This window comes from Marinobacter sp. DY40_1A1, from assembly GCF_016597815.1.
GTDB classification, from domain to species: Bacteria; Pseudomonadota; Gammaproteobacteria; order Pseudomonadales; family Oleiphilaceae; genus Marinobacter; species Marinobacter xiaoshiensis.
Window position 1 is genome coordinate 57672 of the sequence record NZ_VCHA01000007.1, and the last position, 91312, is coordinate 148983.

89 protein-coding genes, 1 pseudogene and 1 riboswitch (1 of these 91 running past the window's edge) are annotated in these 91312 nt (G+C 53.6%); of the genes and pseudogenes, 25 read left to right on the forward strand and 65 right to left on the reverse strand.

The annotated features are described in order from the left end of the window. The 9 genes from gltB to FFI61_RS16395 form a co-directional block, all read right to left on the reverse strand. Positions 1-2071, reverse strand: partial view of a glutamate synthase large subunit gene (gltB, locus tag FFI61_RS16355; protein WP_200371763.1) — the start only. It extends 2378 nt beyond the left edge of the window; 2071 of the gene's 4449 nt are visible here — the first part of the coding sequence; the start codon lies at positions 2069-2071; the stop codon falls past the left edge of the window. Positions 2072-2281: 210 nt separating this feature from the next. Beyond that, a complete protein-coding gene (locus FFI61_RS16360; protein ID WP_200371764.1) occupies positions 2282-3706 on the reverse strand; it encodes an SPOR domain-containing protein in 1425 nt (474 codons plus the stop codon). 35 nt (positions 3707-3741) lie between these two features. After that, a complete protein-coding gene (gene aroB / locus FFI61_RS16365) occupies positions 3742-4839 on the reverse strand; it encodes a 3-dehydroquinate synthase (protein WP_200371765.1) in 1098 nt (365 codons plus the stop codon). Next, positions 4832-5398 carry a shikimate kinase AroK gene (aroK, locus tag FFI61_RS16370; RefSeq protein ID WP_200204844.1) on the reverse strand — a complete coding sequence of 189 codons (567 nt, stop codon included), beginning with the start codon at positions 5396-5398 and terminating at the stop codon, positions 4832-4834. The genes aroB and aroK overlap by 8 nt, the downstream gene beginning before the upstream one ends. 135 nt (positions 5399-5533) lie before the next feature. Continuing rightward, a complete protein-coding gene (gene pilQ / locus FFI61_RS16375; RefSeq protein ID WP_200371810.1) occupies positions 5534-7588 on the reverse strand; it encodes a type IV pilus secretin PilQ in 2055 nt (684 codons plus the stop codon). A gap of 65 nt (positions 7589-7653) precedes the next feature. Continuing rightward, positions 7654-8202: a pilus assembly protein PilP gene (locus FFI61_RS16380; protein ID WP_200204845.1), complete on the reverse strand. Its 549-nt coding sequence runs from the start codon at positions 8200-8202 to the stop codon at positions 7654-7656. 2 nt (positions 8203-8204) lie between these two features. Then, positions 8205-8816 carry a type 4a pilus biogenesis protein PilO gene (locus FFI61_RS16385; RefSeq protein ID WP_200204846.1) on the reverse strand — a complete coding sequence of 204 codons (612 nt, stop codon included), beginning with the start codon at positions 8814-8816 and terminating at the stop codon, positions 8205-8207. Next, on the reverse strand, positions 8816-9379 hold the full coding sequence (locus FFI61_RS16390; RefSeq protein ID WP_200204847.1) for a PilN domain-containing protein: 564 nt from the start codon (positions 9377-9379) through the stop codon (positions 8816-8818). The genes FFI61_RS16385 and FFI61_RS16390 overlap by 1 nt, the downstream gene beginning before the upstream one ends. After that, complete coding sequence (locus FFI61_RS16395; RefSeq protein ID WP_200204848.1) at positions 9379-10443, reverse strand: pilus assembly protein PilM; 1065 nt, start codon at positions 10441-10443, stop codon at positions 9379-9381. Before FFI61_RS16395 ends, FFI61_RS16390 begins: the two co-directional genes overlap by 1 nt. A gap of 195 nt (positions 10444-10638) precedes the next feature. Here FFI61_RS16395 and FFI61_RS16400 point away from each other — a divergent pair, with 195 nt between their 5' ends. Continuing rightward, the gene (locus FFI61_RS16400; RefSeq protein ID WP_200371766.1) at positions 10639-13155 is read left to right on the forward strand and encodes a penicillin-binding protein 1A; all 2517 of its coding nucleotides are present in this window, start codon (positions 10639-10641) and stop codon (positions 13153-13155) included. An 83-nt stretch (positions 13156-13238) separates the two neighbouring features. On the opposite strand, the gene FFI61_RS16405 is transcribed toward FFI61_RS16400, so the two are convergent. Then, positions 13239-14504: a malic enzyme-like NAD(P)-binding protein gene (locus tag FFI61_RS16405; protein ID WP_200371767.1), complete on the reverse strand. Its 1266-nt coding sequence runs from the start codon at positions 14502-14504 to the stop codon at positions 13239-13241. Positions 14505-14732: 228 nt separating this feature from the next. Further along, positions 14733-14957, reverse strand: a complete 225-nt coding sequence (rpmE, locus tag FFI61_RS16410) for a 50S ribosomal protein L31 (protein WP_200204851.1) — start codon at positions 14955-14957, stop codon at positions 14733-14735. A gap of 215 nt (positions 14958-15172) precedes the next feature. On the opposite strand from rpmE, the gene FFI61_RS16415 reads away from it, so the two are divergent. The 5 genes from FFI61_RS16415 to hslU all read left to right on the forward strand — a co-directional run bounded on the left by FFI61_RS16415 (position 15173) and on the right by hslU (position 21901). Next, a complete protein-coding gene (locus FFI61_RS16415) occupies positions 15173-17347 on the forward strand; it encodes a primosomal protein N' (RefSeq protein WP_200371768.1) in 2175 nt (724 codons plus the stop codon). 113 nt (positions 17348-17460) lie between these two features. Continuing rightward, positions 17461-19146 (forward strand): arginine--tRNA ligase, encoded by a 1686-nt coding sequence (argS, locus tag FFI61_RS16420; protein ID WP_200371769.1) that lies wholly within the window; start codon positions 17461-17463, stop codon positions 19144-19146. 150 nt (positions 19147-19296) lie between these two features. Further along, positions 19297-19788, forward strand: a complete 492-nt coding sequence (locus FFI61_RS16425) for an SPOR domain-containing protein (RefSeq protein WP_227715012.1) — start codon at positions 19297-19299, stop codon at positions 19786-19788. A 209-nt stretch (positions 19789-19997) separates the two neighbouring features. Beyond that, the gene (gene hslV, locus FFI61_RS16430) at positions 19998-20567 is read left to right on the forward strand and encodes an ATP-dependent protease subunit HslV (RefSeq protein WP_200204855.1); all 570 of its coding nucleotides are present in this window, start codon (positions 19998-20000) and stop codon (positions 20565-20567) included. Positions 20568-20569: 2 nt separating this feature from the next. After that, positions 20570-21901: an HslU--HslV peptidase ATPase subunit gene (gene hslU, locus FFI61_RS16435; protein WP_200371771.1), complete on the forward strand. Its 1332-nt coding sequence runs from the start codon at positions 20570-20572 to the stop codon at positions 21899-21901. Positions 21902-21953: 52 nt separating this feature from the next. Here hslU and FFI61_RS16440 read toward each other — a convergent pair whose 3' ends face one another. From FFI61_RS16440 to FFI61_RS16450, 3 genes are all read right to left on the reverse strand, one after another. Further along, entirely contained in the window at positions 21954-23198 is a 1245-nt protein-coding gene (locus FFI61_RS16440) for a patatin-like phospholipase family protein (RefSeq protein WP_200371772.1), read from the reverse strand. 118 nt (positions 23199-23316) lie between these two features. Beyond that, positions 23317-25623, reverse strand: coding sequence for a phosphoenolpyruvate--protein phosphotransferase (gene ptsP, locus FFI61_RS16445; protein ID WP_200204858.1), 2307 nt, complete (start codon positions 25621-25623; stop codon positions 23317-23319). A 15-nt stretch (positions 25624-25638) separates the two neighbouring features. Then, complete coding sequence (locus FFI61_RS16450; protein ID WP_200204859.1) at positions 25639-26169, reverse strand: RNA pyrophosphohydrolase; 531 nt, start codon at positions 26167-26169, stop codon at positions 25639-25641. A gap of 173 nt (positions 26170-26342) precedes the next feature. Here FFI61_RS16450 and FFI61_RS16455 point away from each other — a divergent pair, with 173 nt between their 5' ends. Beyond that, positions 26343-26999, forward strand: a complete 657-nt coding sequence (locus FFI61_RS16455) for an HAD family hydrolase (protein ID WP_200371773.1) — start codon at positions 26343-26345, stop codon at positions 26997-26999. 64 nt (positions 27000-27063) lie between these two features. Here FFI61_RS16455 and FFI61_RS16460 read toward each other — a convergent pair whose 3' ends face one another. From FFI61_RS16460 to FFI61_RS16470, 3 genes are all read right to left on the reverse strand, one after another. After that, positions 27064-28260, reverse strand: coding sequence for a class I SAM-dependent rRNA methyltransferase (locus FFI61_RS16460; protein ID WP_200371774.1), 1197 nt, complete (start codon positions 28258-28260; stop codon positions 27064-27066). A gap of 225 nt (positions 28261-28485) precedes the next feature. Beyond that, a complete protein-coding gene (gcvH, locus tag FFI61_RS16465) occupies positions 28486-28878 on the reverse strand; it encodes a glycine cleavage system protein GcvH (RefSeq protein WP_200371775.1) in 393 nt (130 codons plus the stop codon). Positions 28879-28922: 44 nt separating this feature from the next. Then, a complete protein-coding gene (locus tag FFI61_RS16470) occupies positions 28923-29813 on the reverse strand; it encodes a LysR family transcriptional regulator (protein WP_200204863.1) in 891 nt (296 codons plus the stop codon). 122 nt (positions 29814-29935) lie between these two features. Between FFI61_RS16470 and metE the strand changes: the two genes are divergently transcribed. Next, positions 29936-32257, forward strand: a complete 2322-nt coding sequence (metE, locus tag FFI61_RS16475) for a 5-methyltetrahydropteroyltriglutamate--homocysteine S-methyltransferase (protein WP_200371776.1) — start codon at positions 29936-29938, stop codon at positions 32255-32257. On the opposite strand, the gene cpdA is transcribed toward metE, so the two are convergent. From cpdA to thiC, 4 genes are all read right to left on the reverse strand, one after another. Next, positions 32251-33057, reverse strand: coding sequence for a 3',5'-cyclic-AMP phosphodiesterase (gene cpdA / locus FFI61_RS16480; RefSeq protein ID WP_200204865.1), 807 nt, complete (start codon positions 33055-33057; stop codon positions 32251-32253). The genes metE and cpdA overlap by 7 nt on opposite strands. 231 nt (positions 33058-33288) lie before the next feature. Then, positions 33289-33774 carry a DUF1249 domain-containing protein gene (locus tag FFI61_RS16485; protein ID WP_200204866.1) on the reverse strand — a complete coding sequence of 162 codons (486 nt, stop codon included), beginning with the start codon at positions 33772-33774 and terminating at the stop codon, positions 33289-33291. 2 nt (positions 33775-33776) lie between these two features. Then, positions 33777-34391, reverse strand: a complete 615-nt coding sequence (locus tag FFI61_RS16490) for an NUDIX domain-containing protein (RefSeq protein WP_200204867.1) — start codon at positions 34389-34391, stop codon at positions 33777-33779. Between the two features lie 311 nt (positions 34392-34702). Beyond that, positions 34703-36580 (reverse strand): phosphomethylpyrimidine synthase ThiC, encoded by a 1878-nt coding sequence (gene thiC, locus FFI61_RS16495; protein WP_200371777.1) that lies wholly within the window; start codon positions 36578-36580, stop codon positions 34703-34705. Positions 36581-36670: 90 nt separating this feature from the next. Next, positions 36671-36787: riboswitch (TPP riboswitch) on the reverse strand. Positions 36788-36993: 206 nt separating this feature from the next. On the opposite strand from thiC, the gene FFI61_RS16500 reads away from it, so the two are divergent. Beyond that, positions 36994-38355, forward strand: a complete 1362-nt coding sequence (locus FFI61_RS16500) for a TolC family outer membrane protein (protein ID WP_200371778.1) — start codon at positions 36994-36996, stop codon at positions 38353-38355. A 90-nt stretch (positions 38356-38445) separates the two neighbouring features. Here the strand turns inward: FFI61_RS16500 and waaA are convergent, their stop codons facing one another. Next, positions 38446-39699, reverse strand: a complete 1254-nt coding sequence (waaA, locus tag FFI61_RS16505) for a lipid IV(A) 3-deoxy-D-manno-octulosonic acid transferase (protein WP_200371779.1) — start codon at positions 39697-39699, stop codon at positions 38446-38448. Positions 39700-39821: 122 nt separating this feature from the next. Between waaA and lpxL the strand changes: the two genes are divergently transcribed. Genes lpxL through FFI61_RS16520 form a run of 3 tightly spaced genes read left to right on the forward strand, consistent with a single transcriptional unit; the run spans position 39822 to position 42845 of the window. Continuing rightward, on the forward strand, positions 39822-40769 hold the full coding sequence (lpxL, locus tag FFI61_RS16510; RefSeq protein ID WP_200371780.1) for an LpxL/LpxP family Kdo(2)-lipid IV(A) lauroyl/palmitoleoyl acyltransferase: 948 nt from the start codon (positions 39822-39824) through the stop codon (positions 40767-40769). Further along, the gene (locus FFI61_RS16515; protein WP_200371781.1) at positions 40756-41733 is read left to right on the forward strand and encodes a mitochondrial fission ELM1 family protein; all 978 of its coding nucleotides are present in this window, start codon (positions 40756-40758) and stop codon (positions 41731-41733) included. The genes lpxL and FFI61_RS16515 overlap by 14 nt, the downstream gene beginning before the upstream one ends. Beyond that, positions 41730-42845, forward strand: coding sequence for a glycosyltransferase family 4 protein (locus FFI61_RS16520; protein WP_200371782.1), 1116 nt, complete (start codon positions 41730-41732; stop codon positions 42843-42845). Before FFI61_RS16515 ends, FFI61_RS16520 begins: the two co-directional genes overlap by 4 nt. A gap of 34 nt (positions 42846-42879) precedes the next feature. Here the strand turns inward: FFI61_RS16520 and FFI61_RS16525 are convergent, their stop codons facing one another. After that, positions 42880-43698 (reverse strand): glycosyltransferase family 2 protein, encoded by an 819-nt coding sequence (locus FFI61_RS16525; RefSeq protein ID WP_200371783.1) that lies wholly within the window; start codon positions 43696-43698, stop codon positions 42880-42882. 132 nt (positions 43699-43830) lie between these two features. Between FFI61_RS16525 and FFI61_RS16530 the strand changes: the two genes are divergently transcribed. Genes FFI61_RS16530 through FFI61_RS16540 form a run of 3 tightly spaced genes read left to right on the forward strand, consistent with a single transcriptional unit; the run spans position 43831 to position 48177 of the window. Beyond that, positions 43831-45246 (forward strand): mannose-1-phosphate guanylyltransferase/mannose-6-phosphate isomerase, encoded by a 1416-nt coding sequence (locus FFI61_RS16530; protein WP_200371784.1) that lies wholly within the window; start codon positions 43831-43833, stop codon positions 45244-45246. Beyond that, positions 45243-46148: a lysophospholipid acyltransferase family protein gene (locus FFI61_RS16535; protein ID WP_200371785.1), complete on the forward strand. Its 906-nt coding sequence runs from the start codon at positions 45243-45245 to the stop codon at positions 46146-46148. Before FFI61_RS16530 ends, FFI61_RS16535 begins: the two co-directional genes overlap by 4 nt. A gap of 1 nt (position 46149) precedes the next feature. Next, positions 46150-48177: an O-antigen ligase family protein gene (locus FFI61_RS16540; RefSeq protein WP_200371786.1), complete on the forward strand. Its 2028-nt coding sequence runs from the start codon at positions 46150-46152 to the stop codon at positions 48175-48177. Here FFI61_RS16540 and FFI61_RS16545 read toward each other — a convergent pair. The 3 genes from FFI61_RS16545 to FFI61_RS16555 are packed head-to-tail and all read right to left on the reverse strand — an operon-like array spanning position 48128 to position 51033. Further along, positions 48128-49201, reverse strand: a complete 1074-nt coding sequence (locus FFI61_RS16545; protein ID WP_200371787.1) for a CDP-glycerol glycerophosphotransferase family protein — start codon at positions 49199-49201, stop codon at positions 48128-48130. The two genes, FFI61_RS16540 and FFI61_RS16545, sit on opposite strands and share 50 nt — an antisense overlap. Next, entirely contained in the window at positions 49202-50320 is a 1119-nt protein-coding gene (locus tag FFI61_RS16550) for a glycosyltransferase family 4 protein (RefSeq protein WP_200371788.1), read from the reverse strand. Next, the gene (locus tag FFI61_RS16555) at positions 50317-51033 is read right to left on the reverse strand and encodes a 3-deoxy-D-manno-octulosonic acid kinase (RefSeq protein ID WP_200371789.1); all 717 of its coding nucleotides are present in this window, start codon (positions 51031-51033) and stop codon (positions 50317-50319) included. The genes FFI61_RS16550 and FFI61_RS16555 overlap by 4 nt, the downstream gene beginning before the upstream one ends. Before the next feature lie 157 nt (positions 51034-51190). Between FFI61_RS16555 and FFI61_RS16560 the strand changes: the two genes are divergently transcribed. Next, positions 51191-52219 carry a glycosyltransferase family 9 protein gene (locus FFI61_RS16560; protein WP_200371790.1) on the forward strand — a complete coding sequence of 343 codons (1029 nt, stop codon included), beginning with the start codon at positions 51191-51193 and terminating at the stop codon, positions 52217-52219. A gap of 83 nt (positions 52220-52302) precedes the next feature. Here the strand turns inward: FFI61_RS16560 and FFI61_RS16565 are convergent, their stop codons facing one another. From FFI61_RS16565 to glnE, 3 genes are all read right to left on the reverse strand, one after another. Beyond that, the gene (locus tag FFI61_RS16565; protein ID WP_200371791.1) at positions 52303-52707 is read right to left on the reverse strand and encodes a DUF6165 family protein; all 405 of its coding nucleotides are present in this window, start codon (positions 52705-52707) and stop codon (positions 52303-52305) included. 84 nt (positions 52708-52791) lie between these two features. Continuing rightward, positions 52792-53718, reverse strand: a complete 927-nt coding sequence (locus FFI61_RS16570) for a branched-chain amino acid transaminase (RefSeq protein ID WP_200371792.1) — start codon at positions 53716-53718, stop codon at positions 52792-52794. Positions 53719-53806: 88 nt separating this feature from the next. Continuing rightward, positions 53807-56710, reverse strand: coding sequence for a bifunctional [glutamate--ammonia ligase]-adenylyl-L-tyrosine phosphorylase/[glutamate--ammonia-ligase] adenylyltransferase (gene glnE, locus FFI61_RS16575; protein ID WP_200371793.1), 2904 nt, complete (start codon positions 56708-56710; stop codon positions 53807-53809). A gap of 78 nt (positions 56711-56788) precedes the next feature. On the opposite strand from glnE, the gene FFI61_RS16580 reads away from it, so the two are divergent. Further along, entirely contained in the window at positions 56789-57958 is a 1170-nt protein-coding gene (locus tag FFI61_RS16580) for a potassium channel protein (RefSeq protein WP_200371794.1), read from the forward strand. A gap of 22 nt (positions 57959-57980) precedes the next feature. After that, on the forward strand, positions 57981-59324 hold the full coding sequence (gene mgtE / locus FFI61_RS16585) for a magnesium transporter (protein WP_200371795.1): 1344 nt from the start codon (positions 57981-57983) through the stop codon (positions 59322-59324). On the opposite strand, the gene FFI61_RS16590 is transcribed toward mgtE, so the two are convergent. The 5 genes from FFI61_RS16590 to typA form a co-directional block, all read right to left on the reverse strand. After that, on the reverse strand, positions 59321-60199 hold the full coding sequence (locus tag FFI61_RS16590) for a CYTH domain-containing protein (RefSeq protein WP_200371796.1): 879 nt from the start codon (positions 60197-60199) through the stop codon (positions 59321-59323). The genes mgtE and FFI61_RS16590 overlap by 4 nt on opposite strands. A 102-nt stretch (positions 60200-60301) precedes the next feature. Next, positions 60302-61300, reverse strand: a complete 999-nt coding sequence (locus tag FFI61_RS16595) for a porin (protein ID WP_200371797.1) — start codon at positions 61298-61300, stop codon at positions 60302-60304. A 384-nt stretch (positions 61301-61684) separates the two neighbouring features. Continuing rightward, positions 61685-62131, reverse strand: a complete 447-nt coding sequence (gene dtd / locus FFI61_RS16600; protein WP_200204899.1) for a D-aminoacyl-tRNA deacylase — start codon at positions 62129-62131, stop codon at positions 61685-61687. A gap of 96 nt (positions 62132-62227) precedes the next feature. Next, positions 62228-63190, reverse strand: coding sequence for a prolyl aminopeptidase (gene pip, locus FFI61_RS16605; RefSeq protein WP_200371798.1), 963 nt, complete (start codon positions 63188-63190; stop codon positions 62228-62230). A 138-nt stretch (positions 63191-63328) separates the two neighbouring features. Further along, a complete protein-coding gene (gene typA, locus FFI61_RS16610) occupies positions 63329-65140 on the reverse strand; it encodes a translational GTPase TypA (protein WP_200371799.1) in 1812 nt (603 codons plus the stop codon). A gap of 613 nt (positions 65141-65753) precedes the next feature. Here typA and glnA point away from each other — a divergent pair. From glnA to FFI61_RS16640, 6 genes are all read left to right on the forward strand, one after another. Continuing rightward, the gene (gene glnA / locus FFI61_RS16615; RefSeq protein WP_200371800.1) at positions 65754-67157 is read left to right on the forward strand and encodes a glutamate--ammonia ligase; all 1404 of its coding nucleotides are present in this window, start codon (positions 65754-65756) and stop codon (positions 67155-67157) included. Positions 67158-67374: 217 nt separating this feature from the next. Continuing rightward, the gene (locus FFI61_RS16620; RefSeq protein ID WP_200371801.1) at positions 67375-67899 is read left to right on the forward strand and encodes a DUF4124 domain-containing protein; all 525 of its coding nucleotides are present in this window, start codon (positions 67375-67377) and stop codon (positions 67897-67899) included. 280 nt (positions 67900-68179) lie between these two features. Next, complete coding sequence (gene glnL / locus FFI61_RS16625) at positions 68180-69277, forward strand: nitrogen regulation protein NR(II) (protein ID WP_200204904.1); 1098 nt, start codon at positions 68180-68182, stop codon at positions 69275-69277. After that, positions 69274-70698 carry a nitrogen regulation protein NR(I) gene (gene glnG / locus FFI61_RS16630; protein ID WP_200371802.1) on the forward strand — a complete coding sequence of 475 codons (1425 nt, stop codon included), beginning with the start codon at positions 69274-69276 and terminating at the stop codon, positions 70696-70698. The genes glnL and glnG overlap by 4 nt, the downstream gene beginning before the upstream one ends. Before the next feature lie 36 nt (positions 70699-70734). Beyond that, on the forward strand, positions 70735-70917 hold the full coding sequence (locus tag FFI61_RS16635; RefSeq protein WP_200204906.1) for a hypothetical protein: 183 nt from the start codon (positions 70735-70737) through the stop codon (positions 70915-70917). After that, a complete protein-coding gene (locus FFI61_RS16640) occupies positions 70905-72104 on the forward strand; it encodes a diguanylate cyclase (RefSeq protein WP_200371803.1) in 1200 nt (399 codons plus the stop codon). Before FFI61_RS16635 ends, FFI61_RS16640 begins: the two co-directional genes overlap by 13 nt. Before the next feature lie 66 nt (positions 72105-72170). Here the strand turns inward: FFI61_RS16640 and ssb are convergent, their stop codons facing one another. Continuing rightward, positions 72171-72722: a single-stranded DNA-binding protein gene (gene ssb, locus FFI61_RS16645; protein WP_200371804.1), complete on the reverse strand. Its 552-nt coding sequence runs from the start codon at positions 72720-72722 to the stop codon at positions 72171-72173. 57 nt (positions 72723-72779) lie between these two features. Then, on the reverse strand, positions 72780-74150 hold the full coding sequence (locus tag FFI61_RS16650; RefSeq protein WP_200371805.1) for an MFS transporter: 1371 nt from the start codon (positions 74148-74150) through the stop codon (positions 72780-72782). Positions 74151-74327: 177 nt separating this feature from the next. Here FFI61_RS16650 and uvrA point away from each other — a divergent pair, with 177 nt between their 5' ends. After that, positions 74328-77171 (forward strand): excinuclease ABC subunit UvrA, encoded by a 2844-nt coding sequence (gene uvrA, locus FFI61_RS16655; protein ID WP_200371806.1) that lies wholly within the window; start codon positions 74328-74330, stop codon positions 77169-77171. Positions 77172-77371: 200 nt separating this feature from the next. Here the strand turns inward: uvrA and rplQ are convergent, their stop codons facing one another. From rplQ to FFI61_RS16800, 29 genes and pseudogenes are all read right to left on the reverse strand, one after another. Then, on the reverse strand, positions 77372-77770 hold the full coding sequence (rplQ, locus tag FFI61_RS16660; RefSeq protein WP_200204912.1) for a 50S ribosomal protein L17: 399 nt from the start codon (positions 77768-77770) through the stop codon (positions 77372-77374). Between the two features lie 33 nt (positions 77771-77803). Next, positions 77804-78808, reverse strand: coding sequence for a DNA-directed RNA polymerase subunit alpha (locus FFI61_RS16665; RefSeq protein WP_200204913.1), 1005 nt, complete (start codon positions 78806-78808; stop codon positions 77804-77806). Between the two features lie 35 nt (positions 78809-78843). Continuing rightward, positions 78844-79464 carry a 30S ribosomal protein S4 gene (gene rpsD, locus FFI61_RS16670; RefSeq protein WP_200204914.1) on the reverse strand — a complete coding sequence of 207 codons (621 nt, stop codon included), beginning with the start codon at positions 79462-79464 and terminating at the stop codon, positions 78844-78846. Between the two features lie 18 nt (positions 79465-79482). Continuing rightward, a complete protein-coding gene (gene rpsK / locus FFI61_RS16675; RefSeq protein WP_100641182.1) occupies positions 79483-79872 on the reverse strand; it encodes a 30S ribosomal protein S11 in 390 nt (129 codons plus the stop codon). Positions 79873-79885: 13 nt separating this feature from the next. Next, positions 79886-80242 carry a 30S ribosomal protein S13 gene (gene rpsM, locus FFI61_RS16680; protein ID WP_200204915.1) on the reverse strand — a complete coding sequence of 119 codons (357 nt, stop codon included), beginning with the start codon at positions 80240-80242 and terminating at the stop codon, positions 79886-79888. Between the two features lie 142 nt (positions 80243-80384). Then, a complete protein-coding gene (gene rpmJ / locus FFI61_RS16685; RefSeq protein WP_008174902.1) occupies positions 80385-80498 on the reverse strand; it encodes a 50S ribosomal protein L36 in 114 nt (37 codons plus the stop codon). A 31-nt stretch (positions 80499-80529) separates the two neighbouring features. Continuing rightward, on the reverse strand, positions 80530-81852 hold the full coding sequence (secY, locus tag FFI61_RS16690; protein WP_200204916.1) for a preprotein translocase subunit SecY: 1323 nt from the start codon (positions 81850-81852) through the stop codon (positions 80530-80532). 17 nt (positions 81853-81869) lie between these two features. Then, entirely contained in the window at positions 81870-82304 is a 435-nt protein-coding gene (gene rplO / locus FFI61_RS16695; protein WP_200204917.1) for a 50S ribosomal protein L15, read from the reverse strand. Between the two features lies 1 nt (position 82305). After that, positions 82306-82494 (reverse strand): 50S ribosomal protein L30, encoded by a 189-nt coding sequence (gene rpmD, locus FFI61_RS16700; RefSeq protein WP_200204918.1) that lies wholly within the window; start codon positions 82492-82494, stop codon positions 82306-82308. 4 nt (positions 82495-82498) lie between these two features. After that, positions 82499-82999 (reverse strand): 30S ribosomal protein S5, encoded by a 501-nt coding sequence (rpsE, locus tag FFI61_RS16705; protein WP_144780214.1) that lies wholly within the window; start codon positions 82997-82999, stop codon positions 82499-82501. Positions 83000-83011: 12 nt separating this feature from the next. Continuing rightward, complete coding sequence (rplR, locus tag FFI61_RS16710; protein WP_100641175.1) at positions 83012-83359, reverse strand: 50S ribosomal protein L18; 348 nt, start codon at positions 83357-83359, stop codon at positions 83012-83014. Between the two features lie 9 nt (positions 83360-83368). Further along, positions 83369-83902 (reverse strand): 50S ribosomal protein L6, encoded by a 534-nt coding sequence (rplF, locus tag FFI61_RS16715; protein WP_200204919.1) that lies wholly within the window; start codon positions 83900-83902, stop codon positions 83369-83371. Between the two features lie 9 nt (positions 83903-83911). Further along, on the reverse strand, positions 83912-84304 hold the full coding sequence (rpsH, locus tag FFI61_RS16720; protein WP_200204920.1) for a 30S ribosomal protein S8: 393 nt from the start codon (positions 84302-84304) through the stop codon (positions 83912-83914). Between the two features lie 89 nt (positions 84305-84393). After that, the gene (gene rpsN, locus FFI61_RS16725; RefSeq protein ID WP_041341451.1) at positions 84394-84699 is read right to left on the reverse strand and encodes a 30S ribosomal protein S14; all 306 of its coding nucleotides are present in this window, start codon (positions 84697-84699) and stop codon (positions 84394-84396) included. Positions 84700-84712: 13 nt separating this feature from the next. Beyond that, positions 84713-85243, reverse strand: a complete 531-nt coding sequence (rplE, locus tag FFI61_RS16730; RefSeq protein ID WP_410805192.1) for a 50S ribosomal protein L5 — start codon at positions 85241-85243, stop codon at positions 84713-84715. A 24-nt stretch (positions 85244-85267) separates the two neighbouring features. After that, complete coding sequence (gene rplX, locus FFI61_RS16735; protein ID WP_144780220.1) at positions 85268-85588, reverse strand: 50S ribosomal protein L24; 321 nt, start codon at positions 85586-85588, stop codon at positions 85268-85270. A 17-nt stretch (positions 85589-85605) separates the two neighbouring features. After that, entirely contained in the window at positions 85606-85974 is a 369-nt protein-coding gene (gene rplN / locus FFI61_RS16740; RefSeq protein ID WP_200204921.1) for a 50S ribosomal protein L14, read from the reverse strand. Between the two features lie 18 nt (positions 85975-85992). After that, positions 85993-86259, reverse strand: coding sequence for a 30S ribosomal protein S17 (gene rpsQ, locus FFI61_RS16745; RefSeq protein ID WP_071267344.1), 267 nt, complete (start codon positions 86257-86259; stop codon positions 85993-85995). A gap of 1 nt (position 86260) precedes the next feature. Continuing rightward, positions 86261-86452, reverse strand: a complete 192-nt coding sequence (gene rpmC, locus FFI61_RS16750; RefSeq protein ID WP_096784142.1) for a 50S ribosomal protein L29 — start codon at positions 86450-86452, stop codon at positions 86261-86263. Further along, positions 86452-86865, reverse strand: a complete 414-nt coding sequence (gene rplP, locus FFI61_RS16755) for a 50S ribosomal protein L16 (protein ID WP_100641166.1) — start codon at positions 86863-86865, stop codon at positions 86452-86454. Before rplP ends, rpmC begins: the two co-directional genes overlap by 1 nt. Before the next feature lie 12 nt (positions 86866-86877). Beyond that, positions 86878-87561 (reverse strand): 30S ribosomal protein S3, encoded by a 684-nt coding sequence (gene rpsC / locus FFI61_RS16760; protein WP_200204922.1) that lies wholly within the window; start codon positions 87559-87561, stop codon positions 86878-86880. Positions 87562-87572: 11 nt separating this feature from the next. Continuing rightward, on the reverse strand, positions 87573-87905 hold the full coding sequence (rplV, locus tag FFI61_RS16765) for a 50S ribosomal protein L22 (protein ID WP_100641162.1): 333 nt from the start codon (positions 87903-87905) through the stop codon (positions 87573-87575). Between the two features lie 17 nt (positions 87906-87922). Further along, positions 87923-88198, reverse strand: a complete 276-nt coding sequence (gene rpsS, locus FFI61_RS16770) for a 30S ribosomal protein S19 (RefSeq protein ID WP_200204923.1) — start codon at positions 88196-88198, stop codon at positions 87923-87925. Between the two features lie 23 nt (positions 88199-88221). Beyond that, positions 88222-89049 (reverse strand): 50S ribosomal protein L2, encoded by an 828-nt coding sequence (rplB, locus tag FFI61_RS16775; RefSeq protein WP_200366507.1) that lies wholly within the window; start codon positions 89047-89049, stop codon positions 88222-88224. Between the two features lie 17 nt (positions 89050-89066). Beyond that, positions 89067-89360 carry a 50S ribosomal protein L23 gene (rplW, locus tag FFI61_RS16780; RefSeq protein ID WP_200204925.1) on the reverse strand — a complete coding sequence of 98 codons (294 nt, stop codon included), beginning with the start codon at positions 89358-89360 and terminating at the stop codon, positions 89067-89069. After that, positions 89357-89962, reverse strand: a complete 606-nt coding sequence (rplD, locus tag FFI61_RS16785; protein WP_200371807.1) for a 50S ribosomal protein L4 — start codon at positions 89960-89962, stop codon at positions 89357-89359. The genes rplW and rplD overlap by 4 nt, the downstream gene beginning before the upstream one ends. 11 nt (positions 89963-89973) lie before the next feature. Then, positions 89974-90612, reverse strand: coding sequence for a 50S ribosomal protein L3 (gene rplC / locus FFI61_RS16790; protein ID WP_200204927.1), 639 nt, complete (start codon positions 90610-90612; stop codon positions 89974-89976). 75 nt (positions 90613-90687) lie between these two features. After that, positions 90688-90999 carry a 30S ribosomal protein S10 gene (gene rpsJ / locus FFI61_RS16795; protein ID WP_041341420.1) on the reverse strand — a complete coding sequence of 104 codons (312 nt, stop codon included), beginning with the start codon at positions 90997-90999 and terminating at the stop codon, positions 90688-90690. A gap of 192 nt (positions 91000-91191) precedes the next feature. Continuing rightward, positions 91192-91312 (reverse strand): annotated as a pseudogene (locus tag FFI61_RS16800) (elongation factor Tu); the annotation flags it as partial.

The window sequence follows — 91312 nt, forward strand, 5'->3', positions numbered from 1 at the left end:
ACTCGCCGGTGCGGATCAAATCATTCAGTACCTGATATGCGAGGTAGGGATAAACCGCTGTAGCTCCAAAGCCCAACAGCACAGCAAAATGATGGGGGTCCCGCGCCCAGCCAGTTTCCACGATGATATTGGAATCACAACGCAGACTCTTTCCGGACAGGTGGTGGTGAACCGCGCCTGTCGCCATCAATGAACTCACCGGCAGCTCGCCCTGCCTCAAATCCTTGTCTGAAAGAATAAGTAGCACCTTGCCGCTGCGAACAGCTTGCTCAGCCTCATCACAAATGCGGCGAATTGCCTGCTCAAGCCCCTGCTCCGGCAGGTAGTTCAAGGAAATCCGCGCCACGGCGAACCCCGGGCGCTCATTGTTGGCGATGCGAAGAAACTTGGCTGGAGACAAAACCGGTGTCGTCAGGATAATTCTGTCTGCATGCTCTGCGGTCTCCTCAAAGACATTACGCTCGGCACCCAGACAGGTTTCCAGCGACATCACAATGGCTTCGCGGAGGGGATCAATCGGCGGGTTGGTTACCTGTGCAAACTTCTGGCGAAAATAATCTGCCACGTGCCGAACCTTGCTGGACAATACCGCCATGGGCGTGTCGTCTCCCATGGACCCGACGGCTTCCTGGCCATTTTCCGCAAGTGGGCGAAGGATCTGGTCGCGCTCCTCATAAGACACCATAAACATTTTCTGGTGCACCAGAAGATCATCGGCATCCATCAACCGGAATTCCGGTGTCTCCTGGTTCAGTGTTGCCTCTACTCGCAGTGCATTTTCACGCAGCCAACGCCTGTAGGGCTGAGCCGTTTTGAGCCGCTGATCGATATCCCGGGTGTGCAACACTTCTCCGGTTTCCGTATCAATTGCCAACATCTGCCCGGGGCCTACCCGGCCTTTGGCGACCACGTCCTTTGGCTGGTAACCGTAGGTACCAATCTCTGACGCCAGGGTAATGAAATCATCCTTGGTAACTACCCAGCGCGCCGGCCTCAAACCATTTCTGTCCAGCATGCACACAGCGTAACGGCCATCCGACATAACCAGTCCGGCAGGGCCATCCCAAGGTTCCATGTGCATGGAGTTGTATTCGTAAAAGGCCCGCAATTCCGAATCCATGGTATCGACGTTCTGCCAGGCCGGTGGAATCATCATGCGCGCAGCCCGGAACAGGTCCACGCCGCCTGCCAGCAGAATCTCCAGCATATTGTCCATGCTTGAGGAATCAGAACCGGCAAGGTTCACAAGAGGCTGCAGTGTTTTCAGATCCGGCAGGTTTGGCGAGCTGAACTTGGCGGCACGAGCAATAGCCCAATTCCGGTTGCCGTCGATGGTGTTAATTTCACCATTGTGGGCCAGAAAACGAAACGGCTGAGCCAAGGGCCAGAGTGGCATGGTATTGGTGGAGAAGCGCTGGTGAAACACGCATATGGCTGTAGCGAATTCGGGATCACCCAGATCCTTATAGAAGTTCGCCAGATCCGCCGGCATCATCAGCCCTTTATAGGCAAGGGTGCGATGGGAGAGACTGCAGATATAGAACTCGGAATCATCCGCCATATCCCGCTCGGCATGGCGGCGCCCAACAAACAGGCTAATGGCAAATTCCTGCTCTGACTTGCCTGCAGGCGTTACGAAAACCTGCTCTATACGGGGCATGCAATCCAAAGCCATTGGCCCAAGACAGCCGTCATCTACTGGCACTTCCCGCCAGCCCATAACTTCAAGGCCTTGGTCGGCCAGACACTTTTCCAGAACTAATCGGCCTTTTGCAGCTTTATCGGCATCCTGACTCAGAAACACCTGGCCTACGGCGAATAAGCCTTTGGGCTCTTGGCCGAATGCTTTTTTGGCCGCTTTCTTCAGAAAAGCTTGAGGACTTTGTATCAGGAGGCCGCAACCGTCACCGGTTTTGCCATCGGCCGCAATACCACCTCTGTGTGTCATGCAGGTGAGCGATTCTATGGCTGTTTGCAGCAGTTTGTGACTGACCTCGCCTTTCATGTGGGCGATTAGTCCAAACCCGCAGTTATCTTTGAACTCGTCGGGGTGATACAGACCTGATTTCATAAGCGCCCTCTTGCATATTTATGCATCTTTATCGGCGACTTTGCACCAAAAAAGTGCACAAAATCCGCCGACGCTAAAAAAATGGGGCAGCGATTATACGCACGTAAAAATACGTACACAAACACATTTTATTTTATATTTTCTGAAAGGAAACAGAGCAGTTAAACTTTTCTCTTAAGAAACAGGAAGTTGCCCTGTGCTATCGGCAGGTCATAAGGCTTCGATTGTTCGCACCCAAGGCGTGCCCGATATCAGTGCACGGGGCAATGTGGACGCAGCCTTCTGAGCCTCTTCCTTGGTTGCGTAGCTCCCATAAAGAACCATGAACCAAGGCTCGCCCTTACGCGCTCCCTTGGTATAAACCAGCTCAGGGAGAGAGGGGTTGCGAGCAATAACATTCAGTGCCGTTTGCTCCAGATTTCCAGCCACCAACTGGATGGTCCAACCCTTACTCCGGCTGCGTATTTGCTCAACGCCTACATATTTACTGGCATTTTTTGGAACGAAGTCAGGCTCAGGCTCAGGCTCAGGCTCAGGCTCAGGCTCAGGCTCAGGCTCAGGCTCAGGCTCAGGCTCAGGCTCAGGCTCAGGCTCAGGCTCAGGAATAGGTTCCGCCAGGGCCAGAGTTTCTGTCAACACCGGAATATCTTCCACTGGAACCACATTTTCTGGAGTTTCTGGGCCAATGGTAATGCTTCTGCGAACGCGATCAGGCTCTGGAAGCGTTTCACTATCCAGAGCTACCGTTTCATCATACTGCTGGGACACGAACCACCAGGAAGCTCCCAGAATCAATAGGGCCAACGCAGGCAAGCGGAACTGTTTGAAATCGATACGCCTGGTCTTTCTTTGCCTGGAGGCATCAGACACGATATCCAGCCAAATACCTGGCGTAACCCTTTTCAACCGAGAGAAACTCCCCTGGCTGAGATCGTGTATCCGCGCAAGGCGAGCAGGACTCAAAAGTTCACTCACCTTACCTCCCGCGTTATGGACGCGGGGCTCAAGATAGGAGAACACTTCTTCCCGGGTTAGTGGTCTCAAATGGACCTGATGCACAGAGGTGGACGAGTCATCGAGGCCAAGGAGCGTAACCAGGCGGTCTTCCCCAACGAAAACCGGGACTGCCGCCTTGGCTCGATCTGCCGCCAAAAACCCATCGAGGATTAGCCTGAGAAGCTCTGGAGGAGCCCGGTCAGCATCATCAATAAGCAGCACCATACGCTGCCCTTTACCGACTCTGGTTTCAGACCATCGAAAAAAACGATACACGGCCTCTCGCGGGTTATCATCCGCTCCAACACCAGAACGGGCAATCTGCCGGAGATCTTTTGCAAGCGCATTAGCACTGACCATGGCTGCAGAAGAAATGCGATGAAAACTCAATCGTGACGATTCACTGCGAACCAACTCTGCCAGCAACCGGCTTTTTCCAGACCCGGGGCCGCCGGTGAGTAAGAGAGCCATGTCGCCAAACCCACATAGATGGCGCAATGCCTCCAAGGCGTGGTGACGCATACCATCCGGAAAGAACGGCGTGTCCATCTCCAGCGGATTACCTCTCAGGCCATACCGCTGCTGCAAACGGGGGAACAAGCCTCCTCCATCCAGGCTGTTGAAGCTGTCGTCAGTCACAAAAGACCCCTACCGTTCAATGTTACGCGCCCCGCTCAGTTATCCTGATAACAAAAGGCGTTTAGTGTTGCCTTAAGATTTTCTGGAGAGGCTTCGGATGTGACTTCCGCCTCTCCGACAGCCTTAAGCAACACCAACCTCAACTTGCCATCAACATTCTTTTTGTCGACCGCCATAAGGCTCATAAAGTCCGCAGGCGTCATTTGTTCGGGCGGCTGCGAAGGAAGCCCTGCTTTGAGAACGATGCGCACAACCCGGTCATAATCAGCCCGGCTTATCGATCCCTCACGTAAAGACAAGTCGGCAGCCATTATCATGCCAGTGCCTACAGCCTCTCCATGAAGCCAGTTGCCATAGCCGGCGAAGGTCTCAATCGCATGGCCAAATGTGTGACCAAGATTCAGCGTAGCTCGAATTCCACTTTCCCGTTCATCCTGACCGACCACATCTGCCTTGCACGCGCATGAGCGAAATATAGCTTCTCCCAGAGCCTCGCTGTCAAAAGCGACCAGCTGGCCCATTGCCTGCTCCAGCCAATCAAGAAAAGCAGTATCGCGAATAAGCCCATATTTAATGACCTCTGCAAGGCCAGCAGACACCTCCCTCGGCGGTAAGGTTTGCAGCGAATCTGTATCAATCAGCACCACTTCCGGCTGATGAAATGCACCAACCATGTTCTTCCCGAGCGGATGGTTAATTCCGGTTTTTCCACCCACGGATGAATCCACCTGGGACAGCAGCGTAGTGGGAATTTGTATGAATGGAACACCTCTCTGATAGCAGGCAGCTGCGAATCCTGTCATATCGCCGATTACACCACCACCGAGTGCCACCAACGTAGTTTTACGGGTGTGCTGATTTTCCAGAAGGGCATCAAATATCAAATTCAGCGTTTGCCAGTCTTTATGCTTTTCACCATCAGGGAGTACTAAAGCATCTATTGTCTTTCCGGGAAAACTGGCTTTGGCTTTCTCCAGATACATGGGGGCAACCACATCGTTGGTTACGATCATTACCTGGGATCCGCCAACGTAGCCTGAAAGATCAAACTCACCCAGCATGCCTTTACCGATCATTATCGGATAACTACGCTCACCCAACTCAACCTGAAGTTCGTGAAGCAGCTTATACATGATTGCGACCCTCCTTTCGCACCTGCCTTTGTTGTCGCGGTGTTTTTGGGTTTATGCGATTAACAAGCTGCCGCACTACAAGACGGGGACTCTTACGGTCCGTGTGCATAATAATGTCTGCCAGCTCGGTATATAAGGGGTCCCGAACCGCAAACAAAGTCCGCAAAACACCTTCGGGATCATCATTCTGCAGCAAAGGCCGATTCCGGTCTTTGCGTGTGCGCTCTACCTGCTGCTCTATGGATGTTCTCAGGTAGACAACCACTGAATGTTTTTTCAGGAGAGCGTGATTTTCAGGGCGCATTACAGCCCCACCACCGGTAGCAAGTACCGTCTCAGGCTCAGCCGCAAGCTCTTCCAGCATCGCCGTTTCACGCTGCCGAAAACCCTCTTCCCCTTCTACATCGAATATCCAGGGAATATTTGCTCCACAACGCTCTTCTATGATCCGGTCAGTATCAAGAAACCTGTACCCCATCTCCCGGGCAAGCATACGGCCAATCGTACTTTTACCTGCGCCCATGGGGCCAATCAGGACTATGCGTTTGGGCAAAGACATAACTTCCGCTCAATAATGTTCAGGCGCGTGAGAATATCACAGGGCTGAAGATTGCATAAGCTTCGCCTGGGATCTCAGGTTTTCAGACACAAAAAAGCCGCCGGTTTACCGCGGCGGCTTTGCTGCTGACCCCTGTTACTGAATCAGGTCGTTCTTGATGATCTTCGGCGTGATGAAGATCAAGAGTTCACTACGGAGTTCGGTTACTTCCGTCCGCTTGAAAAGACGGCCCAGGTAGGGAATATCACCCAGGAATGGTGTTTTTGTGACCGTGGTTGAGTTGGTGGACTCAAAAATCCCTCCAAGCACAATTGTTTCACCATTGCCCACAAGCACCTGCGTTGTAATGGAGTTGGTATTAATCGCCGGACCCGCGTCAGTATCTTCGCCTCGGGAATCCTGATTAACCTCAAGGTCCATTATGATCTTGTCGTCAGGGGTGATCTGAGGAGTGACCTCTAGCGACAGCACCGCCTCTTTGAATGAAGTGCTGGTTGCACCGCTGCTGGAAGCTTCCTGATATGGAATTTCCTGACCCGACTTGATGGAAGCCGTCTGACGATCTGCAGTTACCACGCGTGGCTGCGAGACCACCTCGGCCTGACCGTCACTTTCAAAAGCGGACAACTCCATATCAATCAAGAAGTCCGTACCAATGTAACCAAAGGCTAGCGACCCTGCCGGGGAACGAATAGTGCCCAGGTCTACGTTAAGGTCAGACGGGAAGCCAAGAGCGCCGCTGCCGGCAATCGAGCTCAAGCCACCCTGTGAGCCGCCGACTACAACATTATTGATTCCACTGTTTGCATTACCCCGGCCTGCTGCACCCCAGCGCACACCAAGCTCTTGAGCAACGTTATTCTGAGCGCGAACAATGCGAGCTTCGATGGAAACCTGACGAACCGTTATGTCCCAAGTCGAAACAAGACGACGGATTTCATCCAGTTTCTCAGTCGTCTCCCGAACACTGATGGTATTGGTGCGCGCATCTGAGGAAACGAAGCCTCTGCTCGAGATCAGCTCTTTATCTGCTTGAATAAGTGCAACTATGTCACTCGCCTTCGCGTAGTTAACCTGGATAATGTCCAAACGAACCGGCGCAAGCTCAGCAATCTGCTTGGTAGTTTCCAGCTCAAGCTTCTCACGGGCCGCAATCTCTTCAGCAGGTGCGACTAACAATACGTTGCCAATCTGACGCTTATCCAGCCCTTTGGTCTTCAGGATAAGATCCAGAGCCTGATCCCAGGGAACATTCTGCAGTCGCAGAGTAATGCTGCCACCTACCGTGTCACTGGCAACAAGATTCAAGCCGGTGAAGTCAGCAATCAACTGCAGCACTGAGCGCACTTCGATATCCTGGAAGTTCAGCGACAGCTTTTCTCCGGAGTAAGGGAACTTTTCCTCACGGCGGGTCTCAGCTTCTTCTTCGCTCAGCTTTTCAACACTCACCGTAAACTGACTACCAGACTGATAGGCAATGTAATCATAATTGCCTTCAGGGCGTATCTCGACCACCGCGTTGCCATCTTCGATGAACGTATCAACGCGGCTGACAGGTGTTGCGAAGTCGGTTACATCCAAGCGTCGGCGCAGATCGGCTGGCACGGCAATCCCATTCATCGTGAGACGGATTTTCCCGCCCAACTCAGACAGATCAACCGGCGTGCCTGGACTTCCAAGATCAACAATGACACGACCCTCGCCATTCTTTCCACGACGGAAATCTATGCCGGCCAATGTACCTGGTGTAGAAGCGGACTGTGACGCAGCTGCTGTTCCGGAAGTGTTAGTGGCAACAGAGCCAGCACCTGACTCACCACCGATTGTCATCACCAGCGAGTTGTTATTCCGAACTGTCTCGTAAGGCGCAAGCTCAACCAGATTGAAGATCAAGCGCGTACGATCCTTTGTCTCAACAACGGTCATGCTCTGGGCATTACCCGAACCGAGAGGAATGCTGCGGGTGTTAAGCCCACTGGTAGTGTCACGCAAATCCATCGCGATTCTTGCTGGTCGTTCAATGGTGTAACCCGATGGTTCGGGCGGTTGACCATCAAACTTAAGTGTCACTTCCAGGCGCTCTCCCGGTAGCGACGAAAACGACACGTCTTCCAGCGTGACCGCACTGGCCAGGCCGGATAACAACCCAAAAGCAATTAAGCTGACGTATACATTGAGTTTTCTGAACATCGCTAGCCTCGACCCCGAACTTTTTTGTGCATGCATTTTTCTTTCAGTTTTCATAAAGTCGCTCCTTAGCCAGCGTCTTCGTCCAGGGTCAGAGAGCGAGGACGCTCTACCCAGCCACCCCGGCCATTGGGAACGATTTCGATAAGCTCTATACGGGTTTCACTAACGCCAATAACCCGGCCATAGTTCTGCCCCATGAAATTCCCGGTACGAACCCGGTGAATACCCCCCGCATTGTCCCGAATCAGAGCAAACAGGTTTCCGGACACTCCCTGGAGCGTCCCCACCATGCCAAGATCCTTGAGATCAAAATTCTCCAGCACTTCTTTGGGGCGATCCAGATTGGGCTCAACATCACTTATGGGCTTTTCGTCAACCATAGTCAGCTGAACATCCAGTGGGGGCTCAAACGGAGCCCGCCTGTCTGCTGCAGAGTAACTGAACGCCTCGTATGCGCTAAACTCAGGCAATGGTTCGACATGCCCCCGAGGTTTGGCTCGGGTGTCTGCCATAAACTTGTCCAGATCGGAAAAACCGCTGCCCTGGGAGCAAGCTGTCAAGAGTGATACCAGACAAACACCCAGCCAGGCTTTTCCCGCATGCTTTGCTGCCATGCTCATTCTCCAGCCCGGTAGCGGTAGGTGCGCGCAACAACTTGCATATCAAGTCGCTCACCGTCTCCGCCAGTTGGTTTAATGGTTAAATCATGCAATGTTACGATCCTTGGAAGGCTTGCAACGCTGCTTACAAAGGATGCCAACTCATGGTAAGAGCCGGAAACACGGATATTGATCGGTAGTTCTGAATAGAAGTCGCGTCTCTGCTCAGGCTGTAGCTTCACTTCCTGCAACGCGAGTCCGCTACCCAGAGCAGTGTTAGTGATATCTTCCAGAAGCCCCGGCACTTCTGTCTCGCTCGGCAACTGCCGAACCAGAGCGCCAAAGGTCTCTTCCATTTCAATCATCTGCGCTTTGAACACCTCCAGGTTAGCTACCTGGTAAGCTTTCTCTTCGTACTTTTTGCGCAAATCCTGTTCGATTTTTTCAACCCTGTCGATCTGAACATACTGGTCTTTTATGAAAAACCAGTAGCCTCCGCCCATGATCAGACCGAAAACGATCAAAACAACAATGGCCTTGATAGGTGCAGGCCAGATACCCGCATTATTTATATCAAGATCATTGATATCAAATTCATTCAGGCTTTTAAGTGAATCCGCAAGGCTCATTACTTACTCCCTCCTTCCGGCTCAGGTGTTTTCTGCTGCACTGTCATGGTGAACTGGCTGTAACCTGCACGCTTTCCATCCGCCGACGACACATTGGACAGATTCGGGTTTGTGAACCACTCGGACTCATCAAACTGACGCATCAGCGTTGAAACACGGCTATTTGATTCCGCCATACCCACAATGCTCACCTGATCACCTGTCTTTTTGAGGTCTGTATAAAACAGACCATCAGGCAAGGTGCGGACCAGCTCATCAAAGGCACGAACAATGACGGGCCGCTTGCCCTGCAAGTCCTGAATGACCTTCATGCGCGCAAGCAACTCGTTACGCTTGCGCTTCAAGCTGTCAATTTCCTTGATCTGCACATCGAGCTTTTTGGTGGCCGACTCGATGTACGCGTTACGTGAATGTTGGTATGCGATACTGCTATCGAGGTCAGAACTCCACAAAAACGTAAGCCCTGCTCCGATAATAGCGGCACCCACAACCATCACAACAAACTGTTTCTGCTTCTCTGCCCGGAGCTCTTCGCGCCAAGGCCTGAGGTTAATTCTTGCCATTAGTCGAAGCTCCTCATCGCCAAGCCACAAGCAATCATCAGCGAGGGAGCATCGTTACTCAAAGCAGATGCGTTAACCCGCGAACCGACCGCCATCTCTGCAAAGGGGTTCGCAACAAGTGTTGGTGTACCAGTCTTTTCTTCCACCATTTCTGTCAGCCCCTGAATCGAAGCAGTACCACCTGCGAGCACCACGTAGTCCACCGCATTGTACTGGCTAGCCCCGAAAAAGAACTGCAGCGCACGGGCAACCTGCTGAACCACGGCCTCCCTAAACGGCGTAAGCACTTCGGATTCGTAATCATCAGGCAGCCCGCCCTGCTTTTTGGCAAGCCCGGCTTCTTCTACAGACAAACCGTAGCGACGCTGGATTTCTTCCGTAAGCTGTTTGCCACCAAAGATCTGCTCTCGCGTATACACGGTTTTACCTTCAGCCAGAACACTCAAGGTTGTCATGGTCGCCCCAACATCAACAATGGCCACCACAAGCTCCTCACCCTGGGAATCGAGCTGAGCTTCAATCAAACCGTATGCACGCTCCAGCGCATAGGCTTCAACGTCCACAATCTTCGTGTTAAGCGAAGCGATCTCGAGTGCGTCCTGGCGAATATCCACGTTCTCCTTACGGCAAGCCGCCAGGAGCACATCCACCTGATCCGGGTTCGTTTCCGAGGGACCCTGCACCTCGAAATCAATAGCAACCTCGTCTAACGGATATGGGATGTACTGATCAGCCTCGAGGGCGATCTGATCTTCCATCTCAAATTCGTTAAGGCCGCCATCCATCTGAATGAGCTTTGTAATGACCGCTGAGCCGGACACCGCCACAGCAACCTGTTTGACGCTGGAACGCGACTTTGAGGCTACCCGCTTGAGAACCTCACCTACCGCTTCTACGTCCGTGATATTTTTTTCCACGACAGCATTCGCCGGCAACGGCTCAACAGCGTAGCTTTCGACCTTATAACGGTCGCCCTGCTTGGACAGCTCTATGAGCTTGACGGAACTGGAGCTCACATCAACGCCCAACACTGCACTGGATTTCTTTCCGAACAATCCGAACACGCGCTCACCCTATACCTGGTTAGTTGCACCCGGTTACATGTGTTATGTGTTTTTTATTTAAGAGAATTTCTTCATTGTTCCGTTTACAATGCCCACTCTCGTTCAGCTGGGAACATTTGCAACGGTGAAGCGACTCATCCTTCCTAAAGCAATTTCTCAAATGATAGACCTATATCCAACAGTTGTCAGAAAAAAATGTCTCATTTGTTGCGTACTTCTCGCCTTTTTGCCTGGTTATTTCTCACCGGACTGAGTGTCGCCGTTATCGTTGGCTCAGGCTTTTATCTTTACTTGCGCCCTGGCCTTCCACCTGTTGAGCAGCTTCTGGACATAAAACTCCAGACGCCGCTGCGGGTATATAGCAAAGACAACAGATTAATAGCAGAATTCGGTGAAAAGAGAAGGGCCCCGATCACAATCGAACAGATCCCTACAATTCAGTTACAAGCCTTTTTGGCAGCTGAGGACTCACGCTTTTACGAGCACTTCGGGGTCGACATCAAAGGATTGGTGCGGGCTGCGATCGAACTGATCTCTACCGGCTCGATCCAATCTGGCGGCAGCACCATCACCATGCAGGTTGCAAAAAATTACTTTTTGTCACGCGACCGGACCTTTATTCGCAAGTTCAACGAGATACTCCTGGCTGTTCAAATAGAACGTGAACTCGAAAAAGACGAAATTCTTGAGCTCTACCTGAACAAGATCTACCTGGGCAACCGGGCTTACGGCATAGCGGCTGCGGCTCGCGTTTATTACAACAAGCCCGTCAACGAACTGTCACTTGCTCAAATGGCCATGTTGGCAGGACTACCCAAAGCCCCCTCTGCATACAACCCTCTCGCCAACCCCCAGCGCGCCATGCAGCGCAGAGACTGGATTCTTGGCCGAATGAAAGAGCTTGCGTATATCAGCCCGACCGCCTACGACCTCGCCATTCAGGCGCCACTCACAGCAACTTACAACGCCACAGAAACCGAAGTGGACGCCGACTATGTTGCTGAAATGGCGCGAGCAGAGATGGTCCGACGCTTTGGAGAGGAAGCCTATACCGATGGCTACTCCGTTACACTGACGGTAGACAGCAAAGAACAGCAGACAGCAACAGACGCCTTGCGAAGCGGCCTTGAAGCCTACGATCGCCGACACGGGTTCCGGGGCGCCATAGGCAAACTGGATGCCGACACCCTTGCAGGAGGAGATCTTGCTCGCGCGATGCTGAACTACCCCAGAGTAGAGTCTTTGATGCCTGCCGCTATTACCGAAATTAATGACGATAAAGGGGAAGCGCACGCCTATGTGCGGAGGTTTGGACCAGCAATCATACCCTTCGAAACAATGCAGTGGGCCCGCCGCTACAGAACTGAAAACCTGACCGGGCCCAAACCCGAAAAAGCTTCAGATGTTGTGAGCGTAGGCGACGTTGTTTATGTTCGGGTAGACGAACTCCCCAAAGTACCAGACACACCGGATGACGCAGAGCAAACAGTCGACCAGGACCCAGCATCTGTCCAACCCATCCGCGCGTCACTCATGCAAGTTCCAAAAGCCGAAGGTGCGCTAATCTCTATTGAGGCTAAAACCGGCGCCATACAAGCACTTGCGGGCGGCTACAGTTTCGGACAAAGCAAGTACAACCGTGCCATACAAGCCAAGCGTCAACCAGGCTCTACATTCAAACCGTTCCTGTACCTCAGCGCCCTGGAGAGCGGCAAAACGCCGGCCACTATTTATAACGATGCCCCAATTGTTTTTGATGACTCGGAACTCGAAACTGCCTGGCGCCCACAGAATTCCTCAGGACAATTCTATGGCCCCACCCCTCTGCGTGAAGCCCTTTACCGCTCACGAAATCTTGTTTCTATCCGGCTCTTGAGAGATCTGGGCATTCCCCAAATGCTGGACTACCTTGATCAGCTCAAGGTTCCCACCGAGAATATGCCCAAAGACCTGTCCCTCTCACTGGGCAGCGGACAACTCTCGCCGATGGAGTTAGCCAGAGGCCTGGCAGTTATCGCCAACGGTGGTTACGACGTAGAACCGTTCCTGATTCAGAGCATCACAGATGTAGACGGCAAGGACATATACTTGGCCCCGGAGGTTATTCTGTGTGAACGTAACTGCGGCACCAACGACCTGGAGCCTGAAACCAGCACAGATGACACTCTCGAAAGCACACTGACCATGACAGAGGAATCCGCCCCCAAGACGCGTGTTATGCGTCGGCTAGCAGACGAGCGCTCTGTATACATATTGCACTCAATGCTCCGGGATGTGGTTAAGCGGGGAACTGGGCGCAGGGCGCTGGCCCTTGGCCGGGATGACATTGCCGGCAAGACCGGCACAACAAATGAGCAGAGGGACACCTGGTTTGCAGGGTTCAACCACAACCTTGCCACCACGGTGTGGGTCGGGTTCGACCAGCCAGCCCCACTAGGCCGCCGGGAATTCGGTGCGAGCACAGCCTTACCCATCTGGATAGACTACATGAAGGTAGCGCTTGACGGCGCCCCATCAGCCTTCATGCCGCGCCCTAACGGCATTGTAAACATTCGAATCAACCCGGAGACCGGTAGGCGTGCAAGACCTGGCGAGGAGGGTGCCTTCGAGATATTCAAGGAAGAAGATGCACCCGCACCTCTGACCGAAGAAGATGAGAGACCCGGCCGCACTCATGGCAATGGAGACGACCTTTCGCGCCAAATCTTCTAGGCAACCCGCAGCACAAAACAAATACCCACAAAAAAACCGGCGGGATCACCGCCGGTTTTTTTACAAACTCATAACGTCATCGATCAGATGATGTCATCCATACTCTTCAGCGGATAGTGCGCCGGATAGCCTTTACGGGCAACGCCGGAATCCACTGCAGCACGGGCAACAGCTGCAGGAACAACCTCCAGCAGACGAACATCCATGGGCTTGGGAATGATGTACTCTTTACCAAACTCAAAGCTGTCAGCACCGTAGGCTTCGCAGATCTCCTGCGGCACCGGCTCTTTAGCCAGTTCACGGATCGCATTCACTGCAGCCACTTTCATTTCTTCGTTGATGCAAGTTGCACGAACATCAAGTGCACCACGGAAGATGAATGGGAAGCCAAGCACGTTGTTAACCTGGTTTGGATAGTCTGAGCGACCAGTCGCCATGATGAGGTCATCACGAACAGAGTGCGCCACCGCAGGATCGATTTCAGGATCCGGGTTTGAGCAGGCAAACACAACCGGGTTGGGAGCCATTTTCTTGAGCTGGTCAGCGCTCAGCAGATCCGGGCCAGACAGACCCAGGAACACATCGGCTCCATCAATGGCTTCATCCAGCGTACGCTTGTCGGTGTCGTTGGCAAACATCGCCTTATACTGATTAAGGTCATCGCGACCAGAGTGGATCACACCCTTGCGGTCGAGCATGTAGATGTTATCAGAGCTGATACCGCAGCTGATCAACAGCTTCATGCACGCGATTGCAGCAGCACCGGCACCCAGGCAAACCACTTTCGCTTCTTCAATTTTCTTGCCCTGCAACTCAAGGGCGTTGATCATGCCGGCTGCAGTAACAATCGCTGTGCCATGCTGATCATCGTGGAAGATAGGCACGTTGCACTTTTCGATCAGCGCGCGTTCAATTTCGAAACACTCTGGCGCCTTGATATCCTCAAGGTTAATGCCACCAAAGGTGTCAGCAATACGCTCAACGGTTTCAATGAACGCCTGCGGGCTTTCAGAATTGACTTCGATGTCGAATACGTCAATCCCGGCAAAGCGCTTGAACAGTACACCTTTGCCTTCCATTACCGGCTTGCTCGCCAGCGGGCCCAGGTTACCCAGACCGAGGATCGCAGTACCATCGGAGATAACGGCGACAAGGTTACCCTTGGCCGTGTACTTGTATGCGTTCTCCGGGTCCTTCGCAATCTCGCGAACCGGCTCTGCAACGCCTGGGCTATATGCCAAAGCGAGGTCGCGAGCGGTCGCGGTCGGCTTGGAGATTTCTACACTAATCTTTCCAGGCCGCGGCTTGGCGTGATATTCAAGGGCTGCTTCTTTCAGATCTTGAGACATTGCCACTGTTCCGTTTGTCACGTTAAAAGGTAATAAGCCTCCAGGCGGCAGGTGCCTGCCTGAAGGAGCGCGACATTATGGCGCGCTCGCCCCGAAACGACAAGGGCAAATCGAACAAACTATAACCAGTCAATACGGCGAATTGCGTATAATCAAATACTAAGCTGTTATTTTGCGCTTCCCATAAAAAAAGCGCCCTCAGGCGCTTTTTTCGAATCTATAACAAGATCAGTCTTCTTTCTTTCCGGCGATACGACCGCCAAAACGCTTCTGGAACTTGTCGATACGTCCACCAGTATCCATAACCTTCTGCTTGCCAGTGTAGAATGGGTGACACTGGGAACAAACATCCAACTGCAGGTCATGACCGACAGTAGAGCGAGTTTTGATCACGTTTCCGCAAGAACATGTTGCGGTGATGTCTTCGTACTTGGGGTGAATACCTTCTTTCATGGCGAACCTCTGTGGGTCATGCCGCTACCTGATCACGGGACACTCGTAAAAGCCCAAGTGCCAGGCACCGCATGTTTGAATCAATGGAGAAGACGGGGCACAATCATGCCCTGCCGCAAACAGACCGCGAATCTTACTTGCAATTATCCTGGCAGGCAAGCCTTGCAGGTGCGTGAACCCTGCCTTATACGCATAAATCATTAAAGGATTACCCGTTGCCATCAACAGCCCGTATTGCGCTGAATCGGCCACTAAGAAGGCTCTTTGATTACCTTGTGCCCGAGGGAATACCTTTGGAACCGGGCCAACGCGTAAAAATTCCTTTCGGGCGACAGCAGGCGATCGGCCTGGTTGTGGAAACAAACATTGAACCACCAGAGGGCATCACCCTGAAACCGGTGCTAAAAGCACTGGAAAACTGGCCCGCCCTGCCAAATGAAACTTTTCAATTACTTAGCTGGGCTAGCGACTACTACCAGCACCCTCTGGGGGAGTGTTTGTTCACTGCCATCCCACCCGCTCTGCGGCGGGGCCGGCCGGCCATACAAAAAACCGACGACAGATGGCAGGCCTGCGGTAGCAGCGCGGCCCTCCCGGCAAAAGCCCACAAGCAAAAAAACCTGCTGGAATGGATTGCCCAGCATGAGCAGGGCGTAAAAAATAGCGAAATCACAAAAGCGGGCTTCACTCGCCCGCAACTGAAGGCTCTGCTTGAAAAAGAACTGGTTCGAGTTGCAGCCCCGGAGAGCACAAGCCCCCAAAGCCAGCAATACAGTGAATCCATTGCAGCCCCAACACTTTCTCCTGCCCAACTCAACGCCGCATCCCAGCTTCCACTACCGGACGAAGGCTTCAGCGCCTCCCTTCTATACGGCATCACCGGCAGCGGCAAAACCGAAATTTACCTGCACTACCTTAAGCAGAACCTCGCCACAGAAGATCAGGCTCTGGTACTGGTTCCGGAAATCAACCTGACCCCCCAAACTGTCGCCCGTTTCAAACGCTATTTTGGCGAGCGCATCCTGGTATGGCACTCCGCCCTGAACGACAGCGAACGCCTGAACGCCTGGCTAAAAATCCGTAATGGCGAGCCAATCATACTCATTGGCACGCGATCGGCCGTGCTACTTCCATTCACTGCACTGAAAACCTTGATTGTTGATGAGGAGCACGACAGCTCATACAAGCAAGGCGAAGGATTTCGCTATTCCGGCAGGGATGTTGCCGTTTATCGTGCGCACCTGAATCGTTGCCCGGTAATCCTTGGCTCCGCCACACCATCTCTGGAGTCTTATCACAACGCCCTGGCGGGCAAGTACAGGCTGATAAAACTGGAAGAACGTGCCGGTGAGGCGCTACCGCCCTCTATCAGCCTGCTGGACATCCGTAGCCGCCCCCTGGAGGGCGGACTCTCCCGCCCCGCCCTGCAAGCACTCAAGAAAACACTGGAAGGCGGAAACCAGGCGCTCGTGTTCGTAAACCGTCGCGGTTTTGCGCCAGTTATGATGTGCTTTGACTGCGGCCACATGGTTGAGTGCCCGCGCTGCGACACCCGCCTCACCTACCATCGCCGTGACCGCGCCATGCGCTGCCACCATTGCGATTACCAGGCTGCAGCAACCGACACCTGCCCCAAATGCAAAAGTGAAGCTTTCAAACCCGTAGGCCAGGGAACAGAGCAAACCGAAGATATCCTGGCCGCCCACTTCCCTGACACTCCCATCGTCCGGGTAGATCGCGATAGCACCCAGCGCAAAGGCAGCATTCAGACGATACTCGAACAGGTCAACACCGGCGAGCCCTGCATTCTCGTAGGCACCCAGATGCTGGCAAAGGGCCACGACTTCCCAAATGTGACGTTGGTTGTTGTTATCAATGCCGACGGCGGCCTTTTCAGCGTCGACTTCCGGGCCCCTGAGCAATTGATCCAGACATTACTCCAGGTAAGTGGCCGGGCAGGCCGTGGAACTAAAGTAGGCAAAGTAGTTGTACAAACCTGCCACAGCGACCACCCCCTGCTCAGAACACTTTGCAATGGGCACTATCTCGACATGGCAGACCAGCTTCTTGAGGAGCGCGAAGCCGGCCAGTTTCCGCCTTTTCGCGCCATGGCTATATTCCGGGCCGAAGCGGACACCATGGAGCAAAGCCTACAGATCCTCGACAGCATAAAACCGCTCACAAACACACCAGGCATCGAAGTTTGGGGCCCCCTACCCGCCCTGATCGCACGCCGGGCCGACCGTCACCGGGCGCAACTTGTGCTCAATACCGATAACCGGCGGCGCCTCAATAAATTGCTGACGAGCGTTTGCCAGACGCTTGAACAAAAAAGATTTCAAAAGGGTGCGAAGTGGATGATTGATGTGGATCCGCAAGAAACAGGCTAATGATCACTGGGCTTTTGCTTGCGGCCAGACTTTCCGCGATAATGCCCTTCTTCAATTATCACAGGGCGCCCTGCCCCAACCCAACTTTCCAGTAAACTGAGCCATCTCACAGCATGAAAGAGACCGTTTCCGATCTGCTCCAGTCCGCACTGGCGGCCCTTCAATCTGAAGGCACGCTGCCAGCCGACCAGACCTATACGCCGCAAGTGGGTAACACCAAGGATAAATCCCATGGTGACTATGCTTGCAACATCGCATTGGTTGCAGCCAAAACGGCCGGCTGTGCGCCTCGCAAACTGGCAGAAATGCTGATTGAGAAGTTGCCCCAAAGCAGCGCTGTCGCGAAGGTGGAAATTGCAGGCCCGGGGTTTATTAACTTTTTCATGAGCACGGCCAGTGCATTTGAGATAGTAAATACCATTCTGGATGAGGCTGGGCAGTTTGGTCGCAACAACAGCGGTAAGGGTGAAAAAGTTCAGGTGGAATTTGTATCCGCCAACCCCACTGGCCCACTGCACGTAGGCCACGGCCGGGGCGCAGCCATTGGCGATTGCCTTTGCCGCCTCCTGGAAGCCAACGGCTATGACGTTACCCGCGAGTTTTACTACAACGATGCCGGCGCCCAAATCAACAACCTTGGCCTGTCCGTACAGGCGCGCGTCAAGGGGCTGACACCCGAAGACGAAAGCTGGCCGGAAGACGGCTATCGTGGCGACTACATTGCTGATGTCGCAAAAGCCTATCTGGCCGGTGATACGGTTACGGCAGATGACAGGGAGGTGACTGCCAGCGCCAACCCTGATGACCTGGCTGCCATTCAGGAGTTTGCAGTGGCCTATCTGCGCCGGGAGCAGGATCTCGACCTGAAAGCCTTTGGCGTCGAGTTTGATGTGTACTTCCTGGAATCGTCCCTGTACGACGATGGAAAAGTGGAAGCTACCGTTAAACGCTTACAGGAAAACGGCTACACCTATGAAGACGGCGGCGCCATGTGGCTCAAAACCACAGAGTTCGGTGACGACAAAGACCGGGTTATGCGCAAGAAAGACGGAGGCTACACCTACTTCCTGCCAGATGTCGCCTACCACCTGGACAAATGGCAGCGTGGCTTTACCACGGTCATCAACGAACAGGGGGCCGACCACCACTCTACGGTAACTCGCGTTCGTGCTGGCTTGCAGGCTTTGAATGCAGGCATTCCCAAGGGCTGGCCGGATTACGTTCTGCACCAGATGGTGATGGTTACCCGTTCCGGACAGGAAGTAAAAATTTCCAAGCGCGCAGGCAGCTACGTCACCATTCGCGATTTGATAGACGAAGTCGGCCGCGACGCCACCCGTTTTTTCCTTGCAGCTCGGCGCGTTGACTCCCAGTTGACCTTCGATATCGATCTGGCCCGCTCCCAGACCAATGAAAACCCGGTGTACTACATTCAGTATGCCCACGCACGCATATGCAGCGTGTTACGGAAGCTGGCTGCCGAAGGCGTTGCGCGCGGACTGAACGAGTGTGTGGGCGATCTGTCTTTACTGACGCTGGATGAAGAAAAAGAGATAGCAAACCAGCTGGCGAAATATCCGGAGCTGATTGCCAGCTCTGCCTTACAGCGTGAACCACACACCCTCACCCATTATCTGAGGGAGCTGGCCGGCCAGTTTCACACTTATTACAACGCCCACAAGGTGCTGATAGAAGATACAGCACTACGAGATGCCCGCATCAGCCTCTACCTCGCCGTACGCCAGGTAATTGCCAATGGGCTGGACCTGCTGGGCGTTAGCGCACCGGAAGAGATGTAAGTAACAACAATGTCCCGAGACTATGCTCGTAAAAATCGCTCAGGTGCTTCCGCAGCCCCCAACAGGAAAAAGCCTGCCAAGCCTGCTAGCGCCCAGAAAAAACGCGCAAAGCCAGCTGCGCCTGCGCGCTCTCAGCGAGGAGGTTTATCCTTGAAGTGGATTTTTTCACTGGCAACGGTTGGTGGCTTTATCGGGTTTATTGTCTACCTCAATTCTGTGCCACCAAGCAGCGGGCCGCAGCAGCCGCCCACTGCCAAAGAGTCAGCACAAACTCCGGCAACGAAAACCGCCAAACCGGAGGAGAAAAAACCAGGTTTCCGGTTTTATGAGATGCTGCCGGAATCTGAGGTTATTCCGCCAAAGGTGGAGGAGTACACTCCGGGCCCAACCAAGCAGGACTTTGACTACCTGGTGCAGTCCGGTTCTTTCCGCAGCAAGGAAGATGCTGAGCGTCAGCGCGCACAGATTGCCTTTCAGGGGCTCAGAGCCGGCGTGCAGCGCATAGAACTCGATAGCGGCTCCGTTTGGTATAGAGTGAATGTCGGGCCCTTTAATACCCGCAGTCAGATGAGCTCAGCCATCGACAAGCTTGTTTCGATTAACATTCAGCCGCTTATTCGGAAGGTTCCCAAGCAAGGTTGAGGTTACCCGATAGCTACGGGAGTCTGCAGGGTGCGGCTTTTCAAAACCGTGCGGAGCCATGGATGGCGGAGCCGAGCGTACAGGGAGGTATTCACAGCGTGTTTTGAAAAGCCGCACCCTGCAGACTCCTACTCCAAACTACTTGAATTCTTCCATCCTGCCTCCATAACTGCCCAATACCGATTTTTAATCAGGCAATTGGAGCCCGAATGACTACCATACTTTCCGTCAGACGCGATGACGAAGTTGCCATGGGTGGCGACGGCCAGGTTTCTCTGGGAAATACCATGATGAAGGGTAACGCCCGCAAGGTACGCCGCCTCTATAACGGGCAGGTTATCGCGGGTTTTGCAGGCGGCACTGCAGATGCGTTTACTCTGTTTGAGCGCTTTGAGGCGCAGCTTGAAAAGCATAACGGCAATCTCACAAGAGCCGCCGTTGAACTTGCCAAAGACTGGCGGTCAGACAGGGCCTTGCGCAAGCTGGAAGCGCTTTTGGCTGTAGCGGATAAAACAGCTTCCCTGATCATCACAGGTAATGGTGACGTGATAGAGCCAGAGCACGGGTTGATTGCTATCGGCTCGGGCGGCCCGTTCGCTCAAGCCTCTGCACGGGCTCTGCTTGAAAACACTCAGCTTTCTGCCCACGAGATTGTGGAGAAAGGCCTGGAGATAGCTGCAGATATCTGCATCTATACCAACCACAATCGCACCATTGAACTGCTCTCCAAAGACGCTGTTATCAAACCAGAACCCTCCAAAACGACTGATCCGGAGTAAACATGTCTGCAATGACTCCCCGTGAAATTGTTCACGAGCTCAATAAACACATCGTGGGTCAGCAAGAGGCCAAGCGGGCCGTGGCGATCGCCCTGAGAAACCGCTGGCGCCGGATGCAGCTGGACAGCACGCTTCGGGATGAGGTCACACCCAAGAACATCCTGATGATCGGCCCCACCGGTGTAGGCAAAACTGAGATTGCCCGCCGCCTGGCCAAATTGGCAGATGCACCTTTCCTGAAAGTTGAAGCCACCAAATTTACCGAGGTTGGCTACGTTGGGCGTGATGTGGAATCCATTATCCGCGATCTGGCGGATATGGCCGTAAAAATGCTGCGGGTTCAGGAAATGAAGCGTCACGAAGAGCAGGCTTTGGACGCAGCCGAAGACAGAATCCTCGACGCCCTGCTCCCACCGCCAAGAAGCTTCGGCGAGGATAGCCAAAAGACCTCTGAAGACTCCTCCACTCGCCAGATGTTCCGGAAAAAGCTGAGGGAAGGCGAACTCGACGATAAGGAAATCGAGATCAACCTTCGTAATTCAAGCGCCGGCGTAGAAATCATGGCGCCTCCCGGCATGGAGGAGATGACCAGCCAGCTGCAGAGCATGTTTTCCAACATGGCCGCTGATAAATCCAAGCCCCGGAAGATGAAGGTGGCAGACGCTCTGAAACGGGTGAAGGAAGAGGAAGCCAGTAAGCTGGTCAATGAGGAGTCGATCAAACAGAAAGCCATTATTGCCGTTGAGCAGAACGGCATTGTGTTTCTCGATGAAATTGACAAGGTGGCCAAGCGCGCGGAGAACAGCTCGTCGGATGTTTCCCGGGAAGGCGTTCAGAGGGATCTTCTGCCACTGATTGAGGGCAGTACCGTGAGCACAAAATACGGCTCGGTACGCACAGATCATATTCTGTTTATTGCGTCCGGCGCTTTCCACTTGTCCAAGCCATCGGATCTTATTCCGGAGCTGCAGGGCCGACTGCCAATACGGGTAGAACTGCAGGCTCTTACCCCGGACGATTTCAAGCGCATTCTCACAGAACCGGATGCCTCATTGGTTCAGCAGTACGAAGCTCTGATGAACACCGAGGGCGTTAAGCTGACGTTCAGTGAAGATGCAATTGCCCGCATAGCGGAGATCGCCTGGAAGGTAAATGAGACAACCGAAAACATCGGTGCCAGGCGCTTACACACGGTTTTGGAAAGGCTATTGGAAAGCCTGTCTTTTGATGCGGGTGATGGGGTAACCGAAGCGTTTGAAGTCACTGCAGATTACGTTAATGAAAAGCTTGGAGAACTGTCGGAAGACGAAGATCTGAGTCGTTATATTCTCTGATTTGAAGCCACCGTTGAGCCAGGCGTGCTTTTCGCGCGCCTGGCCCGAATACCTACTCTGCCTTTGAAAACAGGTGGGTGACCGTTCCCAGCCCTGCCGCCAGCTTGCCCTTTCCGGTTGTCTTTTTCTTTCTGCTCCTGGCCACATACAGTGGCAGCATTTCGCCATAAAGGCTGGTACTAATGGTGCGCTGCTCATCTTCCAGACGATCCCGGCGTAGCTTGATGCCATATTTTGCCAGCTTTGGCTCCAGCTCGTCTGCACGATTCCGCAGATCCTGGCGGGTCATCTGATAAGCATGCTCACACACCATTCGGCGTGACTGGAAGCTGAACACGTTAGAGAAAAACAGCTTGGCGTCATCCCGAGTCGGCTCAAACAACAGGATATCCTTATCCGGATAGTCCGTCGCGTAGTGAGCAATACCCGACTGCATGCGGGAATAAACCATGGTCCGGAACATCTGTGACAGCAGGTTTGGCATCCCCGAACGAGTCAATTCTCCGGGCGCCATAGTGCCCGCCCGTACCGCCGCACTGGCATCAATGGGCACCAAGGGGTTCACAGCAAAAACCAGGTCTGCACCATCTTCAAACGCAACCGATGCATGCAAGCCTTTGCGCAGCGTTCCGTCTACATAATACCGGCCATCGATATCAACCGGCACGTACAGCCCCGGAGATGCTGTGCTCGCTTGTATGGCTTTGGATATGGGCACATGATCAAACCCGGGAGCGCCAAAGCACACGGCGTCGCTGCTTTCCACGTCTGCCGCAACAATGTATAGGCTGCGCTTTAGCTGCCGGAAGTCGTTTGAGCGGCCCAACATGGAAAAAGCACGCTTGAGATAATCATGAAGCCCTTCATTATCAAACAGCCCGGCGGGGGCCGCCTGAGACAGTATGGTGAGGGCTTCGAGTAAGCTCTGATCGTAAGGATTGGCAACAAAACGGCGCACGGCCGTCGTGAGCAATCCGGGCACCGCCAGCAATCGGCCCGCCATTTCTTTCAGTGCTGGCCGGAAGAATACATCAGGGTGAAAAGGATGAACTTCAGCTTCATTACGCACAAAAATCCGGCACAGTTGCGCCGTGGTCATCTGGTTCGCCAGGTTGGCGGCTACAAATGAGCCGGAGTTAACGCCCACGTACACATCAAGGTTATTGAAATCCAAGCCATCCAGAGCTTCATCCAGCGCCCGGAGTGCGCCAATCTCATATATGCCGCCTAAAGGCCCCCCCCCACCGAGTGCAAGCCCGATGCGCGGTGCTGGTTTCAGTTCGGTTGGCTTTTTCATGGCCTTTCCTTCTCCGGATAATTCGCCAGATTCAGTTTCTGGCCTGCCTGACTTACAAGGTAACAACCCGGTTTAGAGCGCGCACCCTATATTTGAGAGCCTGCCTGATATGACAACCTCAAGAAGCGACCTGTTCCACCAGAGCGGCACTCGTGGAAATTCCCGGCCGAAGGTACCGGCCAAAACCGGCATCACGCAATGCCAGATCCACACAGCTCTTGATCACGTGGGGAGAATCCAGCAGCAGCACGTCTTTCAACAGCTTTACTGCCCACTCCCGACTGACGCTGCGAATGACGGATTTCACTTTTGGCAAGCTGGCTGCGTTCATGGAAAGAGAATCGTAGCCCATAGCCATCAGCAACAGTGCACCACCGGGATCTCCCGCAAGCTCACCGCAGATACCCACTGGCTTGCCAACCGCATGGGCGTCCTGAGCAATTCTTACCAACGCCTGCAAAACCGCGGGGTGATACGAATGGTAGAGTTGAGCAACCCGCGGGTTATTGCGGTCAACTGCCAGCAAGTACTGGGTCAGGTCATTTGAGCCCACCGAGAGAAAGTCCACACGATCGGCCAATTCACGAACCTGGTATACCGCGGCCGGTATTTCCACCATCACACCCACTTTGGGCATGTGAATGTTAAAACCTTCCTCTCGCACCTCGTGATATACCCGGTAAATCAGGTGCAGAGACTCTTCTACCTCAGAAATATTGCTGATCATGGGTAACATGATCTGCAGATTGTTCAGGCCCTCACTTGCTTTGAGCATGGCTCGCACCTGAACCAGAAATATTTCCGGATGGTCCAGAGTTACCCGAATACCGCGCCAACCCAGGAACGGGTTCTCTTCCTCAATCGGGAAATAGGTCAGCGCCTTGTCACCACCGATATCCAGAGTACGCATGGTTACCGGGTTGGGTGCAAAGGCTTCCAGCTGTTCCCGGTAATACTGTCGCTGCTCCTGCTCCGATGGAAAGCGGTCCTTGATCATGAAAGGCACTTCGGTGCGATAAAGCCCTATGCCTTCGGCGCCGTGCGACAAGGAACGCACTACATCGGTCATCAGCCCGGTATTCACCAGCAGGGGCACACGATGGCCATCGGTGGTTATACAGGGTTTATCGCGAAGCGCTTCCAGCCCCCGATCGAGTTCAGCCTCTTCCTCGCAGATGGTTTGAAAAAACGCCCTGAGGTCTGACGACGGAGAAGCAAAAATCTGCCCCTCAAAACCATCAACAATCAGCTCCCGACCATCGAGCTGATTCACCGGAATATCCACAAGCCCCATAACGGTGGGCACACCCATTGCGCGGGCGAGAATGGCCACATGGGAGTTGCTGGAACCTTTGACGGAAACAAGGCCCACCAGCTGGCCCCGGGGCACCTCTCCCAGCATGGCAGGCGTCAGCTCTTCACTGACCAGAACCGTGCGTTCGGGGTAGTTCAGGTCCTTTTGATCGCCCTCCTGCAAGTAGGAAAGCAGACGGCGACCAAGGTCGCGGACATCGACCGCCCTTTCCTGAAGGTAGTGGTCATCCATCATTTCGAAATGACGAACGTAGTGCTGAACCACCTGTTTGAGGGCACCCTGAGCCCAGTTTCCTTCCCGAATACGATTATTAACTTCCCCGGGCAATGCTTCATCGCCCAGCATGCGGAGATATACGTCAAACAGTGCCAACTCTTCCGGACGAAGCCGTGAAGTGAGCCGCTTGGCGACCTGGCCAATGTCTTCGCACACCGATTGCACTGCCGACCGGAACAGCTCCAGTTCCAGCTCAATATCTTCTGCAGGCTTATCGGGAACCACGTCCAGATCAGCTGCGGGGTACACCACAACACCATGACCAATTGCCACTCCGGGCGCGCCCGGAACACCATTGAAGCTGACATCTCGGGTCTCTTCGCCGGTGAGAGAGAGACCGCTGATGGCGCCGGTCGCCTCACTGTGGGCTATAACGCCCGCAAGCTGAGCTGAAACCGTGACCAGAAACGCTTCTTCACCCTCATCAAAGCACCGGGAACTCTCGCGCTGCTGGACTACGAGAACCCCAAGCACACGGCGATGGTGAATAATGGGGACACCGAGGAAGGAGCGGAAACGCTCTTCACCAGTTTCGGGAAAATAACGATAACGGGGGTGGGAAGGTGCATCTTCAAGATTGATTGGTTCTTCCCGGGAACCGACAAGGCCCACCAGGCCTTCTGAGTGCGCAAGGCTCACTTTGCCTACGGCTTTCAGGTACAGGCCTTCGGTGGCCATCAAAATGTAGCGATTGGACACCGGATCCAGCAAGTAGACAGAACAGACCTCGGTGTTCATGGCTTTCTGCACACGCGACACGATAATACCCAACGCTTCCGAGAGATCCCGGGCGCTGTTTACCTCTTGTACAAGACTTCGCAGAATGCTCAGCATGGGTGTGTCAGTCCGTCATTTCGCCTGTTCCTTTAAACGCCGGTTGTGCTCGCTCCGGTGCCACTGCTCCATGTTGTAGAACAGTCTTGGCGCAAGTTCTCTCAGCGCACGTCGGTACACTTCACGCTTGAAGGACACCACCTGACCCAACGGATACCAGTAGCTTACCCACTGCCAGCCATCAAATTCCGGTGAATCCGTACCATCAACGCGCACTTGTGCATCGGGTGATAACATCCTCAGCAGGAACCATTTCTGTTTTTGACCCACGCAGACGGGGTGCGAGTTGTGCCGCACCATCCTTCGGGGAAGACGGTACCTCAGCCAGCCCCGGGTGCAACTGATGATTTCGACATCATTGGCGCCCAGGCCAACTTCCTCTCCGAGCTCCCGGTATAGCGCTTCTTCCGGCGATTCTTCGTGATTTATCCCGCCTTGAGGAAACTGCCAGGAGTCCTGTCCTATTCGCCTCGCCCAGAGAACCTCTCCCCGGTGGTTGGCCAGAATGATTCCGACATTGGGTCTGAAACCGTCTGAATCGATCACGGTACAGTCCTCTTGATAGAGTCGGCAGGCCGGTGAGATATGTACCGGCCGGATTTTTTCCAAGTTGCGCTCATTCTTACAGAATCCCAAGACTTCGGCAAACGCAGCCGCACTCAGGGTACCCGTGGTAACATACCGCTTTTCGCAAGCCCTATGCCTCTGGAGGTAAACGTTTGACGCTCGCAATTTTTGATCTCGACAATACCCTGCTCGCTGGCGACAGCGACCACGCTTGGGGCGAGTTTCTTGTAGAAGAAGGCATCGTTGATGCAGAGACCTATCGCCAAGCTAACGACCGCTTTTATCAGGAATACCTGAATGGCGAAATGGACATCCTGAATTACCTCAGGTTTGCGCTTCAACCTTTGTCAGCACACAACATGAGTGAACTACTGGCGTGGCGAGATGTGTTCATGGACAAGAAAGTGCGCCCCATGCTGCAAGAAAAAGCCAGTGAACTGTTGAACAGCCACCGGGAGCAGGGCCATACGCTGATGATTATCACAGCCACCAACCGGTTTGTGACCGAGCCCATTGCAGCCGTGCTGGGTATTGACCACCTGATCGCCACCGAACCTGAGTTGGTCAATGGACGTTACACCGGTGAAATTGCAGGCGTCCCCAGCTTTCAGGGAGGCAAGGTCACTCGTCTAAACGACTGGCTGAACGCTCACAACAGAAGCCTGGACGGCGCCTGGTTCTACAGCGACTCACACAACGATTTGCCACTGCTGGAAAAGGTGGACAATCCGGTTGCCGTTGACCCGGATCCAAAGCTGGAAGAATTTGCGAGGAACAAAGGCTGGAGTGTTATGACGCTTCGCGACTGAGCCCCGCTAACTGCGCGTTGAGCCCGCCTCCTTGTTTTATTGGAGGGCGGGCTCAACCAGGGGATCACATAAAACCGGTAAGGGATCGTACGAAGCAGGACTTGATGTAGTCGGTCTCTGGAATGCCTGGAATAATCGGGTGGTCCGGCGCCTGATGCCCCTGCTCCAGCAACTGCACGAAGCGATCGATCTTGCGGCCACTGCCGCGAATGATATCTACCAGCTTTTCCTGCGAGAGATGCATGGAACACGAAGCAGAAACAAGAATTCCGTCCCGCTCCAGCAGCCTCAGCCCAAGCTGATTCAACCGCGCATAGGCCTGCTCGCCAGCTTTCTGATCCCGACGGCGGGGAATAAGCGCGGGCGGGTCCAGCACAACGATATCGTACTTTTCCTTCTCTTCCGCCAGCGCTTTCAACGCATCAAACGCATCGCCTTCGATGGTTTCAACATTATCAAGGCCATTCAGCTTGGCGTTGTGATGTACCGAATCAATAGCACCAGAAGAACTGTCCACACAGGTAACCTGGGCGGCACCGGCGCATGCCGCCTGAATACCCCAACCGCCTACATAACTGAACACATCCAGCACCCGTTTACCCGGCGCGTAGGCCTGCAGGCGCAGACGATTCATACGGTGATCGTAAAACCAACCGGTTTTTTGACCGCCCTCCAGGGGCACTTCGAAGCGCACGCCGTTTTCTTCCACTTCAAGCAGTGTCGCTTCCGGGCCATGGGCCTGCTCAACGTATGAGTTCAGCCCTTCAACGCTGCGCATCTTGCCATCGTTTTTCAGGATGATGGCTTTCGGGTGCGCCAACCGCTGAACCGCACGGACTATAGATTCTTTCATCAGCTCCATGCCAGCGGTGGATATCTGGACGACAACCGTATCGCCAAAGCGATCGATAACCAGCCCGGACAGGCCGTCGCTGTCGCCGAATACCCAGCGGTAGAAGGGCTTATCAAACAACCTGTCCCGCAATGCCAGCGCTGTTTCCATGCGCTGAGTCAATCGGTTCGGGGTCATACCTTGTGCCGCGTCCCGGCTGATGAGTCGGCCGCAAATAAGAGCATGAGGATTTACGAAAATCACACCGAGAGGTTTGTCGTTGGACGCACGCAGCTCAGCCTGGGTGCCGGCTTCAAACTGTGTCAGTGGTGATCTCTGGATGTCGACTTCGTTGCTGTAAACCCACAGGTGGCCAGCCCGAAGCCTGCGCTCCGCGCCTTTGCGTAGATATAAAACCGGGAAATTCATTGCTGCCACCTTGGGGGAAGAAAATCAGGGCGGGATTATACATTAACTGCGGTCTACGACACATGAGCTGGGGGCGCAGTCGGGGCGCAGCTCCCAAAACACGCTGTGAATACGTCCGTGTACGCTTGGCTCCGCCATCCATGGCTCCGCACAGTTTTGGGAGCTGCGCCCCGACTGCTTCGACACTGGAGGTGCCTATAACTGCTTTCGAACCAGTGCCAATAATTACTCGGCGGCCGCTACATGCTCGGCGTAGGCATCTGCATCCATCAGTCCATCAAGCTCACTTTTATCAGCAAGCTTTACCTTGAACATCCAGCCATCGCCGTACGGATCTTCGTTGACCTTCTCTGGCTCGTCTTCAAGGCTTTCGTTAACTTCAAGAACCTCACCTGTTACCGGGCTGAACACATCGGATGCGGACTTCACAGATTCGGCCACGCCAGCTTCTTCGCCGCCGGTGACTGTTTCGCCAACTTCCGGAACACCGATATAAACCACGTCACCCAGTTGCTCTTGGGCGAAGTCGGTTATGCCAACGGTTGCAGTGCCGTCAGCGTGTACGCGCACCCACTGGTGGGTGTCGATGTATTTGAGATCAGAAGGTGTTTCACTCATAAGGGTAATTCCTGACAAAAATTTTGGGCAGTGTAACCGAAACCTTAGCGCCAGCGAACCTCTCGTGCCAGCTTCATGAAGGAATCGAGATATTGCACGCCCACATCTCGCTCGCGGCAGCCCAGGAATATCTGTTTGGATATGCCTTCTTTGCCCAGTTTTACCGGAACAATGCCCAGCCGGTCGCTGTATTCCGTGACCAGCCATCGGGGTAGCGCCGCTACGCCACGGCCGGCGGCGACCATTTGCAGCATGATGTCTGTGGTCTCGATGGTTTTGTGGCGTGCGGGGCGCATGTTTGCGGGCACCAGTATGTGGTTGAAAACATCCAGCCGCTCTATCGCCACGGGATAGGTAATCAAGGTTTCCGATTCCAGATCCACCGCTTCTGCCCAAGGCTTGCCTGCCAGGCGGTGGGTAGCGGCAACCACCAGCACCTGCTCGTAATCAAACACAGGCTCAAACACTAACCCCGGCCTGTGCAGCGGGTCGGGAGTGACCAGCATGTCGATGTCGTGGCCAAAAAGAGCGCCAATACCACCGAATTGGAATTTCTGCTTTACGTCTACATCCACCGACGGCCACTGTTCAAGGTAAGGGCCAACAACTTTTAGCAGCCATTGATAGCAGGGATGGCACTCCATTCCGATACGCAGGGTGCCCGCCTGCCCTCTGGCGAACTGGCCGATGAGCATTTCCGCATGCTCAAATTGAGGTAACAGGCGATTAGCCAGTGCCAACAAGTGGCTGCCGGCTTGGGTCAATCGAAGTTGCCTGCCTTCTCGCAGCCAAAGCGGGGTTCCCAGCTGCTGCTCCAGTTTGCGTACGGAGTGGCTAAGCGCGGACTGGGTAAGGTGAAGGCGGCTGGCGGCTGCCGTCAGGGAGCCTTCTGTTTCAACAGCTCGAAGAACTTCCAGATGGTTACGTTCAATCATTCGGCAATCCATGAATGGAATTAATGGAACCCTGAAATAATACCATTATTTTTCATTGACCCGGAACGCTAATCTGGCAACTCCTATCAACGCCTCACTAAACACAGAATCAGGAGTTTCAGATGACCATTACGCACAACCTCGGCTATCCGCGCATCGGCGCGCGCCGGGAACTTAAATTCGCCTTGGAAGCACTTTGGAATGGCACCTCCTCCGAACAGGCGCTGCAGGAAACCGCCGCCGGGTTGCGTTCGCAAAACTGGCAAGAGCAGGCAGGTCTTTCCCTGGCGCCCGTAGGCGATTTTTCGCTTTACGATCAGGTGCTGGACATGAGCGCGACACTTGGCAATTTGCCGGAGCGGGCAAGCGCCCATGAAGGTTCACCGCTGGACGAGTATTTTCGTGTGGCCCGGGGCCGCTCCCCAAGCGACAGTGCCTGCTGCAGCGTCCATGCGGGCGAAATGACCAAGTGGTTTGATACCAACTATCACTACATAGTGCCGGAGTTCAGTGCCGATACGAATTTCAGCCTGAACGCTGATCGCATACTGGTGCAACTGGCGGAAGCCCGCGCTCAGGGTGTAAACACCAAGCCTGTCATCATCGGCCCGGTTACCTATCTATGGTTGGGAAAAGCCAAAGATGAATCTGATCGCTTGAAACTGCTCGACAAGCTGCTGCCGGTCTACACCGAGTTACTGGCGAAGCTCGCGGATGCGGGTGCTGAATGGGTGCAGATTGATGAGCCGGCACTGGTTACCGAGCTGGATGCCGACTGGAAGCATGCTTTCATTCTCGCGTACCACGAACTGAAAACCGCTCCGGTAAAACTGCTGTTGGCCACTTATTTTGGCGAGCTAAGGGAAAACCTGCAACTTGCCTGCGAACTGCCTGTGGCAGGCATTCACTTGGACGCTATCAGCGCACAAAACGAAGTTGCGCGACTGGCCGACTGGCTGCCAGCTCATAAGGTGCTGTCCCTCGGTGTTATCAACGGCCGAAACATCTGGAAAACCGACCTGAATGCTACTCTGGATCTTCTGGAGCCGCTGAAGGAAAAGCTGGGCGAGCGTCTTTGGCTGGCGCCTTCCTGCTCTCTTCTGCATGTACCGGTTGATCTGGAAAGTGAAACCACGCTGGATGCCGAAGTGCGCAACTGGCTGGCTTTTGCCCGGCAGAAACTGCAGGAGTTAAACACTCTGGCGAAGGCTCTTGATGAAGGTCGAGAAGCCGTAGCCAAAGAACTGGCCGCCAATCAGAACGCCATCGAGAGTCGCCGCCAGTCCTCAAGAGTACACAACCCCGCGGTTGCGGAAGCCCTGTCAGCCATTACGCCTGAGCATGGCCAGCGCAAGAGCCCGTTCAGCACACGGTCCAAGCTGCAGCAGGAACGATTCAAGCTACCCGCCTATCCGACGACCACCATTGGTTCCTTCCCGCAAACGCCGGAAATACGCGCGGTTCGCAAGGAGTTCCGCCAGGGCAACCTGAGCCAGCAGGACTACACCGCGCGGATTCATGAAGAAATTGCTTACTGTGTTGAGCAACAGGAAGCGCTAGGCCTGGACGTGCTGGTGCACGGCGAAGCTGAACGCAACGACATGGTGGAGTATTTTGGCGAACAGCTGGAAGGCTACGTGTTCAGCCGGTTTGGCTGGGTGCAGTCCTATGGCTCACGATGCGTGAAACCACCCATCCTGTTTGGTGACATCACCCGCCCCAATGCCATGACCCTAGACTGGACCAAATACGCCCAGTCCCTGACCGACAAGCCCATGAAAGGCATGCTCACCGGCCCGGTTACCATTTTGAACTGGTCGTTCGTGCGGGATGACCAGCCACGCAAGGACACCTGCCTGCAGTTAGCGCTGGCCGTACGTGAAGAAGTTCAGGATCTGGAAAAAGCCGGGGTAGGGATTATCCAGATTGATGAAGCCGCCTTGCGTGAAGGCTTGCCACTGCGCCAGTCAGACTGGAATACCTATCTGGAGTGGGCTATCGAAGCCTTCCGCATCAGTGCTAATGGCGTGCAGGATGACACTCAGATTCATACTCACATGTGCTACTCGGAGTTCAACGATATCATCGGGGCCATTGCCCGCATGGATGCCGACGTGATCACCATCGAAACATCACGCTCTGCCATGGAGCTGCTGGATGCGTTCAAGGGCTTTGAGTATCCCAACGACATAGGGCCAGGGGTTTACGACATCCACTCCCCGAACATTCCGCGAGTGGCACAAGTAACCGATTTGATGAGCAAAGCCGCAGAGAGGATTCCGGCAGAGCGTTTGTGGGTCAACCCGGATTGCGGCCTGAAAACCCGCCGCTGGGAGGAAGTCATACCTGCTCTGGAAGCAATGGTGGCAGCAGCACGAGAGCTTCGCGGACAAAACGCAGAAAGTGACGTTGCAGAGCAGGAGCTGGCAGAAGCGGCTCAGTAACCGGTGCTGTTCTGATCCAGCTCAAACTCGAAACTCCGGGCCCGGCAGACCTCCGTAGTGAAGTCGCCGGAAGCCTGGAGCTCAAACCAACGATACCCGGGCGCCAGGTCATCTACAGAGAACTTGCGTGAGCCGGAGGTAAATTGAATGCAGGTGGACGGCGTAGCCAACAAGTGCACGCCGTTTCTTTGCTGCTCAAAGGTCTGGTGAATGTGGCCCCACAACACAATTTTTACTTGCGGGAACCTGTCAATCAACTGCCAGAACTCTTCACGGTTTCTCAGCCCAATATCGGCCATCCAATCGGTATCAATATCAACGGGGTGATGGTGCAGGGTTACAAGGGTCGGCACATCCGGATTCTGCTCCAGCATCTGTACTAAAAAACCCAACTCGGATTCCGCGAGCTCCCCATGCACTTTACCCGGTACGGACGAATCCAGAAGAATAAACTGCCAGCCGCCCTGCACAAGGTGACGACGGTTTGCGCCGTAGCGAGCGGCAACTTCTTTCAGGGAGGGAACCTTGTCGTGATTACCGGCAATCCAGGCTGATGCACAGTTAAAAGCAGTAAAACTCTCGCCTAGCGCACAATAAGCTTCTTCCGATCCATCCTGAGCAAGATCGCCAGTGGCAAGAATCAGATCCGGCTGCCCGTGCGAAGCAAGCACTTCAGCTATGACTGCATTGAGGCTGTCGCGGGTATTAACACCAAGCAGCGCGCCATCAGCACTGGCCATAAGGTGTGGATCCGTTAGCTGCAGTACCCGAAGTGGCCGGGCGGTTTCCTTTGAGGTCATGATGCTATTGGTCTGTTTGCTGCCGTCAATGAGTAACAGATTTACGGGCTACCACGTTACACAGGCTCCCATGATCTGAGGGCAAGTGTACGTTGTAAGCTACCGAATTTATCACTTGCTATTGGAACCGATGTCACATTCTGGCCTAACGCAGGCAAAATATTGCGCGATTTGCCAACTCTATTCGCCTTTCACAGCACCTGATTTACTGGCAGCCAGGCGCAAAAACTCTTAGTCGACACCCTGCCGGGTCGTCCATGCCGCATGTTCAAGAGGCAGGTGGCCGAATCTCAGACAGTATTCCAGCCAGTCGGCCAGGAACCCATTAACCTGCGTCTTTTCATCCGGGTGGTGCATAAAACGGTTAGGATAATCGTTGACCGGCGCAATCTGCGTGTCGCGATAACAACTTATGACCTCTGCCATAACTGCATCGTGGTATACACGCACGGTCATCTGCGGATTGTTAAGCCAGCGACCACTATTGTGTATTTGTTCGAGCAAGAGGGTTTCGGTATATCGGGCGGTTTGCAGCACCTTGATTCGAACCCGGCCCAAATATTCGCTTTCCCGGTGCAACTCAATGTCGCAGACGGGCTGATCACCTGCTCTCAGTTGGCGTAATCTTTCAATGCGGTGGTAGTTACCCTCACACAGGGCTCCAAGCTGCCGCAGGTCGGGCACGTAGCGCTTGGGTTTCATTGCCCATTCATTCATGGCTACCACCCTGCCCGCAGTCTGGCACGATTGATCTGCAGCCATTGTATGGCAATGATTGCTGCTGCATTGTTGATGCGGCCGTCGCTGATCATCGCTATGGCTTCGTCTGCTGAAACCACATGGGCACGGATGTCTTCGCTTTCCTCTTCCAGTCCGAACAGGCCGCCTGCGGATTCGGTGCTGACTTTGCCGCAATACAGGTACACCATTTCTGTAGTGCCACCTGGCGACACCAGGTAATCACAGATTTTTTCGAGTTTGCTGAAGCTGAGGCCGGCTTCTTCTTCAGCCTCTCTTTGGGCGACTTCTTCGCTGCTCTCGCCTTCTTCGTTCATTCCAGCGACCAGTTCCAGCAACCAGGGGGATTGGTCTCGCCCCAAAGCGCCCAGGCGGAATTGTTCCAGCAGTACCACTTCGTCCCGTTCGGGGTCGTAGGGAAGCACGCAGGTGGCATCGCCACGAATGAAAAGCTCGCGGGTAAACTGCGGCATGTTCCGGCCATCAAAGCGCGGGTGAGTCAGGCACAGCTTGTCCATGCGAAAGAAGCCCTGGAAGACGATTTCGCGTTTTTCAACTTTGACATCACTGGCTTTGAACTGGAACGGCTTGGTCATGCTTTACTCTGTTTTGAAATCGGTTTTGCACGATAGCCGGTTGGTGTTGTTTATTGCAAGCCTGCTTGGGTGGGGCTGGTTGTGGCAAGGACGGCTTTCCAAAACACGCTGTAGATACATCCATGTACGCTTGGCTCCGCCATCCATGGCTCCGCACAGTTTTGGAAAGCCGTCCTTGCCACAACCGATTCAACTTTGTGCTGTCCGCTTTTAAACACAAAACGGGATCAGCATCCGTAAGTTATTTTACGCTCTATTCTCCTTGGCAAATTCTGCGCTTACTCCGAACTCACATGCCTGAAAAACTATGCTCAGACTTTGTCGTAAAGCTTACTCCCGGATTCCACGAACTCCCGGGATTTCTCTTTCATGCCAGCATCCACTGCTGAAATCTCATCAATTCCATGTTCAGCCGCATAATCGCGAACTTCCTGAGAGATTTTCATGGAGCAGAATTTCGGGCCGCACATGGAGCAGAAGTGTGCCACTTTGGCGGATTCCTTGGGCAGGGTTTCGTCATGGAAGGCGCGGGCTGTGTCCGGGTCCAAACCGAGGTTGAACTGGTCTTCCCAGCGGAATTCGAACCGGGCTTTGGATAGGGCGTTGTCGCGGATTTGCGCGCCCGGATGGCCTTTTGCCAGATCCGCGGCGTGGGCGGCGATTTTGTAGGTGATGATGCCGGTTTTTACGTCGTCTTTATTTGGTAAACCCAAGTGCTCTTTGGGGGTGACGTAGCAGAGCATGGCACAGCCAAACCAGCCGATCATGGCAGCGCCTATGCCGGAGGTTATGTGGTCGTAGCCAGGGGCAATGTCGGTGACCAATGGCCCGAGGGTATAAAAGGGCGCTTCGTCACAGCACTCCAACTGCTTGTCCATGTTCTCTTTTACCAGGTGCATGGGTACGTGGCCGGGGCCTTCGATCATGCATTGTACGTCGTGCTTCCAGGCGATTTTGGTGAGTTCGCCCAGGGTTTCCAGTTCGCCGAACTGGGCTGCGTCGTTGGCGTCGGCTATGGAGCCGGGGCGCAGGCCGTCGCCGAGGCTGAAGGAGACATCGTAGGCTTTCATGATTTCGCAGATGTCTTCGAAGTGTTCGTACAGGAAGCTTTCCTTGTGATGGGCCAGGCACCATTTGGCCATGATGGAGCCGCCACGGGAGACAATGCCGGTGGTGCGTTTGGCGGTCATGGGAACGTGATGCAAACGCACACCTGCGTGGATGGTGAAGTAGTCCACGCCCTGCTCTGCTTGCTCAATCAATGTATCCCGGAAGATTTCCCAGGTGAGGTCTTCAGCCACGCCGCCTACTTTTTCCAGCGCCTGATAGATGGGCACTGTGCCGACCGGCACCGGTGAGTTGCGGATCAGCCATTCGCGGGTTTCGTGAATGTTCTTGCCGGTGGAAAGGTCCATGATGGTATCGGAACCCCAGCGGATGCCCCAGGTGAGTTTCTCTACTTCTTCTTCAATAGACGAGGTAACCGCTGAGTTGCCGATGTTGCCGTTGATTTTCACCAGGAAATTTCGGCCGATAATCATGGGCTCGGATTCAGGGTGGTTAATGTTCGCGGGGATGATGGCCCTGCCCCGGGCAACTTCGCTGCGCACAAATTCGGGGGTAATTTCCTTTGGGATGCTGGCGCCGAACGATTGGCCGGGGTGCTGATCATCGGCCAAGCCTTGCTCACGAGCTTCCTGCAGCTTCATGTTTTCCCGTATGGCGATGAATTCCATCTCCGGCGTAATGATGCCTTTGCGGGCGTAGTGCATCTGGGTAACGTTTTTATTGCCCAGCGCCCTCAGCGGCTTGCGCTCATCCATAAAACGGAGCGGGTCCAGCTGCGGATCTTTCATTCTGCGACGGGTGTATTCCGAGGTGTAGCCTGCCAAGGGAGCCGTATCTTCACGCTCCGCTATCCAGGCCGCGCGGATGGCGGGAAGGCCTTTGCGCAGATCGATGGTGGCTTCAGGGTCTGTGTATATGCCGGAGGTGTCGTACACCACAACCGGTGGGTTTTTCTCGCCACCCATTTCTGTGGGTGTGTCCTGCACGGTGATTTCCCGCATAGGCACCCGCAGGTCGGAACGGCTACCCTGCACGTATACTTTGCGCGACCCCGGCAAGGGCTGTATCGCGGCGGAATCGACGCGGGCGGAATCACTGAGGTAGGTAGGCAGATCTGTCATCATTCGCTCCCGGAATATTACTTTGGAATTCGGGTCGCGCATGACGGAGAGAGCCCCTACCCACGTGGTTCTCGGGTAGCACTGGCTCTTCGATAGCTTGGTCTCAATCCCTACGCCGGTATTATCCGGATCAGGTCGCGGGTTCTGCGATGCAATCTCAGCCGACTATCTGAACAAGTCAAACAGCCAGCACCCCGTCAAGACGCGAGTCTTTAATCTGTAGCACTCAAAGTGAGTGTTGTTTGCAAGTGTAGAGCTGAGCGCAATTATTGTCCATAATGGGAAGATTGTTTCAGTCGGCTTGCTTAACCATGCCATTACTGATGTTGCCTCCATGTCATCGCGGGCAATCCGGTATCCTTTTTCAGCGCCCCCAACTGGGCGCCGGCGCGCACATGTACTCAGGAGTAATAATGAAGAAACGATTGCTTTCCGGACTTATTGGCCTCTTGGCGGCTCAGCCTGCCCTTTCCCTGGACCTGGTTGAGACCTATGAGAAAGCACTCTCTTACGACTCCGGGATCGCGGCTGCTCAAGCCAGATTCGAATCCCAGCAGGCGGCCAGTGATATAAGCAAGAGTACCCTGCTGCCCCAGATTGGAGCCTATGCGCAAGGAAATCATACGGATTTTGACGCCAAAAACGGCGTGGGGGACAGCTACAAATCTCTTAACTACGGTGTGCGTCTCACCCAACCGGTATTCCGAGCAGACAACTGGTTTCGTTATGATTCCAGCAAATTCCAAACCGCAGCAGCCCAAGCTCAATACAATCTGGCACAGCAGCAGCTGATTCTGGATGTTGCCACTGCCTATTTCAACGTATTGCGGGCGCAAGACACTGTTACAACCGCAAGAGCAGGCGAAGCCGCCATTCGCCGGCAATACGAACAGGCACAAGAGCGTTTTGATGTTGGCCTGATAGCTATCACAGAAGTTTATGAAGCGCGCGCCAGCTACGACGATGCCAGAAGTATCCGGATTGCAGCAGAAAACCAGACGAACATCGCCCGGGAGCAACTGGCCCGGTTTACAGGCGAATATTCTGAAGACCTGCAAAACTTGCGTCAGAGCTTCCCTCTGGGTCAACCAGAACCGCAAGACCCATCCGCATGGGAAATGACGGCTCTTGAACAGAACTGGGCAATACAAGCTGCTATGTCAGTACTGGATTCAAGCGAATCCAATTTAGACGTCGCAAAATCTGGCCATATGCCAACGCTAGATCTGATCGCCTCCTACGGAAAAAATGAACTCGATGGCAACAAGCTTCCGCAACAGGAAGGGACCCAAGGTGTTATCGGCCTTGAGCTGAATATACCGTTATATATGGGCGGCGGAACTCAAGCTGGTGTTAGACAGCAGCGTTCGCTGGTTACAGTAGCTCAGGAGGATCTGAACACGACCCGCCGCGATGTAAGAGTGAGCACGCGCAGCCTGTACCTGACTGTAAACAACAACGTAGAGACTGCATCCGCCCTGGAGCAAACGATTATTTCCCGCCGCAGCGCACTGGACGCGACCCGCGCGGGGTATGACGTGGGCACCCGCAACATCGTTGAGGTACTGGATGCAGAGCGCGCTTACTACGTGGCTCTTAATGATTACGCCAATGCTCGCTACGACTATGTTACGAATACCCTCCGGTTAAAGCAGGCTGCCGGCACCCTTAGCCCTAGAGATCTTATTGAATTGAACAATTGGCTTAGCGCCAGTGCACCGGGAATTGAGGCTCTGGCCAACGACAAACAGACCCTGAAAGACCCGACTCGCTAGTTTGCGAGGCTAAAATCCGGATGAAAGCGCGGTGGGGAGCACATTCCTCCCCACCCAACGTTTACTGCCCCCCCCCTACACCAACCCAACTCAAACCCACTCGATAATTCCGTCAACCACCCTATCCAGCGCACCCTTGTTCTTATTGACCACCGACAATGCACGTTGCCCCCTGGCTTGACGCTCCTCAACATCAGTGAACAGGGCGAGCAGCTGTCGAAACACCTCATCTCCATCCCTGACCATGGTTACGCCACCATCATCAAGCAACCGATCATAGATAGTTTCAAAATTGAATACGTTGTGCCCAGAAATAACAGGAATTCCCCAGCCCGCCGGCTCCAGAGGATTGTGACCGCCACGCTCTATCAACGAGCCGCCCACAAAAGCCACATCACTGGCTCCGTAGAGCATCATCAGCTCGCCCATGGTGTCGCCCAGGTATACCTGCGCGCTGGAGGGGTCGTCACCTGAAGAGCGCCGCGCCAGAGAGAATTCCTGTCGGCCAATGAGTTCCGCTACTGACTCAAACCGCTCCGGGTGGCGGGGCACAATAATCAACAGCGCATCGGGCTGATGCTGCAACAACTGCTTATGTGCCGCCAGCAACTGGGCGTCTTCGCCTTCATGGGTACTTCCGGCAATCCACACGGGGCGATCTGAAAGGCTGCTCTTTAGCTGCCCTGACGCCGCGCGCACTGAGTCAGGTATATCCACATCAAATTTGACGCTGCCTGTAACCGCAACTTTGGACGCGGCGACACCTATTCTTCGAAAGCGCTCTGCATCTTTTTCAGCTTGGGCTGCAACCCAGCTGATGCTGCGCACAATCGGTGCTACCAGTCGCTTTACACGTTCATAGCCCAGCGCTGAGCGCTCCGACAGCCGGGCGTTGATAAGAAAAACAGGGACCCCGCGAGACCGGCTCTGGCGAATCATGTTCGGCCATATCTCCGTTTCCATAATCACCAGTATTCTGGGGTTAACACGGTTCAGAAACCGGCGAATGGCACCGGGGGTGTCATAAGGTGCGTATGCATACTGAACCTGGTCCCCAAACATTTTCATGGCCTGCGTCTGACCTGTGTCTGTCATGGCGGTTAACAGGATTGTTATATCGGGATTGCGGGCGAGCAGCCGTCGCACCATAGGCGCAGCGGCAATGGTTTCGCCTACCGACACAGCATGAACCCAGACAACAGTGCCGCTGGCATGGGGAACAAAACCCAACCGCTGCCGCCAGTTGATGCGCAGCTCAGGCGCTTGACGGCCCTGCCACCACAACCGGATAAGAATAAACGGCAGTGCCAATCGTATAAGCTGTGAATAGATAAATTGAAGCACGCAGGACTCTCCCCAAAACAGTGCGGTATCATATCGCAAAGCCTGACCAGTTGCTTCCGACTGACACTGCCGGGCAACATAGCCATAGCCGCAACCCACTGAGCTAGCAGGACAGATTTCAAGTGAAGAAGAAACACCGTAAACAGGCGCGCAATACAGACTACGCAGCCTATCGCCACCCGCGTTGGTGGCCAACCTGGATCGGAATTGCTGTTATGTGGTGTGCAGCCCAGCTTCCCATCCGTTTTCAGTGGTGGCTTGGCAAATGCATTGGGCTTCTGGCGTGGCGCTTTGTCAAGAGGCGGCGCCATATCACCGAGGTTAATATACGCCTGTGTTTTCCTGAACTGACGCAGGCGCAGCAAGGTGCACTGGTTCGTAACAGTTTTATCGCAAACGGAATAGGCCTCATGGAGCTGGGTATAGCCTGGTTCCGGAATCCGGCAAAGCTTACGGGTATAACAGAGGTTCATGGCAAGGAGCATCTGGACAATGCGCTGGCCGAAGGTAAGGGTGTATTGTTGCTGGGCGGCCACTACAGCACTCTGGACCTTGGAGGCAGCCTGGTTACCGAGTACATTGAGGCAGATGTGATGCAGAGGGATCACAACAACCCACTGATGAACGCCGTTATGACCCGGGCAAGGGAACGTCGCTACGAGACAGTCCTGGGCGCCCGGGATCTTCGTGGGCTATTCCGCAGCCTGAAAAAGAATCGGACTGTGTGGTACGCCACAGACCAGGATTATGGCCGCAAAGATATTGTTTTCGCGCCGTTCTTTGGTATACCAACTGGTACTATCACAGCCACATCTCGTATAGCTGCACGCAGCCAGTGTAAAGTGGTTCCATTCAGCCATTTTCGACGGCAGGACAAGCCTGGCTATGACATATACTTTCACCCGCCGCTGGACCCCTTCCCAAGCGGCGACGACATGCAGGATGCGACGGCAATCAATCAGATTATTGAGCGCGAGATCCGGCGCGCACCCGATCAGTATCTCTGGATGCACCGCCGCTTCAAAACGCGGCCAGATATAAACGACCCAGGTTTTTATGGCGGCAAATAGCACGTCGGCGGCACCTGTAATATGGCTGCTCACAGACAACAAGCCCGGGCACCGAAATCAACTAAAGGGGCTTGGCAACCGACTACGGGTGAAAGCCGGGGCCAGTCTGTACTGGATCGACGCTCCCGACACACGCACACCCTTGTGGCGAGCGCTGCTGGCAATACCGCCCGGGCTGGGCAGATCGCTCCCCCACCCGGACCTGATCATTGCTGCAGGTGCGGGCACCCACAAACTGCTGCTTTCTTTGCGACGGCTCAAGAATGCCAAAACTCTGGTCATCATGAAGCCCGGATTCCCGCGCAACTGGATCGACGGCGCTATAATTCCCGCCCATGACGGCATTGCTCAAAACCGGGACACACTGATTACTGACGGTGTTATCAACACGGTCACACCCCTGGCCAGAATTACGGATAAACCCGAAGCCCTTTTGTTACTCGGTGGCCCATCACCCCAATACGACTGGGACGATGACGTGGTTTTCGGGCAGGTCACTCATCTGATCGGAGAGTATCCTGAATGGCGCTGGACCATCAGCAGCTCAAGACGAACGCCTGGAGCTCTCAGGGAACGACTAAATGAGCTGGCCGGCCTCAAGATTACCGTGGCAGACCCTGACAGGACCCATGAAGACTGGTTAAGCCACAGTGTAGCGGCATCCCGGGCTATCTGGGTAACCCCTGACAGCATGTCCATGGTATGTGAAGCTGCCACATCCGGGGTACCAACCGGGTTGTTCCAACTCCCCGAGCGTTCCGGAAGCCGTGTAGCCAGCGGCGTGCAACAATTGGTTGAGGCTGGCCATGTAGCGCGCTGGAGTGATCATGCAACCGTGATGGGCGGTAAAACTGGTCAGGAAAAACCTCTCTGGGAGGCTGACCGGGCGGCTCTATGGGTGATTAAACGCTGGCTGACACCTGCCAGCGAAAAGCAGAAAAGAGTAAAAGGGATGACTCCTTGAGAATTCTCCAGGCACTACCGGCTCTATACAGTGGCGGTGTAGAACGGGGAACCGTCGAGTTTGCGGCGGATCTTGTTCGCCACAACTGCGAATCCTGGGTTGTATCAAACGGCGGGCCTCTGGTGAAACGTCTTGAAGAGCAAGGCACAACCCACATCAGAATGCCCATTCATCGCAAGTCACCTGCATCCTTTGGGCAAATTCGCCCCATGCGTAACCTGATTCGGAAGCTTCAGCCAGACATTATTCACGTACGCTCACGCATGCCCGCCTGGATCGTGCGCCTTGCGTGTAAGGGGCTGCCTGCGAGCCAGCAGCCAGCCATTGTGTCGACTTTCCACGGCATGTATTCCGTAAACCCGTACAGCGCCATCATGGCAAAATCCGATCACGTGATCGCAGTATCAAACTGTGTACGCAACTACATCACCCACAACTACCAGGTTCCCGAGCAAAAGCTCACTGTGATACAGCGCGGAGTGGATGTGGATTACTTTCAGCAACAGACACTGAGTGAAACATGGCGACAATCTCTGTTTACCCAATTCCCACAACTTGAGAACAAACATATTCTCATGATGCCCGGGCGCATTTCCCGGTGGAAAGGCCAGCTGCAGTTTCTTGAGGCTATGGCTGAAATCACCCGCGAAAAACCAGACTGCCACGGCATCATTGTTGGCGGTGCAGAACCCGGGAAAGAGCGCTTCCTGCAGGAACTGGAACGACATCGCACAAAGCTCGGGCTTACTGACAAAGTCAGCTTCCTTGGGCAGCGGGATGATATGGCGGAGCTATATCTGCTTGCCGACCTGGTCTGTCATATGTCGACAAAGCCCGAACCCTTCGGCCGCACTGTTACCGAAGCACTTTCCTCCGGCACGCCCGTGGTTGCGTTTAACCGTGGTGGTGCAGCTGAAACGCTGCAGGCATGCTTTCGCGACGGGCTTGTAACCCCTGATAACATTCAGGAGTTTGCCCAGGTAGCTATCAGATTGCTCGGTGACAACGCCCCGCACATTGAGATTCCATACCGGTTTCGGCTGCAGGCGCAAACAGAGTCGACACTGGAGGTTTACCGGAAGGTTCTTGGCAAAGCCGCTTCCACCTTTTGAAAATTATCTGGCAGATACATGTGTCAGGCTAGCGTCACTGCGGGCCCTTGGCCTGGTTTTTATGTTCAGCCCCACCTTCCAGCTCCGCCAGCATTTGCATCTCCTTTGCCTTGGCCAGCCTCATAAAGTTTCTGTTCGCGGCGGTAATCGCAACACTTAATCCAAACCATCCATTTCGGAATTGCCCACGAACCAGGTAATACTTAAGGAACTTGAGTGGGAACTCTGCAAACAGCCGCGCACTTGGAATTTTCCGGCCTTTTGCAACCAAAAACCGCGCCTGTTCCGATGAAAGCTGGCTGTATTTTTTCTCAATCTGCTCTAATGAAACGAGCGTTCGGTGAAGAACATCTCCTTTCAATTCAAGCACCTTGCCCACCTTAACCTGCGGGCGATCGTTATTGCTATCCTTCTCAGCCTCTATCGCTGCTCTGGTTCGGTTGTATAAACGAAGAATCTTCTTACTTCTTTCGTATCTGAACGGGTGGCCTTGCATAGGTGGGGACAGCACCCAGCGCATCTTGAACCCTGCAACATCATCCGGAATCGGCTTTTCAAACAAGCCCCGAATGTTCGCCACTAACTCATCAGACAATACTTCATCGGCATCCAGATCAAGCACCCAGTCGTTGCGACAAAGGCTTGCAGCATAGGCCTTCTGGCTGGCAAACCCCTCCCAATCGTTGTGCACAAACCGGGCCCCTGAAGATTCCACAATTTCTCTGGTTTTATCAGTACTTCCAGAGTCCACAACTAGTATTTCATCAGCCCAACCCATCACTTTTGCCAGTGACTCCGGGAGCCGCAACTCCTCGTTCTGAGTAATATAGTAAACAGACAACGGTAGTTTCATCATGATTCCTGGCATTAAAGCGGCCGACTAAAGCCATTGACCGGTCATTATTACGGTATCAATATGGTAAAGTATTTCGCTTCAGGTTGACGCTTTTCTATAGCTTCACAAACTCAAGCCCGGAGCAAACCCATGATTCATCCCGTCATTATGGCTGGCGGTACCGGCTCGCGACTTTGGCCGTTGTCACGACAGCTGAACCCGAAGCAGTTTCTCAAGCTGACCGACAGCCCACTCTCGATGCTGCAATCGACCGTGGCCCGGCTTGACGGCATGGACACACAAAACCCGCTCCTGATTTGCAACGAAGAGCATCGCTTTCTGGCTGCAGAACAAATGCGGCAGTCCGGCCACGAAGATAGCTGTATTATCCTTGAGCCTTGTGGTCGCAATACCGCGCCTGCCATTGCCCTGGCGGCGCTTCAATTGTGCGAAAGCGCCGGGAGCGAAGACCCTCTGATGTTGGTACTTGCTGCCGACCACCTGATTACAGACGTCGAAGCTTTCCAGGATGGTGTGAAAAAGGCTGTGCCTTTGGCAAAAAAAGGCAAACTTGTGACATTTGGCATCATCCCGCACCAACCTGAAACCGGATACGGCTATATCCATCGCAGTACCGAGTTGGCGACTGACTGTTACTCCGTTGACGGTTTTGTGGAAAAGCCCGATCTTGAGACCGCAAAAACCTATCTTGAATCTGGAGAATACCTCTGGAACAGTGGCATGTTTCTGTTTGGCGCCAAGCAATACCTGGCAGAACTGGAGCTGCACCGCCCTGACATTTTATCAGCCTGTCGCGCTGCGATGGCTGATACCAGCGAAGATCTTCACTTTGTTCGGGTAAGCCCGGAACTTTTTGCAAACTGCCCCTCTGAATCTGTTGACTATGCAGTCATGGAAAAAACGAACCATGCTGTGGTTGTTTCTTTGGACGCCGGATGGAGTGACATAGGCTCCTGGTCAGCGCTGTGGGATGTCAGTGAAAAAGACGCCAATGGCAACAGCCTCAGCGGCGATGTAATCGCCCACCAAACCAGCAACACTCTGGTTCGCGCAGACAGCCGGCTGGTAGCGGCAATTGGCGTTGATGATCTTGTCATTATTGAGACCAACGATGCCATTCTTATTGCTCACAAAGACAAAGTACAGGACGTAAAAGCGGTGGTTGAGCAGATCCGAAACGATGGCCGACATGAGCACATGAATCACCGCGAGGTTTACCGTCCCTGGGGTGTATACGACTCCATAGACAGCGGGCCGCGTTACCAGGTAAAGCGGATCACAGTAAAGCCCGGCGCGAAGCTATCGGTTCAAATGCACCATCATCGCGCTGAGCACTGGATTGTTGTCAGCGGGACAGCACGCGTAACAAACGGTGAAAAAACATACCTCGTGACTGAAAACCAGTCCACTTACATACCGATAGGACAGGTACACTCATTGGAAAACCCGGGAGTTATCAATCTGGAGTTGATTGAGGTGCAGTCGGGTTCTTATCTTGGTGAGGATGATATCGTCAGGTACGAAGACCGGTATGGCAGAAAATGAATAAGCTGAAATATCTTTTTGTTGCAGGTCTCCTGCGCATCGCCGGCAAGCTTTCTCTGGCAAGCGCCCAACGGATTGGCAAGTTTATCGGCTTGCTTATGTGGAAGTTGCAGCTCAAGACTCGTGAAGTTACGGAGATAAACCTCTCAATTTGTCTCCCGGAGCTCTCGCCAACAGAGCGAGCAGACCTTGCGAAGGAATCACTGATCAGCACAGGCATGACGATGCTGGAAATTCCTTTGATGTGGGAGTGGCCGGTTGAAAAATGCCTTGATCTGGTTCGTGAAACAGAAGGCCTCGAGCTGATTGACGAGGCAATGGCTGACGGTAGCGGCCTGATCCTTCTCGCCCCGCACCTTGGCAGCTGGGAGTTAGCGGGACTGTTTTTCTCATCCCGTTACAAAATGGCTGCTCTATATAGCCCGCCCAACATGCCGGAATTCGAGGACTACATGATCCGTGTACGCGGCCGGCTTGGCTCCGAACTCGTGCGAGGCGACAGGCGGGGTCTTGTAAGGCTGGGAACGATTCTCCGGGAGGGCGGTGTGGCGGGCATCCTTCCGGACCAATCCCCGCGTGGCAAAGGTAATGCCTTTGCCCCATTTTTTGGTATGGAAGTCAAAACCATGACTCTGGTCTCCAAGCTTATGCAACGAACCGGAGCCAAGGTTTTGATCACCTACGCCGAACGGTTAGAAAACGCACAGGGCTTCCGGATTGTAGTACGCAAAACCGAACCGGGCCTCGACAGCAAGGATTCCGTGGCAGCAACAACCGCCCTGAACCAGTCAGTTGAACAGTGTATTCGGGATATTCCCGGGCAGTATCAATGGGAATACAAACGCATGCGGCACCGGCCACCAGGTGAAATCAACCCCTATAATCCGGACCGGGTGTGCTGACATGACAAATCACTTCAAAAAACCTGTTTACCTGCTTTTTGTAGCCGGTATAGCAGGAGCGCTTCTGTCATCCAGCATTTTGGCAGCCGCCGCGCTTTTGCTTGCCATAACAGGCCTCATAATCAGTTTCCGAAAATCTCTCTATCAAGCCGGATGGGATAAGCCCAAAGAGCTACGTTTACTGCATTTCGCATTCTGGTTTTTCGTGCTCGTGAGTTTTTACTCTTGGGCAATTGAAGGTTTCAGCTACGAGGGAGGCAAAACGTTCGGTAACCATGCCCGCTTCATCCTCTTCTGGCCTCTGATCATTGCTCTAAGCTACGCCCACCTGAACGCAAGTACACTTTTCGCCGGGGCCGGGCTCCTGGCTGCAAGTACTTTTGGGCTGCTGGGCTCAGCGCTGCTTGCAAATCAAGGTTCTATAGACTTGCTTCTCAACAGCCGCTTTGGCGGTGGAATAAACCCGATCAGTTTTGGGAATATCGCGTTACTGGGTGGTTTTCTCACTCTGGTGGGCGGGCTGTTTTTTTACCGCAGTAAGCGACGCGCTCTTGGCTTTCTTTTTATCACTATAGGAGCCGCGGCCGCCGCGATCGCCATGCTCTCGCAAACCCGAAGCAATCTTGTTGCCCTGCCATTTTTCCTGCTGCTACTGGTGCCTCTGCTAAGCAAAAACCTGCGCATCATCAGCATGATCGCAATTCCTGTCGTGGTTGTTGCTGCCATTGCAACCAACGATCGGATGTCAGAGCAAATTGCAGGTTTTCTGCAAAATGACACCCCGGATTCAGCCATTACAATCCGGATGGAGGTATGGGGCCTTGCTTGGAACATGTTTGCCGAGAATCCTTGGACCGGCATCGGACTTGGCGGCTATACGCAAGAAATCGAGGCGTCAGTCGCCTCCGGGGAGGCATCTGCCGCACTGATCGAATGCTGCACAGGCCACGCCCACAATGATTTTTTCAACATTGCTGCCACCAGCGGTATCCCGGGCATTCTTAGCTGGGCGTTTCTGATATTCATACCGCTGACAATTTTTTCACGACACCTGTTCAGCAGGCATACAGCTTCCGCGCATCTTGCAGTTGCGGGCTCACTGGTCAGTATTGGTTACTTTCTCTTCGGACTAACCGAAGCTACCTTTAATCGAACGCTGTTCCTGACCTTCTATCTGGTATCGGTTGCCGGTATCGCTGCTGCGCTATTCAACGAGCTTAGCACCTCATATGTACGCCAAAGGACCAAAACAGTCTCTGCAACGATCATCACTAAAAACGAAGAGGACCACATTGCCGATTGCCTGAAATCGGCCCGACTGGTTGCCGACGAGATTATTGTTCTGGATAGCGGAAGCACAGACAGAACCGTTGAGATTGCAAAGCAATATGCCGATATTATTGAGGTAACCGATTGGCCCGGTTTTGGCGTTCAGAAACAAAGAGCTCTGGAAAAAGCCACGGGCGAATGGGTGCTGTCACTGGATGCCGATGAACGCATTACGCCGGAACTCGCCCGTGAAATAAACCATCGGCTTGCCGATCCCGACGCAGATGCTTACAAGCTCCCTTGGGCTGTCACCATCTATGGTGCTCGACTGGACTTCGGCCGCAGTGGCAGGGCTCCTCTGAGGCTGTTCCGGCGAGAGGGTGTTCGTTTTTCCGATGCACTCGTTCATGAACGAATTCTGATTCCAGAAGGAAGGAAAACCAAAACCCTGCGCGGCCGCCTGACTCATTACACACACCGAGACTTTGGCCACTCACTTGAAAAAGGCGCCAAGTATGCCTGGCTTGGTTCACTGGAAAAGCACCGGAAAGGCAAGAAAACACGCACTATGATCTACCCTACCCTGAGGGGATTGATGACCTTTGTGCAGGTCTATTTTATCCGGTTTGGGTTTCTTGATGGCGCCGTTGGTTATCTGACGGCGGTCACTTATGCCCAAGTGACCTTTAACAAATACGCGGGCCTGTGGACTATCGACCGTCCCTCGATACCCGCAACTCACGACGCAAACGCCGCCTAACCTTGAGCTTTCTAAGCAGGTTAAAAGGCTTGCGCCGCAAACCTGACTTTTTGTTTGCCAGGAAATCGTCTACCGCATCCAGAACCCGAGCGCTGGAGCGCCCGTCACGGTAACTATGAAGATCGTCGCACAGGTTTCTCGCGGACGTCATCAACATCTCAGGATGGTCCAAAGCCCGCTCCAAAGCTGGCTCCAGCTCTTCAACCTTAGCCACATCAATCAGATAAGGTCCGGGCATTTTTGTTCTGAAGGTAACCACCGGCCGATCCAGAAACATAAATTCAAACATGATTGATGAGGTGTCGCACAACATAACGTCAGCCTCGGGCAGTAGTGGCAATAGATCCTCATCACTCTCGATAAACCTCAGATTCTCCCCTGCAAGGCGCCGGTATTGCTCAACCACTGAAGTTTCCATTTTCGGGTGCAGAGTAACAATGAATTTCCAGCGACCACTCCCCGCCAGCTCAGCAATCTTGTCGACAAGAACTGGCGCCGAAGTTACAGACCGGCTGAAGGTGGAAGCGAAAAAAACTACGGGCAAACCATCTTCAGAACGACGGCGCCGCTCTTCACGTGGCTGAGACAAAAGGGGATCCAGCTTTGACCAGCCAGTATGTGCTACGGAGAAATGTCGGTGCTGCTCGGCCAATGCCTGAAACCTGGCCGTATCGCTTTCCGCATGAGTGCAGTAAAGATCGAACCAGCCGCGAATTCGATAGTGATCGCTCTCATCTTCGCTGCTGTGGCCTCGCTTGTTTCGCGCCATGCCATGAAAGACCTCCACCTTGATACCCGGAAAGAAATAAGGTACCCAGTCCCCTGGCACGAAGGTCGCGTCGGCACGATAATCCATAACCTCCTGAACGGTTTTCAGACGTCGCTCATCAGGCCGCAGAGGAGCCGCCGAACAACCAGCAACAAACCACGCAGCCTCGTCGCCACGTCGACGAATCTCATCCTGCAGCGGGCGCAGAATGGAGTACGAGTATGGCTGGTTAACGAAAAACAAATACCGGCGCATTCAGTTTTTTCTCGTCAGTGATTTATAGAGGTCGCCGGTTTCACGAACAGTTTGCGAGGTATGGAAGTCGTTAGCAATTCGCTCTCTGGCAGTCTGCCCTAACTTTTCAAGCAACGCCCTGTCACGGTATAGCAGCTCTATTGCAGAAGATAGGGCTGCAGAGTTCTTAGGGGGAACCACAAGTCCACTACTTTTATCCTCTACCAACTCAGGCATGCCACCGACATTGGTTACGATTGGTGCCACACCATAGGCCATGGCTTCAATAACAGCTCTGGGCAGCCCCTCTCGCTCAGTCGACGGCAAAACAAATACATCACTCGCAGCAGCTATCGCTGGTGCATCAGTTCGAAAGCCGGTGAAATGGATACGCTCAGGGTGTGCTGACTGACTCACCTGAGCTTTCAGGTCCTGATTGTCGATAGCATCGCCCACCAGAACTAAATGCGCTTCCACACCCTCAGGCAGCTTGCTGATAGCATCAATCAAAAAATCATATCCCTTTCTGGGATTGTTTCGGCCAGTGCTACAAACTACAAACGCCCCCTCGGGCACGCCAAACTGTCCAAGATCTGCCGGTGCAGCCTGATACCATCCGAGATCATGGCCTTTGTAGATGCGGGTGAGCTTTTCATGCGGAATATGCAACCAGAGCAGCCGGAGACCCGCAAGATAGTCTTTGATTGCATCGGCCACACACACAATCTTGCTAACCCTGGGATGTAAAAATGTTATCCAGGATTCGGGGTTTAAAAAACTGATGTTGCCAATAATCCCACGGTACGCCACAACTTTTATATCTGTTCCTTTAGACGCTCGCAAAGCGCAAGCCAGCGCCCTCGGATTGTACGCGTGGATAACGTCATAACTCTTACTGTTCAACTGTGCTTTGATTGCCGCAGTGCCTTCCTTATCAAAGCGATTTTTCAGAGCCATTGGCTGCGCCACCAAACCCTCTTCAACAAGAAGCTGATAATTTCGGCCTTTGGGATTGCACATAACGTCTACGTCAAACCCGACGTTTTTCAATCCTATGAAGAGTTCACTCTCCGGGCGGTCACAGGCGTCAGTCAGGCATAAAATTGCCGGCAGTGCCCGCTTTTCAGATTTATCACTCAAGCGGCAGAACTCCCCTCATATCCATTTAAAAACACATTCCAGAACCTGTTCAGGGCAGCATCGCCTGCAACCTTCTTCAAAGAACGGGCTAAACGATTCAAGTTATCGGTTTTCCAATTGGACCGAGAGCTTGGCGGCATAATACACCCCTTATCGAAATCAATCAGGAAGAAGTCCTTTTCCACCATCAGCACATTAAAGCAGTTCAGGTCTGCATGCCGCACATCTGCGTCGTGAAAGCGGCGAACTGTTTGCCCAAGCGCATGCCAATCACCACTGTCGAGCTTACCTATCAGGTCTGCCAAGGGCGTCGCACCCTTTATGCGTTCGATAATGATAGCTGCACGATATTGGATGGGAGACACCTTCCGGTACCAGGCTGCCACCGGCACCGGCACCGGCAAATCCATAGATATCATGCGATTCAGGACTCGAAACTCCGAGAAGGATCGAACATTATGCTCACCAGTATAGGCATAAGTCTTCCGGGAAATATGAGAGGCCAAACCGCCACGCAGGTACTCTCGCAAAACGAACTCCTTGTCACCAGCCTTGATAAACCAAGCCCCACCACGGCCACCACTGCCCACTAACGAGGCTTTATCCCCCCAGTATTCCGGCGTAAACCAATCCGCTGTCACATTCCCGATAACATCGGAATTAACAAGAATAAAAGAGTTGTTTTCACGCTTAAAAATTTCAGTTTCGACCATGTAACCCCGGACAAACACAGCGGGAGGTTAACCACCCTCAATAGCCACCAGTTAAGACGATAGCAAACAAGTAAGATAGAATGACTGGTAGTTTATCAACGATTCGCCGCAAAGCTCTACCAGCTGCGCTCTTCAATCTGTAACGGATTTTCAATAGATGAAGTCTATCTGCATTCTCCGCCTCTCCGCCATCGGGGACGTTACCCATGTCATCCCTGTTGTGCTTAGCCTTCAGGAACAGATTCCCGGCGTAAAAATCACTTGGATTATCGGAAAAATCGAAGCCAAGCTAATTGGGGATCTGCCCGGAGTCGAGTTTATTGTCTTTGACAAGAAAGCCGGACGCCACGCCTATTCAAATCTCCGAAAACAGATGGCCGACCGCAAGTTCGACGCCCTGCTGCATATGCAGGTCGCGTTTCGCGCCAACCTTGTTGCCGCCTGCATTCGCGCAAAAGTGCGCGTCGGTTACGACAAGGCTCGTAGCAAAGACCTCCATAGCCTCTTCATCAATCGCCGGATTGCGCCGGCTTATCAACAGCATGTTCGCGATTGTCTGGCCAGCTTCCTCGAGCCTTTAGGTCTTCAGCCGGCTCAGCCAAAATGGCTTATTCCACTCACCCGGAGTGATCACGAGTTCGCCGAAAAGCACCTTGCCGACGATCGTAAGAATCTGGTTATAAGCCCTTGTGCGAGCCACAAATTGCGAAACTGGCCGCCGGAGCGTTACGCTCTGCTGGCAGACTATGCAATAAAGGTGCATGGCATGAATGTCATTCTGGTTGGCAGTCCTGCGCCGTTCGAAGCGGAGTACTGCGAAGCCATCGAAACCGCAATGAAAGAGAAGGCGCACAACATTTGCGGCAAGGACACCCTCAAGCAACTGGCAGCCTTGCTGACTCACGCCGACTTAGTGGTTGCGCCCGACACGGGGCCAGCCCATATTGCCAGCGCCGTAGGCACGGACGTGCTGGGATTATTTGCCGCCAGCAATCCCTATCGATCAGGCCCATATAATTCATTGCAGTGGTGCGCTAACCGCTATCCGGAAGCCCTGAAGAAATTCACAGGAAAGTCTGTAAATGAAGCCCGCTGGGGAGCCAAAGCAGAGTTTGAAGGCGCTATGGAAATGGTGTCGGTTGAGAACGCAACAGAGGTACTGGATAAGTGGGTTGAGGCTCACTAATCTCCCTCTCCCTTGAGGAGAGGGGGGGGGGAATTCAATTCTACGTTCCGGAATGCAAAGCAGGCTCTATGGAGAGGGCCTGCTTAATTACGGGCCGTGTAATCCTGGTAAGATTTCTCTTCTACAAACCGTGACCCAAGCGCCAGGTTAATGTCTTTCTTCAATGCCGCACGCTTATCATTGGTAACATATACAGCACGCGCCAGTTCAATAAACTTCGGGCCGAAGTCCTGTTTTGCTTCTTCATCCCGAATGTCGTCTTCAATAACCCAAAGCTCTTCATTAACCGCTTTCAACTGCTTGCGCAGCTCTGCGATTGCATCCTGATCTTTTACAGCTTCGGCCCAGGTGGCACTTAATTCATCCAGCTCAAGCCTGACATTTCGCACCTTGGCTTCATCCTTGATGCGCTCGGATTTAATTTCCAGAATGGTGATTTTGTCGAGTACTTCGCCGAAAGAAACCGGAACTTTAATGACGTCAGCCATTTTCTGCACCTGTCAATTTGATGAGTTTAAACACTTGACGACCGCTTGCGCTATTGCAAGCGGCGACAATCGAATCGATCACGTTCAGTCTTTGATGTGCGTCAGCCAGTCACTGTGCTGCGGCAGCTTTCCTTTCACCGCATCAAAATACATAGCCTGTAATTTCTCGGTTACCGGCCCGCGTTTGCCCGCGCCAATGGCACGGCCGTCCAGCTCGCGAATCGGCAGCACTTCTGCCGCTGTACCGGTAAAGAAGGCTTCGTCAGCAACATACACTTCATCGCGAGTAATTCGGCGCTCTTTTACCGGGATGTTCAATTCTGCAGCAAAATCCAGAATGGTCTGGCGGGTAATACCCTCCAGACAAGAGGTCAATTCTGGTGTGTGCAGAATCCCATTACGCATGATGAAGATATTTTCGCCAGAGCCCTCGGCCACATAACCCTCATTATCCAGCAACAGGGCTTCTTCACATCCACTGGCAATCGCCTCATTCAACGCCAGCATGGAGTTGATGTAGTTGCCGTTCGCCTTCGCCTTACACATGGTGATATTAACGTGGTGGCGAGTGTATGAAGAGGTGCGAACCTTGATGCCAACTTCCTTGGCTTCTGGCGACATATACGAAGGCCAACTCCAGGCCGCAACCATTACATGCACCTTCAGATTATCGGCACGCAAGCCCATGCCTTCAGAGCCCAGAAATGCCATCGGGCGCAGGTAGGCTTCATCAAGGTTGTTCTCACGAACAGCCGCGCACTGGGCTGCGTTCAGCTCTTCTTTGCTGAATGGCATTTTCATGTTCAGAATGTGGGCGGACCGGAACAGGCGATCTGTGTGATCCTGCAGGCGAAAAATAGCCGGGCCATTCGCAGTGTTGTATGCGCGCACCCCTTCAAAACAGCCCAGGCCGTAATGCAGAGTGTGAGTCAGGACGTGAGTTTTGGCTTCACGCCAGGGAACCATTTCACCATCCAGCCAGATAACGCCATCGCGATCAGCCATCGACATGCTTCGTTGCTCCTAAAAAACGGTTTTTGGAAACCTAGTGTAGTCTGGCATTCTATCAGGAAATTTTAGCGGAACGACACCAGGCTCACTATACCGCCATGATTTTCTTCCAGACGGACTGAATGTATCGCCGCTCGTCGGTGAACGCATCACTTGCTACCTGGCTGTTAAGATTCTGCAACGCCCGTCGGTGAATGCTGGAGCGCAAGGCAATATAGGCCTCACGCAACTTCTCGGCATCGCTCACCGGCAACACCCCGGCCCGGCCCAGCTCCTCCATTTGGCGGATATTGTCAGACCATTGAGTCAGTTCCGGATGCGCCTCGCTCCAGGCCAGCATCAGGTACTGCACCATGAATTCCATATCCACAATGCCGCCCGCATCATGCTTTATATGAAAACTTTCCTCGCGCCTGCTTTCTGGCGTGCCCAGATTGGTGCGCATTTTCTCGCGCATCTCCAGCACCTCCTGGCGCAGTTTATCCTTGTCCCGATGCTGGCAAAGTATATCGTGCCGAACCGCCTCAAAAGCCGCAATTGCGTGCCTGCTGCCGGCAACACCACGGGCGCGGGCCAAAGCTTGATGCTCCCATGTCCAGGCATCGTTGCGCTGATACTTTTCAAAAGCGCCAAGCGTGCTCACCAACAATCCGGAATTGCCCGAGGGTCGCAGCCGCATGTCCACTTCGTACAACTGACCTGAAGGCGTCTGGGCATTAAGGATATGGACAATTCGCTGACCAAGACGGGTATAGAACACCACGTTATCAATGGGCTTATCACCATCTGTTGATAGCTCGGGGTCTGCAGTGTGAACAAACACCAGATCCAGATCCGAGGTGTAGCCCAGTTCAATGCCACCGAGCTTGCCGTAGCCAATCACCGCAAAATCAGTACCTCCGCTAGCCCCTTCAGCTTGTCCGGGATAACCGTGGCGTGCGACCAGATTGGTGAAAGCGACATCCACCACATGATCAAGCACCACCTCGGCAATCCAAGTGAGATAATCACTCACCTTCATGAGAGGCAAGGTCCCCTTCAACTCGGACGCCGCCACACGAAGGGTGTGGGCTTTCTTGAAGTGACGCAGCGACTCCATCTGGTTTTCCAGATCATCGTAAGAAATCCTCAGTGTTTGCTGGCGCAGATCATCCTGTAATTCTTCCCGTGCCGGCGGGCTGTATAAGCTTTCAGCATTAAGAAGCTCATCCAGCAGCAAGGGGGTTTCCGCCAGCTGGCGGGCAATCCAGGGGCTTTCGCTGCACAGGCTTACCAACTGGGCTCGGGCGCCGGGGTTCTCCAGCAAAAGAACCATGTAGGCCGTTCGACGCAAAATCGCTTCAACCAACTGCAAAACGCGGGACAGAGTTTCTGAGGGCTTCTCTACTTCGGCTAATGCCGCCAGCAGCACCGGCATAAATTGGTTCAGCCGCTTGCGGCCCTGAGTCTGCATAGTCTGAACTGTGCGGCTTTCACGTAAGCTGCCGAGTAGGCCAAGGCTGCCAGCAGGATCTTCGTAGCCGTGGCTTTCCAGCCACTCCTTATCTGTAACCTCATCAACCTCCGCCAGCCATAGTTCACACCAGCCTTCATCCAGAGAAGATCGTGCGTTGTCTTCGTCCTCTTCGGTGGCAATAATATTTGCGAAATGGGTAGCAACATTTTCCCGATGCCGCGCCAGGGCCTGCTGGCAGCTATGCCACTCCTCAAACCCCATAATCAGTGCAACACGGGCTCTTGAAAGCTCATCCTCGGGCAATAGCTGGGTTTGTTTATCTTCCATTCCCTGCAGGGCATGCTCAAGATTACGAAGAAAGACATACGCCTCACGTAGCTCATTCACTACCTGCGAAGGCAGAAGCTCCAACTCCTCCAACTCTTTCAGAATGACCAGCAATTCACGCTGCTGAAGCTCTCTGTCGCGGCCGCCACGAATGAGCTGAAATGCCTGAACCACAAACTCGATTTCCCGGATGCCTCCACTGCCAAGCTTGATATTGTTCTCAAGCCCCTGCCTGCGAACTTCGCGGCCAATCATCGCTTTCATGCTGCGCAGGGACTCAAACGCACTGAAATCAATATAGCGGCGGTACACGAAGGGCCTGAGGCTCTCCATAAGAACCTGCCCAGCTTTCAAATCACCCGCCACCACGCGGGACTTGACCATGGCGTAACGCTCCCAATCTCGCCCCTGATCCTGATAGTAGGTTTCCAGCGCGGCGAAGCTCAGTGCAAGCGCACCACTTTGCCCATAAGGGCGCAGACGCATATCCACCCTGAACACAAAGCCGTCAGCGGTAATCTGGTCCAGAGCCTGAATCAAACGCTGGCCAAGCCGGATAAAAAACTGCTGGTTGTCCAGAGAGCGCCCACCGCCCCGGGTTTCGCCTTTGCTGGGAAAGGCAAAAATCAGATCAATATCCGAAGATACGTTCAGCTCACGACCACCCAGCTTCCCCATACCAATAACAATCAGGGATTGGGGCGCCTCTGCACCTGTTACCGGGTCTAACCCCCAAGGAGTGCCATACTGCTCACAGGCCGCTTCGTTCAGCCAGTCCAGCGCACCCTGAATACACACTTCAGCAAAGGCACTGGTCGCAGCCATGGTCTCCGCCAGATCTGCCCAGCGCAGCAAATCCCGCCAGATTATGCGGAACTGCGCCTCCCGGCGGAAACGGCGCAAAGCCACATGTAATTCAGGCTCATCCGATACTTCCGAAAGGTATTCACGACAGCGCGACTGAAGATATTCCGGCGTGGTTGGCTCACTCAGCAATCGCGATTCCAGCAGTGTCCGCACCTGCTGTGGATGCCGCTCAAGGGTTTGCCGCAGAAACAGGCTCCGTGCCACGGCCTGGACCACCACATCTTCCGATACGCTGGCATCTGCCAGAAGCCAGCCTGGCAAACCTTCCGGAAAAACCGATGCCCAACTGGCAGAAACATCATCCGCCAACGGCAAAGGAAGGCAATTCCATGGCTCGGACATAATGCAAACCCCTGTCTCTCTGTTATATTTCCGTTACTGTATAACGAACTTACCCGAGACTGAACAGGCCAACACCGGATGCTGAGAAACCGCTTCCCCCTCAACGCGGAACATGAGAAAAGCAAAATCCCCATGGGCGGGCTTATCCGGAAACGGGCAAAAAACCTGTTTATGGTTCTGATTGCGCTGCTGACCACCCATATACTGATAATCTGGGCAGTAGAAGAGCTAACCCTGTTCGAATCGCTCTGGATGACCATGACCACCATCGCGACCGTAGGCTATGGCGACTACGCACCGGTAACCTACATAGGCCGCATCAGCACCATACTGTTCATCTTCGTGGGCGCTATTACCTTAATGACGCTGATTGTCAGCGATTTCATCGAGTACCGGTTCTACCGCCGGGAACGCATTCTCACCGGACGCTGGATCTATAAAATGAACAACCACATTGTCATTATCAACACCCCCAAACACGGCGGCACCACCTATTTCATGCGCTTTGCAACGCAAATCCGGGCCGTACAGGGCTATGAAACCATCCCTATCATGCTGCTTACCCGGGAATTCCCCAGCGGCCTGCCGGCTGAACTGTCCGATTTGGGCATCGTTCACTACCATGGTTCCGGCTTCGATCCGGAGGCACTGAAGGCGGTACACGCAGGCAGCGCCAAGCATATTGTTGTATTGGCTGCAGACGAGTCCGACCCTCACTCTGATAGCCTCACTTTCGATATATCCCACCGTCTTGGCGAACTCAACCTGGGCCAGAAAACAACGGTGGAGTGCGTAACTGATGCCAACCGCAGCCGGTACAAAGAACTTGGGGTTAGGGCCGTTATTCGGCCTGTACGCACCTACCCTGAAATCATGGTGCGCTCTGTAGTGGCTCCAGGATCAGAAAAGGTTCTGGAGGACATGTTCAACTACGAGCAAGACCACCCACACCGCTACGACCTGGAACTGGATGATCTTAACTGGGCAGATATTGTCAGCGCACTGATTCGCCATGGTATTGGTACCGCACTGGCCTATATTAATCATGACGACGAGGTTATCTGCCACCCGGCTATAACCAAAGAGATAGAGGGCAAAGGCCTTATCGTGCTGGTCAAATCCAACGATACGCCGGATCTGGCGGTGGTCGAAGAAGCACTGGAGCGCTACCGCAAGTTTATGGAAAAATGGAGAAACATGCAGGAAGATGCGACCATAACCGATTCTTCACCCCCCTCCACTCACTAAGCAACTTCTCCAGGCTTTGTCTATGGAATCCGTACTTTTCCAGCCGCTGGTTGATGCGCTTGCATCCGGCCAGCCTCAGGCCATTGCTGAAGCAGCAAACCTGTTCAATGCTGCCGATCTTGCCGAATTTATCGAACAAAATATTGAGGGAGAAACAGGTCGCGCTCTGTTTCAGGGCCTCCCCATTGCTCTGCGAGCAAAAGTGCTGGGCTATACCAACCCGGACACCCAGCTGCTGTTGACCGAAGCTACACCTCTGGCTGAACTGGCCCTGCTTACCACAGAAATGCCATCAGACGACCGGGTTGATTTCTTTAATCTGCTTGAAGAGCCTCGCCAGAAGCAGCTCATCAAAAAGCTTGACCAGGAAGATCAGGAAGACCTGACAGCACTTCTGGCCCACGAAGAGGGCACTGCGGGTGCCTTGATGAGCACGGATTACGCTGTGTTCGAATCAGGCATCACGGCAAGTGAAGCCATAGACATTCTGCGCAAAACTGCAGAGAGCAAAGAAACCATATACCAATCCTACGTGATTGATGAAGACCAGGTGTTGATTGGCGTGGTGTCACTGCGCCGCCTGATCATTGCCAAGCCCGATACTGTTATCGACTCCCTGCTCGCCACGGGCCTCGTAACCACGCACACGAACACTTCACAGGACGATGTTGCCAGACTGATCGCCAAGTATGATCTCCTCGCACTGCCCGTTGTAGACGACCACAACCGCCTTGCAGGCATCGTCACCTATGATGATGCCATGGACGTTATAGAGGCCGAAGCGACGGAAGACATTCACAAGGGTGGAACCGTAAGCAACCTCGACTCTGGCATTACCCTGGCCTCACCTTTTTCGCTCTACCGATCCCGCATCCAGTGGCTGGTTATTTTGGTGTTCGCCAACATTTTCACCGGTGCGGGCATCGCGCATTTTGAGGACATCATTGGTGCCCATCTGGCCCTTCTGTTTTTCATGCCACTGCTGGTTGCCAGTGCCGGTAACGCAGGCGCGCAATCCGCCACACTGGTGGTACGCGGCATAGCAACGGGGGACGTGGTAAACCGGGACTGGATTCGGCTGTTCAACAAAGAGCTATTCGTGGCAACCGCGCTCGGCCTGACCATGGCCCTGACCGTATGGACCGTAGGCATGTTCCGCACTGAAATGGTTATCGCCACAATTGTTGCCATAACCATGATTGCGGTAGTACTTGCCGGCGGGCTAATTGGCATTTTGTTACCGCTGCTACTCAACCGGTTGGGCGTCGACCCGGCTGCGGCAAGCATTCCACTTATCACAACCATTGCCGACGTAAGCGGTGTACTGATCTATTTCAGTATCGCCACAGCCATTTTAGGCGCCTAGCGGGCGCCTGCCCTACTCGCCAACAGTCCCAACTGGCACTGACCAAGCTCTGGCCTAGATAGCAAGTTTCCCAAAGACTGCCCTTTGGCCAAGGCCTCAACCACTGCGGCAAAGGATTGCCCTTGCCCGGAAGCTTCTGCCTGCACCGCAAGCGCCTGAACATCCAGCCCATCAAGCGAGACGCTGCCCTGCTCAAGCCAGGCATGACTGAGCCGGTATAAAAGTCGATCAAGATCATCATGCGTGTCGGCGCCTGTGCCACCATCTTCACCAGCAACATGTATTCCCGCAAGGTAATAGCCCTGTTCCGCCTTGCTGACCAGATTCAGAAAAACCGGGCATTGCAGGGCAAGCTTTTCAGCCCAGGCCAGCAGCCGGGATGGATCGCCAGACACAAGCTCAAACTCCACTTCGTGAAGTGGTTTTTCCTTTCCGCCGGCTGCAATAATGCCCTCATCCACAGCGCACTCAATCAATGCCTCGCCGTCGTCCAGCATGACCACCTGACGAGTAAAATTGGTTTCAAACGCAGGCGCCAGCCGAGCGAGGTTCACTCGATCTCCCAATGGTGTGTCTGCCAGCAACCCTATTGAAAGCTGCGGCCCATCCACTGGCCACTCCCACTCCTCCCGCCGATGGGCACCATCCACGAACTCACCACGGGTTTTGAGTGTCTGTACATAATGGCTACCGGCCTTGCGCACACGAAGAGCCGCCTGCTGGTGATTGAGCTCCGAATCCGGGGTGTCGTAGTAACAGTTCACCAGAGATTTCTTGCTGCCAGCTTGAGCTTCCGGTTGAGCAAGCAACCAATTCAGCGCCTTCAAGAGATCTCCGGACTTGAGGCTCAATTTTATTTCCAGCTCTTCCGCCATGCTTGCCTAACCTATATTTTCTGTAAGCCAATAACGCAAAAACCGGTGGCCCTGAGGCCACCGGTTTTCAATACCAAACTAACTGATTAGCTGGTGAGCTGATCAGAAGTAGTAGGTACCACCAACAGAGACAGAGGAAGCCTCGCTCTTGTCAGCAACACCGTAAACTCCGTCATCACCGCCACCCAGGTAGCCTTCAACGTACACGTACAGGTTATCTGAAACGTTGTGAAGTGCCTGCAGGGTGATTACGTCGATCTTATCGTCACCACTTACGCCGTCAGCTTCTGCCATCTCATAAGACAGTGCAAACACGTTCTTGCCCAGAGTGTAGATACCCTGTACACCGACTACATCGTAAGCATCTTTGCGGGTCTGGTATTCAAGAGAAACGGCCAGAGCATCCATATTGTAGGCAGCGCGCAAACCGTAGGTGTTTTCGTTGTTCCTAGGGGCCTCTGCTGCATTTGAAGAATACTCGGTAGCACCATCGTTAGAGTCCATAGCAAACGCCAGGGTCAGTGCATCAGCAGAGTAGATTGCTGCCAACTGGTACGGGTAGCTCTTCTTGCCGCCTGACTGTGAATCGCCGTCGCCGTTAACCTGTACAGCAGCACCCAGCTTTAAACCGCCGAAGGATGGCGTCATGTATTGGATCAGGTCGCCTTCACCAGTAGTGTAGTTTCCACCGATGTTGTACGTTCCAACTTCGTAATAGTTTACGATCTTGTCGACCGCTGATTCGTACAGGGAATCGTCAGAACCAACCCACAGTTGACCGAAGTTGTCACCCTTAATACCGATGTACGCCTCGTCCAGCTTGATACGACCACGACCTTTAGACTTGTCGTCTGCATCAATACCATCCAGCTCAATCTTCATGAAGCCTGTGAGGCCAGGGTTGATCGCATGCTCATGAGTAAAGCCGATGGTGGAGCCGTTATCGTTGTGGGCGATGTCGCTTGAGCCACCATCAACGTTGGTGTAAGTCAGAGCGTACTGGATGTTACCGTAAACCGTCGGCAGGTTGCTTTCCTGTGCCAGAGCAGTGCCAGAAATAGTGGCAGCAGCGATAGCAGATGCAATGAGAGTCTTCTTCATGTTGTATGTCCTTTTGCGAGTTATTTCAGGTTTTAACAACGGGTTAATCCCGATTTCTATAAGCTGCCCCAGAAAAACCGGATGGCTCTTATTTTAGGTTTGCAACATGTCAAATCTATGACAAAGAAGCAACTTTTCCCACCATAAAGACCTCACTCAATCAGATCTTTATGGTTCAGTCACTTACGGCACTCTCTTAAAGCGCCGCATGATGACTCACTTTTAATACATGAACAGCTATTTTGCAAATATTTCATGTCGATTTTTTAACCCATTTAATCCCAAAAACGCAAACCTTTATTCCAAAGCACCTTCGGCCAAGGCCCAGCCGCTCTTTTCAGGATGGGTAAATCAACGTATTCCACTACAAGTTTGCAACAACACTCAGCGGGTTGAAAGCATAAAAGTTACCGGCCCGTCATTAACCAGGCCCACCTTCATGTCCGCGCCGAATAAACCTTCTTTAACCCTTGCCGCACCCAGCTCCGCCCGTGCCAGATCGAGGAAACTGGCATACTGGCTTTCTGCCAAATCCGGGGCGGCCGCACGTGAAAAACCAGGGCGTGTACCTGAAGAAGTGTCAGCAGCAAGTGTAAACTGGGGTACAACAAGCAAGGCGCCACCTGTATCGAGCAAACTGAGATTCATGCGCCCCGCTTCATCAGGAAAGATGCGGTAGGTAAGTATTTTCCGAAGCAGCTGTTTTGTTTCACTCTGTTCATCTCCCCGCTCCACACCCAGCAACAACAATATACCGGCATCTATGCGCGAAATTTCACGACCGTTAACCTCGACGCTAGCTTTTGACACCCGCTGGACAAGTCCTTTCATCCGGTTTTTTTGTTAACTCCGGTCAAATGAGAATTACAATCAGGCAAGAGTGTAGCCATGCTCGCAGGTTCTCGCAACCCCGACTAACGGCTAGCATCAGCCGGCATTTTTCTCCGCTCTTGCAATGACCTCATCAACACTTCGCAAAAGCGCATCCACAATAGCCGGTTCAGACGCAGAATGCCCGGCTTCGCGGATAATTCGCAACTCTGCTTCTGGCCAGGCATTACTGAGAGCAAGCGCATTATCCAGCGGACACACCATGTCGTAGCGGCCATGAACAATAATGGCGGGTATACCCCGGAGCTTGTGCGCATCCCTTACAATCTGGTTATCTTCCAGAAACGCAGCATTCATGAAGTAGTGACACTCGATTCGCGCCAGGGCAATGGCAACATGCGGGTGACCAAAATGCTCAACAACCCGCGGGCTCGGGTTCAGCGTGGCGCAGCGTCCTTCCCATATCGACCAGGCTTTCGCAGCCTGCATCTGCTCCAACTCGTTACTGCTGGTTAGCCTTCGGTAATAGGCGCTCACCATATCACCGCGCTCAACTTCGGGTATCGGTGCTTCAAACTCCTTCCAGTAGTCTGGAAATACGCGGCTTGCACCATCCTGATAGAACCAGGAAATATCCCGGGGACGACAAAGGAAAATTCCCCTAAGCACAAGCCCCATAACCCGCTCCGCATGGGCTTGGGCGTATACAAGACTAAGAGTGGAACCCCAACTTCCTCCGAACAGCAGCCAGCGCTCAACCCCCAGGAATTCACGAATAGTTTCCATATCCTGAACCAGCTTGTCGGTGCTGTTCCCCTCCAGTTCCGCCAGGGGTGTGGAGCGACCGGCTCCGCGCTGATCCATCAGAATGATTCGAAAACGCTCCGCATCGAAGAATCGGCGATGATAGTCCTCACATCCACCCCCGGGACCGCCATGAACAAAAAGAACGGGTATCCCCTCCGGATTGCCACTTTCCTCAACATACAGTTCATGGGGCGCTTCCACCGCCAGCCGGTGTTTTGCGTAAGGTTTGATGTCCGGGTACAGGGTAAGCATGGGGCGCTCCGCTGATCAGCTTAAGGTCGACGACAGTGTAGCGGAGATATGCGGATACCAGGATGTGTTTGCAAAAACCGGAAGCAAAAAAAAGCCGGGGCTGTGTTACCAGCGCCGGCCTGATTCAAAGCGTAAACCTTACTTTTTGCTCGCGCGCTTACGCTCGTTTTCGGTAAGGTGTTTCTTACGCAGACGAATAGATTTGGGCGTTACTTCAACCAACTCATCATCGTCAATAAATTCCAGCGCCTGCTCAAGAGTAAACTTGATCGGCGGCACCAGGCCAATGACCTCGTCCTTGCCGGAGGCACGCATGTTATCCAGCTTCTTGCCTTTGGTGGGGTTAATCACCAAGTCATTTTCACGGCTATGTATACCGCAAAGCTGGCCTTCATAAATTTCCTGGCCTGGATCGAGGAACAGCTTGCCACGACTCTGGAGAGTTTCCAGTGAATAGGTCAAGGCCGTACCTGTGGCCATGGAAACCAGAACGCCGTTTTGGCGACTGGTAACGTCACCGCTTTTGATCGGGCCATAGTGACTGAAGGTTGAGGTAAGAATACCCGTACCTGAGGTCATGGTCAGAAAGCTGTTACGGAAGCCGATAAGCCCGCGGGCAGGAATCGTGTACTCAAGGCGCATACGGCCCTTGCCGTCCGGTACCATGTTGGTGAGATCGCCCTTGCGCAGCCCCATTTGCTCCATCAAGGAACCCTGGTGCTGCTCTTCGATATCAACAATAACGTTCTCGTACGGCTCCTGCTTTTCGCCGTCTACTTCCTTGATAACCACTTCCGGGCGACCTACCGCCAACTCGAAGTTTTCGCGGCGCATGTTTTCAATCAGAACTGACAGGTGCAGCTCACCGCGCCCGGATACCTTGAACTTGTCTGCTGAGTCACCCTCTTCTACGCGCAAGGCAACGTTGTGCAGCAATTCCTTCTCAAGGCGGTCCTTGATGTTCCGACTGGTCACAAACTTGCCTTCTTTACCACAGAAGGGCGAGTCGTTAACCTGGAATGTCATGGAAACAGTTGGCTCATCCACCGTCAGCGGTGGCAGGGCCTCCACGTTGTTCATGTCGCACAGGGTGTCGGAGATGTACAGTTCATCCAGACCGCTTACGCACACAATGTCGCCCGCCTGCGCTTCAGCCACTTCCACGCGCTGCAAGCCGGAGTGCCCCATAATCTTGAGGATTCGGCCCTGACGCTTCTTACCATCTGCACCAATGGCAACCACGGGTGAATTGGTTTTGATCTTGCCGCGGGCAATACGGCCGATACCAATCACACCAAGAAAGCTGTTGTAATCGAGCTGGGATATCTGCATCTGGAAGGGACCTTCCGGATCAACAGAAGGCGCGGGCACGTGATCAACGATCGCCTGGAAGACGGCATCCATGTTGTCTGCCAGATCCTCATGGTCCAGGCCGGCTACACCGTTCAGTGCGCTGGCATAAACAATCGGGAAATCCAGTTGCTCATCGGTTGCACCGAGACTGTCAAACAGATCGAAAACCTGGTCTACAACCCAATCCGGACGCGCGCCCGGGCGGTCAACCTTGTTCACAACCACAATCGGACGCAGCCCGGCGGCGAAAGCCTTCTGGGTTACGAAACGGGTCTGGGGCATGGGGCCGTCGATGGAATCAACCACCAGCAGCACGCAATCAACCATGCTCATGACCCGCTCTACTTCGCCACCAAAATCCGCGTGCCCAGGGGTGTCTACAATATTGATATCGTAGCCATTCCACTTAAGTGCGGTATTTTTGGCAAGAATAGTAATGCCCCGCTCTTTTTCCTGGTCGTTGGAGTCCATGACGCGCTCGTTCTCGAGCTCTTTGCGATCCAGCGTGCCGGACAGACGCAGCAGTTTGTCTACAAGCGTGGTCTTACCATGGTCAACGTGGGCGATAATGGCGATATTACGAAGTTTTTCAATCACAAATTTATTCCTGAGAAATGCACTCAATGATCCAAGAAAGCCATTCAGGGACAACCCCGCACGCGCCACCTCAAATCTGTAAAATGGACTCATCCACTGGCACCTGGCGGCCCAGCGCTCCGCATGCAGCGCCCGGCTTGTAGCCTGGACCCATGCAGAGAAAATGAAGCGGCGCGCAGTATATCGAAAACTCTGCACCGTTTATATGTAGAAGAACGCCTATTTCTTAATCAATTTCACGAAGCGATCCTGGCGCACCAAGTTGGTGCGACAAGGCGAGCCAACCTCGGCAGACGCACCATTATGGCGCACATTGCGTATGTTAAGCCAATCACTCCATCCACCCTCATTTCCGAATACCGCCCAAAGACGCTGTAACTGGGGAGAAATCATCAGATCCAGAACAGCCACCCAAAACTGGCAAGCACCTTGCTTTAACCCAACCATCGAGTTTTTTAAACCGTCTGCTCAGCGCAAATGTGAAGGTAAGAACCAACAGCTTTTGCTAAGCTGCGCAGACTTGTATACCAGACCGGAATTCAGCCCCACAGAACGATCCGGAACACCGATCACGAATATGCCCGCGGCGCGGGATTACTTACGGAGCATGCACATGTCCAAGACAGTTGATTTGATCAAAGAGCACGAAGTGAAATGGGTTGATATGCGCTTCACGGACAGTCGCGGCAAAGAGCAGCACGTCACCATACCTGCAACTGAAGTCAATGAAGATTTCTTTGCTGAAGGCAAGATGTTTGACGGTTCCTCCATTGCCGGCTGGAAAGGCATTAACGAGTCCGACATGATTCTGATGCCAGATGACAGCAGCTCCGTTCTTGATCCGTTCACCGAAGAAAGCACTGTTAACATTACCTGCGACATTGTTGAGCCTTCTACCATGCAAGGCTATGAGCGCGACCCCCGCTCTGTTGCTCGTCGTGCAGAGGAATACCTGAAATCCACCGGCATTGCAGACGGCGCTCTGTTTGGCCCGGAGCCGGAATTTTTTGTGTTCGATTCGGCAAGGTGGAAGACCGACATGCAAGGCTCCATGTACTCGCTTCACTCTGAAGAAGCAGCCTGGGTTTCCGGCGACGACTTTAATGGCAATAACATCGGCCACCGTCCTGGCGTGAAAGGTGGTTACTTCCCCGTACCACCGGTCGACAGCCTGCACGATCTGCGGGGCGCAATGTGCGCAGCCATGGAATCCATGGGCTTGGTTATTGAAGTGCACCACCACGAAGTGGGCACAGCCGGCCAGTGTGAAATTGGCGTTGGCCCGAACACCCTGACCAAAAAAGCAGACGAAGTTCAGATTCTCAAGTACTGCGTACACAACGTAGCCCACGCCTACGGCAAAACGGCTACCTTTATGCCCAAGCCAGTTGTTGGCGATAACGGCTCCGGTATGCACGTTCACATGAGCCTGAACAAAGACGGCAAAAACCTGTTTGCAGGCGACAGCTATGCAGGCCTGAGTGAAATGGCACTGTTCTACGTTGGCGGTATCATCAAGCACGCCAAAGCCCTGAACGCGTTCACCAACCCGGCTACAAACAGCTATAAGCGCCTGGTTCCCCATTACGAGGCGCCAGTTATGCTGGCCTACTCTGCGCGCAACCGTTCCGCATCCATCCGCATTCCGTATGTCACCAGCCCGAAAGCGCGCCGGGTAGAAGTTCGCTTCCCTGATCCGGCTGCCAACCCGTACCTGGCATTTGCAGCGCTGATGATGGCGGGCCTTGACGGTATTCAGAACAAGATTCACCCAGGCGACGCGATGGACAAAGATCTGTACGACCTGCCCAAGGAAGAAGCACTGAGCATTCCCAAGGTTGCAGAAACCCTTCAGGAAGCGCTGGACGCCCTGAAAGAAGACCATGAGTTCCTGACCCGTGGCGGTGTATTTACAGAAGACATGATTCAGGGCTACATCGACCTGAAGCGCGGTGAGGTTGAGCGTATCAACATGACCACTCACCCGGTTGAGTTCGAGCTGTACTATTCTTGCTAAAAGCCTTGGTGCAGCCCTTTATTAGCTGCTCTGGGACTGAATAGTTGTGGCAAAAGCCCCGCTCTCAAAAGCGGGGCTTTTTTGTGGTGAGATTTTGTGATCCTCGACACAACACCGAAGCCCTTAACGATATGTAATAATCATCCCGCCACTGCTACATTGAAAAGGCCCGCCCGGCCATTGATAATCAGCATACATATTACTGCAGGCTGCACTTATGAAATCAACGCTTGGAATCACCGCAGGGCTGATGCTCCTGATCTCGGGGCCGGTCACCGCAGAGGTGTACCGCAACGTGGATGCACAAGGCAACGTTACCTTCTCCGATGAGCCTTCAAAAGGCGCAGAAAAGGTAACCGTGAAGCCCGTGACGACCATCACTCTTCCAAAACCGCAAAATGTTCAGGAAACTGAAAAACTGCGAGAAGATGTGGAGCGGGAAGGCTCAATTTATGAAAGTGTTTCTCTCACTTATCCTGAAAACGAGCAGGCATTCCACTCGGGCAACGGCGATGTGCAGTTCGAAATGAGCAGCTCACCCGCGCTTGCGCCAGGCCATAAATATGAAGTAACCCTGGATGGCCAACCCGTTGGCCAGAGCACATCTGGCTCTGTCACCGTTCGCAACGTGTTTCGCGGCACCCATGAGGCCGGCATTCATATTGTAGACAGAAACGGCGTTCAGATTAAAACCGGCAGCCCTGTACGCTTCACCATCCACCGCCCTTCTGTTCAGAACTGACACAGGCGCACCGTTTTGGTGCGCCCGCCCAGCAATAGTGCAATAATGATGCGGATAGCAGAGGCGTAATACGTCGACCTGTCCGCTCCCCTGTTGTTCTGGCTGCACCTGCTCACAGCCGCGCCCAGCGTCCTTGATGGCAGGTTTACATACTTAACCATCAACTCATCGAAACTGGTTCGGTTTTTGCTGCATTCTGTTATCGCGGCCAGAAAGGGCCCAGGGAGTTACTGACCAAGTGGCACCCAGCCTATCTCGCCTTAGTCAACAGGACGCACCCATGGAATACCTCCCGGCATCTGCAAACCAATTCAAAAACATGCTGGACAGCCTCTCCACAGCCGTTGTTGTGCTGGAGCGCAATCTGACAATACGCTACCTGAACCCTGCTGCCGAAAATCTGTTTGAAACCAGCTTGACTCGCAGTGCAGGCCTTGCATTCAGCGACATATTGCTGGACTCAGACGAGGCCTTCAGAACCCTGCGTAAAGCGGCGGCAAGCAACCAATCGTACACGCGCCGGGAAACCGAATTCCTGATGGCCAGCGGCTCGCTGAGAATGGTGGACTACTCTGTGTCACCCCTGGACCAGTCACCCGCCGCATTGCTGGTAGAAATCCAACCCAGAGATCGCCTGCTTCGAATAAGCCGCGAAGAAGACCTGATCGCTCAACAGGAAACCACCCGCATCCTGGTGCGGGGCATGGCCCACGAGATAAAGAACCCTCTTGGGGGAATTCGCGGCGCCGCACAACTGCTTGACCGGGAACTGGGCAGCGAAGGCCTCCGGGAATATACACGGGTAATCATTGATGAAGCCGATCGCTTGCGCGGCCTCGTTGACCGCATGCTTGGCCCCAACAAGGCTCTGAAACTCGCCCCCGTCAACATCCATGAAATTCTTGAGCGCGTGCGCACTCTGCTGGAAGCCGAAAGCAAAGGCAAAGTTGTGTTCCAGCGAGATTACGACCCCAGCCTGCCAGAGCTTTCCGGCGACAAGGAGCTGTTAATTCAAGCGTTTCTCAACATTGCACGCAATGCGATGGAAGCGGCATTTGAAAGCCCTGCCAAACACTTTGGCACCGATAAAACACCCACCATCACATTTCGCACACGTGCCCTGAGGCAGGTGTCCATTGGCCCCAATCGTTACCGTCTTGCGTGCCGTGTAGACATCATCGATAACGGTCCGGGAATAGCCCCTGAGCTGCGCCAGAATATTTTTTATCCGATGATAAGCGGTCGCGCTAACGGCACCGGGCTCGGGCTGTCCATTACCCAAAGCATTATCGGTCAGCACCACGGACTGGTTGAGTGTGAGAGTGAGCCGGGCCAGACAGACTTCATTATCTTCCTGCCTCTGGAGGGCACCATATGAGCCAGAAATCTGCCAAGGTCTGGATCGTCGATGACGATCGCAGTATTCGCTGGGTGCTCGAGCGCGCCCTATTGCAGGCTGGCTTACAGCCTACTGCTTTCGAAAGTGGCGAAACCATCATGAAGCGGCTGTCCCAGGAGCAGCCTGACGCCATCATCAGCGACATCCGCATGCCCGGCGTAGATGGTATAACCCTTCTTTCACGAATCGCAGAAGCGCATCCGGACATACCCGTTATTATCATGACAGCTCATTCCGACCTGGAAAGCGCAGTCACCAGCTATCAGACCGGGGCTTTCGAGTACCTTCCAAAGCCCTTTGACGTAGACGACGCCGTTGCACTGGCATTGCGTGCCGTAGCTCACAGCCATGAAAAGCGGGCAGACTCAGAACCCAAAACAGAAGTACTTAAGCACAGCACAGAAATCATCGGCGAAGCCCCTGCCATGCAGGAGGTTTTTCGGGCCATAGGCCGGCTGTCACACTCCAACATCACTGTTTTGATCAACGGTGAAAGCGGAACAGGTAAAGAACTGGTCGCTCAGGCGCTGCACAATCACAGCCCCAGAGCCCAACTTCCCTTCATTGCCCTGAATATGGCGGCCATTCCCAGAGACCTTATAGAGTCTGAACTCTTTGGCCATGAGAAAGGCGCCTTCACCGGTGCTTCCGCTATACGCCAGGGACGATTCGAGCAGGCTAACGGCGGCACACTGTTTCTTGATGAAATTGGCGACATGCCAGGCGACACCCAAACTCGCCTGCTGAGAGTTCTGGCTGACGGCGAATTCTATCGGGTTGGCGGCACCACGCCCGTCAAGGTTGATGTGCGCATCATCGCTGCTACCCACCAGAATCTGGAGAAGCTCGTTGAGTCCGGGGAATTCCGGGAAGACCTGTTCCACCGCCTGAATGTTATTCGCGTGCACCTGCCAAAGCTGGCCGAGCGCCGCGAAGACATTCCCAGGCTTATGCAACACTTCTTGCTGCGGGCTGCCAATGAACTGAAGGTTGAGCCAAAGATTCTGCGCCCGGAGACCCAGAGTTACCTGACCACCTTGCCATGGCCCGGCAACGTACGTCAGTTAGAGAATGTCTGCCGATGGTTGACGGTTATGGCCAGTGGCCGAGAGGTGCATATCAATGACCTGCCTCCCGAACTTCGTCACCAGAGCGAGCAGCCTATAGCTGGTGCCACTTGGCAGGAGGGGCTGAAGAATTGGGCGCACCAGGAACTCAGGCGCGGAGAAACCGCCATACTCGAATCCGCCATGCCAGAATTTGAAAAAATCATGATTGAGACAGCTCTTGAATATACCGGAGGGAAACGCCGCGATGCTTCTGTTCTTCTGGGCTGGGGGCGAAACACACTGACTCGGAAAATCAACGAATTGGGCATGGATCGCACAGAGGAAGAATAAGCTCTTAACATCCCTGCATCTAAAGACTTCATTGCCATGACAAAAGCGCACAACAAGATCTTCCTGATCGTTTCGCTGATCATACTTGTGAGCGAGGCGGTCTTTGTCATCATCAACTATTTCAGTGACAAACATACACTGCAAGCAGCCCTCTCGCAGGAAGGTCAGCAGTCGCAAAAAACCTTTCAGGTTGCGCTGGCAACGACATGGATGAGTTAAGACACCTGGTTGTGGATGTAAACCGCGATGGGCAACCCCGCCAAGGGTTTGAGCTTGGCCGAATATATGCTGGACTGCGGGGTGTTGTACCCATCTTCAGTTTCAGCGACCCCGAAAAGCAAGTTGGCGCACTGGAGGTGGGCACGTCGTTCAGTACGCTCATTGACTCGATAAGCACGGCCATTGGTTCCGATGTGGCAATCCTGATCCGAGACGAGCGCGTGGATGATGCCGTCTGGAATCTGCCAGAGAAAGCATTTAGGTCAGAGTGCGGCTGTTTTATCGAAGCCAGCTCCTCTGATGATTTGAAAGAAGTGATAACGGCTTTGGAAAGTAAGCGTAAACACCAGCCCGATTCTGAAGAGCGCACCACCCTGCTGGAGACCCAAAGCGGCCCTATAGCCTTGACAGAGTTTGCTCTGCGAGACTACATCGGCATCCGTGACCAACATGAAGTTCCCGTCGGTAGAATCATGATCTGGCACTCTGCTGAAAATGCAGTGCAAGGGTTTTACCGAGACACTTGGGTCAATATTGTTTACGCCGTTGCCGCCTTCATTCTGATCGAACTTGCGCTTTACTTTGGCCTGCTCATGGCGCTGGGCAGACTGGAGACAACCGTAGCCTCCCGAACCCGTGACATCCAGATGCTGAACACCCGGCTTGAGGAAATGGCCAATAGGGATGCGCTGACCGGCGTGTATACCCGCCGCTATCTCATGGAACGAGTGCAACAGGAACTGAACCGCACCTCGAGGGAACATCATCCAGCAGCACTTATAATGTTGGACCTGGATCACTTCAAAATGGTTAACGACAGTTGGGGCCATCTGGCAGGCGACGCAGTGCTTGCAGATCTGGGGCGCATCATGCAGGAGCAGGCCCGAAACTATGATGTTGTTGGCCGCTATGGCGGTGAGGAGTTCGCGATTCTAATACCCGGTGCAAACGAAGAAACCGGTTATAAAATTGCAGAAAAGCTACGCCAACGGGTCGCTGACGAGATTGAAATACCGGGTAGCGAAGGCGCCCCTGTAACCATTAGCGCGGGCGTGGCTGCTTATAGGGACGGCTACAAGAAAGAAGACTGGTTTGCCGCAGCCGATGCCGCTCTTTACGCGGCCAAGCGCGCAGGCAGGAACAGGGTTATGGTCAACGAGCTGACACAAGCCACAATCAAACCCTAAAAACCATAAAGCCCCAACAAATGGGGCTTTATGGTTTTTGTGGACATTTTTTAGACGAATTGCCGGCTAGAACGGTATATCGTCATCAAAATCATCCACCGGCTCAGGCATGCTGCTTCCCTGTGCTGGCTGGCCTTGATTTTGGCCCTGATTATAACCCTGATTGTAACCACCAGACTGCGGGGGGGTATTCTGGGGCGGGGCAGAAGGTGCCGATTGCTGCTGAGGACGACCGGCCGGTGCGCCCTGGCTCATACCGCCTTCGCCACCACTACGACTGTCCAGCATCTGCATCTGACCATTAATGTCGACAACCACCTCAGTAGTGTAAACATCCTGGCCTTCCTTGTTCTGCCATTTGCGCGTTTGCAGCTTACCTTCGATATAGACTTTGGAGCCTTTACGCAGGTACTGACCAGCAATCTCGGCAATCTTTCCAAACATGACGATGCGGTGCCATTCGGTTTTCGGAACCATCTGGCCGGTCTGGCGATCCTTGTAGCTCTCGTCGGTTGCAAGAGTCAGGTTTACCACGGCATTGCCGTTGGGGGTGTATCGAGTATCCGGATCCTGCCCGAGATTCCCGATAAGAATAACTTTGTTTACGCCTCTTGCCATGTTCTGCTCCTGATTCTGTTTTCAGCGACACTCGCACTCCTTGCGAGCCTCCGGATTTCAAGAATTGCTACCCTGGCGGACGAATGGAAAATCCGCAAGTAACGCCTCATCAAAGTGCTGTCGATCCACCTTAAGATAGGCTGTGGCAGCGTTTTCAATAATGACCACATCCTGCACACCCGGCAAGCGGCGCAGACTGCCATCAACATCGTCGTACTGGTCGCTGACCATATCCTGCAACTGTACCACGAAACCTGAGGTGTGACCCGGCGCAGGCATGGTCAAAGCAACCAGTAACCACAGCCCCAAAATCGCCACCATAAACCAGACAACCCCTTCAACTCCAACCTGCTGCAGCAGGTAGCCACCAAAGGCTCCGCCCATGAAGGCACCCATAAACTGAGAGGTAGAATACACACCCATCGCCGTTCCTTTACTGGCCGCCGGCGCCTCTTTACTGATCAGCGAAGGGAGGCTGGCTTCCAGCAAATTGAAGGCCATAAAAAAGAAAAACATCACAACCCAGGCGAAGACAAGGCCAGCCGACACTTTGGACAGCCCCGCCGTCGCCACGGCAAGAAGCGCAATTGCGCCACAGAGCACAGGCTTCATCATGCGCTTTTTCTCGCCAACAATGATAAAGGGCACCATGGCAAAAAATGAGGTGATCATCACACTCAGGTAAAACCACCAGTGCGAGCTGCTGGCAAGCCCGAGCTGATTCTGCAATACAGAAGGAAACACCAAAAACAACGAAGTGAGCACCAGGTGCAGAGCGAAAATGCCAAAATCGAGTCTTAATAGGCGTTTATCGGACAAAACCCGCCCCAGCATAGCTTTAGCAGGGTGAGTATCAGCGCTGGCCTTGTGCTGATGAGGCGTAGGCACCACACGACTTACGATAAGCAACGCTACAAGCGCCAGCACCGCCGTCGCGTAGAAAATCCCGGACAACCCCCAAGCTGAGCCCAGCAAAGGGCCAAGTACCAGAGACACGGAGAATGACAGCCCAATTGAGATGCCAACGGTGGCCATGGCTTTGGTTCGCTGCTCTTCTCGGGTAAGGTCACTGAGCAATGCCATGAGCACACTGGCAATCGCTCCGGCACCCTGAAGAATCCGTCCAGCGATAACAACGTATATTGAATCCGCGGAACCTGCCAGTATGCTGCCTGCGGCAAACAGAAGCAGGCCAATATAGATCATGCGCTTGCGTCCGACACGATCTGAAAGCAGGCCAAAAGGAATCTGCAACAAGGCCTGACTCAGGCCGTAAGCACCAATAGCAAAACCTAGCAGTGCAGGAGTTGCGCCCTCAAGGCCGTCACCCAGCAACATGAATACCGGCATGATCATGAATAACCCGAGCATACGCACGGCATACACTGATGCCAGCGCAAATACGGAGCGTTTTTCCAGCGAATTCATGGCAGTAGGCTCCTCTCTCGGGGTTATAAACACAAACATACGAACGAACATATTTTTCGCAGGCGGCGCATTGTAACAGAAGGTGCCCCAGCGAGGCACAGCTACAACTTTACCGACACTTTCGCCGCAGCCGGCGTAACACGGTATAATTCCCGTTTTTTCTCCACGCGAGGTGTTATGGATCATATCCAGATCAAAGGGGCACGTACCCACAACCTGAAGAACATCGACCTGGATATCCCGAGGGACAAACTGATCGTCATCACCGGGCTATCCGGCTCAGGCAAATCGTCCCTGGCATTCGATACGCTGTACGCTGAAGGTCAGCGGCGCTATGTGGAATCCCTGTCCACCTACGCTCGCCAGTTCCTGTCGATGATGGAGAAACCCGATGTAGATCACATCGAAGGGCTTTCCCCTGCCATCTCGATCGAGCAGAAGTCCACTTCCCACAACCCTCGCTCGACAGTCGGCACTATTACTGAAATCTACGATTACCTGCGACTGATGTTTGCCCGGGCGGGGGAACCCCGATGCCCGGAACACGGGCAAGCCCTCGAAGCCCAAACAGTAAGCCAGATGGTGGATCAAGTGCTGGCGATGCCCGAGGACAGCAAGCTCATGATCCTTGCGCCGGTGATCCGTGACCGTAAAGGTGAGCACCTACAGGTTGTAGAGACCATGCGCAGCCAGGGGTTTATCCGGTTGCGAGTCGATGGAATCGTTTACGACATTGATGATGTACCGGCACTCGACAAGAAACGCAAACACCAGATTGACGTAGTAGTGGACCGCATCAAGGTAAAGCCCGGCCAGGAACAACGGTTGGCTGAGAGCTTTGAGACAGCATTGGGGCTTGCTGATGGCATCGCGCTTGTTGCACCTATGGATGCCGACACAGGCAGCGAGAGTGAAGAACAGACCTTCTCAGCGAAATACGCGTGCACACAATGTGGTTACGCACTAAGCGAACTCGAGCCCAAACTGTTTTCCTTCAATAACCCGGCCGGAGCCTGCCCCACTTGCGACGGCTTGGGTGTGAAACAATTCTTTGATGCCGAGAAAATTGTCCAGCACCCTGAATCCACCCTTGCAGCTGGCGCCATCAAAGGCTGGGATCGGCGGGCGGTCTATTACTTCCAGATGCTGGGTAACATAGCCGAGCACTACAACATCGACCTTGAAACACCCTGGGAGGAACTCCCGGAAGACTTCAGGACAATGCTCCTTTTTGGCTCAGGCACTGACGAAATTCCGTTTCGCTACGTGAACTCCCGTGGCCAGATCATGGAACGTGCCCACTCCTTCGAGGGCATTATTCCAAACCTCGAACGCCGTTATCGGGAAACAGACTCCCAAAGTGTGCGCGAGGAGTTGGCAAGGCACCTCAGCACCCAGCCATGCAAGGAGTGTGGCGGCTCACGACTCAGGCGCAGCGCTCGCCACGTGTTTATTGAAGATCACAACATTTCCGACCTCACCCGCCTTCCAATAGGCGAAGCCTATACCTATTTCGACACTCTCGATCTGCCCGGCCGTAAAGGCGAGATCGCCGAAAAGATCACCAAGGAAGTCCGACAGCGACTGCAGTTTCTGGTGAACGTAGGACTTGAGTACCTGACACTGGAACGCAGCGCAGACACCTTGTCTGGCGGCGAAGCCCAGCGAATCCGACTTGCCAGCCAAATCGGCGCTGGCCTCGTGGGGGTCATGTACATTCTGGATGAGCCATCTATCGGGCTTCATCAGCGCGACAATGATCGCTTGCTGAGCACCCTCACCCATCTTCGCGATCTGGGCAACACCGTTATCGTTGTCGAGCACGATGAAGACGCAATTCGGGCGGCCGACCATGTTATCGATATCGGGCCAGGTGCCGGCGTGCACGGCGGCCAGATAATCGCCCAAGGCACCCCTGCGGACATACTTGCAAATCCGGACTCACTGACAGGCCAATACCTCAGCGGAGCCAAAGAAATAGCCGTACCGGCAATCCGGAATAAAGGAAACGGCCAAACCCTGACTCTAACCGGCGCCACTGGCAATAACCTGCAAGATGTCACACTAACCTTGCCACTAGGTATCATGACCTGCGTAACGGGTGTATCTGGCTCGGGCAAATCTACACTGATAAACAGCACACTTTACCCGGTAGCCGCTGCCAAGCTGAACAAAGCAACCAGCTTGACCGCCGCACCGTACAAAGCACTAACCGGCCTCGACCAACTGGACAAAGTGATCGATATAGATCAAAGCCCAATCGGACGCACCCCACGCTCCAACCCGGCTACCTATACTGGCCTGTTCACGCCAATCCGCGAACTCTTCGCTGGAACTCAAGAAGCTCGCTCGCGGGGATACAAGCCGGGGCGCTTTTCATTCAACGTCAAAGGCGGCCGCTGCGAAGCCTGCCAGGGCGACGGCATGATCAAGGTAGAAATGCACTTCCTGCCAGACGTGTACGTTCCCTGCGATGTGTGCAAAGCCAAACGCTATAACCGTGAGACACTCGAGGTTCGGTACAAGGGCAAGAACATCAATGAAGTGTTAAGCATGACCGTTGAAGAAGGACGGGAGTTTTTCGATGCCGTCCCCTTCCTCGCCAGAAAGCTGCAAACACTCATCGATGTAGGCCTCTCTTACATCCGCCTTGGACAGAGCGCAGTCACCCTGTCTGGCGGCGAGGCCCAACGCGTAAAGCTCGCCAAAGAGCTCTCAAAGCGAGACACGGGTAAAACCCTGTACATACTCGACGAACCAACTACGGGATTGCACTTCTACGACATCCAGCAACTGCTTAACGTACTGCAACGCCTGAGAGACCACGGCAACACCATCGTGGTTATCGAGCACAACCTGGACGTAATAAAAACAGCAGACTGGGTTATCGACCTGGGCCCGGAAGGTGGATCCGGCGGAGGTCAGATTATTTCAGAAGGTACGCCGGAGGAGGTTGCAGAAAACCCTGCGTCCCATACCGGTCGCTACCTGAAACCAATGCTGGGCCAAAAAGGAAACTAGCACAAAGTATGTTCGGCCTGGGGTGGTGGGTTCATTTTCTGCCGGAAAAAGATGTCTGAGCGAAGCGAGTTATTTTTCCAAAGAAAATGAACCCACCACCCCGGGCCAGTCTCCTAAGCGCGAGCAGTTTCACCAAACTCCAGACACAAAAAAACCGGACCCCTCTCGGAATCCGGCTTTCTAAAGACTAGCCAACGATATTACTCGTCGCCTTCGTCCACTTCTTCTGCTTCGATGTCCAACGGACGACCTACCAGCTCAACAAATGCCATAGGGGCATTGTCGCCAGCACGGAAGCCACACTTCAGAATACGAAGGTAACCACCCGGACGCTCATTGTAACGGGGGCCAAGCTCATTAAACAGCTTGGCTACCGCTGCGTCGTCGCGCAGGCGGGAAAACGCCAGACGACGATTCGCTACCGAATCTACTTTGGCGAGCGTGATCAAAGGCTCCGCTACACGACGAAGCTCTTTGGCTTTCGGCAGCGTTGTTTTAATCAGCTCATGACCAACCAGTGACGCAGTCATGTTACGAAACATGGCCTTGCGATGCGCACTGGTCCTGCTGAACTTACGACCACTCTTACGATGACGCATTGCTCTGATTCCTTACCTTAAACTAATCGGCAATCAACCGCCCAGAACCCGGTCGTCGCCGCGAAGGCTAGCCGGTGGCCAGTTATCAAGACGCATCCCCAGAGACAAACCACGGGACGCCAAAACGTCCTTGATCTCCGTGAGCGACTTCTTACCAAGGTTAGGCGTCTTCAACAGCTCAACTTCTGTGCGCTGGATCAGATCACCGATGTAGTAAATATTTTCAGCCTTCAAGCAGTTAGCCGAACGTACCGTCAATTCCAGATCATCAACCGGGCGCAGCAGAATCGGATCAATTTCTTCCTCTTCCTCTACACGCTCAGGCTCTTTTTCATGATCAAAATCGACAAATACTGCCAGTTGCTGCTGGAGAATGGTGGCTGCCCGGCGAATTGCTTCTTCCGGATCAATTGTGCCATTCGTTTCCAGATCAATAACCAGCTTGTCCAGATCGGTACGTTGCTCTACCCGTGCACTTTCCACTGAGTAGGCTACACGGCGAACCGGACTGAAGGTTGCATCCAGCTGCAGGCGGCCGATGGCGCGGGTTTCATCTTCATCGAGACCACGCTGGTCAGCCGGCTCATAGCCGCGACCGCGAGCAACACGCAGACGCATGTTCACTTCACCCTTTTCACTCAGGTGACAGATAACATGATCCGGGTTGGAAATCTCAACGTCGTGATCCAGCTTGATATCACCAGCTGTAACGACGCCCGGGCCTTTCTTACTGAGGGTTAGCTCAGTGTCGTCCCGACCGTTCATTTTGACCGCAACGCCCTTGAGATTCAGAAGAATCTCAATAACGTCTTCCTGGACACCTTCAATCGCGCTGTACTCGTGCAAGACACCGTCAATCTGCGCTTCAGTAACAGCGCAGCCCGGCATCGATGACAAGAGAATGCGGCGAAGTGCACTTCCCAAAGTGTGTCCAAAACCTCTTTCCAGAGGCTCCAGAGTAACTTTGGCACGCATCGCACTCGATTCTTTCACGTCAATGGTACGAGGTGTCAATAACTCTTGTACTGAACGCTGCATAGACGCCCCTATCTACTATCGTTGCTTATCAGGCTTTACTTGGAGTAAAGCTCGACGATGAGGTTCTCGTTGATGTCGGCCGGCAATTCAGTGCGCTCAGGCACTGATTTGTAAACGCCGGACATCTTAGTGGCGTCGACCTCTACCCAGCTCACCGGTGCACGGCTTGCAGACAGTTCCAGGGCGCCTTTAACGCGCAGCTGGTTTCTGGCTTTTTCACGCACGCTCACAACATCGCCTGGCTTGACCTTGTAGGAAGGAATATTCACTACCTTGTCGTTAACCAGAATCGCCTTGTGAGAGACGAGCTGACGGGATTCAGCACGGGTAGAACCAAAACCCATGCGGTATGCAACGTTATCAAGACGCGTTTCGAGAAGTTGCAGCAGGTTTTCACCCGTTGCGCCCTTCAGACGAGCCGCTTCTTTGTAATAGTTGCGGAATTGCTTTTCCAGCACACCGTAAATACGACGAACCTTCTGTTTTTCACGAAGCTGAACGCCATATTCAGACAGACGACCGCGACGTGCGCCGTGCATACCTGGTGGAGTCTCGATGTTGCACTTGGAATCCAGCGCGCGAACACCGCTCTTCAGAAAAAGATCTGTCCCTTCACGACGAGACAGTTTGCACTTCGGGCCTATATAACGAGCCATAATTCACTGTCTCCTGTGTTAGACGCGGCGCTTTTTAGGCGGACGACAGCCGTTATGGGGAATCGGCGTCACATCTGTGATGTTAGTGATCTTGTAGCCGCACGAATTCAACGCACGAACTGCAGACTCACGTCCGGGCCCGGGACCCTTAACCTCTACGTCCAGGTTTTTAAGGCCGTATTCAGCAGCCGCGTTACCGGCTCTTTCAGCTGCTACCTGCGCAGCAAAAGGTGTGCTCTTACGTGACCCACGAAAACCGGAACCACCAGAAGTGGCCCAGGACAGGACGTTGCCCTGACGGTCAGAAATGGTCACGATCGTGTTGTTGAAGGAAGCGTGTACGTGCGCGACGCCATCAACAACGGTCTTTTTCACCTTTTTACGGGTACGTGTACCTGGCTTTGCCATGTTTGCCTACCTGTTACTTACGAATAGGTTTGCGAGGACCTTTACGGGTGCGTGCGTTGGTCTTTGTGCGCTGACCACGGACGGGAAGTCCATGACGGTGGCGCAGACCACGGTGACATCCGAGATCCTTCAAACGCTTAATGTTCATCTGTACTTCACGACGCAGATCGCCTTCAACGATTACTTTACCCACTTCGGTACGAAGTGTCTCAAGCTGCTCGTCGGACAGGTCTTTGACCTTGACGTCCGGCTTAACACCGGTTGCATCGCAAAGCTTCTGGGCTGTTGTCTTGCCAACACCAAAGATGTAGGTCAGCGAGATAACAGCATGTTTGTGATCGGGTATATTGACACCGGCTATACGTGCCATCCAAATTACTCCGCGTTCAAAGCTTTGCTGTGTGAATTTTCCGCCACAAAAATGGGGCGCGAAATAATAGCGCCTGACTCGGCATCGAGTCAAGCGCCATCATTACGAACCTCTTTTGCAACCAGGTTAGTTCCCGAAGGAATCAGCCCTGACGCTGCTTGTGGCGAGGCTCCGAGCAAATGACTCTTACTGAGCCATTGCGACGAATTACTTTGCAGTTACGGCAAATTTTCTTTACCGAAGCGCGTACTTTCATTGTCGACTCCAGTTTTCAAGGGGAACGGGTGTTACCCGTTCCGTCCATAGCCCTTGAGATTGGATTTCTTCATCAGCGATTCATACTGATGCGACATCAGGTGCGACTGAACCTGCGCCATGAAATCCATCACCACGACTACAACAATCAGCAGTGAGGTGCCGCCCAAATAGAACGGAACATTCCCGGCCACCATCAGAAACTGAGGGAACAGAGAAACTGCTGCAATGTACATTGCACCGAACAGGGTCAGCCGAGTCAGAACGCCATCAATGTACTTGGCTGTCTGATCGCCAGGACGAATGCCCGGTATAAACGCGCCAGAGCGCTTGAGATTATCCGCAACTTCTTTCGGGTTATACATCAAAGCTGTATAGAAGAAGCAGAAGAATACCACCGCTGCTGCAAACAGAATAATGTATAACGGCTGGCTTGGCGCCAATGCCTGGGAAATATCACTGAGCCACTCCATGCCCTCACCTTGCCCAAACCACTGCCCGAGCGAAGCCGGAAAAAGCAGGATGGACGAAGCAAAGATGGGCGGGATGACCCCGGCCATATTTACCTTCAAAGGCAAATGACTGGATTGCTGAGCAAACACGCGGCGCCCCTGCTGTCGTTTTGCATAGTTGATAGTCAGACGACGCTGACCACGCTCCATGAACACCACGAAGCCAACTACTGCAATCGCAAGGATACCGATACCCAGAACCACCAACAGGCTCATTTCGCCGTTACGAGCCTGCTCCAGAGTCTGGCCGATTGCGCCGGGGAGACCGGCAACAATGCCTGCAAAAATCAGCAGGGAGATGCCATTACCGACACCCCGCTCAGTAATCTGTTCACCCAGCCACATCATGAAGACAGCACCACTCACAAAAGAGACCACTGCCACAAAGTGGAAGCTGAAACTATCGTTAAAGGTGACGCCCTGAGAGGCCAAACCAACAGAAATACCAAAACCCTGAACCAGAGCCAGGAGAACCGTACCGTAGCGCGTATACTGGCTTATCTTGCGACGACCAGCCTCACCTTCCTTTTTCAGCTGCTCAAGCTGCGGACTTACCGCAGTCATGAGCTGCATGATAATTGAGGCAGAGATATACGGCATGATACCGAGAGCGAAGATACTCATGCGCTCGAGCGCACCACCTGAGAACATGTTGAACATACTCAGGATCGTGCCCTGATTCTGCTCAAACAGTGCCGCCAAACGGTCGGGGTTAACTCCAGGCACCGGGATGTGGGCACCGATCCGGTACACCAGCAATGCCAGGAAGACAAACCAGAGCCTTGATTTCAGCTCAGCAAGTCCTTTTCCCGCGCCCGCAGGCAATGATGCGTTCTTCGCCATTTAGTCCTCGACTCGCCTTAGTCTTCGACTTTGCCACCCGCGGCAGAAATTGCCTCGCGCGCGCCTTTGGTTACACGAAGTCCCTTTACAGTTACTGCGCGGTCAAGTTCGCCCGACAGGATAACCTTAGCTTCGCGAATTTCTTCGCGGATGATGTCAGCTTTCTTAAGTGCTGCAAGATCCACAATATCGCCTTCAACTTTGGCCAATTCGTTCAGTCGAATTTCGGCAACATAACGCTGTTGGCGCGATGTAAAGCCAAACTTCGGCAAACGACGAGCCAAAGGCTGTTGACCACCCTCGAAACCAGGGGCAACACTGCCACCGGAACGGGATTTCAGACCCTTGTGACCACGACCACCGGTTTTACCGAGGCCGCTACCGATACCACGACCAACACGCTTGCCGGAAGGACGTGAACCGGGCTCTGGACTAAGCTCGTTCAGACGCATCTTAGTTCTCCTCAACCCGAACCAGGTAATTAACCCGGTTGATCATGCCGCGAATAGAAGGGGTATCCTCTACTTCAACGGTATGACCGATTTTACGAAGACCCAGGCCCTTTACACAAAGCTTGTGCTTGGGCTGGCAGCCAATTGGGCTGCGGGTCAGAGTTACTTTGATCGTATTTGCGTTCGCCATGACTTCAACCCAGAATTTCTTCGACGGATTTACCGCGCTTGGCTGCAATATCTTCAGGCGCTTGAGTAGCCTGAAGACCCTTGATGGTGGAACGTACCACGTTCACCGGGTTGGTAGACCCGTAACACTTGGACAGTACGTTCTGAACCCCTGCAACTTCCAACACAGCACGCATTGCACCACCGGCAATAATACCTGTACCTTCAGACGCCGGCTGCATGTACACCTTGGAGCCACCATGCTGGGCCCGCACTGCGTACTGCAGGGTAGTACCGTCAAGCGGAATGTCTACCATGTTCTTACGTGCAGCTTCCATCGCCTTCTGAATCGCAACTGGCACTTCACGTGCCTTGCCGCGGCCAAAGCCAACGCGTCCTTTTCCGTCGCCAACAACGCTCAGCGCGGTGAACGCAAATACGCGACCGCCCTTGACCACTTTAGCAACGCGATTCACCTGAACCAGCTTTTCCTGGAGCTCAGGCGCCTTCTGATCGTTAACGCTCATCTTCTCCACCTCTTAGAATTGCAAGCCAGCTTCACGAGCTGCGTCGGCCAAAGCCTGAACGCGTCCGTGATAACGGTAACCGGAGCGGTCAAATGCAACCTGCTCCACACCTGCCGCCTTGGCACGCTCAGCAATCAGCTGACCAACCTTCTTGGCGGCATCCACGTTACCGGTTGCACCCTGGCGCAATTCCTTATCCAACGTGGAGGCAGTGGCTAAAACCTGGCTGCCATCTGCTGTCGTAACCTGAGCATACATGTGACGCGGAGTGCGGTGAACGCACAAACGTGTCGTACCCAGCTCACGGATCTTCATGCGCACTTTGCGTGCGCGACGCAATCTTTCGTTATTCGCGCTCATAGTCCCGCCTTATTTCTTCTTGGCTTCTTTGCGTCTTACCTGCTCATCCGCATACCGAACACCTTTGCCCTTGTAAGGCTCGGGCGGACGGAACGCGCGGATTTCTGCAGCGACGTGGCCAACCTGTTGCTTGTCGATACCGCGAATAACTACTTCCGTATTGGACGGAGTTTCAACGGTAATCCCCTCGGGCAGCTCATAAGAAACCGGATGAGAAAAACCCAGTGTCAAATTGAGCTTCGTACCTTGCGCCTGGGCCCGATAACCAACACCGACCAGCTGGAGCTTACGCTCGAAGCCTGCGGATACACCGGTCACCATATTGTTGACCAGCGCGCGGGTTGTACCAGCAAGAGCGCGGGACTTTTGGGCACCATCGCGAGCAGCAAAACGCAGAAGATTTTCTTCCTGTTTTACTTCAACCGCTTGGTGAATCGAAAATTCAAGAGCTCCTTTGGAGCCCTTAACACTAATTTCCTGGCCGTTCAGCTTAACCTCAACACCGGAAGGCAGCACGACAGGATTATTGGCAACCCTGGACATGTGATTCTCCTAGAATACGGTGCAGATGACTTCGCCACCCACGCCAGCAGCTCGTGCGGCGCGGTCAGTCATAACGCCCTTGGACGTAGAGACTATCGCGACTCCTAAACCACCGGATACCTTCGGCAGTTCCCCAGCGCCTTTGTACTGACGCAGACTTGGGCGGCTTACCCGCTTAATCTGTTCAATAACCGGCTTGCCACCGAAATACTTGAGCGTGATGGTCAACTCAGGCTTTACATCGGCTGTAACGGAAAAATCTGCAACATAACCCTCGTCCTTAAGAACCTGGGCTACTGAGATCTTCATTTTTGAAGATGGCATCGTAACGTCTGCTTTCGATGCCATCTGGGCGTTGCGTATACGGGTTACCATATCCGCAAGCGTGTCTTGCATACTCATTGGTATGAGGCTCCTGATCTTTTTAGTTGTGCAGCGGCGCGCCGCACCGCTTACCAACAGGCATCCTGACCTAAGCCAGGATACCTATCTTACCAGCTTGCCTTGGTCAGGCCCGGAACGTCGCCACGCATGCCGTATTCACGGAGCTTAATCCGTGAAAGTTCGAACTTGCGCAGAACGCCATGGGGACGACCAGTCACCTGGCAACGATTACGAAGACGCGAGGGAGAAGCATCACGAGGAAGCTGCTGGAGCTTCATCTGTGCATCCCAACGGTCATCATCGCTGGTATTTGGGTTCTTGATAATCGCCTTGAGCTCAGCACGCTTCGCTGCAAATTTCGCAACGGTTTGTTCGCGCTTCAGCTCACGGTTTTTCATTGAAACCTTAGCCATTACTCTCGTTCCTTTATTTCTTGAACGGAAAGCCGAAAGCTTTCAGCAGCTCGCGACCTTCGTCGTCGGTACGGGCACTGGTGGTAATGGTGATATCCAGCCCGCGGATCTTGTCGACTTTGTCGTACTCGATCTCCGGGAAGATGATCTGCTCACGCACACCCATGCTGTAGTTACCGCGCCCGTCAAAGGACTTGGGATTAAGACCACGGAAGTCACGAATACGGGGAACCGCAATGTGAACCAGGCGATCAAAGAAATCCCACATACGCTCACCGCGCAGGGTAACTTTACAACCGATCGGCCATCCTTCACGGATTTTGAAACCCGCAACGGACTTACGCGCTGTAGTAACAACCACTTTTTGTCCTGCCAGGCGCTCTAAATCTGCCACAGCATTCTCAATCAGCTTTTTGTCACCGACAGCTTCGCCGACACCCATGTTCAGGGTAATCTTTTCGATACGCGGCACCTGCATGACGTTCTTGAAACCGAACTCTTTCTGCAGGGCGGGTACCACTTCCTTGCTGTACTGCTCTTTCATGTTAAGCATCGTAACCACCACCGCTTACTGGTTATCGACAGCTTCTTTCGTAGCTTTGAAGATCCGCGTCTTCGCCCCGTCTTCCTTGATCTGGAAGCCAACACGATCGGCCTTGCCGGTCTGCGGATTAAAAATAGCTACGTTGGAAGCCTGGATAGGCGCTTCTTTTTCGACGATGCCACCGGGGGTGCCCAACATCGGGTTTGGTTTGGTGTGCTTCTTCATCATATTGATGCCAGAAACAATTACCTTGCCATCGTCCTGAACTTTCAGAACTTTACCACGTTTGCCTTTGTCTTTCCCCGTAGTGACGATTACTTCGTCATCTCGTTTAATCTTTTTCATAACCGGCCTCTGGTCCTTTAAAGTACTTCGGGTGCCAGTGAGATAATTTTCATGAACTTTTCGTTTCGCAGTTCACGGGTAACCGGTCCGAAGATACGGGTACCAATGGGTGCGTCCTGATTGTTCAGAAGTACAGCCGCGTTGCCGTCGAAACGGATAAGCGACCCATCGGGACGGCGAACACCCTTGCGGGTGCGCACTACTACAGCCTTCAGGACCTGGCCTTTCTTCACTTTTCCGCGGGGGATGGCTTCCTTAACGGTCACCTTGATGATATCCCCAATGGCGGCGTAACGCCGGTGTGAACCGCCCAGGACCTTGATGCACATCACCTGACGCGCACCACTGTTATCCGCGACTTCAAGCATTGTCTGAGTCTGAATCATGGTTGTTCTCCGGGCGAATTACACCTTGGATGCATGTTCAGTGACTTCCACCAGGGCCCAGCTTTTGGTCTTGGAGACCGGGCGGGTTTCCTGAATGGTCACAGTGTCACCGATATTGCACTGGTTGCTCTCATCGTGAGCATGGATCTTGGTTGAACGCTTCATGTACTTACCGTACAGAGGGTGCTTTACCTGACGCTCGACCAACACCACGATGGATTTCTCCATCTTGTTGCTCACGACCTTGCCGCTAAGAGTTCTGGCAGTTTGGGTAGCTTCGGTCATGTCACTTTCCTGCCTTTTCGTTCAATACTGTTTTCACACGAGCAATGTCGCGCTTCACCCCGGCGAGAAGGTGAGACTGATTGAGCTGACCAGTAGCCTTGCGCATGCGCAGGTTGAACTGCTCCTTCAGGAGATCGATCAGCTCCTTATTCAGCTCCGCGGCTGATTTTTCACGCAGCTCTGTTGCTTTCATCACATCACCGTCCTCGTTACGAAGGTGGTCTGTACTGGCAGCTTAGCCGCTGCGAGTGTGAAGGCTTCGCGTGCGATATCTTCAGAAACACCTTCCATCTCGTAGAGCATCCGGCCTGGCTGAATTTCAGCCACCCAGTACTCGACAGAACCCTTACCTTTACCCATACGTACTTCAAGCGGCTTACCGGTGATCGGCTTGTCCGGGAACACCCGGATCCAGATCTTCCCGCCACGCTTGATCTTACGCGTCATGGTACGACGTGCCGCTTCAATCTGGCGCGCAGTTATACGCCCGCGAGTCGTCGCTTTCAATCCGTATTCACCGAAGCTCACCTTGTTGGCGCGGTGAGCAAGACCGGTATTACGGCCCTTCATTACCTTGCGAAATTTGGTGCGTTTTGGTTGCAGCATAAGATTGCCCCTTTACTTAGAACCTTTCTTCCCAGAGGCTTTCTTGTCAGCACGGACCTGTTCCATACCACCAAGAATCTCACCTTTGAAGATCCATACCTTGACGCCAATAATGCCGTAAGTGGTATGCGCTTCGTAGGTTGCGTAATCAATATCTGCACGCAGAGTGTGCAGCGGAACGCGACCTTCACGATACCACTCGGAACGCGCAATTTCGGCACCCCCGAGACGACCACCAACCTGAATCTTGATGCCTTTGGCTCCCTGACGCATAGCGTTCTGTACCGCACGCTTCATAGCGCGACGGAACATCACACGACGCTCCAGCTGTCCGGCAACGTTTTGCGCTACCAGGCGAGCATCCAGATCCGGCTTGCGGACTTCTTCGATGTTGATGTGCACAGGCACACCCATCATCTCGCCGACTTCACGACGCAGACGATCAACATCTTCACCCTTCTTACCGATAACTATACCGGGGCGGGCAGTATGGATCGTGATACGCGCGTTCTGAGCAGGGCGCTCGATCACAATCTTGCTAACAGACGCCTTAACCAGACGCTTGTCGAGGAATTCGCGAACCTGAATATCGTTCAACAGGTTCTTTGCGTATTCCTTTTTATCGGCATACCAAACTGAGTTGTGCTCTTTAATCACACCCAGGCGGAAGCCGATTGGATTTACTTTATGACCCATCTGAGCATCTCCTACTTGTCGGCGACCTTGACGGTGATATGACAGGTGCGCTTCATAATTCTGTCAGCGCGCCCCTTGGCTCTAGCCTTGATCCGCTTGAGCGTCGGGCCTTCATCCACCATAACGGTGGAAACCCGCAATTCGTCAACGTCCAGACCTTCGTTGTGCTCAGCGTTAGCGATGGCGGACTCAAGAGCTTTCTTGATAATCACCGCCGCCTTCTTAGGGCTGAAAGTCAGAATGTTCAGGGCGTCCTCAACCGGCTTGCCGCGGACTTGGTCGGCGACAAGACGTGCTTTCTGAGCTGAGAGGCGAGCGCCCTTATACTTGGCTGCTACTTCCATTTCTATTCCCCTCACAATCAGCGTTTAGCTTTCTTGTCGGCCGCGTGGCCACGATAAGTGCGCGTTGCCGCGAACTCTCCCAGTTTATGCCCGACCATATCTTCGGTGACAAAAACCGGCACGTGTTGCCTGCCGTTATGGACTGCAATGGTCAAGCCTACAAACTCCGGGAAAATCGTGGAACGACGCGACCAGGTTTTAATTGGTCGTTTGTCGTTCGCTTCCAGAGCTGCCTCGACCTTCTTCAACAGATGCAGGTCTATGAATGGACCTTTCTTTAAAGAACGTGGCACAGCATTTACCTCTATGTGGTCGTTTACTTGGCTGAACGACGACGTACTATCATTTTGTCAGTACGCTTGTTCTTACGAGTCTTATGCCCTTTGGTCGGAACACCCCAAGGAGTAACTGGGTGACGTCCGCCAGAGGTACGCCCTTCACCACCACCGTGTGGGTGGTCAACTGGGTTCATAGCCACACCACGAACCGTTGGGCGCTTACCGCGCCAACGTGATGCACCCGCTTTGCCAAGCCGCTTGAGACTGTGCTCACTGTTGGATACTTCACCCAACGTAGCACGGCAATCTACAAGCACCTTTCGCATTTCACCTGAGCGCAGACGGATGGTCGCATAAGCACCTTCCCGAGCTACAAGTTGCACGGATGCGCCCGCAGAGCGAGCCAACTGTGCACCTTTACCAGGCTTGAGCTCAACGCAATGGATCACAGAACCAACCGGCATGTTCCGGAGGGGCAATGTGCTTCCAACCTTAATAGGCGCGTCGATTCCTGAGCGCACAGGCTCGCCGATCTGCATACCCTTGGGAGCGATAATGTAACGACGCTCGCCATCGGCGTATTTGATCAGCGCGATGTGCGCAGAGCGGTTCGGATCGTATTCAATGCGCTCGATTGTCGCAGGAATACCATCTTTGGTCCGCTTGAAGTCTATTATGCGGTAGTGCTGCTTGTGGCCACCACCAATATGACGGGTAGTGATACGGCCGTTGTTGTTACGACCACCCGACTTGCTTTGCGATTCGACCAACGGTTCGTAAGGGCGCCCTTTGTGTAAATCTGGGTTGTACAGCTTTACAACGTGACGGCGTCCGGCTGATGTTGGCTTGGTTTTGACGATCGGCATATTACGACCCCTTTACCTTATTCCACATCCAGAAAATCGATGTCCTGACCTTCAGCCAGCTTTACATAAGCCTTACGAATGTCATTACGCTTGCCGAACCCGCGGGCAGTGCGCTTAAGCTTGCCCTTACGATTCAGAACCTGAACACCTTCTACGGTGACGTTGAACAGTTGCTCAACAGCTTTTCTGATCTCGGGCTTGGTGGCGTCCGGGGCGACCCGGAAAACAACCTGTCCATGCTCGGCGACCATTGAAGCCTTCTCCGATACGTGAGGCCCCAAAAGGACCTTATAAATACGTTCCTGATTCATCCCAGCATCTCCTCGATCTTCTTCAGAGCGGGAACAGTTACCACGACCTTTTCGTAAGCAACCAAGCTAACCGGATCCAGACCCGCAACATCTCGTACATCTACGTGAGGCACGTTGCGGGAAGCCAGGTGCAAGTTATGCTCCAGACTTTCTGTCAGGATCAAGGCATTGGAAAGGCCCAGATCTGCCAGCTTGGACGTGAAGGCCTTGGTCTTTGGCGCATCGACTGCAAAGTCGTCAACCAAAACCAGGCGCTCCTGACGAACCAACTCGGAGAAAATAGAGCACATCGCGGCACGATACATCTTGCGGTTAACTTTCTGCCCAAAGCTGCGAGGCTTGGCAGCGAAAGTTACACCACCGGAGCGCCAGATAGGGCTACGGATAGTACCGGCACGAGCGCGACCTGTACCCTTCTGACGCCAGGGCTTCTTACCGCCACCACTGACTTCTGAACGGGTTTTCTGAGCCTTGGTCCCCTGACGGCCAGCTGCCATATAAGCAGTCACAACCTGGTGAACCAGAGCTTCGTTAAAATCTTTGGCAAATGCAGCTTCGGAAACAGAGATTCCCTTGCCACTACCTGTAATAGTCAATTCCATCGAACCGCTCCTCAGGCTTTAAGTGCAGGCTTGATGACAACATCACTGCCAGTTGCGCCGGGGACGGCACCACTAATCAGCAGGAGGTTGCGCTCGGCGTCGACACGGACAACTTTAAGGTTCTGCACAGTTACTTGCGCATTACCCATCTGGCCCGCCATCTTTTTGCCCTTGAATACCTTGCCCGGAGTCTGGTTCTGACCAATAGAACCCGGAGCACGATGCGATAGGGAGTTACCATGCGTTGCGTCCTGCATGGCAAAGTTCCAGCGCTTAACGCCACCCTGGAAACCCTTACCCTTGGATTGACCGGTGGCATCCACAAGCTGACCGTCTTCAAAGACAGTTGCAGCAATTTCGCCGCCAGCAGCCAGGTCTTCGCCTTCACCATCTGCCAGTCGAAATTCCCAAACTCCTCGACCCGCCTCTACGCCGGCCTTGGCAAAATGACCTGCCTCAGCTTTGGTAACGCGCGATGCACGACGAGCGCCCACAGTCACCTGAACAGCGCGATAGCCATCATTCTCAAGAGTTTTGAGCTGAGTAATGCGGTTAGGATCAACCTCAATTACCGTAACAGGCAAAGCCTGTCCGTCTTCCGTAAATATACGGGTCATACCAGCCTTACGGCCGACAACACCAATTGCCATGTTTCACCTCTAAGTGTACGGGGCTCTCACCCTCTATGGCCTTAGGACAGTTACACAGATCAATACCGGGTGGTATTAACCGAGGCTAATCTGAACGTCTACACCTGCTGCCAGGTCCAACTTCATCAAAGCATCTACTGTCTTTTCCGTTGGCTCAACAATGTCGAGCAAACGCTTATGAGTACGAATTTCATACTGATCGCGCGCATCTTTATTGACGTGCGGGGAAACCAGAATTGTGTACTTCTCCTTCCGCGTCGGCAGAGGGATAGGCCCACGCACTTGAGCGCCGGTCCGCTTAGCGGTATCGACAATCTCCTGCGTTGACTGGTCGATAAGGCGATAATCAAACGCCTTCAACCTGATTCGAATCTTTTGGCTTTGCATGTTGCACCAAACTCCACTCGTAGCAGCTACTGAACTAGTAAGCCGACCTTCAAAAAAAGGAGCCGCATTGTATGCATAATACCCAACCCTGTCAACAGGGATGACTGCTGACCAGATCGGGAGAAGCGGTTGCGACAGAAACCGAAAAAGGGGCTGACCAAGTCAGCCCCTTTTCCTGATGCAACGAGCGTCTTACTCGATGATCTTGGCGACTACGCCGGCACCAACGGTACGACCGCCTTCGCGAATCGCGAAGCGCAGGCCATCTTCCATGGCGATCGGAGCAATCAACGTTACTTCCATCTGAACGTTG

What these genes read in the sequence shown, in the direction of transcription:
- aroB (WP_200371765.1), bottom strand. Translation starts at nt 4,839, where the DNA reads ATGTATAAGCTGCTTCACGAACTTCAGGTTGAGTTGGGTGAGCGTAGT.
- aroK (WP_200204844.1), bottom strand. Translation starts at nt 5,398, where the DNA reads ATGTCTTTGCCCAAACGCATAGTCCTGATTGGCCCCATGGGCGCAGGT.
- pilQ (WP_200371810.1), bottom strand. Translation starts at nt 7,588, where the DNA reads ATGTTCAGAAAACTCAATGTATACGTCAGCTTAATTGCTTTTGGGTTG.
- FFI61_RS16380 (WP_200204845.1), bottom strand. Translation starts at nt 8,202, where the DNA reads ATGGCAGCAAAGCATGCGGGAAAAGCCTGGCTGGGTGTTTGTCTGGTA.
- FFI61_RS16385 (WP_200204846.1), bottom strand. Translation starts at nt 8,816, where the DNA reads ATGAGCCTTGCGGATTCACTTAAAAGCCTGAATGAATTTGATATCAAT.
- FFI61_RS16390 (WP_200204847.1), bottom strand. Translation starts at nt 9,379, where the DNA reads ATGGCAAGAATTAACCTCAGGCCTTGGCGCGAAGAGCTCCGGGCAGAG.
- FFI61_RS16400 (WP_200371766.1), top strand. Translation starts at nt 10,639, where the DNA reads ATGTCTCATTTGTTGCGTACTTCTCGCCTTTTTGCCTGGTTATTTCTC.
- FFI61_RS16405 (WP_200371767.1), bottom strand. Translation starts at nt 14,504, where the DNA reads ATGTCTCAAGATCTGAAAGAAGCAGCCCTTGAATATCACGCCAAGCCG.
- rpmE (WP_200204851.1), bottom strand. Translation starts at nt 14,957, where the DNA reads ATGAAAGAAGGTATTCACCCCAAGTACGAAGACATCACCGCAACATGT.
- argS (WP_200371769.1), top strand. Translation starts at nt 17,461, where the DNA reads ATGAAAGAGACCGTTTCCGATCTGCTCCAGTCCGCACTGGCGGCCCTT.
- hslV (WP_200204855.1), top strand. Translation starts at nt 19,998, where the DNA reads ATGACTACCATACTTTCCGTCAGACGCGATGACGAAGTTGCCATGGGT.
- hslU (WP_200371771.1), top strand. Translation starts at nt 20,570, where the DNA reads ATGTCTGCAATGACTCCCCGTGAAATTGTTCACGAGCTCAATAAACAC.
- FFI61_RS16440 (WP_200371772.1), bottom strand. Translation starts at nt 23,198, where the DNA reads ATGAAAAAGCCAACCGAACTGAAACCAGCACCGCGCATCGGGCTTGCA.
- ptsP (WP_200204858.1), bottom strand. Translation starts at nt 25,623, where the DNA reads ATGCTGAGCATTCTGCGAAGTCTTGTACAAGAGGTAAACAGCGCCCGG.
- FFI61_RS16460 (WP_200371774.1), bottom strand. Translation starts at nt 28,260, where the DNA reads ATGAATTTCCCGGTTTTATATCTACGCAAAGGCGCGGAGCGCAGGCTT.
- gcvH (WP_200371775.1), bottom strand. Translation starts at nt 28,878, where the DNA reads ATGAGTGAAACACCTTCTGATCTCAAATACATCGACACCCACCAGTGG.
- FFI61_RS16470 (WP_200204863.1), bottom strand. Translation starts at nt 29,813, where the DNA reads ATGATTGAACGTAACCATCTGGAAGTTCTTCGAGCTGTTGAAACAGAA.
- metE (WP_200371776.1), top strand. Translation starts at nt 29,936, where the DNA reads ATGACCATTACGCACAACCTCGGCTATCCGCGCATCGGCGCGCGCCGG.
- cpdA (WP_200204865.1), bottom strand. Translation starts at nt 33,057, where the DNA reads ATGACCTCAAAGGAAACCGCCCGGCCACTTCGGGTACTGCAGCTAACG.
- FFI61_RS16485 (WP_200204866.1), bottom strand. Translation starts at nt 33,774, where the DNA reads ATGAATGAATGGGCAATGAAACCCAAGCGCTACGTGCCCGACCTGCGG.
- FFI61_RS16490 (WP_200204867.1), bottom strand. Translation starts at nt 34,391, where the DNA reads ATGACCAAGCCGTTCCAGTTCAAAGCCAGTGATGTCAAAGTTGAAAAA.
- thiC (WP_200371777.1), bottom strand. Translation starts at nt 36,580, where the DNA reads ATGACAGATCTGCCTACCTACCTCAGTGATTCCGCCCGCGTCGATTCC.
- FFI61_RS16500 (WP_200371778.1), top strand. Translation starts at nt 36,994, where the DNA reads ATGAAGAAACGATTGCTTTCCGGACTTATTGGCCTCTTGGCGGCTCAG.
- FFI61_RS16515 (WP_200371781.1), top strand. Translation starts at nt 40,756, where the DNA reads ATGGCGGCAAATAGCACGTCGGCGGCACCTGTAATATGGCTGCTCACA.
- FFI61_RS16525 (WP_200371783.1), bottom strand. Translation starts at nt 43,698, where the DNA reads ATGAAACTACCGTTGTCTGTTTACTATATTACTCAGAACGAGGAGTTG.
- FFI61_RS16530 (WP_200371784.1), top strand. Translation starts at nt 43,831, where the DNA reads ATGATTCATCCCGTCATTATGGCTGGCGGTACCGGCTCGCGACTTTGG.
- FFI61_RS16535 (WP_200371785.1), top strand. Translation starts at nt 45,243, where the DNA reads ATGAATAAGCTGAAATATCTTTTTGTTGCAGGTCTCCTGCGCATCGCC.
- FFI61_RS16540 (WP_200371786.1), top strand. Translation starts at nt 46,150, where the DNA reads ATGACAAATCACTTCAAAAAACCTGTTTACCTGCTTTTTGTAGCCGGT.
- FFI61_RS16545 (WP_200371787.1), bottom strand. Translation starts at nt 49,201, where the DNA reads ATGCGCCGGTATTTGTTTTTCGTTAACCAGCCATACTCGTACTCCATT.
- FFI61_RS16555 (WP_200371789.1), bottom strand. Translation starts at nt 51,033, where the DNA reads ATGGTCGAAACTGAAATTTTTAAGCGTGAAAACAACTCTTTTATTCTT.
- FFI61_RS16560 (WP_200371790.1), top strand. Translation starts at nt 51,191, where the DNA reads ATGAAGTCTATCTGCATTCTCCGCCTCTCCGCCATCGGGGACGTTACC.
- FFI61_RS16565 (WP_200371791.1), bottom strand. Translation starts at nt 52,707, where the DNA reads ATGGCTGACGTCATTAAAGTTCCGGTTTCTTTCGGCGAAGTACTCGAC.
- FFI61_RS16570 (WP_200371792.1), bottom strand. Translation starts at nt 53,718, where the DNA reads ATGTCGATGGCTGATCGCGATGGCGTTATCTGGCTGGATGGTGAAATG.
- glnE (WP_200371793.1), bottom strand. Translation starts at nt 56,710, where the DNA reads ATGTCCGAGCCATGGAATTGCCTTCCTTTGCCGTTGGCGGATGATGTT.
- FFI61_RS16580 (WP_200371794.1), top strand. Translation starts at nt 56,789, where the DNA reads ATGCTGAGAAACCGCTTCCCCCTCAACGCGGAACATGAGAAAAGCAAA.
- mgtE (WP_200371795.1), top strand. Translation starts at nt 57,981, where the DNA reads ATGGAATCCGTACTTTTCCAGCCGCTGGTTGATGCGCTTGCATCCGGC.
- FFI61_RS16590 (WP_200371796.1), bottom strand. Translation starts at nt 60,199, where the DNA reads ATGGCGGAAGAGCTGGAAATAAAATTGAGCCTCAAGTCCGGAGATCTC.
- FFI61_RS16595 (WP_200371797.1), bottom strand. Translation starts at nt 61,300, where the DNA reads ATGAAGAAGACTCTCATTGCATCTGCTATCGCTGCTGCCACTATTTCT.
- dtd (WP_200204899.1), bottom strand. Translation starts at nt 62,131, where the DNA reads ATGAAAGGACTTGTCCAGCGGGTGTCAAAAGCTAGCGTCGAGGTTAAC.
- pip (WP_200371798.1), bottom strand. Translation starts at nt 63,190, where the DNA reads ATGCTTACCCTGTACCCGGACATCAAACCTTACGCAAAACACCGGCTG.
- glnA (WP_200371800.1), top strand. Translation starts at nt 65,754, where the DNA reads ATGTCCAAGACAGTTGATTTGATCAAAGAGCACGAAGTGAAATGGGTT.
- FFI61_RS16620 (WP_200371801.1), top strand. Translation starts at nt 67,375, where the DNA reads ATGAAATCAACGCTTGGAATCACCGCAGGGCTGATGCTCCTGATCTCG.
- glnL (WP_200204904.1), top strand. Translation starts at nt 68,180, where the DNA reads ATGGAATACCTCCCGGCATCTGCAAACCAATTCAAAAACATGCTGGAC.
- glnG (WP_200371802.1), top strand. Translation starts at nt 69,274, where the DNA reads ATGAGCCAGAAATCTGCCAAGGTCTGGATCGTCGATGACGATCGCAGT.
- FFI61_RS16635 (WP_200204906.1), top strand. Translation starts at nt 70,735, where the DNA reads ATGACAAAAGCGCACAACAAGATCTTCCTGATCGTTTCGCTGATCATA.
- FFI61_RS16640 (WP_200371803.1), top strand. Translation starts at nt 70,905, where the DNA reads ATGGATGAGTTAAGACACCTGGTTGTGGATGTAAACCGCGATGGGCAA.
- ssb (WP_200371804.1), bottom strand. Translation starts at nt 72,722, where the DNA reads ATGGCAAGAGGCGTAAACAAAGTTATTCTTATCGGGAATCTCGGGCAG.
- FFI61_RS16650 (WP_200371805.1), bottom strand. Translation starts at nt 74,150, where the DNA reads ATGAATTCGCTGGAAAAACGCTCCGTATTTGCGCTGGCATCAGTGTAT.
- uvrA (WP_200371806.1), top strand. Translation starts at nt 74,328, where the DNA reads ATGGATCATATCCAGATCAAAGGGGCACGTACCCACAACCTGAAGAAC.
- rplQ (WP_200204912.1), bottom strand. Translation starts at nt 77,770, where the DNA reads ATGCGTCATCGTAAGAGTGGTCGTAAGTTCAGCAGGACCAGTGCGCAT.
- FFI61_RS16665 (WP_200204913.1), bottom strand. Translation starts at nt 78,808, where the DNA reads ATGCAGCGTTCAGTACAAGAGTTATTGACACCTCGTACCATTGACGTG.
- rpsD (WP_200204914.1), bottom strand. Translation starts at nt 79,464, where the DNA reads ATGGCTCGTTATATAGGCCCGAAGTGCAAACTGTCTCGTCGTGAAGGG.
- rpsK (WP_100641182.1), bottom strand. Translation starts at nt 79,872, where the DNA reads ATGGCAAAGCCAGGTACACGTACCCGTAAAAAGGTGAAAAAGACCGTT.
- rpsM (WP_200204915.1), bottom strand. Translation starts at nt 80,242, where the DNA reads ATGGCACGTATAGCCGGTGTCAATATACCCGATCACAAACATGCTGTT.
- rpmJ (WP_008174902.1), bottom strand. Translation starts at nt 80,498, where the DNA reads ATGAAAGTACGCGCTTCGGTAAAGAAAATTTGCCGTAACTGCAAAGTA.
- secY (WP_200204916.1), bottom strand. Translation starts at nt 81,852, where the DNA reads ATGGCGAAGAACGCATCATTGCCTGCGGGCGCGGGAAAAGGACTTGCT.
- rplO (WP_200204917.1), bottom strand. Translation starts at nt 82,304, where the DNA reads ATGCGTCTGAACGAGCTTAGTCCAGAGCCCGGTTCACGTCCTTCCGGC.
- rpmD (WP_200204918.1), bottom strand. Translation starts at nt 82,494, where the DNA reads ATGGCGAACGCAAATACGATCAAAGTAACTCTGACCCGCAGCCCAATT.
- rpsE (WP_144780214.1), bottom strand. Translation starts at nt 82,999, where the DNA reads ATGAGCGTTAACGATCAGAAGGCGCCTGAGCTCCAGGAAAAGCTGGTT.
- rplR (WP_100641175.1), bottom strand. Translation starts at nt 83,359, where the DNA reads ATGAGCGCGAATAACGAAAGATTGCGTCGCGCACGCAAAGTGCGCATG.
- rplF (WP_200204919.1), bottom strand. Translation starts at nt 83,902, where the DNA reads ATGTCCAGGGTTGCCAATAATCCTGTCGTGCTGCCTTCCGGTGTTGAG.
- rpsH (WP_200204920.1), bottom strand. Translation starts at nt 84,304, where the DNA reads ATGAGTATGCAAGACACGCTTGCGGATATGGTAACCCGTATACGCAAC.
- rpsN (WP_041341451.1), bottom strand. Translation starts at nt 84,699, where the DNA reads ATGGCTAAGGTTTCAATGAAAAACCGTGAGCTGAAGCGCGAACAAACC.
- rplE (WP_410805192.1), bottom strand. Translation starts at nt 85,243, where the DNA reads ATGAAAGAGCAGTACAGCAAGGAAGTGGTACCCGCCCTGCAGAAAGAG.
- rplX (WP_144780220.1), bottom strand. Translation starts at nt 85,588, where the DNA reads ATGAAAAAGATTAAACGAGATGACGAAGTAATCGTCACTACGGGGAAA.
- rplN (WP_200204921.1), bottom strand. Translation starts at nt 85,974, where the DNA reads ATGATTCAGACTCAGACAATGCTTGAAGTCGCGGATAACAGTGGTGCG.
- rpsQ (WP_071267344.1), bottom strand. Translation starts at nt 86,259, where the DNA reads ATGACCGAAGCTACCCAAACTGCCAGAACTCTTAGCGGCAAGGTCGTG.
- rpmC (WP_096784142.1), bottom strand. Translation starts at nt 86,452, where the DNA reads ATGAAAGCAACAGAGCTGCGTGAAAAATCAGCCGCGGAGCTGAATAAG.
- rplP (WP_100641166.1), bottom strand. Translation starts at nt 86,865, where the DNA reads ATGCTGCAACCAAAACGCACCAAATTTCGCAAGGTAATGAAGGGCCGT.
- rpsC (WP_200204922.1), bottom strand. Translation starts at nt 87,561, where the DNA reads ATGGGTCATAAAGTAAATCCAATCGGCTTCCGCCTGGGTGTGATTAAA.
- rplV (WP_100641162.1), bottom strand. Translation starts at nt 87,905, where the DNA reads ATGGAAGTAGCAGCCAAGTATAAGGGCGCTCGCCTCTCAGCTCAGAAA.
- rplB (WP_200366507.1), bottom strand. Translation starts at nt 89,049, where the DNA reads ATGCCGATCGTCAAAACCAAGCCAACATCAGCCGGACGCCGTCACGTT.
- rplW (WP_200204925.1), bottom strand. Translation starts at nt 89,360, where the DNA reads ATGAATCAGGAACGTATTTATAAGGTCCTTTTGGGGCCTCACGTATCG.
- rplD (WP_200371807.1), bottom strand. Translation starts at nt 89,962, where the DNA reads ATGGAATTGACTATTACAGGTAGTGGCAAGGGAATCTCTGTTTCCGAA.
- rplC (WP_200204927.1), bottom strand. Translation starts at nt 90,612, where the DNA reads ATGGCAATTGGTGTTGTCGGCCGTAAGGCTGGTATGACCCGTATATTT.
- rpsJ (WP_041341420.1), bottom strand. Translation starts at nt 90,999, where the DNA reads ATGCAAAGCCAAAAGATTCGAATCAGGTTGAAGGCGTTTGATTATCGC.